The organism is Shewanella sp. NIFS-20-20 (assembly GCF_019209865.1).
In the GTDB taxonomy this organism is placed as follows: domain Bacteria; phylum Pseudomonadota; class Gammaproteobacteria; order Enterobacterales; family Shewanellaceae; genus Shewanella.
The window spans coordinates 1-115,343 of sequence record NZ_JAHUTT010000001.1; the positions used below are offsets into that span (position 1 = coordinate 1).

Genomic DNA, 115,343 nt, shown 5'->3' on the forward strand with positions numbered 1-115,343 from the left:
CCACATGACTCCATGGCTATGATTGTTGCGGGTGTTTGAGCTAAAAACTCAATAAGTTTTGCGCGAGATAAATGCTTTCGAAATTGCTCTCGACCGCTATAGTCATGAGCAACAAGATGAAAAGAAGATTTGCCTAAATCGATCCCAATTACTTTAATAGTAGACATGATGGTTCGCCTCTTTGTTTGCCTAACCCTAAGCTTAGCTTAGGGGTGAGGCGGACCATCTAATTAAGCCCCCAATGCTGGCATTGAGGGCGGTCATTATCCTGAACGCGATATTATGCGTGTGTGCTCAGCATGCCTTCCCAGACGATTTGGCGATAGCGGGTCGGATTGGTATCACCTTCGGTGCTAAATACCATCACTACCGCATCTTTATCTAAGCCCAATTGTTGGCGCTCGGCGGCAAATTTTTCGCTGCTGGCGAGGGTGTACAATAAGCCCAGGGTTAATGCCCCAGATTCGCCACTAATGATCGGCGTATCGCCTGCCAGTGGGTTGCCCAAAACCCGCATGCCAGTGGCAGTGACGTTATCTTCAACCGACGCAAAAAATGTGCTGCATTGTTTCAGAATAGGCCAAGTAACTGGGTTAGGTTCGCCACAAGCCAGACCGGCCATGATGGAATTTAATTCACCACCGACAGCCACCATGTCACCCGCTGCACCTGAGCGATAGATACAATCGGCGGCGCGCGGTTCGGCAATGATGGTGCTGAAGTTGTCAGCGCCTAATTTATCAGCGAAGTAACCTAAGATCCCGCCAGCCATCGCACCAACACCTGCTTGCAGCATGATGTGGGTTGGCTTCATTGCCATGGTTTCGGCTTGCTCTTGCGCTTCAACGGCCATGGTCATATAGCCTTGAGAGATCCAAGTTGGGATCTTGTCATAGCCTTCCCAGGCGGTGTCTTGCACCAACATCCAGCCATTGTCGGCGGCAGTTTGGTTGGCAATGCGCACGGTGTCATCGTAGTTACAGTCAGTCACAATGCACTCAGCGCCCAGTTTTTTAATGCGCTCGACACTGGCTTGTGCGGAACCTTTTGGCATGTAAACTACGGCCTTTTGTCCCATTTCTCGGGCAGCCCAAGCCACACCGGTACCATGGTTACCCGCGGTCGCTGTTGCGAACACTAATGGCTCGGGTAATTTGGCTGCCACGGTTTTTAAATCGATGTCGCTAATCTCAACGCCTAAGTGTTCAGCCAGTTGTTTGCCAAGGGCGTAAGATCCACCCAGCACCTTAAAGGCATTTAAACCAAAACGGTATGACTCATCTTTGACCAGAATGGCTTTTACGCCTAAGCGTGCAGCTAACTGCTCTAATGAAATCAATGGTGTTGGCAAGTAACCTTCAATTTGCTGATGAAATTGACGGGTTTGTTCAGCGATGTCGGCGGTAAACAGAGGTGAAATTTCGCCAGTAAAAAATGCGTTTTGAGTTAGCTTCAGCATAGTGACCACTTAAAATCAGGGCAAAAGGATCCTAACCCTCTTCACAGATGATGTTAAAAGAGGGGGAGAATAACGGCTAGTGGGAAGTATTATTTGATGAAGGCGATGGCTTCAACTTCAACTAACGCGTCTTTAGGCAGACGAGCGGCTTGCACGCAAGAGCGCGCTGGAGCGGCTTCGGTACCAAAAACTTCAGTGTATACTTCGTTAAAAGCGACGAAGTCTTCCATGTTAGCTAAGAAACAGGTGGTTTTCAGTACGGTATCAGTACCGGCACCGGCTTGTTCCAGTACGGCTTTGAGGTTAGCCAGAGACTGATAAGCTTGTTCTTTAATGCCGCCCTCTGGAAACGCCATTGTGGTTGGATCCAAAGGTAATTGACCTGAGGTAAATACCAGGTTTTGGAACGCCAGTGCTTGAGAGTATGGACCAATGGCGGCTGGAGCGTGTTCAGTGTGGATTACGTTTTTCATAAGTCGTCTCGTCTCTGCTAATTTAGGATTTAAATTCACGGATGTACTTATACACCGCATGTTTGGTAATACTTAATTGGTTGGCAACAATATTAGTCGCCTCTTTTAATTCAAAAATACCATTATCAAACAATATTTTAGTAATCGCTTTATTGCGGCCTTTTAAGTTGACCGTCGGGTCGGCATCGACATCACTGACGGCATGTTGCAAGGCTTGCTCGACCACATCGCCTGCTGAGGCGCTGAAGTTTTCTGTCACAGTTAGGCTAGGGTGTTGGGTCATATCTGGCATCAGCGTTTTCATTATTTCTGGAAACGGAAATGACAGGTTCATATTGACGCAAAACATGCCGATAGGCTTGCCGCCATCCCCTGACAATATGCAGGTACTGGATTTTAATAGGGAGCCATCTTTATTGTGACTAAAGTAACTCTTAGGGGTCACTTCACCCGTTTGCTCGTATAACCGCAGCATTTTTAGACCCAAATCTGTAATTGGGGAACCTTCGGTGCGGCCGGTATGGTGACCATTGACTATCTTCACCACGGATTTTTCAAAGCTTTCCAGCGAGTGGATCACCACTTCACAATGGGGGCCGATTAAATCCGCCATGCTTTCTGCTAAACGAAAATACCCTTCAAGCAACTCTCTGTCCTTGGGAGTGAATTCGGTTCTGATTATTTTGTCTGGCATCAGGCTTATCTCGGGTTACTTTTGTTAACTTTAGCAGTCGCTATTGTCAACTTTTCAGTGAACTATTTCAAGTGCAAAATCAACTTTATGTAACTATGGAACGTTTTTATGGGGTTTTTGACAAGTTGTTTTTTGTAAACATCTAATATTTTTGACTGAAGTCATGTTTTTCAGCAAAACAATCTCAAGATAGTTAACTAAATTTAACTGCGCGATCAAGGTCACGTTTTTTAATTTAGCAAATAGTATTATGCCCACCACAGTCAACGATAGTTAACTAAAACTTTGTTCAGGTCACTTTTGTGACCTTGATGGCAAGCATGCCAGATAAGTGAAAGGTGGAGAGATAAAATGAAAGGCATATTACAGCGTGGCTTTACAACGGCTGAATTTGAAATGCGAGCAACTAAAGCTCAGCAAATGATGCGTGAGAAGGAAGTTGACGCCATTGTGTTAACGACCGAACCAAACGTTCGTTACTTTTCTGGATTCCACACGCAATTCTGGCATAGCCCAACCCGTCCTTGGTTTTTAATCCTACCAGCCGAAGGTAAGCCGATTGCGGTGATCCCTGAAATCGGTGCGAGCGGCATGGCCAGCACTTGGGTTGATGACATTCATACATGGGCGTCACCTCGTCCAGAAGATGACGGTATTAGCATTGTGGCTAGCGTGCTGAACAGCCTGCCAGCGCGATTTGGTCGTGTGGGCGCGACGCTAGGTATTGAATCTCATCTGCGTATGCCTGTGAGCAATTATTTACAGCTGACCAAGTTGGTGACGAAAGAATTTGTTGATGTGTCTTTGGCCATTCATGAGTTGCGTCAGGTGAAGTCTGCTGCCGAAATAGAAAAGACCCGCGAAATCTGCCGCATTACTAATGTGGGCTTTGACAAAATTCCTCAATATGCCAAAGCCGGCATGACCGAACGTGAAATCTGTAAGCAGTTTGGTATCGACATGCTGATGGAAGGCGCGGATGAAACCCCATATATCATTGCAGGTTCTGGCCAAGACGGTTATGACAGCATCATCATGGGACCGACCGATCGCGTGATCGAACAAGGTGACGTACTGATCATTGATACCGGTGCCGTGCGTGACGGTTACTTCTCTGACTTTGACCGTAACTGGGCCTTTGGCTTCGCCAGTGAGCAAACTAAGGCGGCTTATCGTGCCACTTATGAAGCCACCACCAAAGGCTTTGAAGCTGCCCGTCCAGGCAATACCACTTCTGATATCTACAACGCCATGTGGAAAGTGCTGGAGGCCAACGGTGCCCTAGGTAATGACGTTGGTCGTTTAGGTCACGGTTTAGGTATGGAACTGACTGAGCGTCCATCAAATACCGCGACCGATAACACGGTATTAAAACCTGGCATGGTCATGACATTAGAGCCAGGCATGGTTTACGCCCCTGGTAAGTCTATGGTTCACGAAGAAAACATCGTGATCACTGAGACCGGCGCCGAATGGTTGAGTGAGCGTGCTGCCCCAGAATTGTTGATTATCGATTAATGACCCCTCGCATGACGCTTGTGGCTGAGGCCACAAGCGTCAGCCCTATGAGAACCATCTTATGTTGAGTTTTGAAGAGTTTACCTCGTTTGAACAGCCGTTAGAGCATCAGCAAGCCCCGCGGATTAATCGTGTGCATATTGGTTTAGTGCAATTAAGCACTGATCACAGCTTAGAAATGGATTGGGCCAAATTACTGGGTACCCAAGCGGGTGTATTTAGTTCACGCGTGTATTACTCCAGTGAAATGACTCCTGAAGCGTTAGATCAAATTGCCACTGGTATTAGTGAGGCCTCGGATTTAATTGCCACGGGTTTACCCATGGATGTGATGGCGTTTGGTTGTACTTCTGCCTCGATCATTATTGGTCAAGAAAAGGTGGCTGAGTTACTGACTAAAAACCGCGGCGATATTCCAGCAACTAACCCTTGGACAGCAGCGCAAGCAGCATTTCGTCATTTAAATGCCAAAAAAATTGCGGTGTTTTCACCCTACCCAACCAGTGTGAACTATCCACTGTATCAGCAGTTAACTCAGGCTGGTTTTGAGGTGGTTAATCTAGGTTCGCTGGGGATTGAGCGCGACACAGATATCACACTGGTGGCCAAAGAGTCCATGTTTGATGCCTTAGAAACCCTGCTGAAAGATTCAGATGCCGACTTAGTGTTTATGTCATGCACTAACTTGCGCGTGTTAGACCATATTCAGGAAATCGAAGCTCGCTTTGGATTACCTGTTGTTTGCAGTAACTCCGCCATGTTCTGGCATGCCATGCACCTCACCGGTCGCGTTGCACAGTGCCCTGGATACGGTAAGTTGCTCAATCAAAAAATATAACAATAAGAAATACCTGTAGAAGCAATGTAACCAATCAATTCATCCCTAACCAAAATAATTAAGGGGAATAACAAGATGACGAACACACAGAAAGGCTGGCTAGCGGCGATTTTCGTAGGCACTCTTTGGGGTATCCCATGGATTGTCGGCACGCCAATTTTAGAGGTGATGGATCCGCAAGTCTTGGTATGGCTGCGCTATACCGTGGCTTTCATTACCTTAGGCTTAGTCTTTAATATCGGCTTGGCCACCGGCAAGATGGAAAAGAAAGCCGATTTTAAACTGAACTGGGCCAACCGAAATGACATTTTTTGGGCCGCTTGTTGCGGTATCATTGGTCAGGGTGCTTTTAGCTTCCTGTCGTTCCTGTCGCTCGACTATATTACCGCCTCTGAAAATGGTGTGATCCAAGGATTAATCCCGATTTTAATCTTGTGTGTCGGCTTCTTACGTCACAACGAGCGTTTCACCGTGATGCAAATGTTATGTGCCTTGGGCGCGTTCGTCGGTGTCGCTATTTTGGTGATGGATCCACAATCTGAAACTGAAGGCTTCAACATTGGTCACCTGATCTGTTTTGGCTCGGCGGCTAGCTTTGCGTGTATGGCTTACGCTCGTGCTAAATTGGCAGAAAAATATGGTTCTGTGGCAACCATGTTCCACCAGTTCGTATTTGCATCGCTAGGATTTGGCTTGTATCTGTTCGTGGTTGGCGCTGACTTCAGCTCGGCTCTGAACGTACTGAGTTCACCACTGCGAATCTTATGTATTGCCATTTTAGGTGTGGGCATCTCTGGTTTGAGCTACCTCATCTATATCTACGGCATGGAGCGTGTGGGTGTAGATGGTACCGGTATGGCGTTAAACCTGATGCCACTGTCTTCGTTCGTATTAGCCGTGTTCGCCTTAGGTGAGCAAGTCACACCAATGCGCTTATTAGCCATCGCCGTGGTTATTATGTCGATGGTGGCCTTTATGAAGTTGGGCAACAAGAAAGCAGCGCAACCAGAGGTTGAGCTTGATGTAGGCCAGGCACCCAAGCCTTGCCGTAGCCAGTAACATCAAGTGACCCAATAGCATAGCAGCAACGGAATGTGACAGAGGGTAATCCCGCATGAAGATTACCTTTACGGATGGATAGCTGCGATGGCTATTGTGGGAATTTAGGGCGTGACGAGAGTGGTGTTAACACCACTCTCTTTGGCAATTGAGCCGAGGTCATTGATATTTTTCGATAGGTAAGTGCCGTGATTGATCGGGTCATGATTGACGCGTTCAGTTCATGCTTTACCTCATTACATAGTGATTTAGGGGCATCGTTTTTTTCGGGCGAAGTCTGTGGAAATTATAAACATGAATATTGAACAAAAAGTTATCGAGTGGCGTCACCACATTCACCAACATCCTGAGCTTGGTACGCAAGAGCATCAAACGGCGGCCTTTGTTGCGAGCAAATTGCAAGAATTTGGTATTGAAGTGCATTGTGGGATCGGCGGAACAGGTGTTGTCGGCATTCTTAAATGTGGTGATAGTGAGCGCTCGATTGGTTTGCGTGCCGATATGGATGCGCTGCATATCCATGAGGAAAATACCTTTTCATATGCATCGGTCAATGAAGGGGCTATGCATGCCTGTGGCCATGATGGTCATACTGCGATGTTGCTCGCAGCGGCACATGAGTTAGCGCAAACTAAAAACTTCGATGGCACAGTTTATTTCATTTTCCAACCCGACGAAGAGCGCGGTACTGGTGCTAAAGCGATGATTGCCGATGGGCTGTTTACTCGCTGGAAAATTGATGCTGTCTATGCCATGCATAATTTACCGGGTATTCCAGCAGGTCACTTTGTGACTCGCCCTCACTCAGTGATGGCCAGCGAAAGTAGTTTTGAAATTGAAGTGCTTGCCACGGGTGGTCATGCGGCCATGCCGCACATGGGCACGGACCCTATCGTGGTCGGAGCACAAATTGTCACTGCTATTCAAACCATTGTCTCTCGTCAGTTAAGTGCGATTGATGAGACCGCAGTGATTTCAGTCACCGAATTTGCCACCAATGGTACCGTGAATGTTATTCCAACCAAGGTGACCATTACTGGGGATACTCGTAGCTTTACTGACACCGCATTGCACAAAATTGAGAAAGCCATCGAGCGTGTGGTGGCGGGTCAATGTATGTCGGCAGGCGTAGACTACACCTATAAATTTAATAATAGTTTCTTATCGACAATCAATACTCCCAATGAAACCGCCTATGCTATTGAGGCTGCTAAAACGGTTGTCGGTGATGATAAGGTCAATGGCAGTTGCCAGCCGTTTACCATTAGTGAAGATTTCTCCTTCATGCTGCGTGAAGCACCAGGTTGCTATATTTTAGTGGGCAATGGCGCAGGTAATTCGTGTGGCAGCGTTGCCTTGCATAAGCCTACCTATGACTTTAATGACAATATTCTCAATGCTGGCCTGAGATATTGGCAGACATTAGTCGAGCAGCAATTGGCTCGCTAATTGGTCATCCACAAAAAACGGCTCATTGAGCCGTTTTTTTTGCTGCAAATACCGGAAGGCCACTTTTTGCTCCCCCTCACAATAAATTCTAAAGAATTGATAAAACTATAACAGTTTACATTTTGTCCACTAAGCTTGATCTATTACTGACCACGGATGAGCAAGTATGAAGACAAAAACAATGATGACCTGGGTATTCGTGGCGATTGCTATCGCGGCACTTTTCACCGGCGGGTTAAGTATTAATGTTAACCAAAAAATTGATGACTTTGGCCAAGCGGCCAATATCCGTTATCAGTCTTATCAAATGGCCGACGAATTACGCCAATCATCAGATGACCTTACCCGTTTAGCCCGCACCTACGCACTGACTGGCGATGAAAAATACGAAAAAATGTACATGGACATTCTGGCAATCCGTAATGGTGAAATGCCTCGGCCGGAGCAATACCATCAGATTTACTGGGATCTTGTGCTAAATCATGGCGATAAGCCTAAAGCGGATGGCAGTCCGGTCGCGATTGATCAAGAAATGAAAAAACTCGGGTTTTCGGCCGCAGAATTTGCCCTGCTCGAACAAGCTAAAACCAATTCTGATGCCTTAGTGGCGCTGGAGGTTAAGGCGATGAATGCGGTCAAAGGTATCTTTCAAGACCCCCGCACTCAAGCCTATAGCATTCAGGGTGAACCTGATTTAGTCATGGCGAGAAACTTACTGCACAGCAATCAGTATCATGTTGAAAAAGCAAAAATTATGGCGCCTATAGATGAGTTTTTTAGCGCCTTAGATAAGCGCACCTCTGGCCAATTTGCTGATAATTTCAGTGGGTTGCATGGGGCCTTGTACTTAGCGCAAGCCATGTTAGTGATGATGATCGCAATCGCGCTCGTCGGTTACTTATTGCTTACTCTTCGTGTAGTTGCGCCACTGGTCGAGACCAGCCAGCAGCTGCAAGAGATCCAAGCATCAAAAAATTTAAATCAACGTATCACCGTGGCCACGGATGGGGAAGTGGGAGAGATTATTACTCAAATCAATATCTTCATTAGCTCCTTGGCTAATTCGTTAGCGACCACTGAGCTGGCGGCTAAATCCATTGCTTTACTCGCCAAAGACACTAAGCAATCCATTGTAGAATCCAAGCGCAACTCCGCCTTGGTGGCCCAAGAAGTGGATAGCAGCCTCATGGCTGTGACCGACTTGGCGCACACCATGGATGGCGTCAATCACTACACCTTAGATGCTGAGCAGCGGGCGACTAAAAATCAGCACAAGGTTTCAGAAGGGCAAAGTACCCTGAAACAAGCGATTGATGCGATGCAAGTGTTAGATAAGGAATTTAACCAAACTGAGCGGGCGATGGAGCATTTAGTCAATGAAAGCAGCCAAGTGACTAAGGTGTTGGGCGTGATCAAGTCGATTGCCGAGCAGACCAATTTGCTGGCATTAAATGCCGCGATTGAGGCCGCTAGGGCCGGCGAGCAGGGACGAGGATTTGCGGTGGTGGCTGATGAAGTTCGCTCTTTAGCGCAACGAACCCAAGACTCGACCTTAGAGATTGACGGCATTGTTGCGAGCTTACTCAATCGAACCAATCAAGTGGCAGGCTCGGTCTCTCAAGCGGCGGGGATGATGCAAACGGCAGGATCTGAATTGGAGCGGATCTCAGGGGTGTTTGATGAGATTAATGCATCGACACACGAGATCCATGAGCTCAACAGTAAGATAGCGCAGTCGATTGATGAGCAAACTCAATCGTCTAAAACCATCAATGCCAGCATGGGGCTGGTGGGAAATAGCTCGCAACAGGTGTCAGCTATCATCGACAAGATAGATGCGGCTTTCAATGAACTGGAAAGCCAGGCCTATGGTTTAAGTCGCAACGCCAGTCAATACCAGCGCTAGTGACTAGGGGGTAGGGTTCTCTCGTTTCTGGCGGTCAAATACACTCTGACCGCCAGTAGGGTCGCTACCCCTGCAATGCCAGCGCTTAAGCCGTGATGAAGAATGAGATGGCTTAAGATCAGCGTCGGAATATCCTGCCAACTATCAATGAATCCCAGTTTGATAATCACGCCGAGATAGAGGCTCGCATGCAGTAGCAACACACAAATAAACAGTTGCTGTAAGCGGTGCCTGACGTTGGGGCTTAGCGCGGAAGGACACCAGCGGCTGGCACCATAGCCGATGATGGCCAAGCCCATGCTTAACATCGCCATCGCTAACAGTGAGGTTTTGATCATCGCAATAATGATCAGTAATAACATAAAACGCGTCATGACAACCTTGAGTGATGATGACTAAGCTGCGAGCTTAGCCAGCGTCACTTAATATTAAATGAAGCATTAAGTTAGCTGCTGAGGATCTGCAGCGGTAAGGCTAAGATTTCATCGCCACTGCTGGCAAAATACCAAATAATGCTAATTAACGCCGCGACGGTAAGTAAGTACCAGATGGCTGAAAATAGTTGGCCATATCTATCTAACGGTAACAAATGACTCTGGTGGCGGCCTTTCCACTCGAACATAATCTCGACGCTGCCTATCAAGAGTAAGAAACCTAATAATGCCAAGCCCAGAGTATAACTAATATAGACGCCCACCGCCGCACCGATGACGCACGCCGCTAACCCTATCAAGCTATTCATCGAAAAACTGATGCTCTTGAGAATATGGCCACCATCCAGGGGTAAAATGGGTAATAAGTTAAACAGGTTAAGGAGGGCGTTAAAACTGGCAAGACCGGCAAAGAAAATATTACCTGTCACCCAGTAAGCCACTAACGACATGATGGACATCAGGAGGCCGAAAGTGGGGCCCATGATCGAAATCACCACATCTTGCCAGCGAGTATTAATTTTTTCATCGCTCAGCGCTAAGCCCCCCATAAAAGGGATCAAGTAGATGCCTTTGGTTTTCATGCCAAAATATTTCATGGCACGAATATGCCCATATTCATGAAAGACTAAGCAGGCAATGAGCGCGAGAGCAAACTGAAAGGAAAACAGCCAAGAATAAGCGGCCACACTGGCTCCGGCCAACACCACTTTAATGACTTTAGCACTCTTTAATAATTTAAATCCGAGTGAGGCTAAACCAAGTAAACTCCAGTTCTGCGGTTTTACTGGTGCTACGACCGGCGTTTGCTTAGCAATATCTTGCTCGTTACGCTGACCTTCACCCAACAGCTGATCTTGGGCAAAAAGCTGGTAGGTGAGGCTAAAAGGTTGCCAAGTTAACTCGATGTTGAGTGTGATGTCTAGGCTTTGGTCGGCAGACTGTAATTGGAATTGATGACTACGTTGCCCCTGATTATCTGCACTGGCGGGACATTGTGCCACCAGTTGATTATCCCAATATACGGCTTGCCAACCTGCCAAGGAGGCTTCGAGGCGGAGGGGCTTTCCTAAACAATCGATATTCAGCAGTTGCACTTGTCTATCCAGTCTGAAAAAACGCTATTATGCCAAAGTTTTAGTTAGTGAGCCCTTGATAGTCGAAACTAATTTTGCCATCGACGCAACGCAGTACGCTCGGGCCGTGTTCGCAAATGGCTCGGTGAGTCGCTTTATCTATGGTGATTTCAGCATTCACATGTAAGCGTTTATAGGCTTGGACTCTGTGATGTTCAAAATATTGCTCAATTTGCAGTTGCAAGTTGACAGCAGCTTGTTCGGCGAGCAATAACTCCGTAGCGAGTTGCTGCCGATTTTGTTGCATTTTTTTCAGTTTGCTCAATAAATTGGGATTGGCTAAGCAAGCCTCTTTCGTCGGCAGTCGCTTGATTTGATTATTTAGCGCTAATTGCCGCAACACGATTTCTTGAATTTGAGTTTCAATCGGTTTGAGTTGCAGCCTCAGTTGGTTGATGCCTTGACCGCAGCTTAAGCGGGTGATGCTGCCGGCACTGGCGCCAATGTTTACCGCAAAAATACCGCGATTGGCCTCAATTACTCCACCGACTAACTCACCTTTATATTTATGTTTATCATGCACATAAACGCAGCCAGGGGTGCGGCAATGGCTATGGAGCAATTGGCTGGCTATCATGATGTCTTGCATGCATTCCAAGGCGGCATATTGCGCAAATTGGGCGCTGATACTGCCACCGGCGCGTAATTGGGTCATTAACTTTTGACCCCGCTCTTGGCGACCAACAATCCCCTTATGGACACAGATATCGCCGCCAGCTTCAATTAAGGCGTTTTCAACAAACCCTAAAATGCTGATATTGCCCGTGGCTTTGACCTTCATGCCTTCTTGGACATCGCCCTTAATCAGCAGGCTACCGTGAAAATCCACATGGCCTTGAGCAATGTCGACACCGTTAAGCATCAAGACATTATCCACTTGAATGCCATTGGGGGTTTCCACCAATTGTCCTGCTTGGGTCGCTAAGATTTGCAGCGGATTGCGAGGATCGAGCTCAGTTCCCGTCCCAGGGATCATGGCGCAGTCTTTCCCTTGTTTGGCATACAAGGTCACACCATGAATATTGTAACCATTCTCACCAAATGTCGCGGGGTGCTTGCGCATTAATAACTGCCCCGGCGTGACCGAGCTAAGCTCACCGAGATCTCGCATATCGACACTACCATCAGGATTGAGTCTAGGTTGAGCTAGGCGCTCTCGCACCAAGGGGAGCAGGCGTTGTAAATAGGCGTCTTGACCATGGATAGGAGCTTTTCCCCGCGCGATTTGCACGCTGATACTACTGCCACTGGGGAGTCGTTGGCACTGTGCAATGGCTTTATCAATATTGAGCTTACTGATCCCCATGAATATTTGACGTTGCTTAAGCCCGGTTAATATCGACTTTATATCTACACCGCTACCGCCATAAGGCGTGATGATATCGAGCATGGCCGACATTTTATCTGCGCTGATAGTGAAGTCGCACTGCGCATCAAGTTTGTTGGCAATGCAAAAACTTAACGGGTTAGTGTTGGCCATGTTGAAGGATAAATCACGGCTATGGAGGCCATCCTCAATGGATTGAATATTGGGCTTAAAGCTTTTATAGGGGCTGGTCGATAGCCATTGCAGGATCTGCTCAGCGCTGATGTCGTTGTGATTGTCAGCCGCAATGCTTAGCAACAAGTCCTGTTGATTTTGACTAAGGTGAACTTGCGCATCTGCCTGCATGTATATACAACCCATAATAAAATATAAAGCAGTATATCAATAGATTGCAGAAATTTAATAGAGGCAAACTTGCAGAATGAGTGCTGGTTATCATTGGGGATAGGCGAACCGTCATTGGGGTCGCCATGGCCTGATTTCGAGTGTGGCCGGCAGTGAATCCCAGTGGCGCCGGCAAAGCCTTTAGCCGCTTAGCGCCGGTTGATTTGGCGCTAAGCGCAGTTACCCGTATTCACGTTGAACTGCCAGCCAATTTAGTGAGTGCTCACTAAGTGGTTTGGTGATAGACCTTATACTTATTGGTTGATGCAATCACATTGACCTCCTGCTTAAAGGCGCTGGCAATCGCGTCGGCATAGGGCAAGTGACTGTTAGCGACAATTTGCCATTGGCCGCCTGGGCTAAGTTGTTTGGCACTGGCAGCGACAAACGCTAACGCAATGTGGGTGGTGCTATTGAGGCCATCATGGAAGGGCGGATTAGAGATAATGGCATCAAATTGCCCTTGAGTTTGGTGTAAACCATCCGAAGGGTAGACGTTAGCTTGTAAGCCATTGGCCTTGAGCGTTAGTTCGCAGGCGGCGAGCGCCATGGCATTAATATCGATGCATTCGAGTTGCAACTGCGGCTGAGCCTTGAGCAAGGCGGCGGTGATAACCCCAGCGCCACAACCGAAATCGAGCACCCGACCTTGCAGTTGTGGTAAATGTTGCAGTAATAACTCGGTGCCAAGATCGAGCTTGGATTCACTAAATACCCCCACCAAATTACAAATGGTCAGTTCGCCTTGCGGGGTGTTGAGCTGATATTGGCTGGCAAAGTCGCTTAATGACACCTTGGGCGCCGTTTCGATTAACTCACTGACATATAAGAGACTATGGCGAGCGTTGTCAATTTTTTGAGCCGGGCTGAACCACTGAGGCATCATTTTAGTTAAGGATTTAATGCCACCTTTGTTTTCACCTGTGACCAGTAATTGGCCGCCCAACTGTAAATGATTGGCCGCCAATTGCAGTAAATACGGTAAGAGGTTTTTTGCTTTTGGAAAGTACAAAATTACCGTATCGAAACGCTCTGACTGCGGCCATTGGTGACTAAAATGGCTGCTAAGTTTGGCATGGCGGTGATTGGCTAATGCCAAATGATGATGATAATCCAAGGCGAGCGCGCCCACATCGGTGCAATTTTGGCAAAGCTCAAAGGCTAAATTATCGCTTTCATGGTTGATAAGCAGTACGCGCTGACCCTTGATTAATGAGTCGTTACGCAGGATTAATTGAGAAGGATTGGTGAGCACGGTTGGTTTCATCTGGTCAGCTTCATTGCGCTTGATTATATCCTAATTAAGACTTTTTTTGGCGGATACTGCGCAGAGTTAGTATTTTTTTCTATGCTTGACTGTATGAAGTTAATTATCAGCAACAAGGACTGGTTGCCGATGCTTATCACATGGACATGGATGTTTATATGCGTCAATGGGTGTTGTTGCCGATGTTGATACTGATGCTGTTTATCAGTGCGAATGCCTTGGCACAATTTACAGTGATCACTTACTCGCCTCGCGCCGACACGCTTTCTGCTAGCGATTTACGCCTCATTTTTTCCAAGCAGCGTACCTTCTGGGCCGATGGCCAACCGATCTTAGTGTTTATCTTGCCGCCAAACTCTAATAAGCATCAGGATTTTTGCCGCAATAATCTCAAGATCATGCCATATTTTTTACAGCAAAAATGGGATAAACGGGTATTTTCTGGTACGGGTGAACGCCCAGTAATCGTTAGCAATGAAACGGATATGTGGCAAAAGGTACATGCCACACCGGGAGCGATTGGCTATATATCCACCGACTTTCAGGTTCAAGGAGGTGTGAATGCATTCCCCTAGTTGCGCCAACCATGGCGCATTGTTGGCTGTTATGTTCTGCGCGCCATTAGCGGCACAAACATGGCAAGCCAGTGGTTTCTTGAGCCAAGCTTATATGAACACTCAAGCCAGTGAATTTGTGGTTGGGGCGGATCATAGTAGCGTTGATTTAACTGAGGCTATGCTGGCGGCCTCTTGGCGGTCTGAGTCCCACTTGCGAGTGGCTGGGGCGTTGAATTATCGCCAGTGGGGAGAGTTAACCGCTAGCCGTGTTGATTTTGATTATTTATTTGCCGAATACAATTGGCAGCTTTGGCAGGGACAACAAGGCATTCGCCTCGGCAGAGTCAAGGGACAATTTGGCTTATACAGTAGCACGCGTGACGTTCCTTTTACTCGACCGGGGATTATGTTGCCTCAATCGATTTATCCTAGTCTGTATCGGGATGCTCACCTCCGCATTAATGGCGCCGATTGGTTTGGCGAATATTTGCTTGGCGGTGGGGTCGTGCATTTTCATCTCATCGCCGGCTACCCGAGCCTGACCGACGAGTTAGTCGACAATATCTTTGGTGATCCAAGTGTGGGTGACTTTGAGGCCAAACCCTATTATTCGTTATCCGTCTCCTATCAAAATGAATCATGGTTTGTGGGTAGTTCTTATTATTATGCCGATATTGGCTTTGATGGCGCAGGCTACTTAGTGGATGGCAGTATCGGTGTTCACTCTTGGATAGCGTCAGTTCAATACCGTCAAGATTGGTGGCAACTGACCTCAGAGCTTAGTATGCGTAGCGATGTTACCGCGGGTATTTATCCCTTGAATACTGAGAAAATTCGCCGAGAGGATAGCGGCTTTTATGTGGAGGGGCGGGCTTTTTTGCCGCACGATCTACAGTTATACCTAAGGTTCGATGACTATATCAGTAATCGCGATGATCCCGATGGCCGCGAGTTCGAGGCGAAAACTGGTATTCCTGCATATTTCGCTTACAGTAAAGACTGGGCGCTTGGTGGGCAGTGGTTCTTTTCACCCTCGTGGATGCTAGCGCTGGAATATCATTGGCTAGAGGGAGCAGCTTGGGTCCCTTCTTTTGCAGAGAGAGAGCCGCTAACTCAAGCCAAAGATTGGTCGATTTTCGCCGCCCAACTATCTTACCGATTCCAGTGGTGACCTATGGATAATCAGGGACATAAAAATTGGTTCTTCAGTTTAAAATGGAAATTATTATTGGCTGTTGTCCTCATGATGACCTGTATGGGGGGGATTATTGGCACCGTTGCTTATCGGCAATTGACCAATGAGCGTAACCTGCAACTTCAGACCCAACATCAAAATATTACCACTCAGCTTGATTTTGTGATCCGCCAATCGGTTGAGCGTGCCACGATTGAGATTGAGCAACTCAACTTCTTACTGACAAGTCACTCAGAGCCCCATATCAATGTTCTTCCCAGCTTATGGGCGGATATTCAGATGTATTGGGACATTTCAAGCTTTGCCATGTTGACCCCAAATGGTGAGGTGCTGGTTGAGATGGGGCCGGCTATCGATAGTCAATGGCTTGAGGAGCATGCCAATGTGTCCAAGCCTCGCTGGCGTTTTTATTGCCAAGAAGAATGCCGCTTACAAATGTTACTCCCGACGTTTTTTGCCGATGTCGCTGGTGTCGTATTTATTGAAACTAGCATGAGTGATTTACTGAATCGGATCCGCAGTGAACAGGGCGTTGAATTAGTCGTATTGGGGCCGGTAGCCAAGCAAGCAGAGTCAATGTTTTATTGGGGACGCCAATTATTCAGTGTGAGCAACCGTGCTCGCATCCAACCCATCGTCAGTGAAATGGCGTTGCGGGCACCATGGGAGCAGCTCTTTACCAATAAGCAATTACACCATATCGGCGATCAATCATGGGTGATATGGGATTATTCATTATCCGATGGCCACAATGGACCCATGCTACTGGTGATGTCCGATGTCAGTGACTGGGATCAGGCGTTGCAATCATTTCAGCAAAGTATCTTGGGGATCTTGTTACTCGGCGTGCTGCTCACCAGCCTATTTATCTTTTTGATTGCTTGGTCGCCCTTGCGTCGCATGGTCTGTCACGCTCGGTTACTGCCCTTATTAGCTGAGCGACGCTTTGATGATATTCGCACCCAGATCCCCTCGGTGAAGCATGAAATCATCGATGAAGTTGATTTTTTGGGAAATGCCATTCTTGGCGTTACCGCTCAACTGGAGGATGTTGAACACACGCTAGCTAAACGGACTCAAGAATTAAATAAATTGGCGATGCTCGATCCTCTCACCAGCTTGCCTAATAAGGCCATGTTGCAGCATGAGTTAGAAAAAGCCATTGCTTGTGTCGGTCGGATACACAACCAAGTGGCCCTCCTATTCCTCGATCTTGATGAGTTTAAGCGCATTAATGACACCTTGGGTCATCATGAAGGGGATGAGTTACTGATCATTGTCGCTGAACGTTTAGGCAAATGTGTGCGGGCCATGGATACAGTATTTAGGCAAGGGGGGGATGAGTTTTTGATCTTGCTACGAGGTATAGATCATGAGCAAGAAGTGCGCAAAGTGATCCATAAAATCTTTTCTTCATTGCAGCAGCCCGTAGTGTTGAAATCCCATAAGCTGATTGTAACCACCAGTATTGGTGTCGCCATTTGCCAGTCGAGTCATATGGCTGCCGAAGAGTTAATCCAACACGCGGATTTGGCCATGTACCAAGCCAAAGCCGCTGGGCGCAGTAACTATCGCGTGTTCACCTACGACTTATTGCACCAAGCCAATACCCGATTGATGATCGAGCAAGATATAGGCGCGGCGATTCGAGAGAGCCAGCTCAAGTTATTTTTACAACCCATTATTGCCATTGATACTGGTAAAGTGTGCGGTTTTGAAGGCTTGGTGCGCTGGTTTCACCCCCAACGAGGCTTGATCATGCCGGCGGACTTTATTCCTGATATCGAGCATAGTCAGGCCATCATTGAGGTTGGCAATTATGTGTTGAAAGAAGGGATAAGGATCTTAAAGCGCATGCAGGCCGTGGTGGGCGATGAATTGTATATCGCCATTAATTTATCGGCCAATCACTATTTGTCTGCCGACTTGAGTCACCATATTGCCTCGCTATTAGCGGAGCACAAGCTTGCCCCTGGGCGACTCTTGCTGGAAGTCACCGAAGAAAGTGTGATGGCGCAGGTTGAGCACGCTCGCTTAGTGATGGAAGAGTTAAAACTGTCGGGCGTACGAATTGCGATTGATGATTTTGGCACAGGCTATTCGTCACTCAGCTATTTAAAACAACTGCCATTTGATGTGTTAAAAATCGATCGCTGCTTTATTTCAGGCATTAATGTGCAAGAGGTTGATACCCATATTGTCAATACTGTAATTAGTTTGGCGCATAATTTAGGCCGTAAGGTTGTGGGTGAAGGCATTGAAAATGAAGAGCAATTACAGTTTTTAAAGGCGGCTGGCTGTGAATACGCTCAAGGGTATTTATTTGCTCGCGCTTTGAGTGAAGAGCAAGTACTCAGTATGTTGGCTCAAATTAAAACCTCCCTGATCTGGCCAACCGCCAAAGAGGCCATTAACCTCGGGCGGTTGGGCAGTTAGCCGATCGCTTATTGCGGGTTTTTCGCCGCAGTCACAGGTAATAGGCTATTGAGTTTGATAGCAATATCCGTGTTATCTTGATGACCATTAAACACATTGGCGCCGGCCCCGGTGGCAAATACTTGTACGTCTACCCCGGTGTGGCCTACCGATGTCCAGCCGGTGTGAGTTTGGCTATCAATCAGCTTATTGATGGCGCGCTCCAGCGCTTGTTGGCCTTGCATTCTCGCATTACTCAGTTGAGTAAATTGCGCCGCAGTTAATGGCGTAGGCCACAAGGAGGCCAGTTCATCCCGCCAACTCAATTCGGGACTTGATTGGAAGGCAATCAGGCGCTGGGCTAGGCTGGCGGGCGTCATGCTTAAGGCGCGCAACAAGCTGGGATCCCATTGATAAAGACCATCTCGACCTAAGGTGAGGCCACCGGTATCATGATCGGCGGTGACCACCAGTAATGTCTCAGGATGTTGGCGCACAAATTGTTCGGCCACTTCAATGGCATTGGCAAATTCATGCATCTCACCCAGCAAGGCGGCAATATCATTATTGTGGCCGGCCCAATCAATTAAGCTCCCCTCAACCAATAACACAAAGCCTTGAGAATGCTGAGATAGCAGCGCTAGCGCCTTGGCCGTCATTTTGCTTAAGCGCTGACCGTCGGGTTCATCGAGTGCCCAAGGTAATTGGACGTCGGCAAATAACCCCAACACCTTACCTTGGTTGACCTTATCAAGATCATCCATGCTCACTAATACTTGATAGCCTTGGGCTGCGAACTGAGCTCGCAGGGCGTCAGGGAAATAGCGCAGTCCGCCGCCAAGTAAGACATCGGCGCCAGCCTGTAAGTAGCTTTCGGCTAACTCATCATAATTTTTACGGCTGGGGTTATGACTTAAGAAAGCGGCGGGCGTGGCGTGATTGATTTGCGAAGTGACCGCGATACCTGTGGCCATGCCGCGCTGCTTAGCCTGCTCAAAAAGGGTGGTGAGTGGCTGTTGGTTACTATCGACACTAATTGCACCGTTATAGGTCTTAACACCAGTCGCTAGAGCGGTCGCTGCTGCGGCCGAGTCAGTGACGTAGCCGCTCACCTTGGCTGGGAAGGTGCTGGCATTGCCAACCAGTAAGCGGTTAAATACCGTTTCTTCGACTTCTTCGCTGGCAGGCTCATCGCGATAAAAGCGGTAAGCACTGGTATATGCCGGGCCCATGCCATCGCCTATCATAATAATGATATTTTTTGGGCGGGCAGGTAATTGGTTGAGGCCTTGGGCCTGCGAAATAGGCGCCAATAGGGTGAAGGCAATCCATGCCCCCACCAGTCTTATCATCACTGACATTCTAGATCATCCTATGCGTTATTTCGCTGCGAGCCGGCGCTCTATCGCGTCCATGAGCATGCCGGTGATGTCGACCTTAAAGGCCGCTTCAATTTCGCGAATACAGGTTGGGCTAGTGACGTTAATTTCGGTGAGTTTATCACCAATGACATCGAGGCCGACAAACACTAAACCGCGACGTTTGAGCTCAGGGCCTAAGGTGCGTGCAATATGCCAATCACTATCAGACAAAGGTTGTGCAACGCCGCGGCCGCCGGCGGCTAAATTACCTCGGGTTTCCCCTTTGGCGGGGATGCGGGCTAAACAATATGGCACGGGCTCACCATCAACCACCAAAATACGCTTGTCACCAGCACTGATGTCTGGAATAAACTGCTGGGCCATGGCATAACGACGACCATGGTCGGTGAGGGTTTCAATGATCACGGCCAAGTTGGGATCATCTTGTTTAATGCGGAAAATAGAGCTGCCACCCATACCATCTAAGGGTTTTAAAATGACATCCCCAAATTGCTGGTGGAAGGCGCGTAAGCGCTTGGCATCGCTGCTGACTAAGGTTTTTGGGGTAAATTCGCTGAACCAAGAGGTGAACAGTTTTTCGTTAGCATCGCGCAAGCTTTGGGGCTTATTGATGATTAAACAGCCCTCGTCTTCGGCGCGTTCAAGCATATAGGTGGCATAGACAAATTCAGTATCAAAGGGAGGGTCTTTGCGCATCAAGACCACATCGAGTGACGCGAGAGGAGCTATCGTTGCCTCACCCAGTTCAAACCAGCGCTGGCTATCCATGGTGACAGTCAATGGGCGCATATTGGCCATACTCTTGCCATCTTCAATGGCGAGATCGCCCATTTCCATATAGAAAAGTTGATAGCCGCGAGCTTGCGCTGCCATCAGCATGGCAAAACTCGAATCCTTGTTAATATTGATCTCTTGGATGGGGTCCATCACTATGCCGAGCTTGATCATCATATTATCCTTGTTATTGGTTCGGCTATCGTTAGCCAAGCGTCAATAGGGGCGAGTCGGTTAACCCAAGTCACCTAAATGTAATTGCAGTAAGCTGATGGCCGTCAGCGAGGCCGTTTCGGTACGAAGGACTCTTGGGCCTAGCAGCACATCGGTAAACTGATAATTCTCCGTCATGGCAATCTCTTCTGGCGATAAGCCACCCTCAGGGCCAATTAACAGGCGAACACGACGATTATCCAATGACAATCCACTGATCCCTGAGGCCGCCCGCGGATGGAGGTTTAACTTTAAAGCGGCTGTGGCTTCGCTACACCAGTGTTGTAGTTCCATTGCCGGACGGATAATCGGCACCACGCTGCGGCCACTTTGCTCGCATGCGCTGATGGCGATTTTTTGCCATTGGTGAATTTTTTTCTCTAAGCGCTCGCCAGACAGTTTCACGCCGCAGCGTTCTGAAAATAGCGGCGTGATGGTGTTGACTCCCAGCTCCACCGATTTTTGGATAGTGAAATCCATCCGATCACCGCGAGAAATGACCTGGCCTAAATGCAAGTTCAGTGGCGACTCAGAGTGATTCACCTTGACGTCGATGATCTCGATACTGACATGCTTTTTACCCGACTCGGTAATGCGGGCTACATAGTCATGTCCATCACCGTTGAAGACACTGATCTGCTCGCCAGCATTCATTCGCAGTACGCGGCCAATGTGGGCCGCACCATCTTCATCTAAGCTGACATGGCAATTAAGCGCTAATTCGGTCGCTTGATAAATTCTAGGAATTCTCATTAAGTTACTCTTACGTTACTCTGCTATCGTGCCGGCCTTGATGGCGGCAACACAGCGAGATTGTACAAAGGGATTATGATTGCCTTGCTGCTGTGCAATCGCTCGATCTCGCCGACACTCCGGCGCGGTCACTGGTGTTTTTCTATCCCAAGCGTGGAATAATTGTAACTGAATCTTGGCGATTTTCAGATCATAAGTTTGCTGCATATATAAATAGGTTCGAGCAATGGCGCCACGACTGGTTGCTGGCGGTTGCACTTTACGATCGCTAAAGTCGATGAACATCTGGCATTGGCCATATTGTTGTGGGGTGGCATTCCAATCACTAAAACGATAATTACTGCGATCGCCATTAACCTCGCCAATGGCGGGCACCAAGTTATGCAGATCTGCTTCCATTTTGACAAATTCAGCATCACGTCGGCAGTGTTTGCGCCCGCCGTCTTGCCAGCATTGTCGCTGGTGGCCAAAAGCCCATGCCGGAACGATATGTTCCCATTCAATTCGGTTGGCGCGCTGCACTTGTTTACGCACTTGATAGCCGCAAGCATTAAAGGATGGCGACCATTTGTTGTTCTCCACATAGATGTCGCAGCCACAATAAAAACTTTGTAGTGGTCCTAACTGAAGATACATCTGTTGGGCGATTTTTTTCGCTTGGGTGAAATTACGAGGATGTTGGCCCGAGCCATGGGCTGGCGCCAGCAATATCAGGCTCAAAAGGAGCCCAAATAGCAGATGGTTAAACAAGATGGATCCCTAAATGATTAACTATGTTGTGGTTATCTTTTTTTTATGGATAAAGTCTATGGCTGCCACGCCGACTAAGCAAGGAGATTAATATTGGGGGCTAATATTTGTTGGCAGTTACGGCAGCGATAACGCATTTGCTGTTTAACCACCTTGTTATGACGGCGAATGCTGAGCATAACCGGTCCACATTGACAGTGATACGCAAATTGGCGGCCACTGACCGATTGCACATCAAAGCAGTGGGTGGTGCGAGGCGTCAGGTCGTAGAGCGTTCGCATCAAGTATTGCCATTCTTTGCCGTGGGGCTTAACGCGGCCATAGAGCTGATAGCACAATAAATGGCAGATTTCATGGGGCACCACGGCGGCGAAAAATTCCCGAGGGTTTTCTTGCAACAAGATAGGATTGAAACGCAGCTTGTTCAGTTGCAAGTGGGCGGTGCCGGCACTGCGTCCCCGCAGTGCTAAGCTGATATCAGGGCGAGGGAATTGACGGCCTAGTGCGCGCTCGGCTTGTAAATAGCTTAATTCGCACGCTTGCAGTAATTGCTGCTGGAGTGCCTCGGGCAGTGGGGATAACGGGGCCATGATCTCTACAATAGTCAACACAAACGCCTCATAGTAACGTGTTGTGTTGACCATCGCTAGTTTGCAGCATTGGCGCCATTGAGTCGGCAGGGTGACTTGGCTGTCGCTAAGCCACCATTTACTGCGCCGCCGCGGCGTGGATGAGGGCCGTCAGTTGAGTGACAATCGCCGTTTCTCTTTCACGATCATAGCCCTGAACTCTGGGGGTATGAATATGGCCTGAACGTACCTGACTATTGAGTAAATCTTTGATCCTCAACGCTCGATAAGTAATTTCATTCGATAGGTAGCCACCACCACTGCCTTCCACTGAGGTTTGGTTAAGTAGGGGCGAGAGCGCATCGGCGTGTATTTGGCCTTGTTCTAGCGTCCGTACTTGACGATTATCTTGGACTGCCCATGGGCCGCTGACTTGCGTCATGGCCGTAGCGGGTAAGGAAAACTCATAAAAGGACTGGCCTTTTATGGCAGCGTTTTCAAAAAGGGGCGGCTGCGGATGAGCGTGACTTGCCCCGGTGAGGATATTACGATTATCAGGGGCTGCAGCACTGCGCTGCCGACCCACGAAGCGTTCGAGATCGAAATTGTCACGGCCCATACTCACGGTGATCACCATATCGACACTATTGTCCCTAAAATAAGGGGTCAATAACGCCTCAATCATGGCGCGATCAAAATCTTCAAAGCGAACTGGGATCATCAAGGTTTGAATTTCAGCTTGCTGTCCATTGATCGTAAACGTGTGGCCATCAAGCATGAGGGCTGCCAGTCCTGAAGGATTGCTTTGATCTATGTGCTTATCCAGAAAGAATGGATCAAAACCCGTCACCAATAAACGAACCTGCGATTGGGGGGCAAAGCTCACATCACTGACACCGCGCGACGCTTGTTCTATGCTGGTGAGTAATATTTTTTGCTGCCAAGGGGCTAACGCAAATCCGGCCTGGGTGCGAAGCAGTGTATCGCGCATGGCGAGTCTCGCCCAATACAAGGCGCGGTCATCTGGGTGGCCAGACTGCACGTCTTGCACTGCTTGCTGCCACAAACGCTTGGCGAGTGCGGCCGTATCCTGAGTCAGGGTTAATTCATTGTTGGCGAGGGTCAGTAATTGTTGCAGTTGCTCGGGAAAAGCTTGGTAGCGTTGCACCACCTCTGGCATGGATTGCTGTGCTAGAGGGAGTCGCGCCTCTTCGACTTGATTGACCTCAGGTAGCATAGGGGCGGCAATGCTGGGCATCGTCAGCATGAACAGTAAAGTACACCAGGGTTTAAGCATCGAAGCTTCCTTTTCTCTCGGTAGGCCTCGATTATGCCAGAGGCGACATGAGAACAAAAGTGTCGCAAAATCGCATCACTATAGTCACAAAAGTGATGGCGGACTCATCTTACAAATATTGAGATATTTAACGATATTCAGCCAATAGTTAACTATGCTTTATCGGTTCCCATAAACAGTCATTATGATTACAGCAATAGGGACACACCATTAATAATGAATATTAATTAGAAGGATAAACTTAATATGCCCTCCAAGAACGGAGGCTAAGGACTAGTGGTATGTGCTCGGTACTTATTGTGAGCGAACGTAAGGAAGTGGAGTATGTTAGCCCTTTGCAATCTGCCAATTTTCAAGTTACCTGTTTACCCCATGATTTACTTGACGAGATGGCGCCAGCTGACATTACAATTTTTGATTTACAATATTCAACATGTTTAGATTGGTTAGAACCTTTGGTGTGCGCCTGGCAGTCGCAAACTATGTTGGTATTCATTGTCGAACGCAGCCAGCTGGCATTGGCTAACATCATGGACATGATTTCTCTATACGCTTGGGATTACCATACGGCCCCTGTCGATATTGATCGGTTTATGGTCACTATCGGGCGTATTCGCGGCATGTTGCATATGCGACAACCCTGGTTAAAACGCCGCTTAAAACACCTTACCGCTCTTCGCCAACCGGTTACCTGCTCGGCAGCGATGCAAAAATTGCAGCGGCAAGTGTTAAAAGTTGCCCCCACGGAACTCCCGGTATTAGTGATTGGCCCTAGCGGTGCGGGTAAAGAGTTGGTGGCGAGAAAAGTGCATCAACATTCGGCGCGAGCTCAAGGGCCTTTAGTGATCCTCAATTGTGGTGCCATCCCTTTAGGCTTGTCGAATTCCGAATTATTTGGTCATGAGAAAGGCGCTTTCACGGGGGCCTGTCAACGGCATCTTGGCAAGCTGACTCAAGCCGATGGCGGGACCTTATTTCTCGATGAAATTGGCGATTTGCCCATGGAGCTACAAACCCATTTATTGCGGTTTTTGCAAGAAGGGTGTTTTGATGTGGTGGGCGGTACTACTCGCAGTGCGGATGTGCGTGTGGTGGCGGCGACCCATATCGATTTGCAACAAGCAATAGCGACTGGAAAATTTAGATTGGATTTATTCTATCGCTTAAATGGGGTCACTTTACAGGTGCCTTCGTTGCGGGATCGAATGGATGACATTCCTGAATTAGCCCGCAGTTTATTGCAGGAAGCTGCCGCGTCGATGGGAGGGCGTTCGAAACCCTTATCAGAGCAAGCGATGATCGCCATCATTCAGCATGATTGGCCTGGTAATGTGCGGGAATTAATCAATCGTTTACGTCGTGCTCTAGTTATGGCGGAAGGCGTTGAGATTACTCCGAAGGATTTAGATTTGGCCGACACGGTGCAGTCAACTGGCGCATGCCGATGTTATTCCTTGCAATACCACAAGGAGAAGGCCGAGCGTCAAGCCCTTAATGAAGCGTTATTGCAAACCGGTGGCCAAGTGAATTTAGCCGCGAAAAACCTGCAGGTGTCGCGAGCAACCTTGTATCGATTATTGGATAAGTACGATTTACTAACGTAAGCCCGCAATAGGCGATGGACCGCCTTAGCCACTGCGATTGACCCCAGTGATCTTCCTCAGATGTTTCCCTGCGCTATTCCCTAGCATGTATTTCTTGCCATCAGTACCTGCGCCTAAATACCGTGACACCAATATTAGGGGTGATGACTTTTCAGTCACTTGCGAACGCAGCATGTGTTTGATAGTCGTTGGACAGAGGCCTCTAAGAGCGGTGTCTTAAAGGTAAGAATCCAGTCGTCATATTAATATGACGTCTATTCAATAGGTTACAAGCTTACTGTCTCATGCCTGAGACGTATAATTTAGACTAGCGTTTTTAAGTATTTGATTTTGTTTGTTTTTAAGTTGTGGCCTATGACTTGCATTACCTTACCCAGATTTCAGGTGATACCCACTTGGGTAATGTCGGCGTAAGGAGATGGGCATGTTAATGAGGACGTTGGGTATCAGTCTTGGCCTGCCAAGATGGTTGGTTCAAGCCAGACTGCTGACAAGCATTAGTGCGAGTCTGATATTGCTTGTGCCCGCATATAGCGTCGCCAGCGAGGAGCTCGATAGTCAGGCCATGGCAGTGGCGACGAGCCATGTGTCGCTCATTGAGCCCCAAGCATTTAGTCAGGTGCATGGTCGACTGGCGATCAATCAAGCTGCCGGTGACGATAATCTGCAAACCAATAGTCATGCGTTAGGATCGCAAGCCACGGTCCAAGTCATACTGTCTAATCTCGCGACCACCAATCCGAGTGTGGGGATGCACCACAGCGAGATAGCTGGCTTAAGCTTCGCCAATTTTGAAGGCTTATTGGGCGTCAATCAAGTTAGCGGTCGCAGTAATTTACAAGCCAATTTAGGCATTATTGGTTCCACGCCAGTATCTCAAGGGCTGAGTGATGCAGACATGCAGATTATCAATAGCGCCACCCCTTTGCCTCAAGCCAATGAGAACGCCTTGTCTTTTACCACAGCGATTGGTAGCGACAGTCTGTCGCACGTTCGTGGTCTAGTTCAAATCAATCAAATTTCCGGCAGCAATAATGCCGCCGTAAATCAATTCTCGTTACAGGTCTTAAGCGGGAATTAGCGTGCAAGTGAAACTATCCATAATGGAGGATGTAACATGAAAAAGTTACCTTTAGCTGCGGTTATTGCGACTTTAGTCAGTGCGCCTGTGTGGGCTAACACCGACAATACCAGTGACAGTGATGTCACGCTGACCAAAACAGTAACGGTAGAAAAAGATCTTACCTATGAAGGCTCGGTCGAGATTAGCGGTTCTATCGTTGCCAACGGTCTGGGTATGGCGGTGGTGGAGAATGTGCAGGAGTCTAGCGCCAATTCAGGTACGAATTATTACAACACTAACAGCAGTAGCGTAAGAGATAGTAGTTTTGAAAATGCCAGCGGTAACATTGGAGTTAACCAAGCGGCTGGCGATAATAATGTGCAAGCGAATTCAGCCGCTCTCGCGGAAATTGATGCCTCGTTCGCTTTTGGTTCTGGCGATGCTGAAATTTTTAGTAGCCAACAGGGCGTCTTTAACGGTACGTCTAACGTGGCATCAACTAATTCCGCCAGTTTATCGGGTAACGCATTCAAAGGGGCCTCAGGGAATATCGGGGTCAATATTGCCTCGGGTAACAATAACGCGCAAGCCAACAATATGGCGGCTGCGGTTTCCAATGGGCGTCTAGGTGAGGCTAGTGTCTCCAATGTTCAGCAATCCGGTCATAACACCACACTGAATGCCAGCGTGATTGAAGATACCTATGAAACCGTAGGGATTAATCTGAATTTGGGTGGAGACGGAGAAAACGGCGGTGCCACAGGAACGTATCAAGGAACGTCAGAAATGACATCACAGTATTATCCAGAATTATGGAGCGATGCTGATGGCATTCACAATTCTGGTGATGAAACCTTAGTTGGTCACATTGATTTTGACCAAAGCACCCCTTCTGAAGGGGCTGGTACGGGTGATGATAATATGACGTTTGCCGAAATGGGCACGTTAGAGCTGTCTGGGACTATTACAGGTGAGCTACCCATGATAGTGCAGCAAGTGAAACAGAGAACCAGCAATACTGCCAGCATTAGCGGTTCTTCGTTTATGGGCGCTAGCGGTAATATTGGCGTGAATATGGCGTCGGGTACCGGTAACCTCCAAGCTAACAACCTGTCGTTAACCACGGTTAATTCAGCGGGTGTCATTATCTCTGAAGGTGCAAGAAACTAACGGGGGAGGGAGAGCTTGCTCTCCCTTTTTTTGATGAAAAGTTTGCTCTTATTATGGTTACTTTGGGTTTGCTACCCGGCGATAGCGGCGATTCAGATCCTCGATGGTATGGTGCCTGGAATGGGCAGTTACGCCAAAGAGATCCAAAGTATTCGTGAGCGTAAGTTTGAACATATTGTCAGGCAACACACGGATTTTTCCTGCGGGGCTGCCAGCCTAGCAACTATCTTGAAATATGCCTATGGCCAGTCCGTCACTGAAGAGCAGGTGATGCACGGTATGTTGGCTCATGCCGATATGAAATTGGTCGCTGAAAAAGGCTTCTCATTGCTGGACATGAAAACTTACTTGCAACAAATGAACTATCGAGGCCGCGGTTATCGCATTGGGCTTGATGAGTTAACGCAGTTACGGGTTCCGGTGATTTTATTAATTAATGATCAGGGATATAACCACTTTGTGGTGTTTAGAAAAATATGGGCAGGAGAGATTTATCTGGCTGATCCTGTATTGGGAAATAGGATTTTGCCGATTGAGACCTTCTTGTCTCAATGGAATGACATAGTGTTCGTGGTGATCGGTAAAGATTATGACAAACAGACTCCGTTATTGAGCCCGAGAGGCCGACTGACTCATAAGGTTTCCATGGTGATTGAACCTATGTCTGATGCTGAATTGATTGAATACGGTTTTAGCTATTCCGATCTGCTGTAACGGTATAGGGGTCGCGACGACAATGGAGGTGAGTGATGAAATGGCAATCTTGGTCTTATATGTATGCGGCATTGTGGCTGGCGAGTGGTTCCACGGCATGGGCTAGTGATGATATCGACAAGCAATTAGCGGTATTTGCCACGGCGCAATCCTTGTCTGATATTGAGCTGGGTCAACAACGCGGTCGCTATATTGTCAGTGGGCAAGCCTATTACTTTGGGTTACTGATGCAAACCCATTATCTCGATCATCACGGGGTCACTCAACAGGCGAGCATGCAGCTAGAAATTAACCCCCAAGGCTTGACGGTCACTGTTGCAGAGTCGCAATTAGTGATGGGCGAGTACGTTGAAGCAAATCTTTATGGGCAGGCCTCTGGTTTGCAGCAACGCATTCAAATTGCTGGCGAAGATAATCATGTTATCAATGACTTTAGCTTAGGCTCAGGGCAATTAGCACCATTAGTCGGTGGTCAGCAAGTAAGTTTGGGGCAAGTATTGGTCAGTGAAGATGGGCAACGCCAATATTCCGCAGTGCCTGGTCACTTTGGCATTCAACTGCAACTTAATAATGGTCAGAGCCAGCAGATGCTATTAAATCATGATGGCGGGCGACAGTTGTTACAATCGACTACAGTCAATGGGTCTCACCATCAAATTATTAACTCAAGTCAGTTGCAGTTTGGAGGGGTTCATTTTGGTCGACTTGGCACCAGCATTTTAGCGCAGCAATTGCTTGGAAATAATTTTTATGGCCAATAGGCAGGTATGTCATTGCTAGTTGTGAGGCGCTGTTCCATCCCGTCACTAGTTAAATAAGGACGACTATTATGCTGCATCTAAGGCATCTTCATTGGTGTGTTTGTCTTGCCCTGACCGCAAATGTTGCCATCGCTGAGTCTGAAAGCGATAAGCCACCCAAGGTGGCTGAGGCGACGACGCAAGAACAGCAAGAGCTTGCCTTGCTGAAGCGGCAGTTGATCCTAATGAATAAACAAGTGCAACAGCAGCAACAAGCGTTGTTGCAAATGGCGAAAAAAATTCAAGCGCGAGAACAAGCGCTTAATCGTAATCAGCCCGTCGAACGTCAGGATAATAGCGCCCAAGCCGTCGCCAACACTGAGGCGGCTTCTCAGCCGAAGGTGGCGACGAAACCTGCGGCTGTCGCCTCCGAGGCCACCAATAAAAAGGCGCCGGATATGGGGCGTAGCACTGAAGATGTGTTAGCCGAAACCCATAATGTATTCACCCGAAAGTTCACCCTAGAATCCTCATTGAGTTACAGCTACTTTAGCCGTAAAGATCTCATTCTGCGTGGTTTTTTGGCGCTAGACGCGATCTTTTTAGGTAACCTAAATTTAGATCGGGTTCGTACCAGTAATCTGCAGTTTGATTTGGTGGGACGTTACACCTTAAATCCTCAGTGGCAATTTGAGCTGGCAGTTCCCTATTTATATCGCAGCAATCAATATGACTCTGTGGGGGAGGGCAATTCTAGCCAACGCTACGAAAGCGCTCAAGTTAATGATGCGTTATTGGGGGATATCAGTGCCGGGGTATATTACCGCATCATGGCGGAGCAGGGGGCTTGGCCCGACTGGGTATGGAATGTCAGGGTTAGAATGCCGACGGGTAAGCATCCGTATGATATCGATTTAGTGAGTTCGGAATCCGGCAACCTAACCTACCCCATAGAAACGCCTTCTGGCGCGGGTAACTGGGGAGTCTCGACCGGCTTTAGTTTGGCCAAAACCTATGATCCTGCCATTGTATTTTTTAATTTGAATTACGGCTGGAATTTGCCCCAGCAGTTTGATGATATTTCTGGCCTAGGAGAATTTGATACACCAGGAACGATTGATCTTGGCGATTATGTGGATTATAGCCTGGGATTAGCATTCGCCGTGTCCGAGCGCATGAGCTTGGGCATGAGTTTTAATCAGCGCTTTTATGGCCGCACTCGTCAGCGTCTCGATGGTCAAGGCTGGGAAAAAATTCCCCGCTCTGACACTAACACCGCGACGCTAGGCATTGGCGCGACCTTAGCCTTGTCTGACAATTTATCTATGGTAACCAGCATAGGTGCGGGACTCACCGAGGACACGCCGGATTACCAAATTAGTTTACGTTTCCCCTACCGCTTTTAGCAGCATTAGCCCATGAGCGACTGTAGAGATTCTTGGGCATTAAAGCGTTTACTCAGGAAATCGAGAAACACACTAATGTTATTCGCCAGTTGGCGCCGGCTGGAGTAGACGCCATAGACTTTAAAGGGTTCAATTGGCCACTCTTGCAATAACGGCACGAGTGCGCCACTGGCTAATTCATTTTTGCAGCTGGAATACGACAGCATCGCAATGCCAAAATCATCAATGGCCAACTGCTTGATCATGACCGTACTATTTGCCCGCGCTTTACGTTTAAAACTCGCCATGGTTTTGCGATTGCCTTTACCCAGAGGCCAAATCGGCGCCGAACGTGACGTCCCCATTAATATGCCATCATGTTGACTCAGATCCTTCGGGGTGGCCGGTGTGCCTTGATGCTTTAAATAACTGGGGCTGGCGACTAAAATCGGCTGACGCTCAAATAAGAGTCGAGCCACTAAGTCGGATGATTGCAGCGGCCCATACTTAATGGCAATGTCATAGCCTTCGCCAACTAAGCCCACATCATTATCGGTAAATTGCACATCGAGCTCTATGCCCGGATGCAAGCGCATAAAACCGCTGCATAAGTTGCTGATCAATTCTTGGCTAAACGACACTGGAATGGCGACGCGAAGCGAGCCCGACACATCCGAGTGAGTATTCTCGATGGTGGCTTTCGCCGCTTCGACTTCATTATTAATACTTTCGCAGTGTTGATAAAACAATGCGCCAACCTGGGTTAGACTCAAATTTCTGGTATCACGCTGTAATAAACGAACTCCCAGGCGTTCTTCAAGTTGTGCAACTTTGCGACTAATGGTAGATTTTGGCAGGCCAGTTTCTCTGGCAGCTTGTGAAAAACCTTTAGCACGCACTACGGCTGCAAACAGCATCATACCGTTTAAATCTGGCATGTTTTCTCCACTGTCTCATTTTTGGAACAAAGCGTCCATGGCAGTTTAATGGCAATTGCGTCGTTATTAAAGTTTAATTACTGGCTAAAAATGTAAGACATAGAAATGTAAGACATAAAGAGGCTATCGCCGAGGATCTTTAGATGACGAGCAAAAATCAGCCCACACACATGACTCAAGTGAACACCAGCGCCGATCCGTTATTTATTCAAGCGGAGCATTTGGCAAAAGACTTTTCACTATTTCCAGAGCACAGTAAACGCAGTCTGTCGCTGGAAGTAGAAGGCCTGTTAGACGATGATGCTATTCAGGCTAATTTAAAAAACCTTTCACAGCTTGATGTGGATGGTTACGTGACCAAGGTCATTCAACCTACCTTAGATAAGAATCGCCCAGGCGCTAAGCGCATGATCGCGGATTTAAAAGGTAAGTTGATTACCGACACCCATATGGGCCCTTTCTATAGTGCTGAGATTGAATTAAGTTTTAGCGGCCGCAATCGTCGAATCGGCTTTATTGCCCAGGAACGTTCGACGGCAAATGGTGCTTGGTTACCTGAACATCACCTCGCTTGTTGTCATGCGATTCGCCATTTCGCTGAATTATCCATGCCGATCGTCTATTTAATTGACACTCCTGGCGCGGATGCGGGGGAACTAGCCAACAGTCATAACCAAGCGCACTCCATTTCCAAAGCCATTGCTGAAAGTGCCAATGTTGACGTACCAACTGTGGGTATCGTTATTGGGGCGGGTTACTCGGGTGGGGCTATCCCATTAGCCTCGGCCAACATCTTGCTGTCATTGCGTGATGGCATTTTTAACACCATTCAGCCGCAAGGCTTACAAAGCATTGCTCGCAAATATAATTTGTCGTGGCAAGAATGTGCTAAGTCAGTGGGTGTGGCTCCTGAAGAGCTGTACACCTTAGGTTGTATCGACGGTATTGTTGATTTCACGCCCAGTGACCGCGATGAGCGCCAGCATAACTTACGTCGCGCCATTATTTCCTCTATTACCGCAGTGGAGCGCGCGGCGGTCTCGTTTGTAAAAGAATCGCGAGATTTGCGTGAGCATTATGACCGCTCTCTCGATCGCTTTTTGAATCCATCCACTAATTTGGCGGCGCTTGAAAGCAATGCTGAAATGGCGGTGGCCCAAAACCCGACCATGCATTTGAACTTGTTCGGTAGCGCTTATCGCTATTTGCGTTATTTAACGCTGCGTAGTCGTATCCATTCTATTTCTCAAGATCAATATGGCCGGTTATCTAAGGTCAGCGTGCCTGAGGGTGACTTACGAGCGCGCATTAGCCAAGAGCAAGAAAAAGTCTTTAAGAGCTGGTTAGCCAATCCTGACAAGCTGGTTTACGATGAAGAACTCAACAAGTTATGGACCCACTTTGTCGCTAAACGTGATGAAGTGAGCACAGAGCGTAACGTGCTGACTCGTTTGATCTTAGGTGAACCCAAAGAAAACTATAAAAAAGCGCGTAAGGCGTTGTTATTTAACTTGGGTTGGTCTTTGTATCATCGCTGGAAGAATAATGCGGCCAATAACTTTATTGGGCTGATCGAATATCTGGAAAATATCCCGCCAGCGGTCTCGAAACGCCCTTGGCCAGACTTGAAACAGCTGACCGTGTTGGATGTCGTTGTCAATGAAGAACTGCGGGCAGATTTCATTTGGCAATGCCATAACATCATGATTTTCAATGAGTTATATGACAATGTTGTGGTTAACTTAGCCTCGATTGCCAAAGAAGCCATGATGACTAAGAGTTTATCTCGTGATTCGGTTGATAGCCTATTACATACCTCAATCGATAAGGCATTATCGAATGAGAATGTGGCTAACGATAAGAGTAAATTCTATAAGTGGCTGAAGTACTTCATGTCGCAATCAAACCGTGCCGACTTGTTGGTACGAGTCGAGCAATGGAAGAGTGTCGGCTTCCCGCAGTTAAACAACTCATTATTTGTTATCTTGACCTATTTCTTCGAGCGTCTGTTGCCGGAATATTTCGACAGTGAAGAAGAAAGCGGTAAGTACACAGGCACCATTAACCCTGTGCGTATTGGACGTCGTAAAGATTTCTGGAACCGCTTAACCATGGGGTATCAGGATTTATTAATCCAAAAGGTACTGCGTGAAGATAAGCGTGCGGGCAAGATGACGTGGCAAAATATTATCGACAAATTCTTCAAGAATTTTGAAGAAATCGATGCCGATAAAATGTCTGCTAACCAGCTTAACTTCCCCGGTTTCCGTCTCTCGATCGAAGATGCATTGGATAAAGGTATTCGTCCTTGCGGCTTGATCACCGGTCTTGGCGAATTTGAAAATCAAGGTAAGAAAATCCGTGCCGGTATTGCCGTGTCTAACACAGCATTCCAAGCGGGTGCATTCGATATGGCCAGCGCCGAGAAGTTCTCCTCACTGTTAATTGAATGTGCTAAGCGTAAACTGCCGGTGATTTGCTTTATTTCATCGGGTGGTATGCAGACTAAAGAAGGGGCGGCGGCACTATTTTCGATGGCGGTGGTCAACGATCGTATCACTCGTTTTATTCGTGATAATGAATTGCCGGTATTGATGTTTGGTTATGGTGATTGTACCGGTGGCGCCCAAGCGTCGTTTGTGACTCACCCGTTAGTGCAGACGTATTACTTATCTGGGACCAACATGCCGTTTGCTGGACAAATGGTCGTGCCAGCTTACTTGCCATCGACCTCGACCTTATCCAACTACTTGTCTAAGGTGCCGGGCGCGATGAATGGCTTAGTGAATAATCCATTTAATGACGAGCTCAATAGCAAGTTGTCGGGTATCGATCCTTTAATGCCGATGCCGCAGCATGATATTCAAAACGTGATTGCCAATGCCTTATCAACCTTGGTTCCTGCGGTTGAAGTCGAAGATGAAGTCATCGTTCAAGATGATCCTCGCACCTTGATGAAACCCATTGAAAAAGTCTTAATCCATGCCCGTGGCTGTACGGCGGTCAAACTGATCCGTAAGGCCCACGATAATGGCATTAATGTGGTCTTGGTCGCCTCAGATCCGGACATGACCTCGGTGCCAGCAGAAATGCTTAAAGCCAATGATAAGCTGGTCTGTATTGGCGGCAACACCTCGGATGAATCTTACCTCAATGCTTACTCGGTATTGAAAGTGGCCGAGTACGAGCAGGTTGATGCCCTGCATCCTGGGATTGGTTTCTTATCTGAAAGCCCTCAATTTGCGGCGCTGTGTGTTAACAATGGGGTCAATTTTGTCGGTCCAAGCGTTAACTCTATGACCACCATGGGGAATAAGTCGAACGCGATTAAAACCTCGCAGTCACAAAAAGTGCCGGTGGTACCCGGTTCTCACGGTATTTTGAATAATGCCGAGCAAGCCGTGAATGTGGCCAATGAAATTGGATATCCTGTGCTGTTAAAAGCGGTACAAGGTGGTGGCGGTAAAGGTATCCAAGTGGTCCAACGCGCCGAAGACATGATAGGTTTATTCCAAAAGACTGCCACCGAGGCCGCCGCCGCCTTTGGTAATGGTGATTTGTACTTAGAAAAATATGTGACCTCACTGCGTCATATCGAAGTGCAGTTACTGCGTGACCAATTTGGTAATACTAAGGTGTTGGGTATTCGTGACTGTTCAGTGCAGCGCAATAACCAGAAGGTGATCGAAGAGTCGGGTTCTACCATGTTACCTGATGAGCTCAAACAGCAGGTATTGGAATATACTCGTGCACTTGGTGATGCCACCGATTATATGGGCGCGGGTACGGTGGAGTTTATCTACAACCTCGATGCTAACGAAGTGTACTTCATGGAAATGAATACACGTCTGCAGGTTGAACACCCTGTGACTGAAGCTACCTCTTGTATCGATATCGTTAGCGCGCAATTTGATATTGCCGCCGGTCGTTCGATCGCGGCGCTTGAGCCGCAAGATAAAGGCTATGCCATCGAAGTGCGTGTCACTGCTGAAAAAGCGGCACTTGATAGCCAAGGCGTACTGCAGTTAGTGCCTAACCCTGGCATGGTGACCGAGTGTATTTTACCTGAACGTGATGATGTCGAAATCATTGCCATGGTGGGTAAAGATAAAGAAGTCTCTCCATACTATGACAGCTTAATTGCGCAAATTATTATTCGTGGTGATAAGCGTGAAGATACCATCGAGAAGATGTGTGAATATTTGGATTCGGTGTCGATTAAAGGCATCGCCACCAATATTCCATTACTTAAACGCATTCTTAAAGATGGCACCTTCCGTGAAGGTGTCTATGACACAAACTATTTACCGCGTTTACTGGCTGAGTTAGATGTCGCTGAGCTCATCGCTGAAATGGAAGCGGCCGCAGAAACCGGTGGCATTAGCACTGAGTCTTTACGGGTTGGTGAAAGTAATGAGTTAAAAGTCTTGGCTCAAGGTGCGGGTATTTTCTACGCGTCTCCAGCACCGGGCGAAGCAGATTTTGTGAGCGAAGGTGACATTGTTACGGTCGATCAGACCTTAGCATTAACCGAAGCGATGAAAATGTTCTCGCAAGTGACGTTGGCCGGCTTTAACCGCAAGGGCGCTATTTTGTATCCAGAAGATCAACGCTATCGCATTGAACGAATTCTGAATAGTAATGGTCAACAAATTTCGCAAGGTGACTTGTTGTTTGTTGTGTCCCCAGTGGAAGATTAATTATTCTACTGACGAAAAAACCGCCAGCTGGCGGTTTTTTTTTGGTTTAAATTCAACAAAAGTCACCCTGTCATCTATCTTTATAAAAAGAATAATTTAGGGACACTATTTTGAAATGCTCAGGGACGAACCGTCAGCGAAGGTTGTCGACTGTCGCGTTGCTCTATTGCAGCGTTAGCTCTCCCATTGCTGTTGCCGAATTTTCCCCAGAATTTGACTGGAGTGGCTTTGCGACTCTAGGTATCACCTACCGTGATCATCATGACCTCTATTTTCATCGCGATTATGGCTTAAATGCTGCCGAGCAACATATCACGATGAAAACCGATAGTTTATTGGGGGTGCAGGGCAACGTCATGCTCAGTGATCACTGGGATGCCATGGGACAAGTGGTACTGCAAGATCAGTATGACAGTTCGGTTGAGAATGCATTGCAGTGGCTGTTTATTCGATATCGACCCAATAATAACTGGGCCATCAGAGTTGGTCGGCTTGGGCTGGATCTGTACATGATGACGGAATATCGCAATGTCGATTATGCCTATCCTTGGTCGCGTCCCTTCACTGAATTTTATGGCTTAACCTCATCGATTTCTCGCATTGATGGCGCGGATGTCAGCTATTTTACCAGTCTCGGTCACTTTGGCTTAGAGTTTAAACTCGCCTATGGCAGTAATGACTTCATGCTGCAAGGGGCTGATCAGGTCGTCAATTTGTCACTGAATGGCAATCTTGCATTTACTGCATCGGCGCGTAGTGACGCCTTATTGTTGCGGTTTGCTGTGGCCCAAACCTCTTTGTCTGGCAACTCCGAACTCGGAGATCAAGTGATTGCCGGGCTTAACCAAATTCCTGCACCATTTTGGCCTGAGGCCAGTGCCATTGCCGATGAATTTGTGTTGGATAATCGCCGTGTTAATTACTATGCCCTTGGGGCTCAGTATGATTGGGGGCAGTGGTTGCTGCAATCTGAGCTCGGCTATACCCAGTCGAGTTGGGCATTTTTTCAATCGAGCTGGAGCGGCTATGTGGCTTTGGCGTATCGTCATCAAGATCTGACGTGGTATGGCGGTATTTCTCACATTAGCCTGACAGAAGATAGGATCGAGGTGCCGCCGCCATCATCTTTAGTGAAGTACTTACCCGAGACGATTCAAACGCAAATCGATGACCTGTATCAAGGCACCTCTGACGCGCTCAACTCAGCCATCGCCGAACAAACCGGTTATAGCCTCGGTGTACGTTGGGATTTTTATCCGATGATGGCGCTTAAATTGCAGTGGGATCATTTTGAAATTGGCGATTATGGTTCGAGCTTATGGCAAAGAGGTCGGCCTATCGTCGATGCTCAACAGGTGAATTTGGTGTCGTTAAATTGGAACCTGGTATTTTGATGAAGCATATATTGATGTTTATCCTCATCCAGATGTTGCTTCTTGCTGTCGCACGGGCTGAGGCTGAGTTGTTAGTCGTGATGCAAAAGGATGCGCCGATAGAACAGCTTGATCGTCATCAAGTCGTCGATATTTTTATGGGCAGAAATAGCATGCTCGATTCTGGGGTGAAGTTTAAGGTATTTGATCAAGCCAATATGTCGGATTTACGCCAACAATTTTATCGCCAATTGGTGAATCGCAGCCTGACTCAAATCGATGCGTATTGGGCGAGATTATTGTTCTCTGGCCGGACGACACCACCGGTTAAAATTGATGTCACCGATGACTTAGTTGAGCAAGTCTTACGAACACCGGGGGGGATCGCCTATATAGCCCGTCAAGACTTGGTTGACGAACTTAAGGTGGTGTATGAATTTTCGAACACCAAGTAATAAACTTTATGTTGTGGTCGCTCTAGCAATCGCCTTGGTGGCGACTTTTTTTGCGATCATAGCATCGAGTTATTTTTATTTGGATGTCGCCGCAAGAGAAAAACAGAGCGCGAACAACCTGATTGCTCAACTGGCATTAACGGTAAAGAAAACGGCCGAGGTAGCCAGTTACGTTAACAATACCGAATTGGCCAATGAGATTGTTGACGGTCTGATCGCCAACGATCTCGTCGCGGCGGCGGCGATTAGAAATGTTAAAGGCGAAGCTTTGGCAAGCCAAGGAATGGATCACGACGCGCTCAATGGCATTAAAGTGGCTAGGTTTGCCTTGTTCAATCCGTTTTTTGATGATGAGCAGCTCGGCCATTTAGACATCATTCCCGATAATGGTTTTATCAAAGATAAGGCCGAAGCGGTGGCGATGCGTCAGGCCATCTTGTTGTTGCTTTACACTGGGTTAGTCGTATTGGCTGTGTCTTACTTAGTGCATCGCATGCTGACCGCACCGCTGGCCTTGTTGACGCAAGAGTTTGGACGAATTACCCCTGGGCAAAATCAACACATCACGGCGCTAAAACACCATCATCAAGATGAGATTGGCTCGTTAGTGGCAGGCATCAATCAACTGTTAGACTCGCTAAATACCTCCATTGTCGAAGAGCGGCGCTTGCGCCAAAAAACGGAGTTACTGGAGCAGAAATTCCGCTTAATTTTCGAAGCGGCAAGTGCTGGTATCTGTCTTATCGATGAAAAAAATCTGTTATTGGTCTTCAATCCGGCATTTGCGGCTTTGGTGTCGGCTGAAGATGAGGTCAAAGAGCAAGATGATCTGACTAAGGCGTTTGAGGATCAACATGAGATCGCTATTTTTTTAGAGCAATTACGTGAGAATGAACTCGACACTGTCGCGATGGATCTTAAATTGAAACGTCATGAAGCGGGAAGTTCTCGTTGGGTACATTGCTTGTTTTCAAAATTAAGTGGCAGCATCGGTCAAGAGCAAATGATGATCGAAGTATTAATGTATGACGTTACCGAGCGAACTCGAGAAGAGTCGATGACCCGATTTGAAGCCGACCACGATGCGTTAACTCATTTAAAAAACCGCCGCAGCGGTGAGCGACTATTACAAGAAATGTTGGTGGCAGTGCAAAGCCGGCGGCAAGTCATGGTCTTAATGTTAATCGACTTAGATGAGTTTAAACCGGTCAATGACAAGTTTGGTCACGATGCTGGCGACATCGTCTTGGTGGAAGTCAGTCAACGTATGGCCATGATCGCGGGCCCTGATGCGCTATGTATCCGTTGGGGCGGCGATGAGTTTGTTTTAGCATATGAGCTTGAAGACATCAACCCTCATATTTTAGCCTCAGCCTTAGCCAAAGAGCTGCTGGCGGTGATCGCTTTACCCATCCATTTAGATAATGGTGATAAGTGTCAGGTTGGCGCCAGTATTGGTATGGCGATGTACCCCTATAATGGCCTTGAACTTCCTCGGTTATTGGATGCTGCCGATATGGCCATGTATCAAGTGAAAGGCTCGGGCAAACAAAATTATGCATTTGTGAGTAAATCCTAGCGAGACACCTCCCTTTATCGTCAAAGATTTTCTTTAAACTCATCGCGATGCAATTTCGCTCAATTCATGAATTACGGGTCATCTATTTGTGACTATTGTGGTTAAGATGGTTTTTTTAGTGTTTGGTGGTGAAAAAGTGCAAGGGTTATTTGCGCAAGCTCAGGTTCCCATTTACAATATGCCCCTAAATCTGATGTGTGGTTTGCTACGATTTGTGGCATACTCCCGTCTACTTTCTAAACTAAGCATAAAAGTTGAATCATGACCGACTTATCAAAATACAGAAATATTGGTATTTTCGCTCACGTTGACGCGGGTAAAACCACGACCACCGAGCGTATCCTCAAGCTCACAGGTAAAATCCACCGTCTGGGTGAAGTGCACGATGGCGCTTCTACCATGGACTTCATGGATCAAGAAGCTGAACGTGGTATTACCATTCAGTCGGCTGCGACTACCTGTTTCTGGAAAGATCACCGTTTTAACGTTATCGACACCCCTGGTCACGTGGACTTCACCGTTGAAGTTTATCGTTCTCTGAAAGTACTGGATGGCGGCGTTGGTGTATTCTGTGGTAGCGGTGGTGTAGAACCACAATCAGAAACTAACTGGCGTTATGCTAACGAATCTGAAGTTGCTCGTATTATCTTCGTTAACAAGTTAGACCGTATGGGTGCTGACTTCTTGCGCGTTGTTGGCCAGATCAAGAAAGTATTGGGTGCAAACCCAATGGTTATGACTCTGCCAATCGGCCGTGAAGATGAGTTCGTCGGTGTTGTTGACGTGCTGACTCGTCAAGCCTTCGTATGGGATGACTCAGGTCTGCCAGAAAACTTCGAAATCAAAGACATTCCAGAAGACATGGTTGATTTGGTTGAAGAATACCGTGAACAACTGGTTGAAACTGCTGTTGAGCAGGATGATGACCTGTTGGAAGCTTACATGGACGGCACAGAGCCAACCATCGAAGAGCTGAAGCGTTGTATTCGTAAGGGTACCATCAACCTGTCGTTCTTCCCTACCTTCTGTGGTAGTGCGTTCAAGAACAAAGGTATGCAACTGGTTCTGGACGGTGTGGTTGATTACCTGCCTTCACCAACTGAAGTTGAACCACAGCCTCTGACCGATGCCGAAGGCAACGAGACTGGCGAAGTGGCTACTGTATCTGTTGACGAGCCACTGCGCGCATTAGCGTTCAAGATCATGGATGACCGTTTCGGCGCCCTGACCTTCGTACGTATCTACTCAGGTAAGCTGGAAAAGGGCATGACTATCATGAACTCTTTCACCGGTAAGACTGAGCGTATCGGCCGTATGGTTGAAATGCACGCTGATGACCGTAACGAAATCGATAAAGCCCAAGCGGGTGACATTATCGCTATCGTTGGTATGAAGAACGTACAAACTGGTCACACTCTGTGTGATCCTAAGCACCCTTGTACTCTTGAGCCAATGGTATTCCCAGTACCAGTTATCTCTATCGCTGTCACTCCTAAGGACAAAGGCGCTTCTGAGAAATTAGGTATTGCACTGGGTAAAATGGTTGCAGAAGATCCATCATTCCTGGTTGAAACCGACCAAGAAACTGGTGACACCATCCTTAAAGGTATGGGTGAACTGCACTTAGACATCAAAGTAGACATCCTGAAGCGTACTCACGGTGTTGAACTGACTGTAGGTGCTCCACAGGTGGCTTACCGTGAAACTATCACTCAAGCTATCGAAGACAGCTACACTCATAAGAAGCAGTCTGGTGGTTCAGGTCAATTCGGTAAGATCGATTACCGCATCATTCCTGGCGAGCAAGGTTCTGGCTTCAAGTTCACCTCTAAAGTGGTTGGTGGTAACGTACCTAAAGAATTCTGGCCTGCTGTTGAAAAAGGCTTTGAGTTCATGATGGATAACGGCCCTCTGGCTGGCTTCCCAGTACTGGACGTTGAAGTTGAACTGGTTGACGGTGCATACCACGCAGTTGACTCATCAGCCATCGCGTTCGAAATCGCTGCAAAAGGCGCTTTCCGTCAATCTATGCCTAAGGCTAAGCCACAGTTGCTTGAGCCTATCATGAAGGTTGACGTGTTCACTCCAGATGACCACGTAGGTGACGTTATCGGTGACTTGAACCGTCGTCGCGGCATGATCAAAGACCAAGAAGCTGGTCTGACTGGTGTTCGCGTTAAAGCTGACGTGCCATTGGCAGAAATGTTCGGTTATATCGGTCAATTACGTACTATGACTTCTGGTCGCGGTCAGTTCTCTATGGAGTTCTCACACTACGCACCATGTCCAAACAACGTAGCTGAAGTTGTTATTGCTGAAACCAAAGCTAAAGAAGCTGCTAAGAAGTAATCATTACTCTTAACTGTTTCTGATAAAAACCCGCCGATGGCGGGTTTTTTTATGGCAGATTGTTGGCGGGAAATGCGCTGCGAGAGTTAGTACATCTCTTGGGCAAGCGCTAAAAAGGCCTTGGCCGCGGGCGTTAGCGCTAACTGCTCGCGCCAGATTAACGCTAGGTTCCAACTGGTGTCGCCGCTAATGGGTTTGAACGCCAGTTGGCGTCCGGGCAATTGCTGACAAATCGGCTCTGGTAGAATGGCCAATCCCATATTGGACTCTACCATCGAGGCGATAAAGTCCCATTGACCGCTGCGAAAGGCGACCTGTAGATTGACCCCTGACTGTAGGCTCAGTCGCGTCAGTAACTTCGCAAGTGAAAAGTCTTCGTTGTACATAATAAAGGGGTAGTCTGCGAAGTCCTGCCAACAGAGGCTGGTTTTAGTGTTCAGTGCATGATCCGTCGGAATGCAGGCTAACAGTGGATACTCTTTTAATGGTTGGCTTAAGAACTCGTCATGGCTGGTGGGAAGCGCAGTAAAGGCAATATCTAAGGTATCTTTGAGCAACGCCTGCTCACAACCATAGCCGCCATACTCAGACATTTCTAGCTGAATATCGGGATATCTGCGTCTAAATTCGGTCAACAAATCGATGGTGAGTGAGCTCATCATTGGGCAAATACCCAAGCGCAACTGCCCTGATTTTAGGCCGCGACGGTTACTCAATTCCTCTTGTAGTCGATGCCATTGGCCGAGCATTTGGGTGGCGCTATCAGCCAATAGGACGCCGGCGGGCGTTAAGGCTACCCGTTGGTTGTTTCTGACTAATAACGGCTCACCTAAGCTTTCTTCGAGGCGCTGAATAAGCTTAGTGAGTGTCGGTTGGGTCAGGTATAGCTTCTCGGCAGCACGGGTATAGTTACCCATCTCGGCTAAGGTTAAAAAACAGCGTAAACTTTTCAGTGGAACATTCATGCCAAAATGGAATCAAGGGGTGGTTTGACATGCAGTTTACGCTGATGTGTGGTTGAATTCTGAACTGAACATCGAAACTGTGATTTGGCTCAATTCAATAAGGGGTGTTCAGCGGGCAATTGTTTACTGATCCACACGATCAATCTGTGCTTGATTTGGGGGCCGTCTTCTTTGTCCTGCGGCAGCGGGGTGATCAGTTTATCTTGAACTAACAGTCGATAGATAATTTCAGCTTTTTGCGGATCGCTCAGTGGGCTATCAGGTAAGGAATAGCCGCGTTTTACTGCATAGGCGAGACCTATCTTAATGGCGGTTTTGAATAATTGCGCATCGTGTTTATTTTTCTTCATGGCTGAACACCTTAGGACTTTTTGACACCATACGCTCAACCGTAAGCATTGGCCAGAGAAAGCCAGCTTAACGCCACACGTCTGTATGCCAAATGGTTATCATAGGTATAGCATATATTCATTTTACCTATAGCTAACGGAGGGGTATTCTAGCGCCATCTTGATTGAACGAGGAAATGGCAATGCCAGCATATGAAGGTTTATGGGTTAGCGCTCTATGGTCATCAGTGGTGGATATCAGTGCGGTTTCCTTACCCTCGGCTCAAGTGTCAGAGGATCCTGTTGAGGACGCTGATACGCTTGCTGCAGAGAGTGAATAGCTCATTCTTGATCGTCGTTTATTTGGTTACATTGCATATTTGGTATAAAAGCCTTTTTTGCCTCAGACTTGTGCTGAGGCTTTTTTTTACCTTTTTTTTGGCAACAAACAAAACAACCACCCTAAGGTGGTTGTTGGCTAGTGAGTCACGAAAAAGATCAATTAATGGCTAAACTCATTTTCAACAATGGCTTGTTTGTTGTCTGCTTGAGGCACATGGCACAGGCTGCAGAAATAATTGGCTCCGTTTAATGTCCCTTTATCATCAATAACATGAGACTTGGCAACTGGCGTGGCTTTCATGCGGCTAGCTTTGTCCCAGCTGTGGCAATTCATACAGGTATTTTTATCCGCATTAATGGCGTAATCCGCTTTGTGAGGGATCAAGGGCGGTTGCTCTTGAAAGTCACGAACAATGGCTTTACCACGGCTTGGATATTGCGGCATTGCATCGGCTGGACGAATATCTTCAATGCGGCTATCACCGGCTAATGATTTTACATTGACTGGGGCTGCGGCGGGCGGTTGTTGACCCGAGCAGGCGGTGAGGCTTAAGGCGAATAAGGCCATAGTCATTAATTTTTTCATGGGTTGATCTCCGCCTTATCGGCTGTTCTAGGACTGTTATTTGAATGCTGAGGCGTGACCTTAGTCGTGACCAACAGCTTAGTTTGATAATGAAAAACATCTTGATGGCACACATCAATGCAGCGGCCACATAGGCTACAATCGCTGGCCGTGAGTTGTGGTTGATCCCCTTTAAGTGCAGCTTTTAGTACTTGGGGTTCCGGGCAAATATCAAAGCAATCCATACACCTATCGCAAGATTTAGGCTGGACGCTCATTCTAATGGGGCTCAACTTGCCAAGCAGGCTATACATAGCGCCGCTAGGACATAGGTGACCACACCAAGCTCGCTCACTGATAAACAGGTCAAGCAAAAATATCAAGACCAATACCCATAAGCTACTGATGCTTGTGAATAATATGGCTCGATATACCACAGGAACCGGATTGATCCATTCCCACGCTAACACCCCAGTGAGTAACGGAAGGGCGAGCACCATAGCCAACACGAAATAGCGTAAGTGGGGTGCTAATGTCGTGGTTTTTGGCAGTTGTAGTTTCCGGCGTAAGTAAGCCGCCGCATCCGTGATCACATTGACTGGGCACACCCAACTACAAAAGCTGCGGCCGCCAAGCACCCCATACATTACCGCGATGATGCCGCCGCCAAGCATCAAGGTCGGTGCCCAGTGTCCCGCCATTAAGGTTTGTAAACTGACCAGCGGATCACTTAAGGGCACCAGATCTAGCACCAAGCTAGCGGATAAGTTGCCTTTGATTAACCACCAACCGCACCAGGGACCAATAGCGAAGGTGATAAACACCATCAATTGGTTGAGGCGGCGCAGTAGTAACCACTTTGGCCAAAGTTGCCTGCGGGTATGTGGTTGTTGCCTCATGGTCTGAACCCCTGATTTAACATATCTAAGGTCGTACTTTCGGTGTCTTGATAGCTATCATGCTCACCCGCTTTACCCATGGCTAAGGAGCTTGGTAGCACCTTAATCGCCGGGGTGGCGAGCACGCAGGCATGTTCACATTTACCGCAACCGGTGCAGTAGTCAGGATCTACCGTCGGAATAAATTCGGCATGATGACCACTACGGGCGTTGTGTTGCTTGGTGAGCACGATGGCTTCATCAATCAAGGGACAGACGCGATAACACACATCACATCTTAACCCTCTAAAATTGAGGCAATTGACTTGATCGATTAACACCGCCACCCCCATGTTGGCGGCAGTAATGTCTAACAGATTGTGATCGAGGGCTGTCGATGGGCAGGCCTTAATACACGGAATATCTTCACACATTTCGCAGGGAACTTGGCGGGCATTAAACCAAGGAGTGCCGGTGGCTGCGCCTTCAAACCATCTGGCTAGACGTAAGGTGTCATATGGGCAAGCTTCAACGCATAGCCCGCAGCGGACACACGCCGATAAGAACTCGGCTTCCGTGCTCGCGCCTGGTGGTCGCAACGCTTGCGGTGCCAGTTCACTCGATGACAAGGCTAGACTCGTCAAGCCACTACCCGCCAAGGTCACAGCGCAGCCAGCCTTCGCCGCCGTCGCCAAAAATTGGCGCCGGTTAACTTGGACGGGTGTGAGTTTGACTTTGGCCATGATAACTCTCGACTAATTGTCGCATTGAGGCCGACCCATGTCGGCCTCAATGAGCACTGAGTTTATGCAACGATTTTAGTGACCTTGACCGGACACTTTTTAAAATCGGTTTCTTTCGATATCGGGTCAGTGGCATCCAAGATTAACTTGTTAACCAGCTGGCGAGCATCGAAGAAAGGCATAAATACGACCCCTTGTGGCGGCTTGTTGCGGCCCTTGGTCTCGACCCGAGTCCGCACTTCACCCCGTGGCGATGCCACCATGACTTCATCGCCACGTTTCAAGCCGCGGTCTTTAGCATCTTGTGGATGCATAAAGATTTGCGCATCAGGGTAGGCACGATGCAGCTCAGGAACGCGCGCGGTCATTGAGCCGGTGTGCCAATGCTCAAGTACGCGGCCGGTGCTCATCCATAAATCGTATTCACTGTTCGGCTCTTCGGCTGCAGGCTCATATGGCAGGGCAAAAATAACCGCTTTACCGTCAGGTTTGCCGTAGAAGTTAAAGCCTTCACCTGCCTTAACATAAGGATCTGAACCTTCGACATAGCGACGCAAGGTTTCTTTGCCATCGACCACGGGCCAGCGTAAACCGCGGCTATTGTGGTAAGTGTCAAACGCCGCTAAATCGTGGGCATGACCGCGGCCAAAGCCGGCGTATTCTTCAAATAACCCTTTCTGAACGTAATATCCAAAATGCTGGCTCTCATCGTTGAGTTCTGCCTGGCAATCTGAGACGGGGAACTTATCGATAACGCCATTTTTGAAGATCACTTCATACAAGGTTTTATCAGCTAATTCAGGTTGCTTAGCAATCAATTCCGCCGGCCATACTTCTGACACGGTAAAGCGCTTAGCGAACTCCATCAGCTGCCACAAATCTGATTGGGCGCCCTTAGGTGCATTGACTTGCTGATGCCACATATGAGTACGGCGTTCCGCATTCCCATAAGCGCCTTCTTTTTCAACCCACATGGCCGTTGGCAGAATTAAATCAGCACTCATGGCGGTAATGGTTGGGTAAGGATCGGACACCACGATAAAGTTGTCCGGGTTACGGAAACCTGGATAAATTTCATCGTTAATGTTTGGGCCTGCCTGCATGTTGTTGGTACACATGGTCCAATAACAATTGAGCTTGCCATCTTTGAGCATTCGGCTTTGTAAGACCGCATGATAGCCAGGCTTAGCTGGGATAGTGCCGCTAGGCACTTGCCATGCTTTTTCACAGATCTCTCTGTGCTTGTCGTTGGTCACGACCATGTCGGCCGGCAAGCGGTGAGCAAAGGTACCGACTTCACGGGCCGTACCACAGGCCGATGGTTGGCCGGTTAACGAGAATGGGCTATTGCCTGGGGTTGCAATTTTTCCTGTCAATAAATGCAGATTATACAGCATGTTGTTAGCCCACACGCCGCGGGTGTGCTGGTTAATACCCATGGTCCACAAGCTCATAATCTTAATGCTTGGGTCGGCATAGGCCTGGGCTAATTGCTCCAATTGCTCTATCGGTACGCCACTCATTTTGCTGGCGTAATCGGCAGTGTAAGGCTTTAAGAACTCCGCATACTCAGCAAAGCTAATGGCACTAGCGCCACCATTGCCTGGGTTTTTGGCTTTCAGTTCTAATGGGTGATCGGGTCGCAGGCCATAGCCAATATCATCGACCCCTAAGGCAAACTTGGTGTGCTTGTTGACGAAGTCTTTATTGACCGCGCCATTAACTATGATGTAGTTGGCAATGTAGTTGAGGATCACCAAATCTGACTGCGGCTTAAACACCATAGCGTTGTCGGCCAAATCGAAACTGCGGTTGGTGAAGGTTGAAAGCACGTGCACTTTGCCATCGGGGTTGCTGAGGCGACGGTCTGATAATCGTGCCCACAATACCGGATGCATCTCGGCCATATTGGCGCCCCACAGGACAAAGTGGTCGGCGGCTTCTAAGTCGTCATAACAACCCATGGGTTCATCCATACCAAATGTACGCATAAAACCAACCACGGCAGAGGCCATGCAATGACGAGCGTTCGGGTCAATGTTATTGGTGCGGAAACCAGCCTTATGCAGTTTGGCCGCGGCATAACCTTCCCAAATGGTCCACTGGCCTGAACCAAACATGCCAATGGCGCTCGGTCCTTTGGTGGCTAATGTGTGTTTCCATTTTTCAGCCATGACATCAAAGGCGGTATCCCAGCTTACCGGGGTGAAATCCCCTTCTTTATCATAGTGGCCATCTTTCATGCGTAGCAATGGCGAGGTTAAACGGTCTTTGCCATACATGATTTTTGATAAGAAGTAGCCCTTAATGCAGTTAAGTCCGCGGTTTACTGGGCTTTCTGGATCACCTTTGGTGGCGACAACTTTGCCACCACGGGTGCCCACTAATACGCTGCAACCTACGCCACAGAAGCGACATGGGGCTTTATCCCAACGGATGTCATTGTTTTGCTCGGCTGCCTCAACCATACGGATTGGCAGACACACTCCGACAGCGGTGGCCGCGGCAACGGCGGCATTGGCTTTGATAAACTCGCGACGACTGATGCTCATGGTGTGATCTCACTTTGTTGTTCTAGGTTATCGACCTGGTGATATATCAAACTGCTAGACAAAACGCCGGGCAGGGAGTTGATGATTTCCACATTGTCTAAAATCGGCTGTTGTCGACTGGCTTCCAGCGTCACAATTAACTTACCTTCTGGCGAAGTGGCATGGAGCTCAGCACCTTGGAGTGCGCAGATTTGAGTTTGTAAATTTGCCAGTTCGCTGGCACTAGCATGTACCACTAGGCTAGTAATATGGTATTCGTCTGACATCTAGCGTCCTCGAAAAGTGGAAATCGTCATTGTATGAATTATCAACAACTTTGACGTTATGGCTTCAGTGTATTCACATTGATAGTCAGCGATATACCTAACAAGAGGTAATAGAAATGTTTATTGATTGTGATCATGTTTTTGGGTGTGATCGCCATCAAAATTATTAATATCAGCAGTTAATTAACCAAATTTACCGCGAGCATTTTGACTTAGGCGTGTTATCCGTGACGGCAAATGTCGACGTTTTACGCCTGACGTTTTGCGCTTCACCGTCTACAGTTGACTAGTCTGTCGCGGTTAACTGTCAGGATACCAATCCCCATGTCCACTAACGAATCCGTGCAATATAACAATGAAATTGGCCCCAATTGGTTTGCGTCGGTGATGGGCACCGGCATTATTGCGAATGCGGCCGCTGGTCTGCCTATATTCGCCGATAAGCTCACTGGGTTTGCCATTCTGGTGTGGGTGATTGCGGCGCTGATGTTGTTGGTACTACTCGTGGTGAAGGTATGGCAAACCCTAATGCGGCCCCACTTGATCAAACGTCAGTTGAATGATGGCGTGATGGCGCAGTTTTTTGGGGCGCCGCCGATGGCGATGCTAACCGTGGCCGGTGGCGCGGTGTTGGTCGGGCATCATGTGATCCCTGAAGTGTGGGCTATTAATCTCGGTTGGGGCTTATGGATTGCTGGCACTATCACAGGGTTACTGACCGCGATAGTGATCCCTTATTTGCATTTTACTCGCTACGAAATGCCTGACGATGCGGCCTTTGGCGGCTGGTTAATGCCCGTGGTACCGCCGATGGTATCGGCAACCATTGGAGCCTTGTTGATCCCTCATGCCACGAGCCTAGTGGTGCAGCAAACCTTGCTGTATGCCTGTTATGCCATGTTTGGTCTCAGTCTGGTAACATCATTAGTTATTATCACCCTGATTTGGAGTCGCTTGGCCCACGCGGGAACCTCGGGTGGTGCTCGAGTGCCGACCTTGTGGATAGTGCTTGGCCCGTTGGGGCAATCGGTGACTGCCATCGGTAGTTTAGGGGGGGTCGCACTCACGATATTGCCTGCGCCATTCGCCGCCAGTTTTCATACGATGGCGCTCCTCTATGGCGTGCCAGTGTGGGGGTTTGCTTTTTATTGGTCAATTATCGCCGCGTTACTCACCTTGCGGGCCATGCGCCGCAAAATGCCTTTTGCGTTAACTTGGTGGGCATTTACCTTTCCGGTTGGCACCTGTGTCACCGGCACTACGCAATTGGCGCATTATACCGAGCTTGCGATTGTGGCTTGGGGGGCTGTTGCCTTGTTTTGTGGTTTATTAGCCGCGTGGTTAATTGCCGCCATCGGCACGCTTAAAGGCCTTAAACACGGGCATATTCTTAAGGTACCGTCGTCATCGCCTCAGGTGAAATCCAAAAAAGGCTAAGGGCAGTTTAATAGCCTGTTAATTCCATATATCCAACCCCTTGGTGACTGCCTTCGATAGTCACAGGTCCCTCCCAGTATGGGATAGATAATGGCATAAGTGCCTCGGGATTGAGGGCGGTCACTTGAATCTCTATCTGTTCAGTAGGGACTGAAATTTGCCATTGTGTCGGTAGTCTTTTGCCTTGGATATCGTGGCTGGTAATGGCTTGCATAATGATGTCGTCGGCACTGAGGCTGCGACCACTGCCATCCCTGTGCATGAGCCGGCCCGCATAAAAATGCGGTTCGCTGTCAGCGTCAGATCTTAATTGAAATAGCATCAGTGCCGTGTCGTGATCTAGGCGTAAGGCAAACCAATCCCAGCCTTGCTGGTGGGTCGTGAGAAACTGCGAACTCCACTCCCTATCCAACCAGCCTTGGCCAACCACGGGGATGATTTGTGTGCCGATTCTGACTTCACCCTTGATATGGATAAATGGCTGGCTGTAATAATGTGAGGCGACACTGCCATCGGCGCTTTTAATGCTAAACCCTTGCTCACCTTGACGCTGATAAGGAGCGCGACTGCCGAGTTTTAAGCGATAACTAAATGCTTCATCACCCCCACTAAGTACGGCGGGAAATAGGTCTTGCGTGCGGCTTTGCCAGCGCCAGTCATCGAGATAAATGGCCAAGGGGTTGGTCTCGACTCCGGCCAGGTGTGCTTGCCCCCGCGACCAACGTTCGGCGGCAAAGTGCTGCTGCTTGGTGGTAACGGCGCTGTGAGCTAAATACAACTGACGTGTGGCCCAATCATTGGCGGCAGGACTTTGGTCTGCCGCGGTGTCTGGCGGGGCTAACGCGACTCTAAATTGGGTCCATTGTAGACCTAAGGGTTCACCTTGTTGTGTCTCTAGGTTGGCGGTGAGGTACCACCATTCGATGCGATAATCATCATGGGCTTGGTGATCTAGTGGAAATTCCAGCAGGGTCTGGGGTACCACTATGGCGAAAAGCGAGCCGTCTTGAGCGTTACTGATCATCAACTTGCCCATACCTTGGCTAGTTGGCGCCGGCGTTGGCGGGCTGCAGGCGCTAAGAAACAGTGTCGCGAGTAATACCAGGTTAAGCTTAAGCATTAGAGCACCTCCTGTTGGAGGCTAGTGATCAGCGGTCGACGGGTTTGGCGGAGCAGAGGGATCAATACCGCCAAGGCGCAGGCCAGCAAGGCCAATGCGCTAACTTGTACATAGGCCCACCAGTCCCAGATCATAGCAATGCTCCAGCCAAAGGCTTGTAATGTGACTTTATGGATGAGCAGCCACCCCAGAAGCGCGCCGGCCGGGAGAGCTAAGGCGGCTGTCATCAACACCAGTAACAGCATTTGGCCAGTGACCATGGCAAATAAACGCGGCCGTGATACGCCGAGCGCATAGAGCCGTGCCAGCGGCGCTTGGCGGTTGTACATTAACATCATGCTGGCACTGAACAGGCCGATAGCAGCGACCATCAAGGTCAGACTATTGAGTACCACAGTGATGGAAAAGGTGCGCTTAAACATGTTAATCGCCTCTGATTTGATTGCCGTCTGGCTATAGATCATGGCGGGCGATACACCTTGTTGTTGTAATTGGAGGCTTAATATCTCGGGATCTTGTGACCAGCCCACCGCAAAATTGCGCTGCGAACTGGGTAAGCCGGCTTGGTGCCATAAGCGTTCGCTGACCATGACTTCGCCTAGCGGTTTACCATAGTCATAATAAATTGCTCCTATCGGTAATCCTTGCGGGTATAGCTGCGCCGTGGCGGCAAGTTGCAATGAGTCACCGACATGCAGACGATGGCGTAAGGCAAGAGGTTCGCTGATCATCAGGCTATGTCCGGCAAGGAACGCGGCCCAATGTTCGCGGCTAGCCGCTTTGATAGATACGGTGGCGGTCATGGCATCATCATCCCGCGCCAATAGCATGACGCGATGAGGATGGGTGCGTTGATCGTCATTGCGCCGAATAGCGCTGTAAGCCTCCCATTGGATCGAGACAGAATGGATGCCTTGGGTATTTCGCAGCCAGTGTTCGATACGTTCGGCATCCTCGGGATTGGGGCGCACATACAGGTCGGCATGTAAGCGGTTATCCATCCATGTTTTTAAGGTTTGCTCAAAACTGCCCACCAAGGTGTTCATCGAGATATTGGCGCTAAGCGCTAGTAGCAGAGCCATCATGGCCAGCGCCAATGGCGCGGTTAACTCGCGGGTTTCGGCTACCATATAGTGCCATAGGCCTTTAGGGGTTATGCGTGCCAATAACACCAATGACCACAAGATTAATTGTGGTAGCAACAGGGGTAAAGCTAAGGTTAAGATGCCGAGTAACGCTAAGCTCTGATGGTAGTTATCGCTGAAGGGCATCAAGACGGCCACTAAGATCAACAGGGCGCAGGCTATGATAAATTGACGGCGGTGGCTGCGAAATTGCAGTAGCCCTTGGCTGTGATTGGTACCCGCCCGCGCCAGAGATTGCTGGGTTAAGGTGCGATAGAGCGGGACACATGCCAGTAGCGAGGCCGTTAATGTGAGGCCGATGGCCTCTAGTAACCAAGAAAGCTGCCAATACCCAGGGAGCAAACGTGCGCCATACAATTGCTCTAAAGTCATGGCCACCATAGGTTGTAGCCATTGACTTAGCTGTAATCCCAGTATAAATCCCAAGATTGAGCCAATCAGCACTAGCACGATCAATTCTAACAGCAGAGCTAGCATTAACGCCTGGCGCGTGACCCCAGCTTGCAGTAATTTGAGCATCAGCCGCTGGCGTTTCATTAGGCTGTAGCGAATACCGTTATAGGCGATAAATAAGCCCACCACAAACGCCAACATGGCCATGGCTTGTAAGTTTAAATGGAAGCTTGCTGTCAGCTCTGTCAGTGCCGCGCCGCTATCACCGAGGCGTAAGATGTTATTCTCTTGAAGTAACGCCTCAGCTTGCGCCAGTTGCTTGGCATCATCGGTCATGATGGCGATATAAGATAAACGCCGCTGTTGCGCTAATAGTTGTTGCGCCAAACTAATATCCAGCAAGATATTATCGCCAAGGCCGGCATCATTACCGAGCGCAAATAAGCTGAGACTGACGCCGGCCACCTCAATGACGGCGCTATCCTGAGGCAGTTCTGCTAACCTGGCGGCGAATGCTTGGCTGACAATGGCCACAGGTTCGCCTTGCAGTAACTTGGCGAGCGGAAGGGTAGAAAAGTGATCTCCTTGCTGCCCTGGAGTTGACGGTGCCGCCAGCGCGGTCGCGGCAATAAGATCGCTGCCTTGGATGTGCCAGCGCCGCCCTTGCTGGTCGAGTATGTGACCTTCCAATACAGCTAATACCGGTAAGCCCGCTTGTCTTAAGGCAAAATACTGAGCCTGATCTAAGCTGCCGGTGCCACTTGGCGGGAGTATGTAGGCCGTGGCTTGACGACTCAGCAGTTCGGTGGCGTCGCTGTAGCTACGAACAGCATTTTCATTGGTCGACTTTACGCCAGTCAGCAGGGTGACAGCTAAGATAATTCCTAGCAAAATGGCGCCGGCTTGCAAAGGTTTGTGCCGATAATGGGCGGCAAAGACCTTAAGGCTGAGGAGGCTGGTGTGCCAGTTGCGTGCCGTCATTTATGTCCCCGCGAGCAGGGGGGAGTTTGCTCAACTAATCGTCCCTGCTTGAGTTGCCAATGACGGCCCATAAAGGCAGCACACTCCATGGAATGAGTCACCATCAGCACTGAGCTGCCTACTTCGTTGGCCAGTTCGCAGAGTAAGCTAATGACCTGCAGGCCCACTTGATTATCGAGGTTACCTGTGGGTTCATCGGCCAACAGTAACTGCGGTTGATGTGCTAGCGCACGGGCGACGGCGACGCGCTGTTGTTGGCCGCCAGAAAGTTGTTCAACGCTGCGGTGACTAAGCTGGGTGAGTTCCAGCGTTTTGAGTAGATAATCGCACCAAGGATTCCAATCTTGACCGAGGAGGTGGAGGGGAAACGCGATGTTGTCTCTGACATTGAGAGGCGTCAGCAGATTGAATTGTTGAAAGACAACCCCTAAATGGCGGCGACGAAAATCGCTCCATTGGCGATCACGCCACTGACGGGTTGAGCGGCCAGCAAGCAAGATGTCGCCACTGTCTGGGAACTCAAAGCCTGCCATTAAATTGAGTATCGTACTCTTGCCACTGCCGCTGGGACCTGTCAGTGCCAATGTGTCACCTTGAGTTAGGGTGAGATCCACCTGTTCGAGCACGCCGTGGTAATCGGAGCCATCGGTAAAGCCTTTGCTGACACCGTCTAACATCACCAATTCAGCCACGATATCTCCCTTTATTGAGGCCACTCCCCTTAAGATAACTGAATGACTTTTAAGCGCCAACTAAAGATTATGTGATGTTTGTTTGATTTATGCGCAGCCATAGTGTCATTGGCATGATCGCGCTTGTCAGCGAGTCACAAACGCGGCACTATTTTCATCCTGTCGCTAAGGCGACTATCCGTTCGGATGAAGGTAGCAGGAGAGTGGGGAATTAACCTCACACCGACGAGGCAACTTTATTAGTGTTTGGCGAGTTAATCGTTCACTAATAAAGCACTCTTTCAGGTGCCGTTAGGCGTGGACTGTTACTGGACGAGCCTCTGGAGAGACTGGCTGTTTTTTTCGCCAGCGCCGAAGGCGCAAGCTGATATAGGGTTAACTTATCTTGGTCCATGACTGAGATGACGTAAGCTTATGTCAGTGAAACGCTCAGGCAAAAGGACAGAGGAGAGGGTGACTGCTTTGCCTGTTTGCCGAGAAGTGTCAATGTCATCATTTACCGCTCGCTTCAAACTGATTCTGCCGAGATCTTAGGCGGACTAACCAGCCATTTCTTTTCCTCCTCCGTTTATTCATTTAGTTGTTTTGTAAACTGAGGATTTGTATGATTTTGCAAGATTTAATTACCCAACTTAATGCCATTGTTTGGGGACCAGCGACCTTAATTCTCTTGGTTGGTACTGGGGTGTATCTCACCTTTCGTTTAGGCTTTATTCAAATATTGCGTCTACCGATGGCTTTAGGATTATTGTTTAAGCCGGCCTTGGGCAAGGGCGATCTCACCCCGTTTGCGGCGCTTTGTACTGCGTTATCGGCCACCATTGGTACCGGCAATATTGTCGGCGTGGCCACCGCCATCAAAGTCGGCGGGCCTGGCGCCTTGTTTTGGATGTGGCTTGCCGCTTTCTTTGGCATGGCAACCAAATACGCTGAATGTTTGTTGGCGGTAAAATATCGTACGGTCGATGCCCATGGCCATATCGCAGGTGGCCCTATGTATTACATCGAAAAAGGCTTGGGTCTCCATTGGTTGGCCAAGACGTTTGCGGTGTTTGGTGTCGGGGTCGCCTTTTTTGGGATCGGTACGTTTGCCCAGGTCAATGCCATCAGTGATGCCATGAGTATCGCCTTTCAGGTGCCACATTGGCTGACAGCGCTAGTATTAACGACGTTAGTGGCGCTGGTGGTGCTGGGGGGCGTTGGCCGGATTGCCGCGGTTGCGCAACGCTTAGTGCCCGCCATGGCCATGGGTTATTTACTGGCCTGTGGCTGGATATTAATAAGTTTCTACGATCAAATTATTCCGGCATTGCAATTGGTGCTTCATGCGGCATTTACGCCGATGTCGGCGGCCGGCGGATTTTTAGGGGCTGGGGTGGCGCAGGCGATTCAAATTGGTATCGCCCGCGGAGTGTTCTCTAACGAGTCCGGTCTGGGCAGTGCCCCCATTGCGGCGGCAGCGGCTAAAACTAATTCGCCCGCAGAGCAAGGCTTGGTCAGCATGACGGGAACCTTCTTTGATACCATTATTATTTGCACCATGACAGGGCTGGTATTAATCATTACTGGGGTGTGGAGTGGTGATGCTTCAGGGGCGGCAATGACCAGCGCCGCATTTGCAACAGGCGGAAATGCAATTCTTGGTCAATACTTAGTAACAATAGCATTAGTGTGTTTTGCGTTTACCACTATTTTAGGTTGGAATTATTATGGTGAACGTTGTTGGGGTTATTTAACGAAAGGCCGTGCAAGCCATTTATACCAAGGGATCTTTTTGGTGTTGATTGCCGTAGGTGCCTTCATTAAGTTAGACCTCATTTGGCTACTGGCTGATACCGTCAACGGTTTAATGGCAATTCCAAATTTGATTGCCATTATAGGCTTGAGGCAGGTGATAATGGCGGAAACTTATCACTATTTCAGTCGACTTAAACAGGCTACAGGATTGCCTACTCGTTAAGCTTCCCGTGGCGACAATGTTGTAATGGAGGACAAGATTGCGCCCTACAACTCCCAAAGTGCCGGTGACTGCGCCGGCCCATGCTGAAACGCCAACCCTAGGTCAGATGCGTTTATGGTTGTCTTCGCTACGTGATGAGCTGCAAACGCCGCTGCATACGATTCATGGCATGACAGAATTGTGTTTGCAAAGCTCGCTTGAGCCTGTGAATCGCGATGAAATGGAAGCCATCAATCTGGCCAATCGCCAACTCGAGTGGCAGGTGAGTAACCTGCTGCTGCTCGCCGAAATTGATACTAAAAAGCTCACCTTAGACAGTCAGTCGGTGAGTTTGTTGGGGCTGGGGCAAGAGATCCAAGCCCAATGGCCTTTATGGACTAACGGTTCACAGCAATTACAATTTGAATGGCCACAAAGCAGTAAAATCATCGTTGATAGCCAGAAACTCAAGCGGGTGCTGGGCTGCCTGATCGCCTTCGTTAGTAAGCAAGGCGGCGACGTGGCTTGCCGAGCTAAATCCATGGCGGATATCAGCACCGTCAGTTTTCAATGTGAAGTGATGCCTGCCAGTTGGCAGGGGCAGTACAACCCAAGCCAACTGCTCAAAATTTTCGAGATGTCGCCGGGGTTGGCGCTGGCCAAACAATTAGTGACCATGATGGCGGGTAAGTTAGAACTGGTGTCTTATGAGGGGGAGTTTGGCTTTCTGTTAACCCTCGATTGTGAGCGGCCGCGAATGTCCGGTGGCACCGGTTTTATTCCTCAAGAAGATCAAGACTTACCCGTGTTGTTGGTGGATGATCATGGGCTTAACCGTCAGTTGGTGATGGCGTTATTTGAACGCTTACAATTACCGTTACCTGCGATTGCTGAACATGGCATGGAAGCCCTCGAGTTTCTCGACCAAAGCCGAGCAAAATTAGTCTTAATGGATATCCAAATGCCGGTCATGGATGGGGTGACCGCCATCAAACGCTTGCGCGCTCAGCCGAGGTGGAAGAATTTGGTGGTGGTCGCGTTATCGGCCAATCATACTGAGGCCGATGTTAAAGAGTACCTCAATGTCGGCTTTAATGCGGTGTTGCCCAAGCCGTTTGAGTTTGGCAAGCTTAAAGACACGCTGCAACAGTTTGGGATTGAATGCGAAGAAGCCGTGGCGCCAGAGGATATCCCTGAAGGGATCTGGCCAGCCCATGCCGCCCTCGATTGCAATAAGGCGTTATCGCGATTAAACCTTGATGATGATCTCTATGGTGACTTGTTAGTGCGGTTTGCTAATGGTCAACCGCAACTCTTAACGCAAATTCCTGAGGCGTATGCCGCGTCAGATTGGCAGACGTTAACACGTTTACTCCACACCTTAAAAGGGGTCGCGGCCAGCTTGGGCAGTGATCGCTTATCGCATTTGGCCGCAGAAGCAGGGCAGGCGATTAGTTTAGGCAAAGATTGGTCGAGCGATGCCTTACTGAGTTTGTTGATGGATATTATTAATGCCATTAACTCTTGGCGTGAATTACAAACCTTAAACGAGTTAGGTGAAACCATCAGTGATGCCCAACTCGAGCAACTGTTACATAAGTTGCGGGAATTATTGCAGCAATCGGATGCGGCTGCGGTGTCATTGGTGGCGCAATTACAAAATTGTACCCATGCGCGCTTGACTGATTTTGAGATCGTGTTTGAATTAACGGGTAATTTTGCCTTTGATCAAGCAGAGGTTGCCTTGCAGAAATTACTAGCTGACGCCTAGCAAATTGGCGCTGGCTGGCCAGCGCCATAGTGAGGTTATTCGCTGTCTAACGTATATGGTAGCGCCATTAAGCTTAAGCGCAGTTCCGGTTGAGTGCTCAGCCGGAACTGGGTGTCCATAGCCGTGTCATTGGCGAGCACGGCACTACACCAAAAGCGGCCATCAAGCATGGTTGACTCTATGATGGTGCCAGCTTTGCGCCAGTTATCGCCTAGGTTCATTTCTAGCTGGGTATCAGACTCGATTGGTGCCGAGATTTCGCCTTGGACAACGTAAAGCGCCCGTTTATTGCCACCGCGATATTTCATCCGTGCGATGGTTTCTTGGCCCATATAACAGCCCTTGGTAAAACTGATCCCATCGATGGCTTGCCAGTTGAACATTTGAGGCACAAATTGGCCAGAGTTCTCGGCGCCAATATTGGCCACCCCAGCAGCAATCTCCACGGCTTGCCACAAGTGGGCACTGACTGGAGCGTGCTGGTGAGTCACGGCTTGGGCATGTTGCTGACTCAGCACTAAAATATAGCCATAATCGCATTGTAAAATGCTGCTGCCGTCGTCAAGCACTAAGGCAGTGCCTGCCATATCGCCAAATTGCGCGGTGATAAATTGCTCAGCATCGCTACCCAGTAGTCCGAAAATTTGCCAGTGCGCGCTGACATCACTCAGTTCGACCTTGCTAAACACCGCGTACTTTTGCATCTGCACTAAATCAATCGCTAAGGTATCTGTTGGCATTAGCAATGTTAGGCAATCGCCGCGACCAAAGACTCGGAATGTAGCCAAGGCTTTCCCCTTGGGATCGCAGTGGGCCCCAAAGCGCCATTGATTATCTGCTAATTGACTGATGTCGGCAGTGACTTGGCCATTGAGGAATACCCGTGCTTGCTCACCTTTGAGTTGCAACAAACCAAAATGGGATAACTGACACAGCGCCAGAGACGGTTGTGAAATTGATACAGGCCAAATAGCAGCGGCGGATTTCATGACAAGTTCCTACAAACAATAGTGTGTTACCGATTGTATGCTGTCGGTGTTTGTAGCTCAAGAGGGCTAAACCACACTGGGCAATGACGGTTACTCAGCTTGAGCTGCGGATTATTCTGATTTTATCGGTTTAACCTTGTAGAATGTTCGCCAATTTTAGTGCAGATGAGTATTTCTGTGCGTCGCAATGATTAGGATTAACTATGGCCATTCGTATTAAGCTGCACCCTAAACGGGAAAAATCCCTTGAACGTCATCATCCGTGGGTGTTTGCCAGTGGCATACATAACGTGAAAGGGAAGCCGGTTAACGGCGAAACGGTCGATGTGGTGGCTCATGATGGCAAATGGTTAGCGCGAGGCGCGTGGTCAGAATCCTCCCAAATTCAAGTGCGAGTGTGGAGTTTCGATAAGGAAGAAGTCATCGATAAAGATTTCTTTACTCGTAGAATTTTGCGCGCTCAAGCTGGCCGTGAACATGTGATTAACGAACAAGGGCTTACCGGATATCGCTTGGTTGCCGCTGAGTCGGATGGCCTCCCCGGCATAACTATCGATAAATATGAGCAGGTGTTGGTGTGTCAGTTATTAAGTGCGGGCGCAGATTATTGGCGTGACACCTTGGTGGAAGTCTTGGCGGAGTTATACCCAGGCTGCGCCATTTATGAGCGCTCCGATGTGGAGTCTCGTAAAAAAGAAGGACTGCCACTGGTGACTGGCCTGTTACATGGCGAATTACCTGAAATGCCAGTAGTGATTGAAGAAAATGGCATTAAAATTGCCGTGGATGTGATCAAAGGGCATAAGACAGGATTCTATTTAGATCAACGAGATAACCGTGCGATTGCCGGGCGTTTCGTGAAAGGTAAGTCGGTGCTCAACTGTTTTTGTTATACCGGCACCTTTGGCTTATATGCGGCCAATGCGGGTGCTAGCAGTATCGAAAACGTGGACGTATCTTCCTTGGCCTTAGCCACCGCTCGTCACAATATGGCGATTAACGGCATCGATGACAGTCACGTACATTACAACGAAGCCGACGTGTTTAAGTTGTTGCGTGATTATCGCGATCAAGGCAAAACCTTTGATGTGATCGTGCTTGATCCGCCCAAGTTTGCCGATAACAAAGCGCAACTAAATGGCGCCTGCCGTGGTTATAAAGATATCAATATGATTGCAATGCAACTATTGAATCCTAATGGTATTTTGCTGACTTTCTCTTGCTCGGGATTAATGCCTGCGGATTTATTCCAAAAGATCGTTGCCGATGCCGCGCTCGATGCAAAGCGTGATATTCAGTTTATTGAGCGGTTAAGTCAGGCGTCTGATCACCCGATTGGTGGGGCTTTCCCTGAAGGCTTTTACTTAAAGGGCTTAGTCGCCCGCGTGTGCTAACGCATAAAATCGCCACCGACCGCGCGGACTGAGGTCGGTGGCGATTTATCAATGTAGCAGGCGAGTACGAATAGTCCCTTCAATCGCTTGAAGCTGAATAAGGGCTTCTTCAGCATGGCTAGTATCCACTTCCATCACCACGTAGCCAATTTCAGCGGTGGTTTGCAGATATTGCGCCGCGATATTGATGCCTTTTTCGGCAAACGCTTGGTTGATTTGAATTAACACCCCAGGGCGATTGCGGTGAATATGTAATAACCGTGATGTAGCCGAATGCTGTGGTAACGAGACTTCGGGAAAATTGACCGCCGAGACCGTTGAGCCGTTGTCAGAGTACTTAGCTAATTTGCCCGCGACTTCAATGCCAATATTTTCTTGTGCCTCAGCCGTACTACCCCCCACGTGTGGGGTGAGAATGACATTATCTAGTCCCTGCAATGGCGAGCTAAATTGCTCGTCATTGGATTTGGGTTCAACGGGAAACACATCGATGGCGGCTCCGCTAAGCCATTGCTCTTTTAATGCGATAGTCAGGGCGTCGATATCGACCACAGTCCCGCGCGATGCATTAATCAGGATACTGCCTTTGCGCATGCAGGCGAGTTGTTCTGCCGCTATCATATTGCGGGTGGCTTCGGTTTCAGGGACATGCAAACTGACCACATCGGCATTCGCCAATAATTGAGTAAGACTGTGTATTTGCTGGGCATTACCCAGTGGCAACTTATCTTCGATATCATAAAAAATAACGCGCATGCCTAAGGTCTCAGCCAAAATACCCAGTTGCGTCCCAATATGACCATAGCCGATGACTCCAAGGGTCTTGCCGCGGACTTCATAACTTCCTGAGGCACTTTTAAGCCAGCCGCCAACATGGGCCTTAGCGTTGCGTTCAGGGATGCCTCTAAGCAACATGATGATTTCGCCGAGTACTAATTCAGCCACACTGCGGGTATTAGAAAAGGGCGCGTTAAATACAGGGATCCCCAGCGTTTCGGCCGCACCAATGTCAACTTGGTTGGTGCCGATACAGAAGCAACCAATCGCGACTAATTTATTCGCTTGCGCTAGAACCTCGGCAGTTAACTGAGTACGAGAACGAATGCCGATAAAGTGTGCATCGCTAATCGCTTGATTGAGTTCATCACCGGATAGCGATCCTTTATGGCTTTCGATATTGCTATAGCCTGCCCGAGTGAGAACTTCGATGGCAGAAGGGTGAAGCCCCTCGAGTAATAGAATTTTTATTTTATCTTTATTGAGCGAGTATTTCGCCATAGGGCACCTTCACTGGAATATTTATAGGGTATTCACTCATTACCACCGCAATTGTCGAGTGGAATAAGTTTTGTCTTTTTAAATCAATTGCAATGCCAGCTCAATCCTTATAGGTCATTTTTGATAAGTGCGAAGCTTAATACTCAAGCTATCATCTTTTAGGTTATTTGTAGAGGTCTAGATGGCTAAAGTGTATGTTTGCCATTGAGAACAATTCGCTATCTAGTGACAATTGTTGTAATAATGTGTGCAAAATGTTTGGAAAAAGGGAATTTATCAAACTATCAAGCTATATTGAGTTACTTAAATCAGTCTTTAGTCTGATGCAGTGACTGATACAAAAAGACACAATTCAGTTCAGTTGGCATGTTTATGGCTAACATGAAACAACAATTGGAGGGTTCATGCTCAAATTGTTAACTCTGGCGTCCAAGGAGGATTGTCAATGACTACGATCAGGGACATTGTTTTTTTACATCAAATTGCCTCACCTTGTAATTTAGCCATGTTGGCTAAGGCCAGTGGCTATAACGCAAGAGTATATAAGAATGCTGATGATATTGATTATTCCAATACTGAGGCCTTTTGTTTTATCAGTCATCAAGGGGCCTCATTAGACAGTAAGGGGGTCCCCCTACTGGTTTCACGCTTGATTAGTCAGGTTCCCGTTGCCTTATATCAAGTCGATCAAAATGCCATCGATGCAGAAACAGCATTGCTCATGGGGATCCGGGGCTTATTGTACAATGAGCAGCGAATGGATCTGATGATGGGCTTAAAAAAAATGTTACAAGGGGAGTTGTGGTATGAGCGGCCTATCTTGAGTAAGGTGTTTCGGTCATTGATTTTAAAAGTTGATAATTCGTCACCAATGTCGAAAGAAGCCATGATGATGTTACAAGCATTAACTGGTCGAGAACGCACCATCATCAAGCTGGTAGGCAGTGGTGCACGCAATAAAGAGATCGCGCAGCGCTTATGTATTAGTGAGCATACCGTCAAGGCTCACATTTCCTCTATCTTCAGAAAAACCCAATCTCGTAATCGAGTGGAGTTATTGCGTTGGGCGCAAACACATCAGGGCCAGTTTGAACTGATGGGGTAAAGGGTTAAGTGACACGTTACTTTGCCGCATAAAAAAACTCCGGATGAATCCGGAGTTTTTTATTGGCTTAAACGTCGCTGACGTTTTCCGCTTAGTTTTGGATGACAATCGCGCTGTTGTTGTCACCGGTTTGAGTCACATCAATCACATTACCGATACCAGATTGTAGACCTGTCACTATGTTGTCATTACCTACTTGGCTAATCGACAGTGAGTTGCTGTCACCTGTGATTTCAAAGCTGCCTGAGGCAGTACCTTCACCAGATACCCAGTTACCATTACCTGTCTGGCTAATCATGGCTGAGTTTTCATCGCCGAGGATAATTAAATCAATCAGGTTGAGATCGCCATTCTGCGTGAGTTCTACATCGGTGTTGTTGTCACCAATTACTGACGCTAAAGCTTCGTTATCGTTACCATCTTGTTCAACATTAACGTCGTTATCATTGCCTGAAATTTCGACATAACCAAAGTTAGTGTCGCCTTCTTGAGTGACTTCTGCAGAGTTATCATCACCTGTTACAAACACGGCAATTTGATTGCTGTTACCGTCGGAAGTCATTAATACATCGTTATCATTCCCCTCTAAACCAAAGGTGGCATAGTTGCTATCGCCTTCTTGGTCTAGCATGGCAAAGTTATCATCGCCTATCACAGCGAATTCAGCGGCATTGCTATTACCGGTTTGTTCAATATCAATGCGGTTATCATTCCCATCGATAATTGCCACTTCAGGGTCGCCAATCAGGTTTGAGGTGCCGTCTTGAACAATTTCGATATCATTGTCGTCACCATTAGCAAATTCGAGCACCGCTGAGTTCGAGTCACCGGTTTGATCAATCTCAACTTCATTTGATGAACCCGTCATGCTATACACAAAGCCAACGTTGTTATTGCCATCTTGAGTCATCACAAAATTATTGTCATTACCAAAGACACCGCGAACACCGGCTAAATTACTGTCACCAAATTGGCTAGCATCTAAATCATTGTTGTTGCCAATATTGCGGTCAAGATTGACACCAATCATACCGGCCTGGTTACTATTACCTTCTTGGGTGGCAATGAAGTCATTATCATTACCTTCGGCGCGATAGACAGTAAAGTTACTATCGCCAAGTTGGTAAATGTCACCGGTATTATTATCACCAATCAACTCTACGTTGGTATCGTTGCGGGAACCATCTTGGTTAAGGACGACATCATTGCTGGCGCCGGTAATAACCATTTCAGTGGTATTCCAATAATCATTCTGGGTCACATCAACCACGTTGCTATCACCGGTGATTTCACTGCTAGCAACTTGCCAATCAAGCGTTTGAGTGAAAGTGACATCGTTACCATTGCCCGTCACATCTGAGTAACCTTCATGCCAGTAACCGTCTTGACTGATGTCAGTCACGTTGTCATCGCCGACTTGTGAAGAGATTATCGTGTTGCGCTCTCCGGTCTGAACTGTGGTCGCTTCGTTATTATTGCCGGTTTGGGTCACGGTACTTTCATTAGGGTAGTCTTGTGCATTAACCCCCACGCTAAAGGCTGCAGCAATAGCGATGGCAATAATGGATTTTTTTGTCACTGAAGTCATATATCAATCCCTTCACTTATATTGTGTGATTGAGATGGCGGCGCCATCCCCGATTTGTTGTATGGCAAAACTAGTGCCATTGCTCTGATTGAGTTGAACTAGGTTGTTTTGTCCGATTTGACTGATGTTGGCTAGATTGTCATCCCCGCGTTGGCTGATCTTAATCAAATTACCTGAGCCTACTTGGGTACTGTTCGCCTGATTATTGTTACCAGACTGCAGTATGTCGCTCTCATTACTTACCCCCAGTTGAACCATAGTTGCTTGGTTAAGTTCACCCGATTGAATGAGGCGTATCGCATTGTCTCTGCCACTATTTTCTAGGACAGCTTGCAGAGTTAGTGATATCCCAGCTTGCTCCATTAACTGAGCGCTTGGTTCTGCATTGGCTTTAGCTGCCAACAACAGCAATACCATGACGATGCCGTATTTCACATGTGGCACTTTTTGCTCCTCTAGTGGTTTGTCGCCTTCTTACTAAATCGAAAACATTTCCAAACTGACGTATTCAAACTAGGGTGTTAACTAATCGATAACAATTGAACTAAAGGCTATTTTTTTTTTTGCTTTAAAAGTTTTTATTTATCGATTGGTAGTCAAAAAGGCTAATATTTACAGTAGTGTAGGATTTTAATCTGCGCAGCTATGCTGATTTGGCTAGTTCATGGGTATTAGTATAAAGGTGTTAATTTTTTGTTAGCACCTTGGCGGGGGCCGATAATTGTGGCAACAATCATGTTGGTTAGGAAATTAAAGGCGTTCGCTGTGGTGGTGTTAACACCCAGTGAACGTTTTCCCATGTGGTAGATATGACATGAAAATAAGGATGAACAATGATAACTAAACTCTCGCCATTAGCATTGGCTGTATCGGGTATGCTGGCTCTCGCAAGCACTAGCGCCCTCGCGGCTGATTCAAAAATGGCTAAACAAAATGAAGCCATTAGTTACGATAAAGATTCAATTTTAGTTGTCTATCATGACAATACTTCTAAGAGTGAAAGATTGGCGGCACAACGCCTTGTCCGTGGTTATATGCAAGATAAAAATAGCGACGGAATCGATGATAAGTTTTCAGCCCTGATGAACGGGCGCTTGGCTCAAATATCTTTGGGTCGTGGCGGCGATGTAAAACAAGCCATAAAAATGATGAGTGCTCACCCTGCAGTTAAATATGCAGAGCCAAATTACCGTTTACATACTTTAGCGACCCCGGATGACACGCGTTATGGTGAGCTGTGGGGATTAAATAATACCGGTCAAACATCTGGCACAGCGGACGCTGATATCGATGCAGCCGAAGCGTGGGATATCAGCACAGGTTCAAGCGACGTTGTCGTCGCGGTGATCGATACCGGTGTTGACTATAACCACTCAGATCTGGCAGGCAATATTTGGACCAACCCAGGTGAGATTGCTGGTAACGGCATCGATGATGACGGCAACGGTGTCGTCGATGATGTTCATGGTTTCAACGCGATAAACAATAGCGGTGACCCATTTGACGATAATGCCCATGGTACTCACGTATCGGGCACTATCGGTGCTAAAGGTAATAACGCCAATGGTGTTGTGGGTGTCAACTGGGATGTCAGCATCATTGGTTGTAAATTCCTTGATTCGTCCGGTTCAGGTAGCACAGCCGGCGCGATTGCTTGTGTTAACTACGTCACCGATCTGAAAGTTAACCGCGGTGTTGATGTCAAAATCACCAACAACTCTTGGGGTGGCGGTGGTTTTAGCCAAGCATTAAAAGATGCTATTGATGCCGGTGGCGATGCGGGCATTATGTTTGTCGCTGCCGCGGGTAATGGTGCGTATGACAATGATGCTTCACCCAGCTATCCTGCGAGCTATGACTCCGATGCCATCGTGGCTGTAGCCAGTACCGATCATAATGATGCCATGTCTGGTTTTTCTCAGTACGGTTTAACCAGTGTTGACTTAGGTGCACCAGGTTCTGCGATTTTATCGACCGTGCCTGGTGGTGGTTACTCTAGCTTCTCTGGTACCTCCATGGCTACCCCGCATGTCGTCGGTGCGGCAGCGCTTGCGTGGTCTGTTAATCCAGATCTTGATGTCGCTGAAATGAAAGAATTGTTGTTGAGTAGCGGTGATGACAATGCTGCACTTAACGGCAAAACTGTTTCTGGTAAGCGTCTAAACGTCAACAATGCGTTGGAAGCGGCTGATCCTTCACCTGCCTTTAAGTTAAATGTCACTCCGGGTACGCAAACCATCGAAGCTGGTGCCAGCGCCAGCTATGAATTTAGCGTAGGAAGTGTGGCTGGTTGGGATAACACGGTTAGCTTGAGCTTTAGTGTCGATCCTGCATTAGCTGGAGTGAGTTTATCGACTGACTCTGCAATGGCAGGGGATACTTTCACCTTAGATGTTGCCACCATGAGCGATACGGCATGGGGTGATTATGCCATTGAAGTGACCGGTGTTGACGGTGATATTGTTAAGTCTAAGACGGTTAATCTGACGGTTATTCCACAAGGCTTAGCGGACTACCCGTACAGCAATGACACTCCTGTCGCTATTCCAGATAACAACAGTGAAGGTATTACCAGCACGATTGAGGTCGCTGAAGGTTTACTAATCTTTGGCACCGAAGCGAGCGTGGATATTACCCATACCTGGATTGGTGACTTGATTGTTACCTTGACTTCGCCAACGGGTACTGAAGCTGTACTGCATAACCGTGCTGGTGGCAGTGCCGATGATCTGGTTGAAAGCTGGGATTTAAGTGCCTTTAATGGCGAGTCTGCCATGGGAACTTGGACCTTAAACGTTAGTGATAATGCGGGTGCGGATCTTGGTACCTTAAACAGCTGGGGCTTAGTGTTCTCTGCGGTGGGTGATGGTACGCCTGCTGCGCCAGAGGCTGGTTTTGACTATGAGGTTGACGGTCTGAGCGTGAGCTTTACCAACACCAGTTCTGATATCAACGATGATATCGTGAGCTATAGCTGGGACTTTGGCGATGGCATGATGTCATCAGATGCTAATCCAAGCCATGTCTTCGCTGCGGCTGGGACTTATACCGTGAGCTTAACCGCTACTGATGCTGAGGACCTGTCAAATACCGTGACTCGTGAGATTGAGGTGTTCCAACACTCAATTGATGCAAGTGCAACTCGTGCATACAAATCACGCCGCGGTTCTGCGTTAGTGGATGTCGCATGGGACGGCGCGGTAGGTGATTCAGTCATCATCATGCGTGATGGTCAGCAAGTCGCTGAAACCAACAATGATGGTCGCTACCGAGATCGTTTCTCTACCGCGGCGACTACTGTGACTTATCAAGTGTGTGAAGCAACGTCGAGCTTATGTTCTGACGAGTTTGTTGCTGAGTTCTAAACCATACTAGGTGATATGTCTAAGGCGCTAGTTTCTAGCGCCTTTTTTTATGGTCAATTATTCTCAATTCATATTATTATTATTTCATTTCTGTAATTTTATTACCTTCCATCCCTGACTGAATGGCCGCTCTCATAACCATTGGCTTATATTATTTTTATTCGCTGCGGTGGAATTATAAGCGCGCTTGTTGTTGGTTGGTTGCCGGTTTTTTGCTGGCTTGTGGCGTACTTTAGCGTTTTAGTGATAAAGGGGACGTCAATATTCAATAATCTAATATTCTGCTGAAGTAAGTGATCTGTGTCTCTTGTCGTTCTCGCACCACTGGTTACACTGCTGCCATTACAACGATTTAGGGTGTCATTTGTATGGAAGTTTTCATCAGTTTAGTCGGCATGATGTGCCTGATTGGATTAGCAGTCATTTTTTCTGAGAATCGCCGTGCCATCCAGTTGCGTACAGTGCTTGGCGCCCTCACTTTTCAAATCTTATTCGGCGCCTTTGTGCTCTACGTTCCTGCCGGCCAAGCGGTACTCGACAGCGTCTCATCGGCGGTCATGCAAGTGATAGGCTTTGGCAATCAAGGTTTGTCATTCCTATTTGGTGACCTCGCCAATTTTGGGGTTGGCTTTATCTTTGTGATTAACGTTTTGTGCGTTGTGGTGTTTATTAGCTCGCTTATTGCCGTCTTATATTACCTTGGCATCATGCAATTAGTGATTGGGGTGATTGGCGGTGCTTTGGCCCGTATCTTGGGCACCAGCCGCGCCGAATCCTTATCAGCGACCGCCAATATTTTTGTGGGTCCAATCGAAGCCCCCTCGATGGTGCGTCCTTTTATTAAGCGCATGACTCGATCAGAGTTGTTCGCGGTCATGACCGGTGGTTTGGCCTCGGTGGCCGGTGGCACCATGATTGGATATATCCAAATGGGGGTTGATGTTAAATACGTGTTGACCGCCGCCTTTATGACGGCGCCAGCGGGTTTATTATTTGCCAAATTGATGTGGCCAGAAACTGAGCCGGTTGAAAATGACATCAAGAAAATTATTGATGCCCAGGAAGATAAACCGGCCAATGTGCTTGATGCTGCGGCCAATGGCGCAGCCATGGGAATGCAGCAAGTGCTAGCGGTATCGGCATTGTTATTAGCCTTTGTCGGTTTAATCGCTATGGTGAACGGCATGATAGGTGGGATTGGTGGTTGGTTTGGCTTTGAAGACCTCACCATGCAGTACCTTTTAGGCTTTGTGTTGGCACCATTGGCTTGGGTAATGGGAGTGCCTTGGAGTGAGGCCACTGTCGCGGCATCTTTTATCGGCCAGAAAATGGTGATTAACGAATTTGTCGCTTACATGGATTTTTTGACTGTTAAAGACCAACTTTCTGAAAAAACACAAATTATTATTAGTTTTGCCCTGTGCGGCTTTGCCAACTTAGGCTCGTTGGCGATGGTGATAGGTGGACTGGCAGCCTTGGCTCCAGAACGCCGGAAAGATCTGAGCGCCATCGGCGCCAAAGCTTTGATTGCTGCCGCATTGGCCAACTTGATGAGCGGTACCATTGCCGGCTTATTATTTAGTTTAGGAGCGTAACCATGACACCCCATATTAATGCCCAACCAGGTGATTTTGCTAAAACATTACTGATGCCTGGCGATCCTTTGCGTGCGAAATATATTGCTGAAAATTTTTTAGATAACACTCGCTTAATTACTGATGTTCGCAATATGCTTGGCTACACCGGTGAGTACCAAGGGAAACCTGTCTCAGTGATGGGTTCAGGCATGGGCATTCCTTCAATCTCTATTTATGCCAAAGAGTTAATCACTGAGTACGGCGTGGAGAACATCATCCGTATTGGATCATGTGGCGCTATTAGTGACAATATCAAGTTAATGGATGTGGTTATGGCGATGGGCGCGAGCACCGATTCACAAGTGAATCGTACCCGCTTTGCCAACACAGATTTTGCCATGATTGCTGACTTTGGCTTATTGCGCCGCGCAGTGGATGCCGCCGATCAGCAAGGTGTTAACTATCACGTGGGTAATCTCTATTCGTCGGATCTGTTCTACTGCAGCGATGACAATCGCTATGACTTGATGGAGAAGTACGGCATCCTTGGGGTCGAGATGGAGGCCGCCGGCCTGTATGCTGTGGCTGCCGAATATGGGGCCAAAGCGTTAGCGATGATGACAGTGACTGATCATATTCGCTTAGGTCAACACCTCACTGCGGAAGAGCGTCAACATACACTCAATGAAATGATTAAATTGACCTTGGCAGCGATCCATACCTTGTAATTGCGGTTTACCCTGCAGGTGCCAACGTACCCAAGACTAATAATAACGGGACGTTGGCACCACCTTTTCCCTATCTAAGCCCCACTACACGCCTTATGGTGCCTTTTATTGATGACAGCCATTGCTAAGAGGCAAAATCAGGTGGCCTCAGCTTGGTTATTGCCATTACACTGTCTGTTCATTTATTCGCGGTAAGCTTGGACGCCACAAGATGCCGCTTCGCCTAACCACAAGGATGCAAAGATGAGTATTTGGTTTCAGCCTGTGACTTTAGAGCAGTGTGAGCAGTTAGATAAAGGAATGCATGGTCAGGGAACCTTGATGCAAACCTTGGGGATCCGCATTACCGAGATTGGTGATGATTACATGACTGCGACCATGGACGCTACACCGGCTGTCCATAATCCGTTGGGGATTGTTCATGGGGGCGCTAATGTGGTGTTGGCCGAAACGGTGGCCAGTTATGCCGCAAATTTTGCAGTGGACTTCACTCGCTACTTTTGTGTGGGTCAAGAAATTAATGCCAATCATATTAAAGCCTCCCGTAAAGGCAAACTCTTTGCCACGGCCAGACCTATTCATTTGGGTAAACGCACTTCGGTGTGGGAAGTGAAAATTACTAATGCGGCCGGTGAGTTAACCTGTATTTCAAGAATGACTGCCGCAGTGGTTAAACGCGCTGAATAAACCAGCGTTCGCAAGAGATCACTGTGGTTAACCGCTAAACCTTGATGCACATCAAGGTTTTACTAAAAATTTGACCTTATTCTCTGTAATACCCACTTCAATCTGTATTTACGATTAATGTTATTTGTTTTAATCGCTTTATGTGTTGGTCAGGATGTCGCTATTCTAATGGCCATCAGATTGGAGTCGAAGTTTGGCTCAGGGAATTCAAATTTTTAGCATCAATAGCGATGCAATGGAGTGTAATATGGATAAGCAACCTCAGTATCTCACCGCTCAAAATGGCTCACCGATTAGCGATGATCAAAACTCACTTAGCGCCGGTCAGCGCGGGCCATTGTTGCTGCAAGATTGGCATTTAATTGAAAAGCTGGCTCACTTTAATCGCGAGCGTATTCCCGAGCGGATTGTGCATGCGAAGGGAACGGGAGTCTATGGGGTATTTACCTTAACCAAAGACTTGAGTGATTACACCATTGCCGATCACTTTAATGGCGTCGGTAAGCAAACCGAAACCTTTGTGCGCTTTTCTACCGTCGGTGGTGAGATGGGATCTGCCGATGCCGAGCGCGACCCCCGTGGTTTTGCGGTGCGTTTTTACACCGAACGCGGAAATCACGATATTGTCGGCAATAACACCCCAACGTTTTTTTTGCGTGATGGTATTAAATTCCCTGACTTTATTCATACTCAGAAACGCAATCCGCACACTAATTTGAAAGATCCACAGGCCATGTGGGATTTCTGGTCTCTTAATCCAGAAGCCATGCATCAGGTCACGATTTTAATGTCAGACCGGGGTATTCCTGCCAATTATCGCCAAATGCATGGTTATGGTTCTCATACCTATTCTCTATGGAATGCTAAGGGCGAGCGTTTCTGGGTGAAGTTCCACTTCAAGAGTCAACAAGGGATTGCTAATTTAACCGCGGAGCAGGCGGATATTCTTAAGGGCATTGACCCCGATTCCAGTCAGCGCGATATGGTGGTTGCGATTACGGATAAGCAATTCCCGCGCTGGACAGTGAATATGCAGATCATGCCCGAGGCTGATGCGAATCATTACGCCATCAACCCGTTTGATTTAACCAAGGTATGGCCGCATCAAGATTATCCATTAATGGAAATTGGGGTGTTGGAGTTAAATCGCTTGCCGCAGAATTATTTTGCAGAAGTTGAGCAAGCGGCATTAGCCCCAAGTAATTTAGTGCCAGGGGTAGGGGCTTCGCCTGATAAAATGCTGCAAGCGCGTTTGTTTGCCTATGCTGATGCCCAACGTTATCGTATTGGGGCTAACTATAATCAGTTGGCCGTCAATTGCCCGCATGCTACTAAAGCGAATCATTATCAGCGTGGCGGAGCGATGGCAGCGAGTCAGTGTCCTTATCACGGCCAGCAAACGCTCAGCGAAAGCAGCCCAAATTACGGCCCTAATAGCCAAGATCATGTGGTTGAAGCCGTTGAGTTCGCTGAGCCACCATTACGCCTCGACGGTGAAGCGGCGCGTTACAGCCGTTATAACCAAGACGACTATCGCCAAGCGGGCAATTTATATCGTCTCTTCAGTGAGGCAGAAAAACAGCGATTGGTCAGTAACATTTGTTCGACATTAAGCCAGGCGAGCTTAAGCGTACAACAACGTATGGTTGAACATTTCAGTCAAGCCGATAGCGACTATGGCATGCGAATTAAACAAGCCTTAGCCAAATAAGCAACGGGGTTGCCTTATTAACAATGCCAGCATCCTGCTGGCATTGTTATATTGGATTATTGCCAGAATAAGGTAATGACGCCGATGCCGGCAAATAACCCAGCACAGAGGCGACGGATCAGCACCAATGGCAATTTTTCGGCACTATAATCCGCGATGAGGATCACCGGGACATTCGCCAATAACATTCCGATAGTGGTACCGGCGATAACCATCCACAAATCATCAAAACGTCCAGCCAAGACTACAGTAGCGACTTGCGTTTTATCGCCCATCTCCGCCAAGAAAAATAAAATGAAGGTGGCAATAAATGCCCCGTGACGATAAAAACTGGTGTGTTCCTCATCCATCTTATCGGGCACTAATACCCATAACGCAATGGCAAAGAATGATGCGGCTAATAAGTATTGTGCGACATCCGGAGCAATAAAACCCATGGCCCAATGGCCTAAACTGGCTGCCGCGGCATGATTAACAATGGTCGCCAACAATATGCCGGCAACAATGGCGGTTTTATTGCGAAAGCGTGCGGCGAGTAATAAGGCGAGTAACTGGGTTTTATCACCAATTTCAGCAACAGCAACCGGTGAGTAGTGTGTCCATAATTTATCCGATGGGGGGCGCTCATGACGAGGCAGCAAATACGTAAGCACAAGCATCCCGCCACCCCAATAGTGCGGATACTGTGCTCAGGTCTTGCTGGGCGAGAACACCTATGTGGATGTTCTTGGCTGTGAATACCATGGCGTGCGGCCAAGTATGTTGATATTCACCCCTGACTATCGTGATAGTGAGGTTAGCTACTCCCCCGAAGCGGAGTGCATTGTAATCAAGTCGCTTCAGTTTGCCAACGGTTATCATGGCTAAGTGAGTGGGTGGCTAATATTGTCGGCGGGACCTCCATTTGGAGACATATTTTTATATCGATACTGGGATTTGGCGATTGCAGAGGATCCTGCTGCTGATTGGACTTGTGCCGACGAAATAGCTTTGCTATGGTCGCTGCAGTCTTATGAAAAGTGTGTAAATAGTTAATATTGACTAAATACTTGAACTTCATTTAGTCAGTCGCTTCGGCTAGACAAGATGACACTAAGATCCACTTAACTTTAGGGGCCAATTGTCGCACTGAATGGATCATTCAGGCGGTTATAATTGGGGATAAGTGCTTCCGATGCGGTATTTTCTATACGCTTTTGTGCAGTTCTGATGTCCTTCACTCAAAATAACTAATAAATAGAATAGGACTTTAAATTTGAATTTAAAGATATTAGGCTCGATTGCAATCGTAGCTGGTACCGCCATTGGTGCGGGGATGTTGGCTTTGCCTTTAGCGACAGCGGCGTTGGGGCTTATTCCTGCGTTAGGCTTGTTACTGGTGGTGTGGGCTGTATCGGCGTATACCTCGCTGCTCATGCTGGAAATTAATTTACGTTCCGGTGTCGGAGATAATGTCCATGTAATTACCGGTAAAATATTGGGAAAGAAGGGGCAATTTGTACAAGGGGCGTCATTTTTAAGCTTGTTGTTTGCACTGACAGCAGCGTATCTCACCGGTGGATCTTCGCTATTGGTGCTTAAAGTCGAGAATTTATTTCAAGTCTCGCTCGATAACCAATGGGCTGTGGTTATTTTCACGCTGGCGCTAGGCGGCTTTGCCGCGCTTGGGGTGTCTTGGGTTGATAAAGTCTCACGGATTTTATTTTCCTTGATGGTTGCCCTCTTGGTGCTGGTGGTGCTGTCACTTTTTCCAGAGGTCAATCAAGTGTCCTTGGCACAAGAGGTATCGTTATCCTTGACAGATAGCTGGATGATCGCCATTCCGGTGATATTCACCTCGTTTGGTTTTCATGTGTGTATTGCCACCTTGGTGCGCTATTTAGACGGTGATGCTGGCAACTTGCGGCGAGTATTGCTGATAGGTTCAACCATTCCCCTCATCTGTTATATCCTGTGGTTATTAGTCACTTTAGGCACTGTCGGCGCAAACAATATTTATGGTTTTTCCGGTTCATTACCACAACTGGTGACCGCCTTGCAGCAAATGGTGGCGAGCCCGATAGTGAGTAAGGGGATTTCGTTTTTTGCTGATTTGGCTCTGATCACTTCATTTTTGGGGGTGACCTTAAGTTTGTATGATTTTATTGCCGAACTGACGCGCTCAAGCGCCAGCGTCAAGGGGCGAGTTGGCACTTGGTTAATGACCTTTGTGCCGCCATTATTGTGCGCCTTGTATGTGCCAGAAGGGTTTGTAGCTGTACTGGGATTTGCTGCTATTCCCTTGGTATTTATGATTATCTTCCTGCCCATTTTGATGGCCTTAAGGCAGCGAGCCCTGATGCAAACTGGCTATCAAGTCGCCGGTGGTCAATGGGCGTTAGGTCTAGCGGGTATCGCCGGTATCGCCATTGTTGCTGCGCAATTGTGGGTTGCTTTGTAACTGAATTTGTCAAAGGCTGTTAGCAATTGGTTTTACTATGATAAAGTCGGGTAGATACTCGGCTTTTTTTTTGTTTTAAGAAATCAATAACTCGCCACAATGGAATAACATAATGAAAAAATGGTTACTAACTGCAGTGGTCGCTACTGCCTTGCCAGCCATCGCTGATGAAGGCATGTGGCAGCCCCACCAATTACCGGCTATGGCTGATGAACTTAAGGCCAAGGGCCTAGAAATCGATGTTAACAATATCGCCAAGCTGACTGAATACCCCATGAATGCTGTGATTAGCCTCGGTGGCTGTACGGCATCGTTTGTATCACCGAAAGGCTTAGTCGTCACCAACCATCATTGTGCCTATGGTGCGATCCAATACAATTCAACCGCCGATAATAATTTGCTCAAAGATGGCTTTCTAGCGAAAACTTACGCTGAAGAATTACCGGCAACGCCAGGTTCTCGTATTTATGTTACTGAAGATATTACCAATGTGACTCAAGATGTGATTGCCGGCTTAGCAGATAAGCAAGGCGATGCCTATTATCAAGGCATTGAGGCCAAAGAAAAACAATTGGTTGCTGACTGTGAGCAAGGCGGCGGTTATCGCTGTCAGGTCTATAGCTTCCATAATGGCCTTGAGTATTATTTAGTTAAGCAATTGGAAATTCGTGACGTTCGCTTGACCTATAACCCCGCTGGTAGCATTGGTAAATATGGGGGAGATATTGATAACTGGATGTGGCCACGTCACACCGGAGATTTCTCATTTTATCGAGCCTATGTCGGCCCAGATGGTAAGCCTGCGGATTTTAGCAAAGATAACGTACCCTATGAGCCTAAAAGTTTCTTAAAAGTGTCGGCTAAAGGCGTGAGTGACGGTGATTTCGTGATGGTCGCCGGTTATCCTGGTCGCACCAATCGCTACCGCACTGCCGATGAAGTCGAAAATCAATTTACCTGGGCTTACCCCAACGGCAAAGACTTGCGGGAAACCTTTATCGACATTATCAAGACCACCGCGCCCGAGGGCAGTGATGATCGCATTAAGTATGAGAGCGCACTAGCCGGTCTGGCGAACTACGCTAAAAACTTTGGTTCAATGATCGAGTTTTATGGCAAGTCTGACATGCTGGCCGAACGTCAAGCGCAAGAAGCGGCGCTAGCTCAATGGATCAAAGAGTCACCCGCCCGCACTAAGCAATACGGTGATACCTTATCAACCCTTGAGCAATTAGTGGCACAAAGCCAAGCGGATCAAGCGCGCGATTTATTGATGGGGTATTTAGGTTACAGCACCATGCTACCGACAGCACGTAAGCTGTACCGCTTGGCAAATGAAAAGCAGTTAGCTGACATGGCGCGTGAACCTGGCTACCAAGAGCGCGATATGGTGCACTTTAAGTCGGGCATGGAGCGTATCGATCGTCGCTATGCCGCGAGTGTTGATCAGGCGTTGATGCAAGAGATCCTTAACCGTTATCAATCCTTGCCAGCCAAAGAGCGTCTGGCTGCATTTGATGAGGCGCTTGGGATCACCGCGAAAACCACTCCTGAGCAAATCACTACACTATTAGATAAGCTATACGCTGGGACTGAACTGAATGATCAGGCGACTCGTTTAGCTTGGATGGATAAGTCGGTCGCTGACTTTAAGGCATCGAATGATAGCTTTATTAAGTTAGCCGTGGCGCTATATGAATCTGATATGGCCGAAGAAGCCAAAGCCAAAGAACTTGCCGGTAATCTGATGAAGGTTCGCCCTCAGTATATGGATGCCATCATTGCCTTTAACCGTGAACAAGGTAAGCCAGTATATGCTGATGCTAACTCCAGTTTACGTGTGACTGTGGGTCATGTGAAAGGCTATAGCCCGAAAGATGGCATGCAGGCACTGCCGTTCACTCGCCTTGAGGGGATAGTACAGAAAGACACTGGCCTTGAACCTTTTGATTCACCGGCCAAGCAACTGCAATTAATCAATGACAAGCAATATGGTGACTATTACATGGCTGCCATTGATTCGGTACCAGTTAACTTCTTGTCGACCTTGGATACCACAGGGGGTAATTCGGGATCGCCAACCTTAAATGGTCGCGCCGAATTAGTCGGGTTATTGTTTGATGGTGTGTACGAAAGCATCATAGGTGATTGGGATTATAACGACGATATTAATCGCTCTATCCAAGTAGATAGCCGTTATATGCTCTGGGTGATGGAGTCTGTCGATAATGCCAATAACTTATTGAATGAAATGGTTATCGTTAAGTGATTTTTAGGCTACATGCCTGATATAACTCACTAATCTCTGCGGCCTCTAGGGGCCGCAGAGTATTTTCTGCTAAGCCATTAAGGCTGAGAGTCATCATGCTTTCTCTTTTTAAATCAATTACCTTAAATCCCAGTGCTTGACACATACGCCGAATCTGACGATTCATGCCTTGGGTGAGTTGGATCCTAAACTGGCGTTGATTGACTTGCTGGCATTGGCAAGGTTGGGTGGTCACCGCTTGATAACTGACTCCGTTCGCCATCTGCTGAATAAAGTCAGCATTGAGGGGGGCAGAGACGGTCACCAAATAGCTTTTGTGGTGCGCAAACTCAGGGTGTAATAAATGCTGAGTCAGTAAGCCATCGTTAGTGATCAATACTAGGCCGCGGGAGTCCTTATCTAATCTACCGACTGGATAGGCTCGGGTGGGTAATTGGAGTCGATGGTAAATGCTGCTAGGGTCATCGGCCAATAAGCGACAATCAACCCCCACAGGTTTGTGATAAATCCAATAATTGTAGTGGGTGGGTGGCGTGACAGTGATGCCATCAAGCTGTACTTGTTGTTCGCTTTTTGGCGGATGCCTGTGGCTTAACTTGAGCGTATCAATGTGCTTGGCCAATTGGCCATTAATGCTGACTCGACCCGCCTCGATGAGCCGGCTGGCTTGGCGACGAGAGGCAACGCCACAATAAGCTAAGTATTGATTGATCCGCATGGGTTTCTCCGCTCTACAGGGTCGATGCCGGCGAGCTGCTGATCACCTCTGATAACAAAATGGCTGATAATTAACTGACGTATGGTGAATGCTAGCGCCACATCCCAGCTGATATTTAAGATAGCAATGCCCCAACTAAAATACGGAGCAATACAGTCTTGGTAGTGGCGGGCATGCTCTGAAAGCAAGCTGGCTTCAGTCACGTCGAGGTGGCTGAGATTGACGATACACGCCAGTAGCAATAGAAAACTATTTATCATTAGCCATTTACTGCAGTAAGGTTTGGAGAGCACGCCAGCCAATAAACTCATGCAGCTGAGAAAGGTAATGGAGATAGAGTAATGAAAACTCGCCAATAAGTGTATTCTGCCGAGGTTCATTGGGAATACACCCATCAAAAAAATGGTGATCGAGGTATAAATACCGACGATGGCCAATAATTTGCTGAGCCAGCCAAGCGGGAGTAAGACGAGCCCCAACATCGCTAGAAACATACAAGTGCTGGTGATTAATAAGACCCCATTAAAGATATAGGCCAATTCAAAGTGGCGGTAATCCCCTAATTGATTCGGTCTGATCTTAAATATCTCAAGCCCCACCTGCTGAAATTCATGCCAGGTGATCAAGCCTATGCCTAAGGTGGCAATAATCGCACAGGTTAAGATTAATAAGATGATTAAATGGTGCAAATCACAATATTGGTAATCGCTATATCGATCAAGCAAGGTGTAAGGCTTACCAGTAGTTGGCCGGGCGATAATTATCCATTTTTAGTCAGCGCTAACCGTTAACTAGATCACATTATGTGTTGCCTGATACCGCTCTAGCGTTAACCTATGCACTGTTAACGCTAATCCTAAGCCAGACAACAGGATCATCGTTGCATGGATCCACAGCAGATTAGCGACGAGATCATGGCTGGCTGATGGGGCAGCGCTCATTAAGTCGACACGTTGAAAGTCAAAGTGCCAAAGGATCCCCATCACGCAAATACCCCCTAATACACTGGTGTGAAAAATCATGGGATGACACCAAAGCTTATTGAGCCATTTAGAGCCGATAATCAAGCCAAAGAATAGGCCGGTGATGCCATAAAAAAATAATGACACCCAACCATGGGCTGGTGAGAAATTGAGGGGAAATATCCCTAACAGGATAATGCTAATTCCCGATGCAATACCGGCGTAAGCAATCGTTTGAATGAATCGATGAAGATTCAGATAAATCAGGCTCAGCATGGCCAAAATAAAACTGGAACCAGTGAGTAATAAACTGATGTTATACACTATGGCTAAAGGGGAGTGGAGATAATCACCTAAGATATCAATCCGAGTATTAAATAGGGACAAGCCGACTTTTTGATACATGGCAAAGGCTGACACTAAAATGCCAATACTGCAGATGCTGACACTAACGAGTGTCATATGGATAATTAAGCGATAAGGATCGTATTCATCGAGTTGATAGGGTGGCGGTTGCACTCAAGATGTCCTTTATCTGGCTTTCTTTGAGTATAGACAACCGCCATCGAATAACTTAATGACGCGAGCGGAAAACCACAATCAAGATGGCTACGACGGCTAAAATCATGCCATACCAGGTATATGAAACCGCCGCCAGCGGGCTGATACCAAAGATGGATGCGATTAAGAGCGCTTGCGCACCGTACGGGATTAAGCCTTGGATAATACAGGCAAAGATATCGAGTACACTGGCAGCGCGCTTAGGAGATACGCCGTGCTTTTGGGCTAAATCTTTAGCAATATCACCACTGACCACAATTGATACTGTATTGTTGGCTACGCAAGCATTCGTGGCGGCGACAATACCGGCCATGCCCAATTCCGCGGCGCGACAAGAGGCTTCCCCCTTAGACTTTGAAAACCGAGAGATCAGCTTTTCAATTTGTGCGCTGACAAACGCTAAGCCACCTTGCTGTTGCATCAGTGCGGCCAATCCGCCCACCAACATCGACAAGATAAAGATTTCTTGCATGTTGCTAAAACCGGCATAAATATCTTTGCCAAACGTGATGACATCATAGTGACCTGTCATGAAGCCCGTCGCGCCTGCCAATAGAATGCCTATGGTTAATACCACAAACACATTCAGGCCGGCGACCGCTAACACTAAGATGGTTAAATAGGGGATGACTTTGACAAAATCTATCGATTGGCTGGCGAGCTCTGCATGGCCCTGACCAATCACGGTAAATACCACCAAGGTAATGAGAGATGCTGGCAGTGCGAAAATCAAATTCTCACGGAATTTATCTTTCATTTCACAGCCTTGAGTTCGAGTCGCGGCAATGGTGGTATCCGAAATGATCGACAGGTTATCACCAAATAAGGCGCCAGACATGACGGCACCAGCCATTAATGGCAGGCTGATCCCTGCCTGAGTCGCGACCCCAAGAGCAATGGGCGCGACGGCGGCAATGGTTCCCATGGAAGTGCCCATGGCCGTGGCAATAAATGCCGCGATCACAAAGAAGCCCGGCAAGAGCAATTGTGATGGAATTAACGATAAGCCCAATGCCACGGTAGCATCGACACCGCCAGTGGCTTTCGCCACGGCGGCAAACGCACCGGCTAACAGGTAAATCAAACACATGGCAATAATATTGCTATGGCCGATGCCACGAATAAAGGTCTCAATGGTTTGATTTAAGCTCTGTTTAGATAAGATCACGGCCAAAATAATGGCAGGTAAAATGGCGATGACACTGGGTAATTGATAAAAGGCGAAGTCGACCCCTTGTGACTGGAAATATAAGCCCGCCCCAATAAATAAGGCCAGAAACACCATTAAGGGCAGCAAGGCGATAATGGATCCCGAGGATTGATTGTCGTTAGCAGGATGGCTCAATTTAACACTCTCTTATTTTTTTAGGCCTGGCATGCGAACATCCATGAACGGCTGCAATGGCAAATGAGGTAGGTCAACACACATTATGACCTTAATTATGGCAAGAATAAGTGAATGCTAGACGCCTGTCAATTTAGACGTCTAGATGTTTTTACTTCTATGATGGTTTTGTGACCTAAGCCGAATCTGCTCTAGCATTGTTCGGCATTAATCAATTGAACTTTGTAATAATTTATTGTGTGGTAGCAGGGCACTGACATTATCAGAGTTGGCATGGCCAGCATTGCCCCAAGAGATAATATTGCCCTGATTATCAATGGCCGAAAATCCTCTGTCGCTATGATAAATAGTTTGAATATTGGTTAACCTATCGGCAACCGCACTGGCATCGCCGCCATCGGTACTGCGGCCCCATGCGACGATGCTACCATCATGTTTAAGTGCGGCGAAGGCGTATCGATTACCGTAAATTTGTTTGACTTGAGTGAGTTGACTGGCCACTGCCGTGCTGTCACCACCGTCGATACCATCGCCCCAAGTGACCACAGTGCCATCGGCTTCGAGGGCTGCGAAGGCTTTATAGGTCGAGGAAATTGACTGCACATCTACCGTCGTCGGTATAAAAAATCCGCTAATTCCCTCAGTTGAACCGTAAACTATGCTATCTAGGGTGCCAATCGCTTTGACGGCCCCATCATAGTCAAGAAAAGCAAAGGAGGTTTCACTGGCCGTGATGCTAGCCACATTCGTCATGGTATCTAGGGTGTTTTCCATATCGCCACCCGCCGTCTTATCTCCCCAGCCAAGGCCGATGGCATCCGCCCTAATATAGGCGAATGCTAATTTGTTACTGACGACTTGAGTGACATTACTATCTGCGTAGGTCAGGGCGCCGCCCGGTTGCGTTCCCGGCCGGCCAAGGCCCCATTGATAAATCGCGCCGGAATGATCCAGTGCCGAAAATGCGTAAGCACTGCCTTTAATTTGCTGAATATTACTTAATACGAGACCGCCCATATCGCCGCCATTATTACTTCTGCCCCACGTGACCACAGAACCATCTTGTTTTAGGGCGGCAAATGCACTTTCTGTATGAGCTATGGTGCTGACATTGACTAATTGACCTGCCACGCTGCTACTATCACCGCCACGGTCACTGGTGCCCCAAGTCACGACACTGCCATCGTTTTTGACGGCTGCCATGGCATAGTTGTTAGCGTAAATAGCAGAAACATTTTGTAAATCGGCTTGTACCGTACTGCTATCACCACCAAACTCGGCTTTGCCCCAAGTGACCACGGAACCATCATGTTTCAGGGCAGCGAAGGTGCTTGAACCCGCGAAAATCGTGGCAACATCGACTAATTGATCGGCGACAGCACTGATATTGCCGCCATTATCTGGTTGCCCCCAAGTGACGACCGTGTCGTCCGTCATCAGGGCGGCGAAGGCAAAATAGTTAGCATAAATGGTTTTCACTTGATGGCGCGCATAGGTGACATACTCTGTCGTTGACGCGAGTGATAAGCTGTTACTGGTTTGCGCCTCTAGACGCACATGTTTAAACTTGTCTTGTTGGCTGAGGGTGTAATTAGCCGCAGTGGAAACGACTTGTTCATCAATTAACCAGCGATAGCTATGATAGCTGGCCTCGCAATGATCACAGCTTATCTCAGCCGAGATGGTATAGCCGGGTAATAAGGTGCCATTTATTGTCAGTGAAGTGATCTCGGCGCGCGGTAACTCGGGCAGTTGAATATTGATTAAGCCAGTGGCTAAGCCTCCTTGACCGTCACTGATGGTGTATGCGATTTGATCTTGGCCAGCAGCCAAGGTATTCATCTGATAGCTGATGATCTGCTCGCCAGTGGCAGTCGCGCTGCCTTGGCTTGGCGGGTAAACCTGACTGATCGTTAAGGCATCACCATCGGCATCGCTAATGGCAGAACTAATATTGATGGTCAGTGGCGTATACCGATTGGCCTCTAGGGCCGTAATATTCAGGGTGTTGGCGTTTGGGCTTTGATTGGGGCTAGCATCGGAGACTGACACCAGGGCACTGCCGATAACAGTGTTTACACCATCGGAAATCACCACATCAAACACATCCTCGCCAATGAATCCTTGCGGCTGATAATTAAGGATTTGATTGGCAAATATCACGTTGCCTTGAGCGCCATAGACGGCAACAACCGAGACCACGTCATTATCCGCGTCGTTAATGAGAGGGCCAATATCGATGGTGATATCGGTTTGACTATCGGTTGTGGCGGTAATTAACGATAGTGTTGGGGGCGTATTGGCTACCCTTTGCAGCGTCACCTTGAGTTGACTCAAACTAAAGCCACCTTTGCCGTCGCTGAATATCAGTGACAGGGTGTCGATGTCACCAGCGGTTGGTGCCGTGTAACGAATACTCATGGCCGTGGGCATACTGATCTGGCCGCGATGCGCAATCGCATGAGTTAAGGTTATAGGATCGTCATCTTGATCTTGCACTAAATAACTGACATCGAGTGTGAGTACATCGCCATGAGTCATGGTGATGTTGTCATCAATGCTGATGGGCGGCGAATTTGGATCGGAAACACTAATGACAGCTTCAGCGAGGCGGACTAAGCGACCATCGCTGATCGCCAAGGTAAAGTGATCGGTGCCAACAAAGCCACTGGGATCATAGTTAAGCACTAACCCATCAACCGTGACTAGCCCCGCAGCGCCATAGATAGCGCTGATGCTTAACGGATCGTTTTCGGGATCGCTCACCAACGGACTGATATCAAGGGCGAGGGGAATATCATGTTGCGTGGCGGCGACAATGGGACTGACTTGTGGCGGCTGGTTGGCAGCGTAGGGGTCGATAACATTGATGTTGACGATATTCTGGATTTGTTGCTTTCGCGAGTCCTCAATAATATACACAAACTCATCGGTTCCAGTGAAACCTATGGGCGGGGTGTAGGTCAGTTTGGTATCGGCGGTAATCGCCACTTGGCCTTGGCCACCTAAGGTTTTCACCAATTGCAAATTATCGCCTAACGGGTGATTGATGTAGGGGCTAATATCGAGAGTGAGTGCTTGTTCCATCAGAACCGATGCCGTAATCGCTTGGGCTGTGGGTCCTTGTGCATCGCTAAGGCTCACCTGAATTTGGGCTAGGCTCATGACGCCATTTGGGGTTGAGACTTTATAGTTAATGCTCCATGGCCCTTGGCTATCGTCGGGAGTCACAAGGATTTGTTTGGGCGCAATTTGGCTAAAGACCTCAACTTGGCCGCTTAACTGGATGATCTCAGCATTGTTAGCCTCGGTGCCGCTGAGTAACATCAGCGCGTCTAAATCGATCACTAATGATTGATTCGGCGGGCTCACTCCCTGCCAATTGGCGGCGGTTAATATGGCCTGATCGACGCCTATCACGATATCTATCGTGCCTTGGCCGTAGAGTTCGCCTTGGCGAAAAGAAAATTGGATCTGAGCGACGCCAGGCGTGGAAGGCGCTTGGTATTCAATGTATTGGTCTTGGATGCTGGCATTGGTGCTTAGCCAGAGTAATTCGATGGGCTGCTGGTTGCTTAATCGCCCGAGTATGGCTTGCTGCCAGTTAAACTGCCAAGTTTCGTTGGGTTGCAATTGTTGATCAAACAGTAACTTTGTCTGTGATGTGCTGGTACTCAGTTGATTGATGCTCAGCAGCAATTGTATGCTCAGCATAGGATCGCTTTGGCTTTGAACAATAATCGGGGTGGTTTGCAGGCCATTTTGTGCGGCGGTGACAATTTTGAGATGTTGTGCAGCCAGTATCGAGACACTATGAGGTTGGTTGAGGTTATCGACAGAAGTCACCGACCAAGCTTGATTATCTAGTGATAAATAACGATTAAGATCAATAATATGGGTCTGGTCGCTGGTTAAACTTAATTGAATTTGGTTGGGCACCTGAGGAGATTCAATCGGCGCGGGAGTCGGTGCGGGTTCTGATGTGTTTATCTCAATATAGTGGGTGTCTTTACAACCGGAAATTACCAGTAACATCACCAGCCATAACCGGTGGCGTTTGAGTGTTTCCCAAAGTACAGACCCAAACCTTAGTTGAAACATTACACATCCTTATAAAAAAACCTATTTCCTTAGCTTGATTTTAGTCGTTCTTCAAGAATTTGCATTTTGAGTCGTCAGCGATGGTGCGTACAATAGTCAATAAGTTAATTATTTGAGCATGATATGCGTATTCATATTCTTGGGATTTGCGGCACGTTTATGGGGGGCATTGCCTTATTGGCCAGAGCCATGGGGCATGAGGTAACCGGTAGTGATGCCAATGTGTATCCCCCCATGAGCACTCAGTTGGAAGAACAAGGGATCAGCTTGATCCAAGGGTTTGATCCTGCGCAACTGGATCATGCCCCCGATCTGGTGGTGATAGGCAATGCCATGAGCCGTGGCAACCCGTGTGTTGAAGCTGTGCTCAACCTAGGCTTGAAATACACCTCTGGCCCTCAGTTTCTCGCCGATTATATCTTGCCGAGTAAATGGGTATTAGCGGTTGCTGGCACCCATGGAAAAACGTCGACCGCCAGCATGTTAGCTTGGATCTTAGAAGCATGCGGCTATCAGCCCGGATTCTTAATCGGTGGCGTTCCCCAAAATTTTGGCATTTCAGCGCGCTTAGGGGCAACCGACTTCTTTGTGGTCGAAGCCGATGAATATGACAGTGCTTTTTTTGATAAGCGATCTAAGTTTGTTCATTACCAGCCAAACACCTTAGTGATTAATAATTTAGAATTTGATCACGCGGATATTTTTGCTGATCTGGCGGCAATTCAGCGTCAATTCAACCATGTGATCCGTACCGTGCCATCCCAAGGGAAAATCATTTGGCCGAGTTCCAGTCAGGCGGTGGCAGATGTGATAGCTCAAGGCTGTTGGAGTGAGCAAGAGACCTTAAACCTTGATAATACTACCCCAGGTTGGTTTTTAGACGCCTTGGCCGATGATGGTCATGAGTTTGCGGTATACCTTGATGGCGAGCAGCAAGGCGTGGTCAATTGGTCGTTAATCGGGCGCCATAATATGGAAAATGCCTTGATGGCTATCGCCGCCGCCCGCCATGTTGGTGTGGCGCCAGCCCATGCGATAGCGGCCTTGGCTGAGTTTGTACCACCTAAACGGAGAATGGAGCTGTTGGGATCGGTTAAGGGCGTGAGTGTCTATGATGATTTCGCCCATCACCCGACAGCCATCGCGACCACATTAGCGGCCCTGCGCGCTAAAGTCGGTGAGGCCTCCATTAGTGTGATTTTAGAGCCGCGCTCCAACACCATGAAAAGTGGGGTTCATAAAGACACCTTGGCGACGTCGTTGGCATTGGCTGATTCTGTCTATTTATATCAGTCTGATGCCGTCACCTGGGATATTGCCGCCGCCATGCAAGATGCCAAGATTCATACCCAAATCTTCAACAGTGTCGATGCGATTGTTGCCGATGTTTGCCAAGCGGCAAGCGCCGAGCATATTTTAGTCATGAGTAATGGGGGGTTTGAAGGCATTCATACCAAGCTGCTACGCGCCTTGGCTGAGGTAGAGTCATGAAACAACAGATGAAAAGCATAAGTTTAGGCTGGACTGGCGCATCGGGTGCGCCCTATGGCTTGACCCTGCTCAAGTGCTTGCTTGAGGCGGATTATCGGGTATTTTTAATGATTTCTTCGGCGGCAAGGGTGGTATTGGCGACCGAACAAGGACTCAAGCTGAGTGCCAATCCTGCGCAAGCCACTTCGCAAATTCTGACGTACCTTGGCTGTGAGCGTGGCGAACTGGTGGTGCTAGGTAAAGATCAGTGGTTCTCGCCGCCGGCGTCAGGCAGTGCGGCGCCGAAACAAATGGTTGTCTGCCCTTGCTCGACGGGCTCGTTGGCTGCGATTGCTAGTGGTATGAGCAACAATTTATTGGAAAGAGCGGCGGATGTCATATTAAAAGAACGTGGTCAATTAATCTTAGTTCCGCGGGAAATGCCATTTAATAGCATTCACTTAGAGCATATGCTTAAGCTCACCAATATGGGGACTGTTATCATGCCGGCGTCACCAGGTTTTTATCATGATCCCAAATCAATCCAAGATCTGGTAAACTTCGTGGTCGCCCGAATTTTAGACCATTTAGGCGTTGACCATGTACTAAGCCAGCGCTGGGGTTATGACTCTGGCATTGAGGCTGAAACCGACAATTGAGAGTGCTATGAAACACACCATTGAAGAGATGATCTCGACCGCCGAGATTAATATTAAACTGGACGAGTTGGCTGAAAAGATTAATGCCCACTACGTCAACAGTGAGCGTTTATTAATGGTGGGCTTACTGAAAGGCTCGGCTGTATTTATGGCAGATTTATGCCGTCGCATTAACGGACATGTTGAAATAGATTTTATGGCGGTATCCAGTTATGGCTCGGCCATGACCAGTTCTCGCGATGTTAAGATCCTCAAAGATGTGCAATCAGACATTCAAGGTCGTGATGTGCTCATCGTTGAAGATTTGATTGATTCAGGTAATACCCTTAATAAAATCCGCGAGATGTTATTGCTACGTGACCCAAAGAGCCTCGCTTTATGTACCTTACTCGACAAGCCTGAGCGTCGAGAAGTGGATGTGCCTGTCGATTTCATTGGTTTCACTATTCCTGATGAGTTTATCGTCGGTTATGGGATCGATTACGCCGAGCAATATCGAAATCTTCCCTATATCGCCAAGGTTATTCCACTGGAATAACCCTAAAAACTCCCGCAAATGCGGGAGTTTTTTTAGCCATTTTGCTCAAAAGATCGAATCATAGGACCCTGATATGACACAGCTTGCGCTTGAAATTAATGGACTTCAGAAAACATATCAAACCGGTGTACATGCGGTAAAAGGTATTAGCCTTAGCGTACCTCAAGGAGATTTCTTTGCCTTGCTAGGCCCTAATGGTGCGGGTAAGTCGAGTACCATTGGAATAATTAGCTCGTTAGTGCAAAAGACCTCGGGTCAGATCAAGGTATTTGGTTATGACTTAGATAGTCAGTTAGAGCAGGCGAAATTATGCATTGGTCTGGTACCACAAGAATTTAATTTCAATCAGTTTGAAACCGTGTTGCAAATTGTGGTCAACCAAGCCGGTTATTATGGCGTGCCTCGTCATATTGCCATGGACCGAGCTAAAACTTATTTAAGTCAGTTGGATTTATGGGAAAAGCGCGACAGTCAGTCGCGTGAACTGTCCGGCGGCATGAAACGTCGCTTAATGATTGCGCGGGCATTAATGCATCAGCCCAAGTTATTGATCTTAGATGAGCCCACCGCTGGGGTTGATATTGAACTACGGCGGTCGATGTGGGAGTTTTTACGGAGGCTTAATGAGCAAGGTGTGACGATCATTTTGACGACTCATTACCTCGAAGAAGCGGAAATGCTGTGTCGTAATATCGGTATTATCGATAGAGGTCAGCTGGTGGAATGCACCAGCATGAAGCAACTGCTGAGCCAGCTCAATGTTGAAACCTTCATTCTTGACTGTCGGCAGGCGTTAACTGAGATGCCGGATCTTAATGGTGTGACAGGGAGGTTAGTGGATACTCACACACTGGAGGTGGATGTTGAGAAGCACCACAGCCTTAATCATGTCTTTGCCGCGTTAACTGAGCAAGGCATTCATATTGTCTCCATGCGAAATAAAGCCAATCGCTTAGAAGAGCTATTTGTTCGACTGGTGCAAAATAGTGTGCAGGAGCCCAACGAATGAACCACTTATATCTGATTGCATTTAAAAGCATTTTAATAAAAGAAATCAATCGTTTTACCCGTATTTGGGTGCAAACGTTAGTGCCTCCAGCCATTACCATGACCCTCTATTTTTTGATTTTTGGTAATCTAGTGGGCAGTCGTATCGGTGAGATGGGCGGCGTATCATATATGGCCTTTATCGCGCCAGGTTTAATCATGATGTCAGTGATTACCAACTCATATTCCAATGTGGCTTCGTCGTTTTATAGTGCCAAGTTTCAACGCAATTTAGAAGAGCTGATGGTCGCGCCTGTGCCGCATTATGTGATGATTGCGGGCTATGTGGGCGGCGGCGTGACTCGCGGGTTATGTGTCGGGGTTATTGTGACCTTAGTGGCGACGTTTTTTGTCGACTTACAGATTGAACATTGGGGGCTGATGCTATTAACTGTGTTATTGACCTCGATACTCTTTTCGTTGGCGGGGTTAATCAATGCGGTGTTTGCCAAAAGCTTCGACGATATCAGCATTATTCCGACCTTTGTGCTGACACCATTAACCTATTTAGGCGGGGTGTTTTATTCACTGTCGTTATTGCCTGAGTTTTGGCGTGGAGTCTCGACTTTAAACCCTGTGGTTTATATGATCAACGTCTTCCGCTATAGCTTTTTAGGTATTGCCGACATCAGTGTGCCCTTGTCGGTTGCTATCATGGTCGGCTTTTGTCTGGCATTTTGGTGGATTGCTTACTATCTAATCTCTCGCGGGATTGGCTTAAGAAGTTAAGCCTTTGATTATGCAGTGGCAATAAGTGGGGGGCATGTGCCCCCGACTGATTAGTATTTAAAATTGGCTAATTGTTTAATTAATTGATTGGCTTCATTTTCCAGTGTTGCCGATAAGTGTTCCGAGGTTTCGGTATTAGTGGCAATATCACCGGCTGACTGGGCGATATCACCACACTGGCGACCTAATTCTGCGGCTTGCTGAGATTGGTGTCTGGCGGAATCGGAAATCTGTAAATTCATCGTATTCAATTTTTCTATCATGGTGACGATGTCATTAAGCATCTGGCCGTTGGTATCACAGGCGCTTTTGCCCTGAGTCGCCATGGTACTGATGGTGCCGACTTGGCTAACCACGTTTTGCGTTTCTTGTTGAAGACGCTCAATCTTTTGCCTAATCTCCCCCGTCGAGCTTTGAGTTCGACTGGCCAAGGTGCGGACTTCATCCGCGACCACCGCAAAGCCACGGCCTTGTTCGCCGGCTCTTGCCGCTTCAATGGCGGCATTTAGCGCTAACAGGTTGGTTTGCTCAGCAATACTTTGAATGACATCTAACACTGAGGCAATCGATAAACTTTCTTGCTCAAGGTTTCTGATTGAGACGGTGACCTCATCCATGCGCGCCGCCAAGACATCCATCTGTTGGCCCAGTTCACTGGCGACTGAGGCGGTTTGTTGGCATTTGTCATTGGCGGTATTAACTTCTTGCGCCGCTTGCTCCGCGGATAAAGCAACGCCCTCAACTTCGGCAGTCATGTCCCCAATCGACGCCACCACAGCGTTGGCTATTGAGGATTGCTGGCTGGTGGTTTGACGCGCTTGCTTCATATCGGCAACAATCTGAGCACTATGGGAAAATATATTTTTAGAGGTTGCTGCAGATTGCCCGAATAGCGATTGGATCTCGCTGAAAAACTGATTCAAACTCTGAGTTAAGGTCAGCAGTTCGCCTTTAGCCGTGGTATGGATCCTCGTCGACAGATCCTTGTTGGCGCTGATCTGGTGGATTTGATCTATGGTCTCCACCATAGGACGAGCAATACTGCGGCCAATAAAGGCACCGATAATCGCGGCGAGGATCAACAGCGCGACACACACGATGGCGAGGGTGGTATAGGTGGTGGTTTTTAGCTGCTCAAGATCAATGATCGCTTCGGCTTCATCAATTTCACTTAATATCCCCCACTGCAGGCCAAGTACATCAAGGGCCGTAAAGGCCGAGATGACACTGACATCGCGGTAGTCTTTGACCACTTGCACACCGTTGCCGCCAGCTAAGGCTTGGCGCGATGTTAATGTATCGACAGGTTGAATACCAATGGCAGTGCCTTTGGCTTTCAGCATCTCAAGGGTGTTGGCATCAAGGTTGCTGGCTGTTAATGCTGCCAAATAATTCGCGGTATCTTCCAATAAAAATCGACTTTGACTGCGTAATAAGCCGTCAGAACCCACTAAGTAGGTTTCGCCACTACTACCCATTCCCGCATCTTGCCAAGCTTGGTTAAAGGTCATAATGGCATTGATATTATCCACCGGCATTTGAAAAATCAGCACGCCAATGACGCCGCTGGCATCACGAATATTGGTGGCGATAAAGGATGCCGCGTTCTCATACGACGGATAATATTTATCAAAGTCTTCGAGGATAACCTCGCCGGGTTGTTGCAGCGCCTTAGTAAAGGCTGATGCTAGCCCAGTGTTAGCGTAAGGGCCATTTAACAAATTGGTGGCATAATCCAGTTCTTTAAATACCGAGTAGACCACATTGCCTTGAGTATCGACCATGAAAATGTCGTAGAAACCGAAGGCTTCTAGAAAATGATTAATGCTGGGATGGTATTTGCTGTGTAGCCAAGTGTAATCGGTGCTGTCGGCGCTAGCATTGAGTTTGTTTTTTTCGCCTAATGGGTTGTTATTACTGCTGATGTAAGCAGTTTGCAGTGTTTTTGCATTACTGGCTAATTGTTGAAGTTTCGCCGAGGCATCACCGTTTTTGTTATTCAACGCTTGATATTGCTGACCAAATTCTTGGTTGTAATAGCGCTCTAACTGGTCTCGTTGATTGGTGTATTGGCCCTGGGATTGCTGCTCAAATACTGGGAAGCTGCGAGCAAACTCTTTCATGGCATCTTGGATCATGGTCGTCGACGCGAGAGTTTCCAATTGGCTGGCAATGGTTTCAAAATAGGCCGTAATCTGCTCTTTTTTGATTTCTCGAATTGAAATGAGCTGTTCGCTGGCGCGGTTTTTAATGGCTTGTTCGGATTGGACGTAAGTGCGCCAGCTAATGATGCCTCCCGAAGCAATAATGCCCAACGTGCACATTAATACGCAGGCTAGAATAATCCTGTTTGCAATCGACATAAATATCCCTATTTCAATTCGTCACCTATTTGAAGTATAGACACAAATTAGTAAAGTGAATGAAATAGTATGTTGAGCAAATAATTGTGGTTAAGACTGCGGAGTGTTATCGGCGATGAAGGTGCGGCGCTGTAATAGTTGCCGTATAACTAATTGATTTTTAATTATTAATTCGCCGTAGTGTTGCTCGAGTTGTGATTGAGCTTCTATATACTCAGGGTGATTCTTTTCTTGTTTTTGCCAGAAACGTCGGCGTTCCAGTTTTTGCAATTCATTACTTTTAAGGATGCTGTAATAGGCACTTTCTTGTCTGAGCCTGAAGATTTCATCATCGACCAGTTGGAGTAACTTTTCTTTGGTGAGGGTTTGCTCATTAAGCAAATCCAATAAAGGATCTTTGGGAGTATTGAGTTTGTCAGTATCGATGACCTTGGCAAAACCCAGTTGAAACTCTATTTCGTGTTGGCGTGAGTCTTGAGGACAAGTGGTTTGCGAAAAACTCACTTTCCCCTCTTTCATGCACTTATAAATAGCGGCATGGCTCGAAAATGACATGAGCGCAATGGCAACAAACAGGTTGAGTGATGGCCTATTCACAATCATTTTGCTGAAAATCCTTTCGCAGCAGCATTGTTTTCACAGACATTGATAGAGTCTGCTACACACACAAGGTTAACCGAGTGTTAACATTATGCGCGATGCGTAAACTGAATACCAGTTTTTTGGCACTGGAGTTTTTTTGACACGCGCATAATGACGAGAATTAATTTCTCGTAAATTCAATATTATCGATAAGTCGCGTCTGGCCAAGGTAGGCGGCAGCTAAGATCACCAGCGCGTTATCTTCTGGACGCGCCGGGGTTAAATTGCTGGCATTACAAACGGCTAAGTAATCTGGCCTAAAGCCGACACGCGCAAGTTTAGCCGTTGCAGCTTGTGTCGCCTGTGTAATGGTTTCCCCTTGTAAAATTGCTAACTTGAGCTCATCAATGGTGCGCTTAAGCGTGGGGGCTAGCGCCAGTTGCTCAGGGGTAAGATAGCCATTGCGCGAGCTTAAGGCCAATCCAGATTCGGCTCTTTGGGTGTCGATACCTATGATATCTATCGGCAGGCAAAGATCAGTGACTAGGGTCTTGATCACTTGTAACTGCTGAAAATCCTTTTTACCAAACAAGGCCACATCGGGCTGCACTAAGTTAAACAACTTAGCAACAATGGTCGCCACGCCACGAAAATGGCCCGGACGACTGGCGCCACATAAAGTGTCACTAAGGTGGGGCACTTCAATAAAGGTTTGGCTGGCGAGCCCCTTGGGGTACATGGTCTCGACCTGTGGGGTAAACAGTAAATCCGTGCCCGCTTGGATGAGGGCTTGATAATCGGCGGCCAAGGTTCTGGGGTATGCGTCCAGATCTTCATGCACACCAAATTGCATCGGATTAACAAAAATCGACACCACCACCTTATCGGCATGGGTAAGAGCTGCGCGCACTAACTCCAAGTGGCCTTGGTGGAGGTTGCCCATCGTCGGCACAAAGGCGATGGTTAATCCTTGTTGACGCCAATGGCGGATGTGTTGGCGTAATTGCTGAATATTATCAACGCTAAGCATGCTAATGCCTTAATTAAAAGTGTGTTCGGCTGCGGGAAAACTGCCGCGGGTGACTTCGTCAATATAACAACGGATGGCTGCCCGAATGTCTCCGCTTTGTTGTAAATAGTTCTTGGAGAAACGCGGAATATAGCCACTGGAAATACCGAGGACATCATGCATGACTAAGATTTGACCGTCAGTGTCTTTACCCGCACCAATGCCGATGACCGGAATACTTAGGCAGTCGGTAATGAGTTTAGCCAACGAGGCTGGGATGCACTCAAGCACGAGCAGTTGTGCCCCGGCGGCTTGTAAGGCTTTGGCTTCTCTAAGAATACGCTGACTGTTGTCCTCATCGCGCCCCTGCACTTTAAAGCCACCAAAGACGTGCACCGATTGTGGCGTCAGCCCTAAATGGCCGCACACCGGGATGCCACGTTCGGTGAGCATAGTGACAGAGGGTAATAACCATTCTCCGCCTTCCACCTTGACCATGTTCGCCCCAGCTTGCATCAACAGGGCAGCATTTTGCAGGGTTTGCTCTGGTGTGGCATAGCTCATAAATGGCATGTCGGCGATCAGTAAGGCGCGCTCGATGCCGCGGTGAACGCAGCGGGTATGATAAGCAATATCTGCCACGGTGACGGGTAAGGTATCGTTATGACCTTGCAGCACCATGCCCAAGGAATCACCCACCAATAAGACATCGATGCCTTCGGCGTCAAAGGCGCCAGCAAAACTGGCATCATACGCGGTGAGCGCAGTGATCTTGCGGCCCTCTTGCTTGAATTTTTGCAGACTCGAAGTGGTAACTTTTGACATATTTGTCGATTTCCCTATGTGTTGACTCACTCAATTTGCTGGTTATAAAGGATTGTTGCTGACTCGGCAATCCTTTGTTAATCGAGTTTCTCGAGTGCTGACCAATGCTGAGGCGTTAATAGTGACGTTAACGGAGTCTGACAAGGCAGGATAAGTTCTGGCGCGAGTTCGAATAGTGGTACCAGGACAAAACTGCGTTGTTTCATGCCGTAATGAGGGATGGTTAAGCGTTCGCTATTAAGCTCTTGATTGCCGTAAAGCAATATATCTAAATCTAAGGTTCTAGGTCCCCAGCGAACAGATCGTTGTCGCCCTTGTTGTTGTTCTATTTGTTGGAGTGCATCGAGTAAGGCCAGAGGTGAAAGGGAGGTGGTAAAACGCGCGACGGTATTCAAATAGTCGGGCTGAATGACATCCCCCATGGGCACGGACCGATAAATGCTCGCCACCTCAATGCCGCTTGCGCTAGCCAAGCCTTGTAAGGCTTGGCAGGCATCGCGCAGTTGCTGTTTGGGGTCATTAAGATTGGCCCCTAAGGCAATATAGACTAAGTTCACTCGGCTTCTGCCTGTGGTTTTCTTGGCTTTTTACGGCGGCGTTGGTTGCGACTACGACCACCACCAGAGCCTTCGCGCTGACCACTTTTGGCTAGCTGTAAGCGTTGTTCTTCATCGCTATCAACAAATTGTTGCCACCAAGTCGCCGTCTTGGCCACTTGACCGCCTTCAGCGGCTCCGCGCAGTAACAGTAAGTCATAGGCGGCTCTAAACTTAGGGTTTTCCATCAGTTTAAAGGCTCGGGTATTTAGACTGCGATCAAAGCGTAATTGCATCTGCCAAATATCGCGTGCTGGCGCGGTAAAGCGACGCGGTATGCTGATAGTGCGGCACTGATCTTCAATGACATCACCCATGGCTGCAAAATATGCATCGTATTTAGGCAAGCCGCTTTCTAGGGCAATATCATCTCCACGTTGGGCGAGTGGATACCAAAGTAACGCGGCATAGAAGAAGGCGGGAGTGACACTCTTTTCTTCACTAATGCGGGTGTCGGTATTGGCCATGACCAACTGGACCATCTTGTTGGCCGCGCCTTTAGGACATTCTTTAAGCTGGCTATCGAGCAAGGGGAACAGCGGCGTAAATAAGCCATACTCTTGCATCATCTGGTAAGTGGCTTTCGCCTGGCCAGAGAAAAACAGCTTAAGCACTTCTTCATACATGCGTGCTGCCGGGATATCGCTGAGCAAATGCGCCAATGCGGGGATCGGCTCGGCGGCGGCCTTATCAATCGTCATCGATAATTTGGTGGCAAAACGCACGGCTCTGAGCATACGCACCGGATCTTCACGGTAACGTTTTTGAGGATCGCCAATCAGTTTGAGCTGACCACGTTCCAGATCGTCAATCCCGCCGCCATAACTATGGATAGAATAATCGGCAATGTTGTAATAGAGGGCGTTGACGGTGAAGTCGCGGCGCTCGGCATCTTCGTCGATGTTGCCATAGACGTTATCTCTGAGCAGCCGACCGGTTGCATTCGCTTTAGAAATCTTGTCGTTAGCCTCTTCGTGATGACCACGAAAGGTTGCTACTTCGATAACATCACGGCCAAACACAATATGAGCAAGGCGGAATCTGCGACCCACTAAGCGGCAATTGCGGAATAGTTTTTTAATTTCTTCTGGGGTCGCATTGGTGACCACGTCAAAATCTTTTGGCGCTAACCCCAATAGAATATCGCGAACACCGCCGCCGACTAAGTAGGCTTGGTATCCCGATCTATTTAATCGATACAGTACCTTAAGTGCATTCTCGCTGATTTGCTTACGAGAAATCGTGTGGCCATCTCGGGACACGATTTGCTTGCTCAGACCCGATGACGCTAGCGCGATATCCGCGGTCGGCTGAGGGTGTTCTGTCTCTGTCACCTTGGTGGGTGAAAACAGTTGTTTACAGAATTGACTAATACGGCGAAAAATGGGACACCTCGTCACTGTCTGGGTTATTAAGTAAGATCAGGCGCTATGATATAACATCTGACAAGATTTGAGTATATTCACGCGCATTCACTGTGGCAGCAGGATTTCCTTTTGCTTGGGAATGCTCTCAAGATCAAATTGAGCGATGGCTTGATGTATCATCAATGCCACCTCACCACAGGGCTCTACCTGTGGTTGGCCTAAAAAGGCGAGTGCGGCGTTGAGCGCTGGCTGGGGATGCGATTTATCCACAGGTGTCGCATGATTTTGTTTGGATAATTTACTGCCTGGCCCTTGGCAAGCCAGGGGTAAATGTAACCAATCTGGCACGGCGGCGTTAAGGGCATTAAATAAGCTGATTTGCCGCACCGTGGCCTCGAGTAAATCGGCCCCTCTGACGACTTCAGTGATCCCCGCAGCAATGTCATCCATCACCACCGCCAGCTGATAGGCATAGAAGCCATCACTGCGGCGGATGATAAAATCTTCTTTGGCAAATGCCGCGTCAGTGTGAATAGGCCCTTGCAGTTGATCGATAAAATGATCGCAGCCTTGATTGTTGACCCAGCGTATGGCTCCAGAATCGAGCTGTTGCTGGCGACAGTGACCGTTATAAATACCGCCGCGGCTACGAATTTGCTGGCGGCTACATTGGCAATAATAGGCTTGCTGGTGCGCTAACCAATCTGCAATTTGGTCCTGGTAGTCATGGTGTCGTTGGCTTTGATAGATAACCTGTTGATCCCAGTGTAAGCCGAAGGCTTCTAAGGTGCGCAAGATATCATCAGCAGCGCCATGCACTTCGCGCGGTGGGTCGATATCTTCAATCCGAACTAACCATAGTCCTTGGCAATGACGGGCACGCAAAAAGCTACCGAGCGCGGCAACTAATGATCCAAAGTGTAAGGCACCAGAGGGAGAGGGCGCGAAACGGCCACGATAATGAATATTTTTCACGGTTCAATATTTTACGGGAGCAAATGCTCCCGTAAATCGAGGACGGAATTAACCGGCCATTTGTTTTTCTTTGATTTCAGCCAACGTTTTACAATCGATACATTGATCGGCAGTCGGACGGGCTTCTAAACGGCGAATCCCAATTTCGATACCACAGGTTTCACAGAAACCAAAATCATCTTCTTCGATTTTTTGCAGCGTTTTTTCGATTTTTTTGATCAGTTTACGCTCACGATCGCGGGCTCGTAACTCTAAGCTGAACTCTTCTTCTTGAGCAGCACGGTCAACGGGATCGGGGAAGTTTGCAGCTTCATCCTGCATATGGTTCAGAGTACGATCGACTTCTTCGCGCAATTGATTACGCCACGCATCCAGAATCTTTCTGAAATGGCCCAGTTGAGCAGAATTCATATACTCTTCACCAGGTTTTTCCTGGTAGGGTTCTACACCTGCGATAGCGAGAACGCCGAGTTTTTTGGTGCCTTCAGGCATAACGCATCTCCTGTAATCTTTTGCGTCGTAGGGCGTCTGTATTCAAACGGCCGCTATCTATATCAGAATCTATACACCGAGGCAAATTTTTTACATTCCCTTGTATGATTTATTTGACTATGTTCTTTAATTTACAGAAATTCAAATTTTCGGCCGAAAAAGTGGCGGATTATTTTTCAAACAAGCATTTTTGATGGATTTTTATCTCGTCTGTAGTGATTTCAACACCATAGGCCAAAACTTCTACCCCGAGGTCGATGGCTTGCTGTAGAAGTCGGCAGTAGTCGGGGTCAATATGCTCGGCGGGACGCATTTGATGGATGCCGGTGTGTTGGACCACAAACAATAATACACTGCGATGGCCGCGTTGTTTCATGGCCATGAGTTCTCGCAAATGTTTTTGACCTCGGGTCGTCACGGCATCGGGGAAATATCCCCATTGACCTTCGAGCAAGGTGCAGCTTTTGACTTCAATATAACAATCGGCTTGAGCGGGGGCACTTAGCAGTAAATCGATGCGGCTATTTTCTTGACCGTATTTCACTTCTCGGCGACAGGTGTCATAACCGCAGAGCTCGCTAATGTGCTGCGCCTTAATCGCTTCTTCGGCAAGGGCGTTTGCTCGGCCTGTATTGAGCCCTATCAAATGCCCCGCAGGCGTGGTCATCACTTCAAAGGTCCCAGGATATTTTCGTTTTTGATTGTCGGACAGTGAATACCACAGCGGCTCGTTTTCAAACAAGCAATTCTTCATAGAGCCGGTGTTGGGACAATGAATGGTGATTTGCGAACCGTCATCCAGTTTGACGTCAGTCAAAAATCGTTTATAGCGCTTAATGAGGCGACCTGATTGCAGTGGCGGTGAAAAGTGCATAGCGACAACAGTCAATAATGAAAAGATGTGCCCTAGGGTAAGTGGCAATAGAGTCTTGGGCAAGTTAGAGTACAGCTATAATCAAAAACAACACCGAAGGATAGGTTTATGCAAAGCACGACAATGCGGGTCAAGTTATGCCGTGAAGCGGCTCCAGCAGCTTGGGGACAGGCCGATGTTATCTTTAACGATAAGGGGCAAGGTCCAGAAGCGAGCATTCATTTAATCAGTGGCAGTGATGAATTACGCCAAATTCAAAAAGCCGCCAGAAAATTACGCAGTCTCGGTATTCATCAGGTCGCACTAGCGGGGACGTGGTCGCTTGAGCAGCAATGGCGCTTTGGCCAAGGGTTTTATTGCGCCAAAAATGATTTTGAATTGGCATGGACTGGCGATGAGGCCGATGTCAGGGAGTTAACTCTGCGGGCCGCCTGCGCTGGTTTTGCGCGTGATCTGGTCAATGACACGCCGGAAAACCTATCGCCGTTAGTGCTAGCGCATTCCGCCGCAAAATGGTTGGCGCAATTAGCCCCAGATCAGGTGAGTTATCGGGTCATAGAAGGTGAAGCGCTTTTAGCGCATGGCTGGATAGGCATACATGCGGTGGGTCGTGGGAGTGAAAGGCCGCCGGCGTTATTAGAGCTGGATTACAACCCGTTGGGCGCCGATGCCCCAGTGGCCGTGGCCTTAGTGGGTAAAGGCATTACCTTTGATTCCGGTGGCTACAGTATCAAGCCATCAGAAGGGATGCTCACCATGAAGTGCGATATGGGCGGTGCCGCGACGGTGACCGCCGGCTTAGGATTAGCCATTAGTCGTGGCTTGCAGCAGCGAGTAAAGCTGTATCTATGTTGCGCCGAAAACTTGATCAGCGGTCGAGCATATAAGCTTGGGGATATTTTAACCTATAAAAATGGCGTGAGTGTTGAAGTGGTCAATACTGATGCAGAGGGGCGCCTGGTCTTGGCCGATGGCCTGCAAGCGGCCTGTGAGTCTGGCGCCAAGTTAGTGATTGATGCGGCGACTCTGACGGGGGCTGCGGTGATGGCGGTAGGGCGCAGCTACAATGCGATTTTTTCGCCTGAACCGGCGTTATTGCTGGCCACTCAACAAAAAGCGGCTGCAGTGGATGAGCAAGTGTGGCCATTGCCATTAGCACCATGGCATAAGGATATGTGTCCTTCGGCGTATGCGGACACGGCCAATAGTCGGCCGATGAAGGGTGGCGGCGCCGGCGGCGCATCGAATGCGGCAGGTTTCTTATGGCGCTTTGTGAGCCCAAACTGTCAGTGGTTGCATATGGATTTAGCCGCGGCATTTGAAGACTCAGCCTCGTCTTTGCATGCTGCCGGGGCCACGGCGCACGGCGTGCTCACAGTGGCAGAGCTATTGAAGGCGTAATCAGAGCACGGGGCGAGAGGTTCGCCCCGTCAAAGGAGCGTGAATGTTGATAAGAAAAGCTCGAGCCGAAGATGGCTTGGCTTGTTTTGCCTTAAGAAATGCCGCCATTTTAACGGGTTGCAAGGGTTTTTATGAGGATGAATTACTCGAGCTGTGGACGGAAGGGGAGTGCCCTAGTTGGTTTTTGCATGTGGTGGCCACCGAGTTTTATGTTCTGGAAATTGCAGGCCGGATCTTGGCGACGGGGTTTATTGATTTAAATTTAGCGAAGTTAGAAGCCCTGTTTGTTCATCCTGAGGTGATGAGAACCGGGGTTGGCAAAGCTATGTATTTGTATTTAGAGTCATTAGCCATTAGTCATGGCCTTAAAGAAATTCGCTTAGAATCAACAATTAATGCGGCGCCGTTTTACCGAAGTCTAGGATTCGGTGGAAGCGGGCTGGAGCGCAACAGCGTCTATCATTCCCCCAAAGGCTTCAACTTGCCATGCATCGAGATGCATAAGCCTTTAGGTGACGCTCGTCTGACCGAGCGCTCAGCGGTCATCGCAATCAACTCTTCCTGAGTAGCAGCCATCCCGAGCGGTGACACTTTTCCTTGAGCACGGCCGCTACACTAAAAAACTGCTAGCTTTCAAATTGATGAACAATTCTCGCATGAATGAGTGCAGTAGTTATATTTAGCGCTATGCTTAGCTGAAAGGACTTAACAAAGCGACATGGCATGCAAGGACAGCTATTACAACGGATGCTGCAGGACATTTTTAGTCATGGACCTAGCGCCACGCTCAGCCAAAATGTAGATAAAGCACTGCAAGCAATCACAGAGCAGCTGGATTGTGATGGGGTGTTTGTGTTGGGGCTGCCTGATCAGTCAGGTTTGCATCGCTTACGTCCACACCAGCTGTATACCAAACATGCTGCCGGCATGCAGAGCCGCGATTGGCCGTTAGCGCGCTTAGAGTATTTTAGAAAATTAATTCGTGCAGGTGAGCCAGTCATTATTGACGATGTCAATAGCTTGCCCAGTATGGCTAGGCAGGAAAAAATGCTATTGAAACAGTGGGAAGTTCAAGGCCTCATGGTGTTGGCGCCCATTTGTTTTGGTGATACTAAACTGGCATTGGGGGCCGTCAGCCGCCAACCGCGAAACTGGTCTGAGAGTTTTATTCAAGAGCTGAACCATACCCAAACCCTGATTTCCTCCGCGCTTGAACTCACTCGCATCGCCAATGCGTTACTGGAAAGTGAGCATAAATATCAATCACTGTTCAATCAACTCCCTCTGGCATGCGCCGTCATCGATAATCAAAATCGTTTATCGTTACTCAATCAAGTGGCACGTCATAGTCTCGGGGTCTTTGAGGGGCAGGACTTGACGAGTTTGCTACCAGAAAGCGAAAAGGTGGTGCTCACCGATGCGATTAAAATGGTGCGTGATGGTGTTCTGCATCAATCCTGGTGTGACGTCGCCTTTAAAATCAACAAACCGAATCTTGCCTCTACGCGGCAGAGTTGGCAGCGGCTCAACTTTAGCAAAATGCAAAATGCCCCCGACTCGATTGTCCTTTTAGCGGAAGACATCAGTGAACAGCACCGATTGGCAGCGGAATTATCCTTTCAAGCCAATTACGATCCGTTGACCGGATTAGCCAATCGTTGGCATTTCGAGGCCTTGCTAGCGCAAATGATAAGTGAAGATAATAGCGCACCAGCATGCGTAGCTTTTCTCGATTTAGATCAGTTTCAAGTGGTCAATAACATTAGCGGCCATATGGCTGGGGATAAATTATTGTGTCAAGTGGCCATGCGCTTAAAGCAATTGGTGCGTCGCGGTGATGTGGTGGCTCGACTCGGCGGCGATGAATTTGCGATCTTAATGCATCAAGCCAATGTCGAGTCTTCCAGCTTAATTGCCGGACGGATCTGCCAGCAAATTGCCAATCATGAGTTCATTTGGCAGGGCCGTCAACACAGCGTCAGTGTCAGCATGGGCTTGGCTAAAATCGATCGATCCGATGCCGATATCTATCATGTGATGAGTCATGCCGATGCCGCGTGTAGTCTTGCCAAAGAAATGGGACGTAATGGCTGGCATTTCTATGACAATAACGATCCGAGAATGCATAAATTACAAAATGAGATGTTGGCCAGTACCGACATTTTATCGGCATTAAATCGCGACGACTTTACACTCTATTTTCAGCCGATCGTTCCCTTGCAAGGGCATGAATCTGGCTTGCATATGGAGATCTTACTGCGGCTCGTGGCGCCCGATGGTAAGGTGTTATCGCCAGATACCTTCTTACCAGCGGCTGAGCGTTATAATTTGGCGGCGCGAGTCGATAGCAGGGTGGTGAATAATCTTTTGGAGTGGGCTGAAAGGAATGCCCCTATTTGGAATAGCTTAAATATGGTGTCGGTTAACTTGTCCGCCACCTCGTTAGGGGATAAAACCTTTTTGCAATGGCTGGAGTTGAAATTACAGTCAGCGCCACAGTTTGCCAGTAAACTCTGCTTTGAAATCACCGAAACCGCGGCCCTTAGTCAGTTAGAGCTGGCCAGTGACTTTATTCTGATGGTGCGCCAATATGGTTGCAAATTGGCGTTAGATGATTTTGGTGCGGGCTTTTCCAGCTTCTCTTACCTGAAACTGTGGGATTTAGATGTGGTGAAGATTGATGGCCAATTTGTGAAAAACCTTTGTCACAGCAAAGATGATCAAGCGATTGTGCGCGCCATTTGTCAGCTAGGCCAAGACATGCATTTTGTCACCATTGGTGAATTTGTTGAAGATAATGATATCGCTCTGCTGCTGGCGCGGCTTGGGGTGGATTATGGCCAAGGTTATCATTTTGCTAAGCCGATGGCGCTCAGTTCGCTAAAGGACAGTCAGCAAGCGATAGGCTAAGAGAGCAGTCGTGGCATCTGTGGTTGAGAATGAGTACACTGATGCGATTGTATCGTTAATAAGCCGCAATTTTGTCCCAGCTACCTATCCATGATTTATTGCCGACGATCCGTGCGGCCATCACTCGCTCAAATCAAGTCATTTTAGAAGCTCCCACCGGGGCGGGTAAATCGACGGCGCTGCCGCTCGCCATGTTAGATTGGTCCGAAATTAACGGTCGCATCATCATGCTTGAGCCCAGACGCGTTGCGGCGCGAGCCATTGCCCATTTTATTGCACAACAACGTCAACAGGCGGTGGGGAATGAGGTCGGGTATCGGGTGCGCGGCGAAACGCGGATAAGCAGCCATACGCGTCTGGAAATTGTGACTGAAGGCGTGCTTACGCGGATGATCCAAGCCGATCCCGAACTCAGCGGGGTCGCGCTGGTGATTTTTGATGAAATTCATGAGCGTCACCTCACCACGGATTTATCGCTAGCACTGGCGCTGGAAGTGCAGTCGACTTTTCGTGAAGACTTAATCTTAGTGGCAATGTCAGCCACCTTATCAGGCTTACCGTTAGCGCAATTGATGCCCAATGCGGCCAATATCAGCTCGGAAGGCCGCATGTATCCGGTCAGCATTGATTATCACGCGCCAAAAGTGGCGGCCGAATGGTTGCCTCACATGGGGCGGGTGATCACCTCACTAGTCGCACAACCACCACTGGCCGGTCATGTATTGGCATTTTTACCCGGCAAAGCTGAAATCAATAAGTTGCAGCACATGTTGAGCGAGCGTCTCGATAGTCAGCGTTTTTTAGTGGTGCCGTTATATGGCGCCATGTCGTCAACGGCGCAAGATCTCGCCTTGGCAGATGATGCCCTTGGCCGCACTAAGGTGGTGTTAGCCACCAATGTGGCTGAATCGAGTTTAACCATTGCCGGCGTGACCATGGTGGTGGATAGTGGTTGGCAAAAACAAGCCAGTTACCAACCGAGATCCGGCGTAAGTTTACTGCGGTTAAAGCGTATCAGTCAGGCATCCGCCCTTCAGCGTAGTGGGCGTGCGGGTCGAACTGCGCCTGGGGTTTGCATTCGTTTATGGCCGAGCGCCGAGTTTGATCGCCAGGCGATCGTTGATGATGCCGAAATTTTACATGCTGATCTGAGTCAAATGGCCTTAGATGCCAGTCAATGGGGCGTGCGCCAGCTCAATGAATTGCCCTTATTGACAGCAGCACCGCCCATTCATGAGCAGCAAGCTTGGCAATTATTGCAAGATTTAACCTTGGTGGATGAGCAACATAAGCAGACCAAGCTCGGACGCCTTGCCCATGGGCTTGGCTGCGCGCCGCGATTAGCCCATATGTTGCTGGCCGCGGTCACATTAGCAAAGCAGCCCGAGCAAGGGCATTTCCCGGCATTAGCCTGCTTGCTGGCGAGTATTATTGAGGCACGCGGTTTGCCGACCAAAGGCGCCGACATTTATGATTATTTAACGGTGGCGCAAAGCGGACAACTGGCCACTCAGGCGCGTCAATGGTTAAAAAAGTTGGGGGCCAATGGCAACCTCAATGAGGCTAGCGCTCGCGCTCACCCGCATGATATCGGGCTATTATTGGCGCTAGCCTTTCCTGATCGCATTGCCAAGCGTCGCTCCAGTGACGGCTTTGTTCTCGCCAATGGCACCGGCGTTACGCTCGAGTCGGCAGCGCTGAGTCAGCAGCAATGGCTGGTGGTGGCGGATTTTCAGCAGCATCAAGGCCAGAGTGCCGGCCGGGTGTATTTAGCCAGTCCACTGGATGCCGCGCGCTTTGGCGATACCTTGGCTCACCTCGTCAGTGCGCAGTCAGTCTTAGCGTTTGATGACCAAAGTCAGCGCGTGTGTGGTCGTCGTGAATGGCGCATTGGCCAAGTCGTCTGGCGAGAGCAAGTCTTGACCCAATTTGACTCATTGATGGTCCAGCAAGCCTTATTACAACAAGTGGCTCGCAAGGGGCTAGGCTTGTTGGCCATGACCGATGAGGTTAAGCAGTTACAGCTGCGCCTCGCGTTGGCCCATCAATGGGATAACCAGCATCAATGGCCTGACATGAGTGATGGCGCCTTATTGGCGACGCTGGATCAGTGGCTGGCTCCTTATGTAGTTAATATCAACAGCTTGGCACAATTGGCCAAGTTGAATATATTGGATATTTTGCAAGCCGCGATTCCTTGGCCCTTACGGCAGACGCTGCAGCACTATTTACCTGAATCTTGGCCGATGGCAACCGGCAGTCGGGCGCCGATCCGGTACGATGAAGCCGGCCGAGCCTTATTGAGTGTACGCTTACAAGAGGCTTTGGGCATGGCACAAAGCCCCTCGGTGGCTAATGGCCAGCTAGCGGTGACCATGGAGTTATTGTCTCCGGCGCGCCGACCCTTGGCCTTGACGCAAGATCTCGCCAGCTTCTGGGCCGGCCCCTACCTCGAGGTTAAAAAAGAGATGAAGGGGCGTTATCCTAAGCATTTATGGCCTGACGATCCGCAATCTTGTGCCCCGACCAAGCACACCAAAAAACGCACGCAGCAATTGGCTGCCAAGGATTAAGTTGCACCATGACGCAGGCATGCGCTGGTATCAAGTTGCCGAGCGATCTGGGATAATGTAATTCGTTGCCACCAGAGCTTAGCCACTGGTTAAGTTCAAGAAAGTTACCGGCCTAGTGTGAATAGACAGGATTTATGACAGTTAAAAAAAGTACCACAGCAACCAAGCCCAAGACCAAGGCTGGGGCGACATTGAAAGCGGCGCCTAAGGCGAAAAAATCACGGAGCCAATCTCGAGGTTCGCCGGCGCCTAGCTTGCTGCGACGCTTGCTGTCTTTCAGCTGGAAATTAGGCTTGGTGGTCACGGTGCTGGTGGCGAGCTACTGCATTTATTTAGATCAGATTATTGCCAGTAAATTTGAAGGGCAAAAATGGTATTTGCCTGCGCAAGTGTTTAGTCGGCCGATGGCCTTATATCCAGGGGCCGCCATTAGTCATCAACAAGTGATTGAAGAGTTGCTCTTGCTTGGTTATCGCAAGGTGGCTAACCCACGACAGGTCGGGGAGTTTTCGGCGTCATCGACGCGGATCCAATTATGGCGTCGTCCCTTTTTACATCCCGATGGCAAACAGCCTGAGCAACAGGTGATGCTGAGCTTCGATAGTCAAGGATTAACCTCGGTGGCACGGATGTCCGATAACCGCCAGTTGGCGGTGTTTTATTTAGAGCCTGTGCTACTCGATCGGATCATTGCCACCGACGGTGAGGATCGATTGTTCGTGCCTACCGCCGAAATGCCGCAGTATTTGGTGGAGTCATTACTGCTGGTGGAAGATCGAAGTTTCTATGAGCACCACGGCATTAACCCGATTGCGATCATCCGAGCCGCCATGGTTAATATGAGTGCTGGGCGCACGGTGCAAGGGGGCTCGACCATTACTCAGCAGCTAGCGAAAAACTTCTTTTTAAGCAGTGAGCGCTCGCTCGAACGTAAAATTCGTGAAGCTTTAATGGCGCTGATCATTGATTTTAGATACAGCAAGCAAGAAATCCTCGAAGCGTATTTAAACGAAGTGTATATGGGCCAAGATAAGTCGCGTGCGGTTCATGGCATTGGCTTGGCTTCGCAATTTTATTTTGGCCGCCCAGTGGCTGAACTCACCTTGGCGCAACAGGCGTTTTTAATTGCTTCCATTAAAGGCCCCTCTTACTACAACCCTTGGCGCTATCCAGAACGGGCGTTAGAGCGTCGCAATCTAGTGCTTAAGTTGCTGATGGAAAATAATAAAATTAGCGTTAATGACTATATCGCGGCGGTGGATACGCCCTTGAGTATTCGTAAAGAGTCTAAGCCGGTAAGGGCGCGGCTGCCGGCGTTTTTTGCTCAGGTAAAGCGAGAGTTAGCCAGTCGCTATGGCGATGCCTTATTAACGCAGTCGGGGATCAAGGTGTATACCACTCTAGATCCCCTGGCGCAGGAAGCGGCTCAAAAGGCGGTATCACAAACCATGAAGCAATTAGATAAGCGCGCGCAGGATATTCAGGCTGGCATGGTGGTGACCGATAAATATAGTGCGGGCATTGCGGCCATGGTCGGTGATCGCCTCCCAGGATTTGCCGGTTTTGATCGCGCCGCCGATATTCGTCGACCGATAGGATCTTTAGTCAAGCCCTTCGTGTATGTGACGGCATTGGAGCAAGCCAGCTATAACTTAATGACGCCATTAACCGATCAGCCCATCACCTTGAATAATGGTCAGGGCACGACTTGGTCGCCGCAAAATGTCACTAAAACCTTCAGTGGCGAAGTCAGCTTGTTGCAGGCACTGAGTCAATCGATGAATGTGCCAACGGTGAATTTAGGGATGGCATTGGGGATTGATGCTGTCAAAGACACCTTAACTCGCGCGGGATGGAATGGCGCCATCAGCGACTATCCGTCGATTTTTCTCGGCGCAATCGACGGCTCGCCCCTGATGGTGGCTCAGGTCTATCAAACCTTGGCGGACGGTGGCCGTTATCGCCAATTGCACGCGGTCACGCATGTGTTAGATACCAATAACCAGGCCATCATAGGGCGCGATGTCGATGCCGGCAGCGCTATTCCTGCGGGGGCAGATTATTTGGTGAAGTACGCCATGACCCAAGTGGTTGAAAAGGGCACGGCTAAACGATTGGGGCAACAGTTTGCCAACGTGACCCTCGCGGGTAAGACTGGCACCAGTAATGATGGTCGTGATGCATGGTTTGCTGGGTTTGATGAGCGCAATGTCGCCGCCATTTGGGTGGGGCTTGATAATAATGGCAAAACCAATTTATATGGCAGCAGTGGGGCGATGGCGGTGTACCAAGCGTTTTTAGGCGCGCGAGCACCGATTAGCTTGAGAATGCTGCCACCCCAAGGCGTAGTGACAGGGTATTTTGATAAGACCTCTGGCGTTGCCATGGCGTCAGATTGCGCTAATGTGGTCGCCGAACCTGCGTTAGCCGCGAGTTACCATCCGGCCAAGAACTGTGGTCAGCCACTTAACTGGTGGCAAAAGTTAATCGAATAAATGGGGTTGTTATCGCGAACAATCAGGCGACCAGGTCGCCTGATTGATGCTGGTGATTAGAACTGGTAGCTATATCCTAAGGTCAGGCTTCTGGGTTTTCCTGAGAAGATAGAGCCATGAATGCGAGTTGTCATATACGTTTCGTCTAACAGGTTTTCGGCCTGCAGATAGACTTCTTGCTGCTCAGATATAAAGTAGCGCGCGGCTAAATCGACCACTGTCTTTGACTCGATTAGCTCATCGCTAGGGATGGCACCATGGCCCGCATCCGTGCGGATATCGCTGGTGTAACGTCCCGCCACCGTCACCTGCCACTGCGCTGTTTCGGCGCCAATACTTAGGTACATTTGATTGCTGGGTAAGTAAGGCAATTCGTCGCCAGCATTCACTTGCCCCCAAAAGTCTGAGTCGAAGCTATTGCTGAACTCTGCTTGGGTATAGGTATAGGCCATCTTAATCGGGAAGCTAACTTGGCCTTGAGCATTAAGGGTATAACCGCCACTCAGCTCGAATCCTTTGACATCGACGGCACCGGCATTGTATTGATTGCCAATATTGTCGTCATCACACCCTTGAGCCGCGGTGCAATTACCGTGCATATTGCTGTAGTCGCTATAAAAAGCGACAGCTTCGGCTTGCAAGTCATCTTGGTTGAATCGCGCCCCTAATTCATAATTCCAGCTTTTCTCAACGTCACCGTCACTATTGCCAGGCGCGGCGGGAGCAAAGCCTTTTTGCACCCCAGTAAAGACTAACCATTGATCTGTGATGGCATAGCTCACGGCCGCGGCGGGCAATAAAGCATCGAAATGATTACGGATGTCTTTGCTTGGCTCGCCCACTCGGCCTGGATTAGTTTTGCCCCAATCTTGGCGACGAGTTTCGATATCTTCGTAACGCATACCCAAGGTGATGGCTAACTGATCAAAACTCATCTTGTCTTCGACGAACATGGCCCAAGCGTTAGCGCTGTCAATCCGATTCGAGTCAGTCCCTGGAATGCCGGCATCTTCGGGGGCTAATGTCATGTGGTACTGCTGGGTTAATTGATAATTATCGACCCATTGGAATCTATCCATTTGATCTTCGTGATAGCGCAGCCCGACTGTGACTTGATGCTGAGCTACGTCCCAGTTCACTTGAGTTTGTATGCCTTGGGACAAGTAATCACGGTTATTGGCTTTCACTTCTACGGCTAGGCTATCCAATCCTGAGGTGCCAGCATCGAACGCTGAAGCTAGCTCGATACCGCCGCTTGCTAAACTTTTGCCATTGATTTTATTAACTTTATACCAGTTGCGATGAAACGCGTTGTAATAAGCCACGCTGGAAAGATTGAGCTCTGGGCTGAACTCAATCACATGGTTCACTTGCAGTTGTTGGTGATCCGTGACCATTTGGTCATTTTGAGAGGCGCTATAACGACTCCATGGCGCGCTATGATAGTCGGCACTGGTGAGGCCCATATAGGTTTCATTCGAGGTTTCATCTGAGTATTTCAGTTTGATTTGCAATTGCTGGGCATAGGTCGCGTCCGCGTCAGAATGCAGGCTGACTTTGGCTAATGCATCGGTGCGTACAAAGCCGCTATTGCCACCGACGTGATTGATGTCTCTAAATCCATCCGCTTGATATCTAAAAATTTCAGCCACGGCGCCGACTTGCTCTCCTTGGCCACCGCCATATACATGGGCTTTGGCAAAACCGTCTTGGCCAAGGGCAACATCGAGGTTACCGGCGAGTTCATCGGTTGGGATACTACGAGAAACTAAATTGAGGACACCGCCGGTGGTCCGTGGGCCATATTGAATGGTGGAACCGCCTTTCATGGCTTCGATCCGCTCCATTCTGCCTGGGGTTGGAAAATAATAGGCCGCTGGCGAGGCATAAGGGGCGGGGGCCGCCAAGACGCCATCTTCCATGACTGTGATTTTTTCAGAGCGATTCTGGCCAGTGCCGCGCATGCCGATATTAGGACGTAAGCCGTACCCATCTTCTTCTTGAATGTAGATCCCAGGAATGGTCGCTAACGTGCGCATGATATCTGTGTATTTAAAGGTGTCTAATTCGGCTTGGGTAATTTCATGGGCGCTGGCAGGGGCGGTATTGAGTGGGTTTTGTTGACCAAAAATGGTGATTTGCTCTAAGACACTAGCGTCATCGGCCATCAAGTGGGAGGAATAACTGGCCATTAGCGCCATGGTTAATAGTGACAAGGGCAAGGGTTTGGCTGCGAACATAATATCTCCAATTAATAGTGCTAAGCTAAATGATAATGATTCGCATTATAGTTATATTTGGGTTGGTGTAAATAGTTTGTTTGTTAAAATGCACTTAATTGTTGGCGGGGTACCAATGAATCATTAACATGCTATCAGATGAGCACTGCGCTTTGGCAATCATTAAGACATCGGCTGAGTGTTTTTGATATATGCAGTTACACTGTCGTCAATGAGCAAGTTCCCTAAGGATACATAAGAGAATAATGATGTTTTTAGATGAATTTTTTAATCAAAACGACGGCTTAATCTCAATCAACGCCGAGCAAGCCAGTTACTTTGCTAAGGCGATTGCCGGTGACTTCAATCCTATTCATGATATTGATGCTAAACGTTTTTGTGTTCCTGGGGATTTGTTGTTTGCCCTGTTATTGATGCAAAACGGCCTGCGCTCTCAGATGGATTTTCGCTTTGCTGATATGGTGGCGGCTAACAAAGCGCTGCGCTTACCGCCAGCGAGCGATTGCATGCAAATTGTCGATGACAATGACAAGTTATTTTTACAGGCCGATGCGCGAGGTGAACTCAGCCAAAGCGCATCTCAAATCGAACAGTTTATTCGGCGTTATGTGGCGTTTTCTGGGCTTAACTTTGTTCATATCATGATGCCACTGATGCGTGAGCAGGGAGTGATGATCAATGCGGCTCGCCCTTTAGTGATCTACGAGCGTATGGGGTTTAGCTTAAGCACGCTGGCATTTGATGAGGTCGAGTTATCGCTGGTTGATGCGCGTTTGTCCCATGAAGGTAAGCGTGGGCAAGTGGACATAGATTTTGCCATACATGCCGCAGGTCAGCTCGTGGGCAATGGCTATAAGCGATTATTACTTAGTGGCCTCAGACCCTTTGAAGAAGAGAGTGTCGCGGCCATGTGTGATGAATACGCCCGTCGCGCCAATCAATTTAATCCTAGCTAACCCCATGGGCGGATGGCGAGTCTGACTCGCCATCCGCCCATCGTCAATAAAAGCCAATAATTGCTGCCAAATACGGCAATTACCACCGCCTCATTTGCTTGGCAACTGGCTTTGGATTACCTTATTGACCTTTCTATCTGGATGACAGTTAATGTCATAAACCGCAACGGAATAAATTGGCAACCTAATCGCCATTTTATGTTTTGTGCCAGAGTTTGATGGCCATGCAAGGAATACCATGTCGAGCCTAAATCGTATTATTTTAATTGACACTCATCTGCCGGGTGTCGTTGAGTTGGCCCTTGATGGCCACACCAATATTTGTGGTACCAATGCTTCGGGTAAAACCACGCTGCAACGTTTGGTGCCGGTGTTTTATGGTGAATACCCTAGCCGAGTGGTGCCCTCGACCCGCGACAGTTTTGAGCGTTGGTATTTACCTAACGAAGCTAGCTATATCATTTATGAGTATCGCAAAAGCGATCAGCAGCTGTATCAGGCCATTTTATCTTCGGCTGGCGACGGCAAAGGGGTGAATTACCGCTTTGTGGCCACCGGCTTTAATTTTGAAGACTATGTCAAACAGCGCCAAGGCGATCACGTTATCTGCTATCCGGCTTCTGAGCTTGGGCGTCAGTTTAAGCGCCAAAATATTGCGGTTAGCAATTTGCTCAATACCCGTGAGTTTCGAGCCATTATTCAAAACGATCGCGCGCTGTTAAGCACTGGCTCAAACCGCCAAGAATTACGTGCCTACGCCCGTCAGTTTGCGTTATGTGATCCCGAATTTTCGCTGCGCCACATTGAAAAACTGGCTAAAGCCGTGCATTCCAAAGAAGGTAAAATGGAAACGGTTAAGTCGATGGTGGCGGCGATTTTAGAAGAAGACGGGGTCAATCCTCCGAGTTCGCGTTTAAACCCGCAACGAGTCGAAGCTTGGATCCGTGAGAGCCAGCTAATTCAAGGGTTTGAACAAATTCGTCCCGAATTTGATAAGTTAGCCGATGAATTTGAACAGTTACAAGGCACCGAGTTAAGGCTGGCGAGCTTACATAAAGGCTATCGTCACGATGAAGGCCTAGAAGTGCAGCGCCAAGATCAAGCCTTGTTGGATTCTAAGGCCACGAATCTGGCATTAAAACAGCTCGATGAGCAATGGAAAGACAGCCGCGATGAACTCAACCTGGAATTATCGGCGGCTAAAGGTGATATCAATAAATTCGAGGACGAGCTCGATGCCATTGAAAATCAATATCAAGCCTTTATGGACGCTGATATTGATGCTGCGAAAACGGCATTGGCCACCATTCCGCAATGGCGACAGGATCTGCAAGCGCTCAATGATCGTCACAAGCTGCAAACCGAAAAGCATCAAGATATCGAGGCGGCCTACAATGCTCGTCGCAGTGAGCTTGGCGAGCAGCTTAATCGTGAATTGGAAAAGCTCCATGCCGATGTCGATAGCTGCCGTGAGCAACGGGATGCACAAAAAGAACTGGCACGCAGCGAGCTTGAACAGATAGCGCAAGCCGGTCGCGACCTTGAACAACAAGGCTTGGCTGGGTTCCATGAGCAAGAATACCAGCTCAAATTAGCCATGGCGGCGCACCAATTAAAAATTGATAGTGTCAGTTACACGGAAGCCGAAAAACTGGCACTGGCCGTGCTTGATGAACGGATTAGCCATGCCGATGAAGAGCAAGAGGTTTGCGCCGCCAAACTGGAGCGCCTGAGTGCCCAGGAGCGTAAGCTACGCAGCGAGCGTGACCGCGCCGATGATGGCTTACGACTGGCCAGCAAGCGCGTCAATGAAAAGCTCGCGGCCCTTGATGACATTAAGCATGTGTTGTTCCCTGAATCCCATACCTTGCTGGAGTATTTACGCCGTGAAGCGCCAGGCTGGGAGTCCGGTCTAGGTAAGGTGATAGCCCCTGAGTTATTGCACCGCACCGATCTTCGCCCAGTGCGCAGCCATGAAGACAATCAAGAATTATTCGGCTTAAGTCTCGATTTAAAAAGCTTAGATATCCCAGCTTATGCTGCATCAGAGCAAGAATTACGCTTGCAATTACAGCAAGGGCAAGATGCCCACAGCGCCGCTCAAGCGGTGCAGCAGCAAGCCGAAGATCTGCTGGTGGCAAGTAATGCTGCCCTAGATAACTTGGCTAAAGAGTTAACTCAGGCGCGCGCTCATAATCAGCACAGTCGCGAAGAGTTGCGCCGTTTACTTGATGAAAAACGCACCTTACAGGCACAAGTGAATACCGCGCTGGCAGAGCGCAAGCAGCAAGCGGGTAAGCAACTCGTAATTTTGCAAGCTGAAATCAAGCAGTTAGCTTCTGATAAGCAAGAGTGGCAACAACAGCACCAAAGCGATGTGATGGACAATCGCATGGAGAAGACGGCTTTTTGGCAAGAGATCATCGGTGCTATTGAGTTAACCTTAACCCAGCAGCAACAGCAGATCAGTCATCGTCGTCAGCACGCCAAGAGTGAACTACAAGCCTGCGAAACTTGGTATAAGAATGAGTTGAAATCGCGCGGTATCGATGAAGATCAAATCTTAGATCTCAAGCGCCAAATCAAAGCGATTGAAACGCAAATTGTCGCGGCGGAGCAAGGCCGAAGCCAAGTGTTACGTTACGATGATTGGTATCAACACAGCTGGCGTCAACGTAAGCCGAAATTGCAGGCGCAACTGACCGAAGTTAAGGCCAGCTATGCCACATTTGAGCAGCAATTAAAAACCAAAATGCAGGCGGTAAAAAATCATCGAGCCGAGCTCGAAGCCGATAAACGCCAATCTGACAATATTCAGGTCGAAGCGTCTGAAAACTTGACCAAGCTGCGGTCATTGTTGCGTAAGCTGGCGGATATTAAGTTGCCAAGCAATCAAGATGAGGCGGCGGGCAGTATCTCTGAGCGCCTGCGTCAAGGCGATGAGTTGCTGCTAAAGCGGGAAAGTTTGCTGAACTCAGTAAAACAATATGTCGATCATTTTGATAGCGTGATTGTTAGTAAATCAGGCTCTAGCCTTGCCGAAACATGGGAGCGTGCCCGCAGCGATGCCACCTTAGTCACCGACAAGGGGATCCGCTTGTTGGACTACCGTAAACTCGTGCCGGCTTTAGCGCAGTTACTGAATGTGATGGTGCCGCAATCTATTACGGCGCTGCGGGAGCAAGGTCGTATTTTTGGGGTCGATTTAACGGCCTATTACGACGTTCTGGCCGATATTGATCGCCGTATCGCCAGTCAAAGTGCGCGGATCACCCGTGAAGTGGGTGAAGAGTTGTTCCTCGATGGGGTCTCTGAGTCTGCCGTTCGTATTCGCTCGCGCATCAGTGAACTTGAGTTCTGGCCTGAACTTGAGCAATTTGTTAAAGCATTCCATCAATGGCAAGCCGAAGGGTTTAGTGGGCTGCCGGATGAAGATTATGTTAATAGCATGCGGCGTGCGCTCGACATTATTGGTCGCAGTGCCTTGACGGGCGGTGTGGCCAAGTTGCTGGAAATCGAATTACGCCTCAAAGAAGGTAACTCGGATTTGATTATTCGTACCGACCGACAGCTCAATGAATCCTCGAGTCACGGCATGGCGTATTTGATCTTATGTAAGTTTCTACTGGCCTTTACACGTCTGTTGCGTGGTCCAGCCGAGGTTACTGTGCACTGGCCGATTGATGAACTTGGCACCTTGCACCATAACAATGTCAAAAAGATCTTTGATGCTTGTGAGAACAATAATATTAGCGTGTTGGGAGCCTTCCCAAATCCTGAGTCTGAGGTGCTTAGCCTGTTTGCGAATCGTTATATCATCAATAAGCAAACCCGAAAGCTGCAAGTGGTAAAACCCAAGATTAATCCCTTGGCAGAGAAACTGAAGGCCTTGGCCACAAAAGAGGTGGTGTAATGGATCAAGTCACATTGATGGCGAGTCAAAGCGAGTTAGTTGAGCGGTTACTTCAAGGTGAGTTTATCTGCCGTACCAGTGGTGAAGAGCAATGGCGCGCATTGAAAAGTGCCGCCAATCGCGAACAGATAGAGCACTATCTCAATCAGTTAAATCGCACCTTGTGTAGTGCCTCTGAAGGGGAAGTGTTTTTTTGCGGTTACCTGCAATTAGGTGAGAATGAGCGCAAAGTGATTTCGGCGCAGTTTAAAGAGATCTGTCAAGCGCTTATCCCTATGGTGGAATGGTTAGTGTTAATGCAAGAGGCCTCTGGCCAAGACGCCTCACTCGTTGAAGGTTCGGCGCTGCGCTTACCAGAATTGCAAACACGCATTGAAGATACGCCGGCCCTGCGTGAGCAGCTGACTCAAGTCAGCCAATATCGCTTGTTTGGCTCGACCTCGACCAATGTTGATGCACAGATTAAGTTAGTGTTTA

Annotated in this window: 90 protein-coding genes, 1 pseudogene and 1 riboswitch (1 of these 92 running past the window's edge); of the genes and pseudogenes, 45 read left to right on the forward strand and 46 right to left on the reverse strand. The window is 48.3% G+C overall.

Going from position 1 to position 115,343, the window contains the following annotated elements:
- From KU855_RS00005 to KU855_RS00020, 4 genes and pseudogenes are all read right to left on the reverse strand, one after another.
- Positions 1-167 (reverse strand): annotated as a pseudogene (locus KU855_RS00005) (IS110 family transposase); the annotation flags it as partial.
- 113 nt (positions 168-280) lie between these two features.
- Positions 281-1,459 carry a diaminopropionate ammonia-lyase gene (locus KU855_RS00010; protein WP_218528291.1) on the reverse strand — a complete coding sequence of 393 codons (1,179 nt, stop codon included), beginning with the start codon at positions 1,457-1,459 and terminating at the stop codon, positions 281-283.
- Positions 1,460-1,548: 89 nt separating this feature from the next.
- Complete coding sequence (locus KU855_RS00015) at positions 1,549-1,932, reverse strand: RidA family protein (RefSeq protein WP_218528292.1); 384 nt, start codon at positions 1,930-1,932, stop codon at positions 1,549-1,551.
- Between the two features lie 22 nt (positions 1,933-1,954).
- Complete coding sequence (locus KU855_RS00020) at positions 1,955-2,626, reverse strand: transcriptional regulator (protein ID WP_218528293.1); 672 nt, start codon at positions 2,624-2,626, stop codon at positions 1,955-1,957.
- Between the two features lie 351 nt (positions 2,627-2,977).
- On the opposite strand from KU855_RS00020, the gene KU855_RS00025 reads away from it, so the two are divergent.
- From KU855_RS00025 to KU855_RS00045, 5 genes are all read left to right on the forward strand, one after another.
- Positions 2,978-4,144 (forward strand): Xaa-Pro peptidase family protein, encoded by a 1,167-nt coding sequence (locus KU855_RS00025; protein WP_218528294.1) that lies wholly within the window; start codon positions 2,978-2,980, stop codon positions 4,142-4,144.
- Positions 4,145-4,205: 61 nt separating this feature from the next.
- On the forward strand, positions 4,206-4,982 hold the full coding sequence (locus KU855_RS00030; RefSeq protein WP_218528295.1) for an aspartate/glutamate racemase family protein: 777 nt from the start codon (positions 4,206-4,208) through the stop codon (positions 4,980-4,982).
- Between the two features lie 75 nt (positions 4,983-5,057).
- Positions 5,058-6,041: a DMT family transporter gene (locus tag KU855_RS00035; protein WP_218528296.1), complete on the forward strand. Its 984-nt coding sequence runs from the start codon at positions 5,058-5,060 to the stop codon at positions 6,039-6,041.
- Positions 6,042-6,335: 294 nt separating this feature from the next.
- Entirely contained in the window at positions 6,336-7,490 is a 1,155-nt protein-coding gene (locus KU855_RS00040; RefSeq protein WP_218528297.1) for a M20 aminoacylase family protein, read from the forward strand.
- A 166-nt stretch (positions 7,491-7,656) separates the two neighbouring features.
- On the forward strand, positions 7,657-9,396 hold the full coding sequence (locus KU855_RS00045) for a methyl-accepting chemotaxis protein (RefSeq protein WP_218528298.1): 1,740 nt from the start codon (positions 7,657-7,659) through the stop codon (positions 9,394-9,396).
- Here the strand turns inward: KU855_RS00045 and KU855_RS00050 are convergent.
- From KU855_RS00050 to KU855_RS00065, 4 genes are all read right to left on the reverse strand, one after another.
- On the reverse strand, positions 9,393-9,770 hold the full coding sequence (locus KU855_RS00050; protein ID WP_218528299.1) for a hypothetical protein: 378 nt from the start codon (positions 9,768-9,770) through the stop codon (positions 9,393-9,395). The two genes, KU855_RS00045 and KU855_RS00050, sit on opposite strands and share 4 nt — an antisense overlap.
- Before the next feature lie 71 nt (positions 9,771-9,841).
- Positions 9,842-10,924, reverse strand: a complete 1,083-nt coding sequence (locus KU855_RS00055) for a site-2 protease family protein (RefSeq protein WP_218528300.1) — start codon at positions 10,922-10,924, stop codon at positions 9,842-9,844.
- A 40-nt stretch (positions 10,925-10,964) separates the two neighbouring features.
- On the reverse strand, positions 10,965-12,635 hold the full coding sequence (locus tag KU855_RS00060; protein WP_218528301.1) for a DUF342 domain-containing protein: 1,671 nt from the start codon (positions 12,633-12,635) through the stop codon (positions 10,965-10,967).
- A 265-nt stretch (positions 12,636-12,900) separates the two neighbouring features.
- On the reverse strand, positions 12,901-13,929 hold the full coding sequence (locus tag KU855_RS00065) for a methyltransferase (RefSeq protein ID WP_218528392.1): 1,029 nt from the start codon (positions 13,927-13,929) through the stop codon (positions 12,901-12,903).
- A gap of 170 nt (positions 13,930-14,099) precedes the next feature.
- Here KU855_RS00065 and KU855_RS00070 point away from each other — a divergent pair, with 170 nt between their 5' ends.
- The 3 genes from KU855_RS00070 to KU855_RS00080 are packed head-to-tail and all read left to right on the forward strand — an operon-like array spanning position 14,100 to position 18,129.
- Positions 14,100-14,516, forward strand: a complete 417-nt coding sequence (locus KU855_RS00070) for a substrate-binding domain-containing protein (protein ID WP_256260802.1) — start codon at positions 14,100-14,102, stop codon at positions 14,514-14,516.
- Positions 14,503-15,669: a hypothetical protein gene (locus KU855_RS00075; RefSeq protein ID WP_218528302.1), complete on the forward strand. Its 1,167-nt coding sequence runs from the start codon at positions 14,503-14,505 to the stop codon at positions 15,667-15,669. The genes KU855_RS00070 and KU855_RS00075 overlap by 14 nt, the downstream gene beginning before the upstream one ends.
- A 57-nt stretch (positions 15,670-15,726) precedes the next feature.
- Positions 15,727-18,129, forward strand: coding sequence for a bifunctional diguanylate cyclase/phosphodiesterase (locus tag KU855_RS00080; RefSeq protein WP_256260803.1), 2,403 nt, complete (start codon positions 15,727-15,729; stop codon positions 18,127-18,129).
- Between the two features lie 8 nt (positions 18,130-18,137).
- Here KU855_RS00080 and KU855_RS00085 read toward each other — a convergent pair whose 3' ends face one another.
- From KU855_RS00085 to KU855_RS00110, 6 genes are all read right to left on the reverse strand, one after another.
- The gene (locus KU855_RS00085) at positions 18,138-19,469 is read right to left on the reverse strand and encodes an alkaline phosphatase (RefSeq protein ID WP_218528304.1); all 1,332 of its coding nucleotides are present in this window, start codon (positions 19,467-19,469) and stop codon (positions 18,138-18,140) included.
- An 18-nt stretch (positions 19,470-19,487) separates the two neighbouring features.
- On the reverse strand, positions 19,488-20,438 hold the full coding sequence (gene gshB / locus KU855_RS00090) for a glutathione synthase (RefSeq protein WP_218528394.1): 951 nt from the start codon (positions 20,436-20,438) through the stop codon (positions 19,488-19,490).
- A 60-nt stretch (positions 20,439-20,498) separates the two neighbouring features.
- On the reverse strand, positions 20,499-21,230 hold the full coding sequence (gene rsmE / locus KU855_RS00095; protein ID WP_218528305.1) for a 16S rRNA (uracil(1498)-N(3))-methyltransferase: 732 nt from the start codon (positions 21,228-21,230) through the stop codon (positions 20,499-20,501).
- Between the two features lie 15 nt (positions 21,231-21,245).
- Positions 21,246-21,980, reverse strand: coding sequence for an endonuclease (locus tag KU855_RS00100; RefSeq protein WP_371316290.1), 735 nt, complete (start codon positions 21,978-21,980; stop codon positions 21,246-21,248).
- A 74-nt stretch (positions 21,981-22,054) separates the two neighbouring features.
- The gene (locus KU855_RS00105; protein WP_371316291.1) at positions 22,055-22,591 is read right to left on the reverse strand and encodes a SprT family zinc-dependent metalloprotease; all 537 of its coding nucleotides are present in this window, start codon (positions 22,589-22,591) and stop codon (positions 22,055-22,057) included.
- 97 nt (positions 22,592-22,688) lie between these two features.
- Positions 22,689-23,846 carry a hypothetical protein gene (locus KU855_RS00110; protein ID WP_218528307.1) on the reverse strand — a complete coding sequence of 386 codons (1,158 nt, stop codon included), beginning with the start codon at positions 23,844-23,846 and terminating at the stop codon, positions 22,689-22,691.
- A 299-nt stretch (positions 23,847-24,145) separates the two neighbouring features.
- Between KU855_RS00110 and KU855_RS00115 the strand changes: the two genes are divergently transcribed.
- Positions 24,146-25,450 (forward strand): sigma-54 dependent transcriptional regulator, encoded by a 1,305-nt coding sequence (locus KU855_RS00115; protein ID WP_218528308.1) that lies wholly within the window; start codon positions 24,146-24,148, stop codon positions 25,448-25,450.
- 24 nt (positions 25,451-25,474) lie between these two features.
- Here the strand turns inward: KU855_RS00115 and KU855_RS00120 are convergent, their stop codons facing one another.
- Positions 25,475-25,624, reverse strand: a complete 150-nt coding sequence (locus tag KU855_RS00120) for a hypothetical protein (RefSeq protein WP_218528309.1) — start codon at positions 25,622-25,624, stop codon at positions 25,475-25,477.
- Between the two features lie 250 nt (positions 25,625-25,874).
- Here KU855_RS00120 and KU855_RS00125 point away from each other — a divergent pair, with 250 nt between their 5' ends.
- From KU855_RS00125 to KU855_RS00145, 5 genes are all read left to right on the forward strand, one after another.
- The gene (locus tag KU855_RS00125; protein ID WP_218528310.1) at positions 25,875-26,531 is read left to right on the forward strand and encodes a hypothetical protein; all 657 of its coding nucleotides are present in this window, start codon (positions 25,875-25,877) and stop codon (positions 26,529-26,531) included.
- Between the two features lie 36 nt (positions 26,532-26,567).
- Positions 26,568-27,683: a hypothetical protein gene (locus KU855_RS00130; protein WP_218528311.1), complete on the forward strand. Its 1,116-nt coding sequence runs from the start codon at positions 26,568-26,570 to the stop codon at positions 27,681-27,683.
- Positions 27,684-27,698: 15 nt separating this feature from the next.
- A complete protein-coding gene (locus tag KU855_RS00135; protein ID WP_256260805.1) occupies positions 27,699-28,397 on the forward strand; it encodes a C39 family peptidase in 699 nt (232 codons plus the stop codon).
- Between the two features lie 35 nt (positions 28,398-28,432).
- Positions 28,433-29,158, forward strand: coding sequence for a hypothetical protein (locus KU855_RS00140; protein ID WP_218528312.1), 726 nt, complete (start codon positions 28,433-28,435; stop codon positions 29,156-29,158).
- Between the two features lie 68 nt (positions 29,159-29,226).
- Positions 29,227-30,543 (forward strand): transporter, encoded by a 1,317-nt coding sequence (locus KU855_RS00145; protein WP_218528313.1) that lies wholly within the window; start codon positions 29,227-29,229, stop codon positions 30,541-30,543.
- A 5-nt stretch (positions 30,544-30,548) separates the two neighbouring features.
- Here KU855_RS00145 and KU855_RS00150 read toward each other — a convergent pair whose 3' ends face one another.
- Positions 30,549-31,460, reverse strand: coding sequence for a LysR family transcriptional regulator (locus tag KU855_RS00150; protein WP_218528314.1), 912 nt, complete (start codon positions 31,458-31,460; stop codon positions 30,549-30,551).
- A 143-nt stretch (positions 31,461-31,603) separates the two neighbouring features.
- Here KU855_RS00150 and KU855_RS00155 point away from each other — a divergent pair, with 143 nt between their 5' ends.
- The 5 genes from KU855_RS00155 (at position 31,604) to fusA (ending at position 41,916) form a co-directional block, all read left to right on the forward strand.
- A complete protein-coding gene (locus KU855_RS00155; protein WP_218528315.1) occupies positions 31,604-36,160 on the forward strand; it encodes a biotin carboxylase N-terminal domain-containing protein in 4,557 nt (1,518 codons plus the stop codon).
- Positions 36,161-36,303: 143 nt separating this feature from the next.
- Positions 36,304-37,554, forward strand: coding sequence for a hypothetical protein (locus KU855_RS00160; RefSeq protein ID WP_218528316.1), 1,251 nt, complete (start codon positions 36,304-36,306; stop codon positions 37,552-37,554).
- Between the two features lie 14 nt (positions 37,555-37,568).
- Positions 37,569-37,988 (forward strand): hypothetical protein, encoded by a 420-nt coding sequence (locus KU855_RS00165; RefSeq protein WP_218528317.1) that lies wholly within the window; start codon positions 37,569-37,571, stop codon positions 37,986-37,988.
- The gene (locus tag KU855_RS00170; RefSeq protein WP_218528318.1) at positions 37,966-39,567 is read left to right on the forward strand and encodes a diguanylate cyclase domain-containing protein; all 1,602 of its coding nucleotides are present in this window, start codon (positions 37,966-37,968) and stop codon (positions 39,565-39,567) included. The genes KU855_RS00165 and KU855_RS00170 overlap by 23 nt, the downstream gene beginning before the upstream one ends.
- Positions 39,568-39,828: 261 nt before the next feature.
- Positions 39,829-41,916, forward strand: coding sequence for an elongation factor G (gene fusA / locus KU855_RS00175; RefSeq protein ID WP_218528319.1), 2,088 nt, complete (start codon positions 39,829-39,831; stop codon positions 41,914-41,916).
- Positions 41,917-42,002: 86 nt separating this feature from the next.
- Here the strand turns inward: fusA and KU855_RS00180 are convergent, their stop codons facing one another.
- Both KU855_RS00180 and KU855_RS00185 read right to left on the reverse strand, forming a co-directional pair.
- Positions 42,003-42,881, reverse strand: coding sequence for a LysR family transcriptional regulator (locus KU855_RS00180; protein ID WP_218528320.1), 879 nt, complete (start codon positions 42,879-42,881; stop codon positions 42,003-42,005).
- Between the two features lie 89 nt (positions 42,882-42,970).
- Positions 42,971-43,231, reverse strand: coding sequence for a DUF5062 family protein (locus KU855_RS00185; protein ID WP_218528321.1), 261 nt, complete (start codon positions 43,229-43,231; stop codon positions 42,971-42,973).
- Between the two features lie 182 nt (positions 43,232-43,413).
- Here KU855_RS00185 and KU855_RS00190 point away from each other — a divergent pair, with 182 nt between their 5' ends.
- Complete coding sequence (locus KU855_RS00190; RefSeq protein ID WP_218528322.1) at positions 43,414-43,551, forward strand: hypothetical protein; 138 nt, start codon at positions 43,414-43,416, stop codon at positions 43,549-43,551.
- Between the two features lie 161 nt (positions 43,552-43,712).
- Here the strand turns inward: KU855_RS00190 and KU855_RS00195 are convergent, their stop codons facing one another.
- The 5 genes from KU855_RS00195 to KU855_RS00215 form a co-directional block, all read right to left on the reverse strand.
- Positions 43,713-44,138 carry a nitrate reductase cytochrome c-type subunit gene (locus tag KU855_RS00195; protein WP_218528323.1) on the reverse strand — a complete coding sequence of 142 codons (426 nt, stop codon included), beginning with the start codon at positions 44,136-44,138 and terminating at the stop codon, positions 43,713-43,715.
- Complete coding sequence (gene napH / locus KU855_RS00200) at positions 44,135-45,016, reverse strand: quinol dehydrogenase ferredoxin subunit NapH (protein ID WP_218528324.1); 882 nt, start codon at positions 45,014-45,016, stop codon at positions 44,135-44,137. Before napH ends, KU855_RS00195 begins: the two co-directional genes overlap by 4 nt.
- Positions 45,013-45,738 carry a ferredoxin-type protein NapG gene (napG, locus tag KU855_RS00205; protein ID WP_218528325.1) on the reverse strand — a complete coding sequence of 242 codons (726 nt, stop codon included), beginning with the start codon at positions 45,736-45,738 and terminating at the stop codon, positions 45,013-45,015. The genes napH and napG overlap by 4 nt, the downstream gene beginning before the upstream one ends.
- A 62-nt stretch (positions 45,739-45,800) precedes the next feature.
- Entirely contained in the window at positions 45,801-48,290 is a 2,490-nt protein-coding gene (gene napA, locus KU855_RS00210; RefSeq protein ID WP_218528326.1) for a nitrate reductase catalytic subunit NapA, read from the reverse strand.
- Positions 48,287-48,556 (reverse strand): chaperone NapD, encoded by a 270-nt coding sequence (locus KU855_RS00215; protein WP_218528327.1) that lies wholly within the window; start codon positions 48,554-48,556, stop codon positions 48,287-48,289. The genes napA and KU855_RS00215 overlap by 4 nt, the downstream gene beginning before the upstream one ends.
- 324 nt (positions 48,557-48,880) lie before the next feature.
- Here KU855_RS00215 and KU855_RS00220 point away from each other — a divergent pair, with 324 nt between their 5' ends.
- Positions 48,881-49,993, forward strand: coding sequence for a TDT family transporter (locus KU855_RS00220; RefSeq protein ID WP_218528328.1), 1,113 nt, complete (start codon positions 48,881-48,883; stop codon positions 49,991-49,993).
- Positions 49,994-50,000: 7 nt separating this feature from the next.
- On the opposite strand, the gene KU855_RS00225 is transcribed toward KU855_RS00220, so the two are convergent.
- Genes KU855_RS00225 through KU855_RS00235 form a run of 3 tightly spaced genes read right to left on the reverse strand, consistent with a single transcriptional unit; the run spans position 50,001 to position 54,324 of the window.
- On the reverse strand, positions 50,001-51,113 hold the full coding sequence (locus KU855_RS00225) for a lipocalin-like domain-containing protein (RefSeq protein WP_218528329.1): 1,113 nt from the start codon (positions 51,111-51,113) through the stop codon (positions 50,001-50,003).
- Positions 51,113-53,632, reverse strand: coding sequence for an ABC transporter permease (locus KU855_RS00230; protein ID WP_218528330.1), 2,520 nt, complete (start codon positions 53,630-53,632; stop codon positions 51,113-51,115). The genes KU855_RS00225 and KU855_RS00230 overlap by 1 nt, the downstream gene beginning before the upstream one ends.
- Positions 53,629-54,324: an ABC transporter ATP-binding protein gene (locus KU855_RS00235; RefSeq protein WP_371316292.1), complete on the reverse strand. Its 696-nt coding sequence runs from the start codon at positions 54,322-54,324 to the stop codon at positions 53,629-53,631. Before KU855_RS00235 ends, KU855_RS00230 begins: the two co-directional genes overlap by 4 nt.
- Before the next feature lie 310 nt (positions 54,325-54,634).
- Positions 54,635-54,779: riboswitch (glycine riboswitch) on the forward strand.
- A 149-nt stretch (positions 54,780-54,928) separates the two neighbouring features.
- Here KU855_RS00235 and KU855_RS00240 point away from each other — a divergent pair.
- On the forward strand, positions 54,929-56,284 hold the full coding sequence (locus tag KU855_RS00240; RefSeq protein WP_218528331.1) for a sodium:alanine symporter family protein: 1,356 nt from the start codon (positions 54,929-54,931) through the stop codon (positions 56,282-56,284).
- A 37-nt stretch (positions 56,285-56,321) separates the two neighbouring features.
- Complete coding sequence (locus KU855_RS00245) at positions 56,322-58,034, forward strand: response regulator (RefSeq protein ID WP_218528332.1); 1,713 nt, start codon at positions 56,322-56,324, stop codon at positions 58,032-58,034.
- A gap of 35 nt (positions 58,035-58,069) precedes the next feature.
- Here KU855_RS00245 and ygfZ read toward each other — a convergent pair whose 3' ends face one another.
- Complete coding sequence (gene ygfZ, locus KU855_RS00250) at positions 58,070-59,023, reverse strand: tRNA-modifying protein YgfZ (RefSeq protein WP_218528333.1); 954 nt, start codon at positions 59,021-59,023, stop codon at positions 58,070-58,072.
- A 203-nt stretch (positions 59,024-59,226) separates the two neighbouring features.
- Between ygfZ and KU855_RS00255 the strand changes: the two genes are divergently transcribed.
- Complete coding sequence (locus KU855_RS00255) at positions 59,227-60,417, forward strand: class I SAM-dependent rRNA methyltransferase (RefSeq protein ID WP_218528334.1); 1,191 nt, start codon at positions 59,227-59,229, stop codon at positions 60,415-60,417.
- 48 nt (positions 60,418-60,465) lie between these two features.
- On the opposite strand, the gene serA is transcribed toward KU855_RS00255, so the two are convergent.
- On the reverse strand, positions 60,466-61,695 hold the full coding sequence (gene serA / locus KU855_RS00260; protein WP_218528335.1) for a phosphoglycerate dehydrogenase: 1,230 nt from the start codon (positions 61,693-61,695) through the stop codon (positions 60,466-60,468).
- 445 nt (positions 61,696-62,140) lie between these two features.
- Here serA and KU855_RS00265 point away from each other — a divergent pair, with 445 nt between their 5' ends.
- A complete protein-coding gene (locus KU855_RS00265) occupies positions 62,141-62,800 on the forward strand; it encodes a LuxR C-terminal-related transcriptional regulator (RefSeq protein ID WP_218528336.1) in 660 nt (219 codons plus the stop codon).
- Positions 62,801-62,891: 91 nt separating this feature from the next.
- Here KU855_RS00265 and KU855_RS00270 read toward each other — a convergent pair whose 3' ends face one another.
- Together KU855_RS00270 and KU855_RS19035 are read right to left on the reverse strand one after the other, a co-directional pair.
- Entirely contained in the window at positions 62,892-64,388 is a 1,497-nt protein-coding gene (locus KU855_RS00270) for a curlin (RefSeq protein WP_218528337.1), read from the reverse strand.
- A gap of 12 nt (positions 64,389-64,400) precedes the next feature.
- Positions 64,401-64,832, reverse strand: coding sequence for a curlin (locus tag KU855_RS19035; RefSeq protein ID WP_371316293.1), 432 nt, complete (start codon positions 64,830-64,832; stop codon positions 64,401-64,403).
- A 389-nt stretch (positions 64,833-65,221) separates the two neighbouring features.
- Between KU855_RS19035 and KU855_RS00280 the strand changes: the two genes are divergently transcribed.
- The 5 genes from KU855_RS00280 (at position 65,222) to katB (ending at position 72,456) form a co-directional block, all read left to right on the forward strand.
- Positions 65,222-67,753: a S8 family serine peptidase gene (locus tag KU855_RS00280; RefSeq protein WP_218528338.1), complete on the forward strand. Its 2,532-nt coding sequence runs from the start codon at positions 65,222-65,224 to the stop codon at positions 67,751-67,753.
- A 368-nt stretch (positions 67,754-68,121) separates the two neighbouring features.
- A complete protein-coding gene (locus KU855_RS00285) occupies positions 68,122-69,348 on the forward strand; it encodes a NupC/NupG family nucleoside CNT transporter (RefSeq protein WP_218528339.1) in 1,227 nt (408 codons plus the stop codon).
- A 2-nt stretch (positions 69,349-69,350) separates the two neighbouring features.
- A complete protein-coding gene (gene deoD, locus KU855_RS00290) occupies positions 69,351-70,058 on the forward strand; it encodes a purine-nucleoside phosphorylase (protein WP_218528340.1) in 708 nt (235 codons plus the stop codon).
- A gap of 243 nt (positions 70,059-70,301) precedes the next feature.
- Positions 70,302-70,745 carry a PaaI family thioesterase gene (locus KU855_RS00295; protein WP_218528341.1) on the forward strand — a complete coding sequence of 148 codons (444 nt, stop codon included), beginning with the start codon at positions 70,302-70,304 and terminating at the stop codon, positions 70,743-70,745.
- Between the two features lie 247 nt (positions 70,746-70,992).
- Positions 70,993-72,456, forward strand: coding sequence for a catalase KatB (gene katB / locus KU855_RS00300; protein WP_218528342.1), 1,464 nt, complete (start codon positions 70,993-70,995; stop codon positions 72,454-72,456).
- A gap of 56 nt (positions 72,457-72,512) precedes the next feature.
- Here katB and KU855_RS00305 read toward each other — a convergent pair whose 3' ends face one another.
- On the reverse strand, positions 72,513-73,115 hold the full coding sequence (locus KU855_RS00305; protein ID WP_218528343.1) for a TMEM165/GDT1 family protein: 603 nt from the start codon (positions 73,113-73,115) through the stop codon (positions 72,513-72,515).
- 596 nt (positions 73,116-73,711) lie between these two features.
- Between KU855_RS00305 and KU855_RS00310 the strand changes: the two genes are divergently transcribed.
- Complete coding sequence (locus KU855_RS00310) at positions 73,712-74,896, forward strand: aromatic amino acid transport family protein (protein ID WP_218528344.1); 1,185 nt, start codon at positions 73,712-73,714, stop codon at positions 74,894-74,896.
- A gap of 112 nt (positions 74,897-75,008) precedes the next feature.
- Positions 75,009-77,165, forward strand: a complete 2,157-nt coding sequence (locus KU855_RS00315) for a S46 family peptidase (protein WP_218528345.1) — start codon at positions 75,009-75,011, stop codon at positions 77,163-77,165.
- Here the strand turns inward: KU855_RS00315 and KU855_RS00320 are convergent.
- The 5 genes from KU855_RS00320 to KU855_RS00340 all read right to left on the reverse strand — a co-directional run bounded on the left by KU855_RS00320 (position 77,158) and on the right by KU855_RS00340 (position 84,852).
- On the reverse strand, positions 77,158-77,883 hold the full coding sequence (locus tag KU855_RS00320; RefSeq protein ID WP_218528346.1) for an RNA pseudouridine synthase: 726 nt from the start codon (positions 77,881-77,883) through the stop codon (positions 77,158-77,160). The two genes, KU855_RS00315 and KU855_RS00320, sit on opposite strands and share 8 nt — an antisense overlap.
- On the reverse strand, positions 77,862-78,608 hold the full coding sequence (locus tag KU855_RS00325; protein ID WP_218528347.1) for a hypothetical protein: 747 nt from the start codon (positions 78,606-78,608) through the stop codon (positions 77,862-77,864). The genes KU855_RS00320 and KU855_RS00325 overlap by 22 nt, the downstream gene beginning before the upstream one ends.
- Positions 78,609-78,674: 66 nt before the next feature.
- A complete protein-coding gene (locus KU855_RS00330) occupies positions 78,675-79,364 on the reverse strand; it encodes a hypothetical protein (protein ID WP_218528348.1) in 690 nt (229 codons plus the stop codon).
- 55 nt (positions 79,365-79,419) lie between these two features.
- The gene (locus tag KU855_RS00335; RefSeq protein ID WP_218528399.1) at positions 79,420-80,691 is read right to left on the reverse strand and encodes a Na+/H+ antiporter NhaC family protein; all 1,272 of its coding nucleotides are present in this window, start codon (positions 80,689-80,691) and stop codon (positions 79,420-79,422) included.
- 267 nt (positions 80,692-80,958) lie between these two features.
- Positions 80,959-84,852: an Ig-like domain-containing protein gene (locus KU855_RS00340; protein WP_218528349.1), complete on the reverse strand. Its 3,894-nt coding sequence runs from the start codon at positions 84,850-84,852 to the stop codon at positions 80,959-80,961.
- Positions 84,853-84,975: 123 nt separating this feature from the next.
- On the opposite strand from KU855_RS00340, the gene mpl reads away from it, so the two are divergent.
- The 5 genes from mpl (at position 84,976) to KU855_RS00365 (ending at position 89,295) form a co-directional block, all read left to right on the forward strand.
- Positions 84,976-86,343, forward strand: a complete 1,368-nt coding sequence (mpl, locus tag KU855_RS00345; RefSeq protein WP_218528350.1) for a UDP-N-acetylmuramate:L-alanyl-gamma-D-glutamyl-meso-diaminopimelate ligase — start codon at positions 84,976-84,978, stop codon at positions 86,341-86,343.
- Entirely contained in the window at positions 86,340-86,981 is a 642-nt protein-coding gene (locus KU855_RS00350) for a flavin prenyltransferase UbiX (protein ID WP_218528351.1), read from the forward strand. Before mpl ends, KU855_RS00350 begins: the two co-directional genes overlap by 4 nt.
- A gap of 7 nt (positions 86,982-86,988) precedes the next feature.
- The gene (hpt, locus tag KU855_RS00355) at positions 86,989-87,519 is read left to right on the forward strand and encodes a hypoxanthine phosphoribosyltransferase (protein ID WP_218528352.1); all 531 of its coding nucleotides are present in this window, start codon (positions 86,989-86,991) and stop codon (positions 87,517-87,519) included.
- 73 nt (positions 87,520-87,592) lie between these two features.
- Positions 87,593-88,528: an ABC transporter ATP-binding protein gene (locus KU855_RS00360; RefSeq protein ID WP_218528353.1), complete on the forward strand. Its 936-nt coding sequence runs from the start codon at positions 87,593-87,595 to the stop codon at positions 88,526-88,528.
- Complete coding sequence (locus tag KU855_RS00365) at positions 88,525-89,295, forward strand: ABC transporter permease (RefSeq protein ID WP_218528354.1); 771 nt, start codon at positions 88,525-88,527, stop codon at positions 89,293-89,295. The genes KU855_RS00360 and KU855_RS00365 overlap by 4 nt, the downstream gene beginning before the upstream one ends.
- Before the next feature lie 50 nt (positions 89,296-89,345).
- Here KU855_RS00365 and KU855_RS00370 read toward each other — a convergent pair whose 3' ends face one another.
- The 9 genes from KU855_RS00370 to sfsA form a co-directional block, all read right to left on the reverse strand.
- Entirely contained in the window at positions 89,346-91,658 is a 2,313-nt protein-coding gene (locus KU855_RS00370; RefSeq protein ID WP_218528355.1) for a methyl-accepting chemotaxis protein, read from the reverse strand.
- A gap of 90 nt (positions 91,659-91,748) precedes the next feature.
- Positions 91,749-92,261 (reverse strand): DUF4124 domain-containing protein, encoded by a 513-nt coding sequence (locus KU855_RS00375; RefSeq protein ID WP_256260806.1) that lies wholly within the window; start codon positions 92,259-92,261, stop codon positions 91,749-91,751.
- Positions 92,262-92,421: 160 nt separating this feature from the next.
- The gene (gene panC, locus KU855_RS00380) at positions 92,422-93,270 is read right to left on the reverse strand and encodes a pantoate--beta-alanine ligase (RefSeq protein ID WP_218528356.1); all 849 of its coding nucleotides are present in this window, start codon (positions 93,268-93,270) and stop codon (positions 92,422-92,424) included.
- A 9-nt stretch (positions 93,271-93,279) separates the two neighbouring features.
- Entirely contained in the window at positions 93,280-94,074 is a 795-nt protein-coding gene (panB, locus tag KU855_RS00385) for a 3-methyl-2-oxobutanoate hydroxymethyltransferase (protein ID WP_218528357.1), read from the reverse strand.
- A gap of 77 nt (positions 94,075-94,151) precedes the next feature.
- The gene (folK, locus tag KU855_RS00390; RefSeq protein ID WP_218528358.1) at positions 94,152-94,631 is read right to left on the reverse strand and encodes a 2-amino-4-hydroxy-6-hydroxymethyldihydropteridine diphosphokinase; all 480 of its coding nucleotides are present in this window, start codon (positions 94,629-94,631) and stop codon (positions 94,152-94,154) included.
- A complete protein-coding gene (gene pcnB, locus KU855_RS00395) occupies positions 94,628-96,004 on the reverse strand; it encodes a polynucleotide adenylyltransferase PcnB (protein ID WP_371316294.1) in 1,377 nt (458 codons plus the stop codon). Before pcnB ends, folK begins: the two co-directional genes overlap by 4 nt.
- A 138-nt stretch (positions 96,005-96,142) precedes the next feature.
- Entirely contained in the window at positions 96,143-97,012 is an 870-nt protein-coding gene (gene gluQRS, locus KU855_RS00400; protein WP_218528359.1) for a tRNA glutamyl-Q(34) synthetase GluQRS, read from the reverse strand.
- A gap of 48 nt (positions 97,013-97,060) precedes the next feature.
- Positions 97,061-97,504, reverse strand: coding sequence for an RNA polymerase-binding protein DksA (dksA, locus tag KU855_RS00405; protein WP_218528360.1), 444 nt, complete (start codon positions 97,502-97,504; stop codon positions 97,061-97,063).
- A 169-nt stretch (positions 97,505-97,673) separates the two neighbouring features.
- Positions 97,674-98,378 (reverse strand): DNA/RNA nuclease SfsA, encoded by a 705-nt coding sequence (gene sfsA / locus KU855_RS00410; RefSeq protein WP_218528361.1) that lies wholly within the window; start codon positions 98,376-98,378, stop codon positions 97,674-97,676.
- Positions 98,379-98,486: 108 nt separating this feature from the next.
- Here sfsA and pepB point away from each other — a divergent pair, with 108 nt between their 5' ends.
- From pepB to mrcB, 5 genes are all read left to right on the forward strand, one after another.
- Positions 98,487-99,779 (forward strand): aminopeptidase PepB, encoded by a 1,293-nt coding sequence (pepB, locus tag KU855_RS00415; RefSeq protein ID WP_218528362.1) that lies wholly within the window; start codon positions 98,487-98,489, stop codon positions 99,777-99,779.
- A 43-nt stretch (positions 99,780-99,822) separates the two neighbouring features.
- Positions 99,823-100,344, forward strand: coding sequence for a GNAT family N-acetyltransferase (locus KU855_RS00420; RefSeq protein WP_218528363.1), 522 nt, complete (start codon positions 99,823-99,825; stop codon positions 100,342-100,344).
- Between the two features lie 158 nt (positions 100,345-100,502).
- Entirely contained in the window at positions 100,503-102,689 is a 2,187-nt protein-coding gene (locus tag KU855_RS00425) for an EAL domain-containing protein (protein ID WP_218528364.1), read from the forward strand.
- A 71-nt stretch (positions 102,690-102,760) separates the two neighbouring features.
- Complete coding sequence (hrpB, locus tag KU855_RS00430; protein ID WP_218528365.1) at positions 102,761-105,262, forward strand: ATP-dependent helicase HrpB; 2,502 nt, start codon at positions 102,761-102,763, stop codon at positions 105,260-105,262.
- A 134-nt stretch (positions 105,263-105,396) separates the two neighbouring features.
- Positions 105,397-107,757 (forward strand): penicillin-binding protein 1B, encoded by a 2,361-nt coding sequence (mrcB, locus tag KU855_RS00435; RefSeq protein ID WP_218528366.1) that lies wholly within the window; start codon positions 105,397-105,399, stop codon positions 107,755-107,757.
- A gap of 56 nt (positions 107,758-107,813) precedes the next feature.
- Here the strand turns inward: mrcB and KU855_RS00440 are convergent, their stop codons facing one another.
- Positions 107,814-109,997, reverse strand: a complete 2,184-nt coding sequence (locus tag KU855_RS00440) for a TonB-dependent receptor domain-containing protein (RefSeq protein ID WP_218528367.1) — start codon at positions 109,995-109,997, stop codon at positions 107,814-107,816.
- Between the two features lie 245 nt (positions 109,998-110,242).
- Here KU855_RS00440 and KU855_RS00445 point away from each other — a divergent pair, with 245 nt between their 5' ends.
- The 3 genes from KU855_RS00445 to KU855_RS00455 all read left to right on the forward strand — a co-directional run.
- Positions 110,243-110,953, forward strand: coding sequence for a DUF3581 family protein (locus tag KU855_RS00445; protein ID WP_371316295.1), 711 nt, complete (start codon positions 110,243-110,245; stop codon positions 110,951-110,953).
- Between the two features lie 238 nt (positions 110,954-111,191).
- Positions 111,192-114,866, forward strand: a complete 3,675-nt coding sequence (locus tag KU855_RS00450; protein ID WP_218528368.1) for an ATP-binding protein — start codon at positions 111,192-111,194, stop codon at positions 114,864-114,866.
- Positions 114,866-115,343: the 5' portion of a hypothetical protein gene (locus tag KU855_RS00455; protein WP_218528369.1), read on the forward strand. It continues 170 nt past the right edge of the window; the window shows 478 of its 648 coding nt (coding positions 1-478); its start codon is at positions 114,866-114,868; its stop codon lies off the right edge, out of view. Before KU855_RS00450 ends, KU855_RS00455 begins: the two co-directional genes overlap by 1 nt.

What these genes read in the sequence shown, in the direction of transcription:
- mrcB (WP_218528366.1), top strand. Translation starts at nt 105,397, where the DNA reads ATGACAGTTAAAAAAAGTACCACAGCAACCAAGCCCAAGACCAAGGCT.
- mpl (WP_218528350.1), top strand. Translation starts at nt 84,976, where the DNA reads ATGCGTATTCATATTCTTGGGATTTGCGGCACGTTTATGGGGGGCATT.
- KU855_RS00170 (WP_218528318.1), top strand. Translation starts at nt 37,966, where the DNA reads ATGAATTTTCGAACACCAAGTAATAAACTTTATGTTGTGGTCGCTCTA.
- gshB (WP_218528394.1), bottom strand. Translation starts at nt 20,438, where the DNA reads ATGATCAAGCTCGGCATAGTGATGGACCCCATCCAAGAGATCAATATT.
- KU855_RS00045 (WP_218528298.1), top strand. Translation starts at nt 7,657, where the DNA reads ATGAAGACAAAAACAATGATGACCTGGGTATTCGTGGCGATTGCTATC.
- ygfZ (WP_218528333.1), bottom strand. Translation starts at nt 59,023, where the DNA reads ATGAAATCCGCCGCTGCTATTTGGCCTGTATCAATTTCACAACCGTCT.
- panC (WP_218528356.1), bottom strand. Translation starts at nt 93,270, where the DNA reads ATGCTTAGCGTTGATAATATTCAGCAATTACGCCAACACATCCGCCAT.
- KU855_RS00120 (WP_218528309.1), bottom strand. Translation starts at nt 25,624, where the DNA reads ATGCTGCGTTCGCAAGTGACTGAAAAGTCATCACCCCTAATATTGGTG.
- KU855_RS00040 (WP_218528297.1), top strand. Translation starts at nt 6,336, where the DNA reads ATGAATATTGAACAAAAAGTTATCGAGTGGCGTCACCACATTCACCAA.
- KU855_RS00295 (WP_218528341.1), top strand. Translation starts at nt 70,302, where the DNA reads ATGAGTATTTGGTTTCAGCCTGTGACTTTAGAGCAGTGTGAGCAGTTA.
- dksA (WP_218528360.1), bottom strand. Translation starts at nt 97,504, where the DNA reads ATGCCTGAAGGCACCAAAAAACTCGGCGTTCTCGCTATCGCAGGTGTA.
- KU855_RS00280 (WP_218528338.1), top strand. Translation starts at nt 65,222, where the DNA reads ATGATAACTAAACTCTCGCCATTAGCATTGGCTGTATCGGGTATGCTG.
- KU855_RS00075 (WP_218528302.1), top strand. Translation starts at nt 14,503, where the DNA reads ATGCATTCCCCTAGTTGCGCCAACCATGGCGCATTGTTGGCTGTTATG.
- KU855_RS00060 (WP_218528301.1), bottom strand. Translation starts at nt 12,635, where the DNA reads ATGCAGGCAGATGCGCAAGTTCACCTTAGTCAAAATCAACAGGACTTG.
- KU855_RS00020 (WP_218528293.1), bottom strand. Translation starts at nt 2,626, where the DNA reads ATGCCAGACAAAATAATCAGAACCGAATTCACTCCCAAGGACAGAGAG.
- hpt (WP_218528352.1), top strand. Translation starts at nt 86,989, where the DNA reads ATGAAACACACCATTGAAGAGATGATCTCGACCGCCGAGATTAATATT.
- KU855_RS00350 (WP_218528351.1), top strand. Translation starts at nt 86,340, where the DNA reads ATGAAACAACAGATGAAAAGCATAAGTTTAGGCTGGACTGGCGCATCG.
- KU855_RS00370 (WP_218528355.1), bottom strand. Translation starts at nt 91,658, where the DNA reads ATGTCGATTGCAAACAGGATTATTCTAGCCTGCGTATTAATGTGCACG.
- KU855_RS00265 (WP_218528336.1), top strand. Translation starts at nt 62,141, where the DNA reads ATGACTACGATCAGGGACATTGTTTTTTTACATCAAATTGCCTCACCT.
- napG (WP_218528325.1), bottom strand. Translation starts at nt 45,738, where the DNA reads ATGGCCAAAGTCAAACTCACACCCGTCCAAGTTAACCGGCGCCAATTT.
- KU855_RS00220 (WP_218528328.1), top strand. Translation starts at nt 48,881, where the DNA reads ATGTCCACTAACGAATCCGTGCAATATAACAATGAAATTGGCCCCAAT.
- KU855_RS00305 (WP_218528343.1), bottom strand. Translation starts at nt 73,115, where the DNA reads ATGCTTGTGCTTACGTATTTGCTGCCTCGTCATGAGCGCCCCCCATCG.
- KU855_RS00420 (WP_218528363.1), top strand. Translation starts at nt 99,823, where the DNA reads ATGTTGATAAGAAAAGCTCGAGCCGAAGATGGCTTGGCTTGTTTTGCC.
- KU855_RS00085 (WP_218528304.1), bottom strand. Translation starts at nt 19,469, where the DNA reads ATGTCAGTGATGATAAGACTGGTGGGGGCATGGATTGCCTTCACCCTA.
- KU855_RS00030 (WP_218528295.1), top strand. Translation starts at nt 4,206, where the DNA reads ATGTTGAGTTTTGAAGAGTTTACCTCGTTTGAACAGCCGTTAGAGCAT.
- KU855_RS00230 (WP_218528330.1), bottom strand. Translation starts at nt 53,632, where the DNA reads ATGACGGCACGCAACTGGCACACCAGCCTCCTCAGCCTTAAGGTCTTT.
- KU855_RS00440 (WP_218528367.1), bottom strand. Translation starts at nt 109,997, where the DNA reads ATGTTCGCAGCCAAACCCTTGCCCTTGTCACTATTAACCATGGCGCTA.
- KU855_RS00190 (WP_218528322.1), top strand. Translation starts at nt 43,414, where the DNA reads ATGCCAGCATATGAAGGTTTATGGGTTAGCGCTCTATGGTCATCAGTG.
- serA (WP_218528335.1), bottom strand. Translation starts at nt 61,695, where the DNA reads ATGGCGAAATACTCGCTCAATAAAGATAAAATAAAAATTCTATTACTC.
- pepB (WP_218528362.1), top strand. Translation starts at nt 98,487, where the DNA reads ATGCAAAGCACGACAATGCGGGTCAAGTTATGCCGTGAAGCGGCTCCA.
- KU855_RS00015 (WP_218528292.1), bottom strand. Translation starts at nt 1,932, where the DNA reads ATGAAAAACGTAATCCACACTGAACACGCTCCAGCCGCCATTGGTCCA.
- KU855_RS00070 (WP_256260802.1), top strand. Translation starts at nt 14,100, where the DNA reads ATGCGTCAATGGGTGTTGTTGCCGATGTTGATACTGATGCTGTTTATC.
- KU855_RS00425 (WP_218528364.1), top strand. Translation starts at nt 100,503, where the DNA reads ATGCAAGGACAGCTATTACAACGGATGCTGCAGGACATTTTTAGTCAT.
- KU855_RS00445 (WP_371316295.1), top strand. Translation starts at nt 110,243, where the DNA reads ATGATGTTTTTAGATGAATTTTTTAATCAAAACGACGGCTTAATCTCA.
- napA (WP_218528326.1), bottom strand. Translation starts at nt 48,290, where the DNA reads ATGAGCATCAGTCGTCGCGAGTTTATCAAAGCCAATGCCGCCGTTGCC.
- KU855_RS00050 (WP_218528299.1), bottom strand. Translation starts at nt 9,770, where the DNA reads ATGACGCGTTTTATGTTATTACTGATCATTATTGCGATGATCAAAACC.
- KU855_RS00165 (WP_218528317.1), top strand. Translation starts at nt 37,569, where the DNA reads ATGTTTATCCTCATCCAGATGTTGCTTCTTGCTGTCGCACGGGCTGAG.
- KU855_RS00155 (WP_218528315.1), top strand. Translation starts at nt 31,604, where the DNA reads ATGACGAGCAAAAATCAGCCCACACACATGACTCAAGTGAACACCAGC.
- katB (WP_218528342.1), top strand. Translation starts at nt 70,993, where the DNA reads ATGGATAAGCAACCTCAGTATCTCACCGCTCAAAATGGCTCACCGATT.
- KU855_RS00195 (WP_218528323.1), bottom strand. Translation starts at nt 44,138, where the DNA reads ATGAAAAAATTAATGACTATGGCCTTATTCGCCTTAAGCCTCACCGCC.
- KU855_RS00360 (WP_218528353.1), top strand. Translation starts at nt 87,593, where the DNA reads ATGACACAGCTTGCGCTTGAAATTAATGGACTTCAGAAAACATATCAA.
- KU855_RS00125 (WP_218528310.1), top strand. Translation starts at nt 25,875, where the DNA reads ATGTTAATGAGGACGTTGGGTATCAGTCTTGGCCTGCCAAGATGGTTG.
- KU855_RS00255 (WP_218528334.1), top strand. Translation starts at nt 59,227, where the DNA reads ATGGCCATTCGTATTAAGCTGCACCCTAAACGGGAAAAATCCCTTGAA.
- KU855_RS00185 (WP_218528321.1), bottom strand. Translation starts at nt 43,231, where the DNA reads ATGAAGAAAAATAAACACGATGCGCAATTATTCAAAACCGCCATTAAG.
- KU855_RS00270 (WP_218528337.1), bottom strand. Translation starts at nt 64,388, where the DNA reads ATGACTTCAGTGACAAAAAAATCCATTATTGCCATCGCTATTGCTGCA.
- KU855_RS00035 (WP_218528296.1), top strand. Translation starts at nt 5,058, where the DNA reads ATGACGAACACACAGAAAGGCTGGCTAGCGGCGATTTTCGTAGGCACT.
- KU855_RS00365 (WP_218528354.1), top strand. Translation starts at nt 88,525, where the DNA reads ATGAACCACTTATATCTGATTGCATTTAAAAGCATTTTAATAAAAGAA.
- panB (WP_218528357.1), bottom strand. Translation starts at nt 94,074, where the DNA reads ATGTCAAAAGTTACCACTTCGAGTCTGCAAAAATTCAAGCAAGAGGGC.
- KU855_RS00450 (WP_218528368.1), top strand. Translation starts at nt 111,192, where the DNA reads ATGTCGAGCCTAAATCGTATTATTTTAATTGACACTCATCTGCCGGGT.
- KU855_RS00140 (WP_218528312.1), top strand. Translation starts at nt 28,433, where the DNA reads ATGAAATGGCAATCTTGGTCTTATATGTATGCGGCATTGTGGCTGGCG.
- KU855_RS00145 (WP_218528313.1), top strand. Translation starts at nt 29,227, where the DNA reads ATGCTGCATCTAAGGCATCTTCATTGGTGTGTTTGTCTTGCCCTGACC.
- KU855_RS00240 (WP_218528331.1), top strand. Translation starts at nt 54,929, where the DNA reads ATGATTTTGCAAGATTTAATTACCCAACTTAATGCCATTGTTTGGGGA.
- KU855_RS00010 (WP_218528291.1), bottom strand. Translation starts at nt 1,459, where the DNA reads ATGCTGAAGCTAACTCAAAACGCATTTTTTACTGGCGAAATTTCACCT.
- KU855_RS00320 (WP_218528346.1), bottom strand. Translation starts at nt 77,883, where the DNA reads ATGCGGATCAATCAATACTTAGCTTATTGTGGCGTTGCCTCTCGTCGC.
- KU855_RS00285 (WP_218528339.1), top strand. Translation starts at nt 68,122, where the DNA reads ATGGAAGTTTTCATCAGTTTAGTCGGCATGATGTGCCTGATTGGATTA.
- napH (WP_218528324.1), bottom strand. Translation starts at nt 45,016, where the DNA reads ATGAGGCAACAACCACATACCCGCAGGCAACTTTGGCCAAAGTGGTTA.
- fusA (WP_218528319.1), top strand. Translation starts at nt 39,829, where the DNA reads ATGACCGACTTATCAAAATACAGAAATATTGGTATTTTCGCTCACGTT.
- KU855_RS00335 (WP_218528399.1), bottom strand. Translation starts at nt 80,691, where the DNA reads ATGGTGTTTCTGGCCTTATTTATTGGGGCGGGCTTATATTTCCAGTCA.
- sfsA (WP_218528361.1), bottom strand. Translation starts at nt 98,378, where the DNA reads ATGCACTTTTCACCGCCACTGCAATCAGGTCGCCTCATTAAGCGCTAT.
- KU855_RS00180 (WP_218528320.1), bottom strand. Translation starts at nt 42,881, where the DNA reads ATGAATGTTCCACTGAAAAGTTTACGCTGTTTTTTAACCTTAGCCGAG.
- KU855_RS00225 (WP_218528329.1), bottom strand. Translation starts at nt 51,113, where the DNA reads ATGCTTAAGCTTAACCTGGTATTACTCGCGACACTGTTTCTTAGCGCC.
- KU855_RS00110 (WP_218528307.1), bottom strand. Translation starts at nt 23,846, where the DNA reads ATGCTTAAACCCTGGTGTACTTTACTGTTCATGCTGACGATGCCCAGC.
- KU855_RS00375 (WP_256260806.1), bottom strand. Translation starts at nt 92,261, where the DNA reads ATGATTGTGAATAGGCCATCACTCAACCTGTTTGTTGCCATTGCGCTC.
- KU855_RS00315 (WP_218528345.1), top strand. Translation starts at nt 75,009, where the DNA reads ATGAAAAAATGGTTACTAACTGCAGTGGTCGCTACTGCCTTGCCAGCC.
- deoD (WP_218528340.1), top strand. Translation starts at nt 69,351, where the DNA reads ATGACACCCCATATTAATGCCCAACCAGGTGATTTTGCTAAAACATTA.
- KU855_RS00150 (WP_218528314.1), bottom strand. Translation starts at nt 31,460, where the DNA reads ATGCCAGATTTAAACGGTATGATGCTGTTTGCAGCCGTAGTGCGTGCT.
- KU855_RS00130 (WP_218528311.1), top strand. Translation starts at nt 26,568, where the DNA reads ATGAAAAAGTTACCTTTAGCTGCGGTTATTGCGACTTTAGTCAGTGCG.
- KU855_RS00340 (WP_218528349.1), bottom strand. Translation starts at nt 84,852, where the DNA reads ATGTTTCAACTAAGGTTTGGGTCTGTACTTTGGGAAACACTCAAACGC.
- KU855_RS00215 (WP_218528327.1), bottom strand. Translation starts at nt 48,556, where the DNA reads ATGTCAGACGAATACCATATTACTAGCCTAGTGGTACATGCTAGTGCC.
- KU855_RS00025 (WP_218528294.1), top strand. Translation starts at nt 2,978, where the DNA reads ATGAAAGGCATATTACAGCGTGGCTTTACAACGGCTGAATTTGAAATG.
- rsmE (WP_218528305.1), bottom strand. Translation starts at nt 21,230, where the DNA reads ATGAGAATTCCTAGAATTTATCAAGCGACCGAATTAGCGCTTAATTGC.